Origin of the sequence: Paraburkholderia sp. WS6, from assembly GCF_030464835.1 — a bacterium.
Taxonomy (GTDB): Bacteria; Pseudomonadota; Gammaproteobacteria; order Burkholderiales; family Burkholderiaceae; genus Paraburkholderia; species Paraburkholderia madseniana.
On sequence record NZ_JALQCK010000001.1, the window covers coordinates 458,522 to 571,109 of the forward strand.

Annotated in this window: 112 protein-coding genes (1 of these 112 only partly in view); 73 read left to right on the forward strand and 39 right to left on the reverse strand. The window is 61.5% G+C overall.

The window, feature by feature from the left end; genetic code table 11:
- A protein-coding gene (locus M0D64_RS01945) for an acylphosphatase (protein ID WP_054034168.1) crosses the window boundary here: on the forward strand, positions 1 to 15 show its 3' end. The gene continues 279 nt to the left of window position 1, outside the view; 15 of the gene's 294 nt are visible here — the last part of the coding sequence; its start codon lies off the left edge, out of view; the stop codon is at positions 13 to 15.
- A 111-nt stretch (positions 16 to 126) separates the two neighbouring features.
- On the opposite strand, the gene egtD is transcribed toward M0D64_RS01945, so the two are convergent.
- The gene (gene egtD / locus M0D64_RS01950) at positions 127 to 1,110 is read right to left on the reverse strand and encodes an L-histidine N(alpha)-methyltransferase (RefSeq protein WP_266256399.1); all 984 of its coding nucleotides are present in this window, start codon (positions 1,108 to 1,110) and stop codon (positions 127 to 129) included.
- Positions 1,111 to 1,717: 607 nt separating this feature from the next.
- Here egtD and rarD point away from each other — a divergent pair.
- The gene (gene rarD, locus M0D64_RS01955; RefSeq protein WP_266256400.1) at positions 1,718 to 2,614 is read left to right on the forward strand and encodes an EamA family transporter RarD; all 897 of its coding nucleotides are present in this window, start codon (positions 1,718 to 1,720) and stop codon (positions 2,612 to 2,614) included.
- A 28-nt stretch (positions 2,615 to 2,642) separates the two neighbouring features.
- On the opposite strand, the gene M0D64_RS01960 is transcribed toward rarD, so the two are convergent.
- A complete protein-coding gene (locus M0D64_RS01960; RefSeq protein WP_171927715.1) occupies positions 2,643 to 3,182 on the reverse strand; it encodes a DUF962 domain-containing protein in 540 nt (179 codons plus the stop codon).
- 91 nt (positions 3,183 to 3,273) lie between these two features.
- Here M0D64_RS01960 and M0D64_RS01965 point away from each other — a divergent pair, with 91 nt between their 5' ends.
- Complete coding sequence (locus M0D64_RS01965) at positions 3,274 to 3,987, forward strand: Crp/Fnr family transcriptional regulator (protein WP_266256401.1); 714 nt, start codon at positions 3,274 to 3,276, stop codon at positions 3,985 to 3,987.
- A 160-nt stretch (positions 3,988 to 4,147) separates the two neighbouring features.
- Positions 4,148 to 4,759 (forward strand): lytic transglycosylase domain-containing protein, encoded by a 612-nt coding sequence (locus M0D64_RS01970; protein WP_266256402.1) that lies wholly within the window; start codon positions 4,148 to 4,150, stop codon positions 4,757 to 4,759.
- 52 nt (positions 4,760 to 4,811) lie between these two features.
- Here the strand turns inward: M0D64_RS01970 and M0D64_RS01975 are convergent, their stop codons facing one another.
- From M0D64_RS01975 to M0D64_RS02000, 6 genes are all read right to left on the reverse strand, one after another.
- Positions 4,812 to 5,696, reverse strand: coding sequence for a 4-hydroxy-tetrahydrodipicolinate synthase (locus M0D64_RS01975; RefSeq protein ID WP_266256403.1), 885 nt, complete (start codon positions 5,694 to 5,696; stop codon positions 4,812 to 4,814).
- Positions 5,697 to 5,698: 2 nt separating this feature from the next.
- Positions 5,699 to 6,040, reverse strand: coding sequence for a hypothetical protein (locus M0D64_RS01980; RefSeq protein WP_266240413.1), 342 nt, complete (start codon positions 6,038 to 6,040; stop codon positions 5,699 to 5,701).
- Positions 6,041 to 6,331: 291 nt separating this feature from the next.
- The gene (locus M0D64_RS01985; protein ID WP_154562970.1) at positions 6,332 to 6,703 is read right to left on the reverse strand and encodes a hypothetical protein; all 372 of its coding nucleotides are present in this window, start codon (positions 6,701 to 6,703) and stop codon (positions 6,332 to 6,334) included.
- A gap of 235 nt (positions 6,704 to 6,938) precedes the next feature.
- Positions 6,939 to 7,199 (reverse strand): hypothetical protein, encoded by a 261-nt coding sequence (locus M0D64_RS01990; RefSeq protein ID WP_154562972.1) that lies wholly within the window; start codon positions 7,197 to 7,199, stop codon positions 6,939 to 6,941.
- Positions 7,192 to 7,941, reverse strand: coding sequence for a DNA/RNA non-specific endonuclease (locus tag M0D64_RS01995; protein ID WP_154562974.1), 750 nt, complete (start codon positions 7,939 to 7,941; stop codon positions 7,192 to 7,194). The genes M0D64_RS01990 and M0D64_RS01995 overlap by 8 nt, the downstream gene beginning before the upstream one ends.
- A gap of 377 nt (positions 7,942 to 8,318) precedes the next feature.
- Positions 8,319 to 8,678 carry a DUF3564 domain-containing protein gene (locus tag M0D64_RS02000; protein ID WP_266256404.1) on the reverse strand — a complete coding sequence of 120 codons (360 nt, stop codon included), beginning with the start codon at positions 8,676 to 8,678 and terminating at the stop codon, positions 8,319 to 8,321.
- 162 nt (positions 8,679 to 8,840) lie between these two features.
- On the opposite strand from M0D64_RS02000, the gene M0D64_RS02005 reads away from it, so the two are divergent.
- Positions 8,841 to 9,515 carry a DUF4410 domain-containing protein gene (locus tag M0D64_RS02005; RefSeq protein WP_154562978.1) on the forward strand — a complete coding sequence of 225 codons (675 nt, stop codon included), beginning with the start codon at positions 8,841 to 8,843 and terminating at the stop codon, positions 9,513 to 9,515.
- Positions 9,516 to 9,569: 54 nt separating this feature from the next.
- Here M0D64_RS02005 and M0D64_RS02010 read toward each other — a convergent pair whose 3' ends face one another.
- Positions 9,570 to 11,255, reverse strand: a complete 1,686-nt coding sequence (locus M0D64_RS02010; RefSeq protein ID WP_266256405.1) for an acid phosphatase — start codon at positions 11,253 to 11,255, stop codon at positions 9,570 to 9,572.
- Between the two features lie 116 nt (positions 11,256 to 11,371).
- Positions 11,372 to 11,659 carry a hypothetical protein gene (locus M0D64_RS02015; protein ID WP_266240409.1) on the reverse strand — a complete coding sequence of 96 codons (288 nt, stop codon included), beginning with the start codon at positions 11,657 to 11,659 and terminating at the stop codon, positions 11,372 to 11,374.
- A 175-nt stretch (positions 11,660 to 11,834) separates the two neighbouring features.
- On the opposite strand from M0D64_RS02015, the gene M0D64_RS02020 reads away from it, so the two are divergent.
- Entirely contained in the window at positions 11,835 to 12,806 is a 972-nt protein-coding gene (locus M0D64_RS02020) for an IclR family transcriptional regulator (protein WP_154562982.1), read from the forward strand.
- A gap of 2 nt (positions 12,807 to 12,808) precedes the next feature.
- Here the strand turns inward: M0D64_RS02020 and M0D64_RS02025 are convergent, their stop codons facing one another.
- On the reverse strand, positions 12,809 to 13,885 hold the full coding sequence (locus M0D64_RS02025; protein ID WP_266256406.1) for a porin: 1,077 nt from the start codon (positions 13,883 to 13,885) through the stop codon (positions 12,809 to 12,811).
- Positions 13,886 to 14,325: 440 nt separating this feature from the next.
- Here M0D64_RS02025 and M0D64_RS02030 point away from each other — a divergent pair, with 440 nt between their 5' ends.
- From M0D64_RS02030 to M0D64_RS02120, 19 genes are all read left to right on the forward strand, one after another.
- Entirely contained in the window at positions 14,326 to 14,640 is a 315-nt protein-coding gene (locus M0D64_RS02030) for a non-heme iron oxygenase ferredoxin subunit (RefSeq protein ID WP_020068683.1), read from the forward strand.
- Position 14,641: 1 nt separating this feature from the next.
- Complete coding sequence (locus M0D64_RS02035) at positions 14,642 to 14,953, forward strand: recombinase-like helix-turn-helix domain-containing protein (protein ID WP_154562984.1); 312 nt, start codon at positions 14,642 to 14,644, stop codon at positions 14,951 to 14,953.
- A gap of 49 nt (positions 14,954 to 15,002) precedes the next feature.
- Positions 15,003 to 16,100, forward strand: coding sequence for an aromatic ring-hydroxylating dioxygenase subunit alpha (locus M0D64_RS02040; protein WP_266256407.1), 1,098 nt, complete (start codon positions 15,003 to 15,005; stop codon positions 16,098 to 16,100).
- On the forward strand, positions 16,093 to 16,869 hold the full coding sequence (locus tag M0D64_RS02045; protein WP_154562988.1) for an SDR family oxidoreductase: 777 nt from the start codon (positions 16,093 to 16,095) through the stop codon (positions 16,867 to 16,869). The genes M0D64_RS02040 and M0D64_RS02045 overlap by 8 nt, the downstream gene beginning before the upstream one ends.
- Before the next feature lie 26 nt (positions 16,870 to 16,895).
- The gene (locus M0D64_RS02050; RefSeq protein ID WP_266256408.1) at positions 16,896 to 17,423 is read left to right on the forward strand and encodes a cupin domain-containing protein; all 528 of its coding nucleotides are present in this window, start codon (positions 16,896 to 16,898) and stop codon (positions 17,421 to 17,423) included.
- 39 nt (positions 17,424 to 17,462) lie between these two features.
- The gene (locus M0D64_RS02055) at positions 17,463 to 18,353 is read left to right on the forward strand and encodes an alpha/beta fold hydrolase (protein WP_266256409.1); all 891 of its coding nucleotides are present in this window, start codon (positions 17,463 to 17,465) and stop codon (positions 18,351 to 18,353) included.
- Complete coding sequence (locus tag M0D64_RS02060; RefSeq protein ID WP_266256410.1) at positions 18,354 to 19,256, forward strand: IclR family transcriptional regulator; 903 nt, start codon at positions 18,354 to 18,356, stop codon at positions 19,254 to 19,256. It begins immediately after the preceding gene.
- Entirely contained in the window at positions 19,253 to 20,062 is an 810-nt protein-coding gene (locus M0D64_RS02065; protein WP_266256411.1) for an SDR family oxidoreductase, read from the forward strand. Before M0D64_RS02060 ends, M0D64_RS02065 begins: the two co-directional genes overlap by 4 nt.
- Positions 20,055 to 21,713: a thiamine pyrophosphate-binding protein gene (locus M0D64_RS02070; RefSeq protein WP_266256412.1), complete on the forward strand. Its 1,659-nt coding sequence runs from the start codon at positions 20,055 to 20,057 to the stop codon at positions 21,711 to 21,713. Before M0D64_RS02065 ends, M0D64_RS02070 begins: the two co-directional genes overlap by 8 nt.
- Complete coding sequence (locus tag M0D64_RS02075) at positions 21,706 to 22,536, forward strand: aspartate dehydrogenase (RefSeq protein WP_054034124.1); 831 nt, start codon at positions 21,706 to 21,708, stop codon at positions 22,534 to 22,536. The genes M0D64_RS02070 and M0D64_RS02075 overlap by 8 nt, the downstream gene beginning before the upstream one ends.
- Before the next feature lie 48 nt (positions 22,537 to 22,584).
- On the forward strand, positions 22,585 to 24,075 hold the full coding sequence (locus M0D64_RS02080) for an aldehyde dehydrogenase (RefSeq protein ID WP_266256413.1): 1,491 nt from the start codon (positions 22,585 to 22,587) through the stop codon (positions 24,073 to 24,075).
- Between the two features lie 26 nt (positions 24,076 to 24,101).
- Positions 24,102 to 25,067 (forward strand): VOC family protein, encoded by a 966-nt coding sequence (locus M0D64_RS02085; protein ID WP_266256414.1) that lies wholly within the window; start codon positions 24,102 to 24,104, stop codon positions 25,065 to 25,067.
- Positions 25,060 to 26,325 carry an NAD(P)/FAD-dependent oxidoreductase gene (locus tag M0D64_RS02090; RefSeq protein WP_154563004.1) on the forward strand — a complete coding sequence of 422 codons (1,266 nt, stop codon included), beginning with the start codon at positions 25,060 to 25,062 and terminating at the stop codon, positions 26,323 to 26,325. Before M0D64_RS02085 ends, M0D64_RS02090 begins: the two co-directional genes overlap by 8 nt.
- A gap of 25 nt (positions 26,326 to 26,350) precedes the next feature.
- Entirely contained in the window at positions 26,351 to 27,754 is a 1,404-nt protein-coding gene (locus M0D64_RS02095; protein ID WP_266256415.1) for an MFS transporter, read from the forward strand.
- Positions 27,755 to 28,187: 433 nt separating this feature from the next.
- A complete protein-coding gene (locus tag M0D64_RS02100) occupies positions 28,188 to 28,451 on the forward strand; it encodes an RHS repeat domain-containing protein (protein WP_266256416.1) in 264 nt (87 codons plus the stop codon).
- 42 nt (positions 28,452 to 28,493) lie between these two features.
- A complete protein-coding gene (locus M0D64_RS02105) occupies positions 28,494 to 32,099 on the forward strand; it encodes an RHS repeat-associated core domain-containing protein (RefSeq protein WP_266256417.1) in 3,606 nt (1,201 codons plus the stop codon).
- Positions 32,100 to 32,116: 17 nt separating this feature from the next.
- On the forward strand, positions 32,117 to 32,503 hold the full coding sequence (locus M0D64_RS02110) for a hypothetical protein (RefSeq protein WP_154563012.1): 387 nt from the start codon (positions 32,117 to 32,119) through the stop codon (positions 32,501 to 32,503).
- Positions 32,504 to 32,706: 203 nt separating this feature from the next.
- Positions 32,707 to 33,051, forward strand: a complete 345-nt coding sequence (locus M0D64_RS02115; protein WP_233464960.1) for an RHS repeat-associated core domain-containing protein — start codon at positions 32,707 to 32,709, stop codon at positions 33,049 to 33,051.
- 84 nt (positions 33,052 to 33,135) lie between these two features.
- The gene (locus tag M0D64_RS02120) at positions 33,136 to 33,453 is read left to right on the forward strand and encodes a DUF4279 domain-containing protein (RefSeq protein WP_233464961.1); all 318 of its coding nucleotides are present in this window, start codon (positions 33,136 to 33,138) and stop codon (positions 33,451 to 33,453) included.
- 50 nt (positions 33,454 to 33,503) lie between these two features.
- On the opposite strand, the gene M0D64_RS44820 is transcribed toward M0D64_RS02120, so the two are convergent.
- A complete protein-coding gene (locus M0D64_RS44820; RefSeq protein ID WP_323135760.1) occupies positions 33,504 to 33,704 on the reverse strand; it encodes a SymE family type I addiction module toxin in 201 nt (66 codons plus the stop codon).
- Here M0D64_RS44820 and M0D64_RS44825 point away from each other — a divergent pair.
- The 4 genes from M0D64_RS44825 to M0D64_RS02135 all read left to right on the forward strand — a co-directional run bounded on the left by M0D64_RS44825 (position 33,703) and on the right by M0D64_RS02135 (position 35,482).
- Positions 33,703 to 33,846: a hypothetical protein gene (locus tag M0D64_RS44825; protein WP_266240399.1), complete on the forward strand. Its 144-nt coding sequence runs from the start codon at positions 33,703 to 33,705 to the stop codon at positions 33,844 to 33,846. The two genes, M0D64_RS44820 and M0D64_RS44825, sit on opposite strands and share 2 nt — an antisense overlap.
- Positions 33,847 to 34,032: 186 nt before the next feature.
- Entirely contained in the window at positions 34,033 to 34,290 is a 258-nt protein-coding gene (locus tag M0D64_RS02130; protein ID WP_154563018.1) for a hypothetical protein, read from the forward strand.
- Between the two features lie 338 nt (positions 34,291 to 34,628).
- Positions 34,629 to 34,955, forward strand: coding sequence for an RHS repeat-associated core domain-containing protein (locus M0D64_RS44830; RefSeq protein ID WP_154563020.1), 327 nt, complete (start codon positions 34,629 to 34,631; stop codon positions 34,953 to 34,955).
- Between the two features lie 8 nt (positions 34,956 to 34,963).
- Positions 34,964 to 35,482, forward strand: a complete 519-nt coding sequence (locus tag M0D64_RS02135) for a hypothetical protein (RefSeq protein WP_154563022.1) — start codon at positions 34,964 to 34,966, stop codon at positions 35,480 to 35,482.
- A 124-nt stretch (positions 35,483 to 35,606) separates the two neighbouring features.
- Here the strand turns inward: M0D64_RS02135 and M0D64_RS02140 are convergent, their stop codons facing one another.
- The 4 genes from M0D64_RS02140 to M0D64_RS02155 all read right to left on the reverse strand — a co-directional run bounded on the left by M0D64_RS02140 (position 35,607) and on the right by M0D64_RS02155 (position 39,873).
- Positions 35,607 to 35,726 carry a SymE family type I addiction module toxin gene (locus tag M0D64_RS02140; RefSeq protein ID WP_154563024.1) on the reverse strand — a complete coding sequence of 40 codons (120 nt, stop codon included), beginning with the start codon at positions 35,724 to 35,726 and terminating at the stop codon, positions 35,607 to 35,609.
- A 27-nt stretch (positions 35,727 to 35,753) separates the two neighbouring features.
- Positions 35,754 to 37,409: a J domain-containing protein gene (locus M0D64_RS02145; RefSeq protein WP_266256418.1), complete on the reverse strand. Its 1,656-nt coding sequence runs from the start codon at positions 37,407 to 37,409 to the stop codon at positions 35,754 to 35,756.
- A 6-nt stretch (positions 37,410 to 37,415) separates the two neighbouring features.
- Positions 37,416 to 39,125 (reverse strand): molecular chaperone HscC, encoded by a 1,710-nt coding sequence (locus tag M0D64_RS02150; RefSeq protein WP_266256419.1) that lies wholly within the window; start codon positions 39,123 to 39,125, stop codon positions 37,416 to 37,418.
- Between the two features lie 286 nt (positions 39,126 to 39,411).
- Complete coding sequence (locus M0D64_RS02155; RefSeq protein ID WP_266256420.1) at positions 39,412 to 39,873, reverse strand: GNAT family N-acetyltransferase; 462 nt, start codon at positions 39,871 to 39,873, stop codon at positions 39,412 to 39,414.
- A gap of 157 nt (positions 39,874 to 40,030) precedes the next feature.
- On the opposite strand from M0D64_RS02155, the gene M0D64_RS02160 reads away from it, so the two are divergent.
- Positions 40,031 to 41,485, forward strand: coding sequence for a PLP-dependent aminotransferase family protein (locus tag M0D64_RS02160; protein WP_266256421.1), 1,455 nt, complete (start codon positions 40,031 to 40,033; stop codon positions 41,483 to 41,485).
- A gap of 55 nt (positions 41,486 to 41,540) precedes the next feature.
- Here the strand turns inward: M0D64_RS02160 and M0D64_RS02165 are convergent, their stop codons facing one another.
- From M0D64_RS02165 to M0D64_RS02175, 3 genes are all read right to left on the reverse strand, one after another.
- The gene (locus M0D64_RS02165) at positions 41,541 to 42,644 is read right to left on the reverse strand and encodes an FAD-binding oxidoreductase (RefSeq protein WP_266256422.1); all 1,104 of its coding nucleotides are present in this window, start codon (positions 42,642 to 42,644) and stop codon (positions 41,541 to 41,543) included.
- 179 nt (positions 42,645 to 42,823) lie between these two features.
- On the reverse strand, positions 42,824 to 43,027 hold the full coding sequence (locus tag M0D64_RS02170; protein ID WP_028195916.1) for a DUF3562 domain-containing protein: 204 nt from the start codon (positions 43,025 to 43,027) through the stop codon (positions 42,824 to 42,826).
- A gap of 184 nt (positions 43,028 to 43,211) precedes the next feature.
- Positions 43,212 to 44,276: a DMT family transporter gene (locus M0D64_RS02175; protein WP_266256423.1), complete on the reverse strand. Its 1,065-nt coding sequence runs from the start codon at positions 44,274 to 44,276 to the stop codon at positions 43,212 to 43,214.
- Between the two features lie 163 nt (positions 44,277 to 44,439).
- Between M0D64_RS02175 and M0D64_RS02180 the strand changes: the two genes are divergently transcribed.
- The 6 genes from M0D64_RS02180 to M0D64_RS02205 all read left to right on the forward strand — a co-directional run bounded on the left by M0D64_RS02180 (position 44,440) and on the right by M0D64_RS02205 (position 50,522).
- Positions 44,440 to 45,216 (forward strand): DUF1295 domain-containing protein, encoded by a 777-nt coding sequence (locus M0D64_RS02180; protein WP_266256424.1) that lies wholly within the window; start codon positions 44,440 to 44,442, stop codon positions 45,214 to 45,216.
- A 123-nt stretch (positions 45,217 to 45,339) separates the two neighbouring features.
- Positions 45,340 to 45,939, forward strand: coding sequence for a uracil-DNA glycosylase family protein (locus M0D64_RS02185; RefSeq protein WP_266256425.1), 600 nt, complete (start codon positions 45,340 to 45,342; stop codon positions 45,937 to 45,939).
- A gap of 179 nt (positions 45,940 to 46,118) precedes the next feature.
- A complete protein-coding gene (locus M0D64_RS02190; protein ID WP_154563045.1) occupies positions 46,119 to 46,718 on the forward strand; it encodes a cytochrome b in 600 nt (199 codons plus the stop codon).
- Positions 46,719 to 46,774: 56 nt separating this feature from the next.
- On the forward strand, positions 46,775 to 48,226 hold the full coding sequence (locus tag M0D64_RS02195; RefSeq protein WP_266256426.1) for a glycosyltransferase: 1,452 nt from the start codon (positions 46,775 to 46,777) through the stop codon (positions 48,224 to 48,226).
- 191 nt (positions 48,227 to 48,417) lie between these two features.
- The gene (locus M0D64_RS02200) at positions 48,418 to 49,656 is read left to right on the forward strand and encodes an aromatic ring-hydroxylating dioxygenase subunit alpha (protein WP_266256427.1); all 1,239 of its coding nucleotides are present in this window, start codon (positions 48,418 to 48,420) and stop codon (positions 49,654 to 49,656) included.
- 446 nt (positions 49,657 to 50,102) lie between these two features.
- Complete coding sequence (locus M0D64_RS02205; protein ID WP_301717109.1) at positions 50,103 to 50,522, forward strand: rubredoxin; 420 nt, start codon at positions 50,103 to 50,105, stop codon at positions 50,520 to 50,522.
- Here the strand turns inward: M0D64_RS02205 and M0D64_RS02210 are convergent.
- Together M0D64_RS02210 and M0D64_RS02215 are read right to left on the reverse strand one after the other, a co-directional pair.
- Positions 50,519 to 51,364 carry an oxidoreductase gene (locus M0D64_RS02210; protein ID WP_266256428.1) on the reverse strand — a complete coding sequence of 282 codons (846 nt, stop codon included), beginning with the start codon at positions 51,362 to 51,364 and terminating at the stop codon, positions 50,519 to 50,521. The genes M0D64_RS02205 and M0D64_RS02210 overlap by 4 nt on opposite strands.
- Positions 51,365 to 51,421: 57 nt before the next feature.
- On the reverse strand, positions 51,422 to 52,351 hold the full coding sequence (locus tag M0D64_RS02215) for a LysR family transcriptional regulator (protein WP_266256429.1): 930 nt from the start codon (positions 52,349 to 52,351) through the stop codon (positions 51,422 to 51,424).
- Positions 52,352 to 52,434: 83 nt separating this feature from the next.
- Here M0D64_RS02215 and lysA point away from each other — a divergent pair, with 83 nt between their 5' ends.
- Positions 52,435 to 53,703: a diaminopimelate decarboxylase gene (lysA, locus tag M0D64_RS02220; protein ID WP_266256430.1), complete on the forward strand. Its 1,269-nt coding sequence runs from the start codon at positions 52,435 to 52,437 to the stop codon at positions 53,701 to 53,703.
- Between the two features lie 122 nt (positions 53,704 to 53,825).
- Here lysA and M0D64_RS02225 read toward each other — a convergent pair whose 3' ends face one another.
- A complete protein-coding gene (locus M0D64_RS02225) occupies positions 53,826 to 54,746 on the reverse strand; it encodes a LysR substrate-binding domain-containing protein (protein WP_266256431.1) in 921 nt (306 codons plus the stop codon).
- 116 nt (positions 54,747 to 54,862) lie between these two features.
- Here M0D64_RS02225 and M0D64_RS02230 point away from each other — a divergent pair, with 116 nt between their 5' ends.
- Positions 54,863 to 55,630: a transporter substrate-binding domain-containing protein gene (locus M0D64_RS02230; RefSeq protein ID WP_266256432.1), complete on the forward strand. Its 768-nt coding sequence runs from the start codon at positions 54,863 to 54,865 to the stop codon at positions 55,628 to 55,630.
- 39 nt (positions 55,631 to 55,669) lie between these two features.
- On the forward strand, positions 55,670 to 56,785 hold the full coding sequence (locus M0D64_RS02235; RefSeq protein ID WP_266256433.1) for a succinylglutamate desuccinylase/aspartoacylase family protein: 1,116 nt from the start codon (positions 55,670 to 55,672) through the stop codon (positions 56,783 to 56,785).
- An 85-nt stretch (positions 56,786 to 56,870) separates the two neighbouring features.
- On the opposite strand, the gene M0D64_RS02240 is transcribed toward M0D64_RS02235, so the two are convergent.
- The 4 genes from M0D64_RS02240 to M0D64_RS02255 form a co-directional block, all read right to left on the reverse strand.
- The gene (locus M0D64_RS02240) at positions 56,871 to 57,137 is read right to left on the reverse strand and encodes a cupin domain-containing protein (RefSeq protein WP_266256434.1); all 267 of its coding nucleotides are present in this window, start codon (positions 57,135 to 57,137) and stop codon (positions 56,871 to 56,873) included.
- 76 nt (positions 57,138 to 57,213) lie between these two features.
- Complete coding sequence (locus M0D64_RS02245; protein ID WP_266256435.1) at positions 57,214 to 57,609, reverse strand: hypothetical protein; 396 nt, start codon at positions 57,607 to 57,609, stop codon at positions 57,214 to 57,216.
- A gap of 415 nt (positions 57,610 to 58,024) precedes the next feature.
- On the reverse strand, positions 58,025 to 60,178 hold the full coding sequence (locus tag M0D64_RS02250) for a phosphocholine-specific phospholipase C (protein WP_266256436.1): 2,154 nt from the start codon (positions 60,176 to 60,178) through the stop codon (positions 58,025 to 58,027).
- A gap of 63 nt (positions 60,179 to 60,241) precedes the next feature.
- Positions 60,242 to 60,556, reverse strand: a complete 315-nt coding sequence (locus M0D64_RS02255; protein ID WP_266256437.1) for a hypothetical protein — start codon at positions 60,554 to 60,556, stop codon at positions 60,242 to 60,244.
- A gap of 210 nt (positions 60,557 to 60,766) precedes the next feature.
- Here M0D64_RS02255 and M0D64_RS02260 point away from each other — a divergent pair, with 210 nt between their 5' ends.
- From M0D64_RS02260 to M0D64_RS02280, 5 genes are all read left to right on the forward strand, one after another.
- Complete coding sequence (locus tag M0D64_RS02260; RefSeq protein ID WP_266256438.1) at positions 60,767 to 62,845, forward strand: amylo-alpha-1,6-glucosidase; 2,079 nt, start codon at positions 60,767 to 60,769, stop codon at positions 62,843 to 62,845.
- Between the two features lie 51 nt (positions 62,846 to 62,896).
- Positions 62,897 to 65,704, forward strand: a complete 2,808-nt coding sequence (locus M0D64_RS02265) for a glucosidase (RefSeq protein ID WP_266256439.1) — start codon at positions 62,897 to 62,899, stop codon at positions 65,702 to 65,704.
- Between the two features lie 59 nt (positions 65,705 to 65,763).
- Entirely contained in the window at positions 65,764 to 67,356 is a 1,593-nt protein-coding gene (gene zwf, locus M0D64_RS02270) for a glucose-6-phosphate dehydrogenase (protein WP_266256440.1), read from the forward strand.
- Between the two features lie 35 nt (positions 67,357 to 67,391).
- The gene (locus M0D64_RS02275) at positions 67,392 to 68,192 is read left to right on the forward strand and encodes an ROK family protein (protein WP_266256441.1); all 801 of its coding nucleotides are present in this window, start codon (positions 67,392 to 67,394) and stop codon (positions 68,190 to 68,192) included.
- Between the two features lie 141 nt (positions 68,193 to 68,333).
- Positions 68,334 to 68,900: a YbhB/YbcL family Raf kinase inhibitor-like protein gene (locus tag M0D64_RS02280; RefSeq protein ID WP_266256442.1), complete on the forward strand. Its 567-nt coding sequence runs from the start codon at positions 68,334 to 68,336 to the stop codon at positions 68,898 to 68,900.
- 58 nt (positions 68,901 to 68,958) lie between these two features.
- On the opposite strand, the gene M0D64_RS02285 is transcribed toward M0D64_RS02280, so the two are convergent.
- Positions 68,959 to 69,954 (reverse strand): aldo/keto reductase, encoded by a 996-nt coding sequence (locus M0D64_RS02285; protein ID WP_266256443.1) that lies wholly within the window; start codon positions 69,952 to 69,954, stop codon positions 68,959 to 68,961.
- 591 nt (positions 69,955 to 70,545) lie between these two features.
- Here M0D64_RS02285 and M0D64_RS02290 point away from each other — a divergent pair.
- From M0D64_RS02290 to M0D64_RS02305, 4 genes are all read left to right on the forward strand, one after another.
- Positions 70,546 to 72,738, forward strand: a complete 2,193-nt coding sequence (locus tag M0D64_RS02290; RefSeq protein ID WP_266256444.1) for a TonB-dependent siderophore receptor — start codon at positions 70,546 to 70,548, stop codon at positions 72,736 to 72,738.
- Positions 72,739 to 72,815: 77 nt separating this feature from the next.
- Positions 72,816 to 73,499 carry a Fe2+-dependent dioxygenase gene (locus tag M0D64_RS02295; protein WP_093634253.1) on the forward strand — a complete coding sequence of 228 codons (684 nt, stop codon included), beginning with the start codon at positions 72,816 to 72,818 and terminating at the stop codon, positions 73,497 to 73,499.
- Entirely contained in the window at positions 73,496 to 74,218 is a 723-nt protein-coding gene (locus M0D64_RS02300; protein WP_266256445.1) for a PepSY-associated TM helix domain-containing protein, read from the forward strand. Before M0D64_RS02295 ends, M0D64_RS02300 begins: the two co-directional genes overlap by 4 nt.
- A 169-nt stretch (positions 74,219 to 74,387) precedes the next feature.
- Complete coding sequence (locus M0D64_RS02305; RefSeq protein WP_266256492.1) at positions 74,388 to 74,699, forward strand: high-potential iron-sulfur protein; 312 nt, start codon at positions 74,388 to 74,390, stop codon at positions 74,697 to 74,699.
- A gap of 40 nt (positions 74,700 to 74,739) precedes the next feature.
- Here M0D64_RS02305 and M0D64_RS02310 read toward each other — a convergent pair whose 3' ends face one another.
- Positions 74,740 to 75,090: a DOPA 4,5-dioxygenase family protein gene (locus tag M0D64_RS02310; protein ID WP_097395052.1), complete on the reverse strand. Its 351-nt coding sequence runs from the start codon at positions 75,088 to 75,090 to the stop codon at positions 74,740 to 74,742.
- 1,002 nt (positions 75,091 to 76,092) lie between these two features.
- On the opposite strand from M0D64_RS02310, the gene M0D64_RS02315 reads away from it, so the two are divergent.
- The 7 genes from M0D64_RS02315 (at position 76,093) to M0D64_RS02345 (ending at position 83,991) form a co-directional block, all read left to right on the forward strand.
- Positions 76,093 to 76,566, forward strand: coding sequence for a hypothetical protein (locus M0D64_RS02315; protein WP_154565208.1), 474 nt, complete (start codon positions 76,093 to 76,095; stop codon positions 76,564 to 76,566).
- A 140-nt stretch (positions 76,567 to 76,706) separates the two neighbouring features.
- Complete coding sequence (locus M0D64_RS02320; protein ID WP_266256446.1) at positions 76,707 to 77,069, forward strand: hypothetical protein; 363 nt, start codon at positions 76,707 to 76,709, stop codon at positions 77,067 to 77,069.
- Between the two features lie 92 nt (positions 77,070 to 77,161).
- On the forward strand, positions 77,162 to 78,457 hold the full coding sequence (locus tag M0D64_RS02325) for a TolC family protein (protein WP_266256447.1): 1,296 nt from the start codon (positions 77,162 to 77,164) through the stop codon (positions 78,455 to 78,457).
- Between the two features lie 11 nt (positions 78,458 to 78,468).
- Positions 78,469 to 80,019 carry an efflux RND transporter periplasmic adaptor subunit gene (locus tag M0D64_RS02330; RefSeq protein WP_266256448.1) on the forward strand — a complete coding sequence of 517 codons (1,551 nt, stop codon included), beginning with the start codon at positions 78,469 to 78,471 and terminating at the stop codon, positions 80,017 to 80,019.
- Complete coding sequence (locus M0D64_RS02335) at positions 80,016 to 83,222, forward strand: efflux RND transporter permease subunit (RefSeq protein ID WP_266256449.1); 3,207 nt, start codon at positions 80,016 to 80,018, stop codon at positions 83,220 to 83,222. The genes M0D64_RS02330 and M0D64_RS02335 overlap by 4 nt, the downstream gene beginning before the upstream one ends.
- Positions 83,219 to 83,569 (forward strand): copper-binding protein, encoded by a 351-nt coding sequence (locus tag M0D64_RS02340; protein WP_266256450.1) that lies wholly within the window; start codon positions 83,219 to 83,221, stop codon positions 83,567 to 83,569. The genes M0D64_RS02335 and M0D64_RS02340 overlap by 4 nt, the downstream gene beginning before the upstream one ends.
- 140 nt (positions 83,570 to 83,709) lie before the next feature.
- Positions 83,710 to 83,991 (forward strand): hypothetical protein, encoded by a 282-nt coding sequence (locus M0D64_RS02345; protein ID WP_266240376.1) that lies wholly within the window; start codon positions 83,710 to 83,712, stop codon positions 83,989 to 83,991.
- A 40-nt stretch (positions 83,992 to 84,031) separates the two neighbouring features.
- Here the strand turns inward: M0D64_RS02345 and M0D64_RS02350 are convergent, their stop codons facing one another.
- Together M0D64_RS02350 and M0D64_RS02355 are read right to left on the reverse strand one after the other, a co-directional pair.
- Entirely contained in the window at positions 84,032 to 85,993 is a 1,962-nt protein-coding gene (locus tag M0D64_RS02350) for a hypothetical protein (RefSeq protein WP_266256451.1), read from the reverse strand.
- A gap of 291 nt (positions 85,994 to 86,284) precedes the next feature.
- A complete protein-coding gene (locus M0D64_RS02355) occupies positions 86,285 to 86,455 on the reverse strand; it encodes a glycine zipper 2TM domain-containing protein (RefSeq protein WP_233465023.1) in 171 nt (56 codons plus the stop codon).
- Between the two features lie 248 nt (positions 86,456 to 86,703).
- On the opposite strand from M0D64_RS02355, the gene M0D64_RS02360 reads away from it, so the two are divergent.
- From M0D64_RS02360 to M0D64_RS02380, 5 genes are all read left to right on the forward strand, one after another.
- A complete protein-coding gene (locus tag M0D64_RS02360; protein ID WP_093634239.1) occupies positions 86,704 to 87,057 on the forward strand; it encodes a YciI family protein in 354 nt (117 codons plus the stop codon).
- A 155-nt stretch (positions 87,058 to 87,212) separates the two neighbouring features.
- Positions 87,213 to 87,626: a YciI family protein gene (locus M0D64_RS02365; RefSeq protein ID WP_266256452.1), complete on the forward strand. Its 414-nt coding sequence runs from the start codon at positions 87,213 to 87,215 to the stop codon at positions 87,624 to 87,626.
- Positions 87,627 to 87,687: 61 nt separating this feature from the next.
- Entirely contained in the window at positions 87,688 to 88,215 is a 528-nt protein-coding gene (locus M0D64_RS02370; RefSeq protein WP_266256453.1) for an SRPBCC family protein, read from the forward strand.
- An 84-nt stretch (positions 88,216 to 88,299) separates the two neighbouring features.
- Positions 88,300 to 88,707 (forward strand): VOC family protein, encoded by a 408-nt coding sequence (locus tag M0D64_RS02375; protein ID WP_266256454.1) that lies wholly within the window; start codon positions 88,300 to 88,302, stop codon positions 88,705 to 88,707.
- Positions 88,708 to 88,711: 4 nt separating this feature from the next.
- Positions 88,712 to 89,989, forward strand: a complete 1,278-nt coding sequence (locus M0D64_RS02380; protein WP_266256455.1) for an RNA polymerase sigma factor — start codon at positions 88,712 to 88,714, stop codon at positions 89,987 to 89,989.
- Positions 89,990 to 90,154: 165 nt separating this feature from the next.
- On the opposite strand, the gene M0D64_RS02385 is transcribed toward M0D64_RS02380, so the two are convergent.
- From M0D64_RS02385 to M0D64_RS02405, 5 genes are all read right to left on the reverse strand, one after another.
- The gene (locus tag M0D64_RS02385; RefSeq protein WP_171928968.1) at positions 90,155 to 90,733 is read right to left on the reverse strand and encodes a DUF4337 domain-containing protein; all 579 of its coding nucleotides are present in this window, start codon (positions 90,731 to 90,733) and stop codon (positions 90,155 to 90,157) included.
- A 184-nt stretch (positions 90,734 to 90,917) separates the two neighbouring features.
- Positions 90,918 to 91,094: a DUF1427 family protein gene (locus tag M0D64_RS02390; protein ID WP_154565221.1), complete on the reverse strand. Its 177-nt coding sequence runs from the start codon at positions 91,092 to 91,094 to the stop codon at positions 90,918 to 90,920.
- A gap of 55 nt (positions 91,095 to 91,149) precedes the next feature.
- On the reverse strand, positions 91,150 to 92,115 hold the full coding sequence (locus M0D64_RS02395; RefSeq protein WP_266256456.1) for a zinc-binding alcohol dehydrogenase family protein: 966 nt from the start codon (positions 92,113 to 92,115) through the stop codon (positions 91,150 to 91,152).
- A 230-nt stretch (positions 92,116 to 92,345) separates the two neighbouring features.
- Complete coding sequence (locus M0D64_RS02400) at positions 92,346 to 93,227, reverse strand: helix-turn-helix domain-containing protein (protein WP_266256457.1); 882 nt, start codon at positions 93,225 to 93,227, stop codon at positions 92,346 to 92,348.
- 109 nt (positions 93,228 to 93,336) lie between these two features.
- The gene (locus tag M0D64_RS02405) at positions 93,337 to 94,281 is read right to left on the reverse strand and encodes an AEC family transporter (RefSeq protein WP_266256458.1); all 945 of its coding nucleotides are present in this window, start codon (positions 94,279 to 94,281) and stop codon (positions 93,337 to 93,339) included.
- Positions 94,282 to 94,408: 127 nt separating this feature from the next.
- Here M0D64_RS02405 and M0D64_RS02410 point away from each other — a divergent pair, with 127 nt between their 5' ends.
- Both M0D64_RS02410 and M0D64_RS02415 read left to right on the forward strand, forming a co-directional pair.
- Positions 94,409 to 95,275, forward strand: coding sequence for a LysR family transcriptional regulator (locus M0D64_RS02410; protein ID WP_266256459.1), 867 nt, complete (start codon positions 94,409 to 94,411; stop codon positions 95,273 to 95,275).
- 174 nt (positions 95,276 to 95,449) lie between these two features.
- Positions 95,450 to 95,986: a GNAT family N-acetyltransferase gene (locus M0D64_RS02415; protein ID WP_154565187.1), complete on the forward strand. Its 537-nt coding sequence runs from the start codon at positions 95,450 to 95,452 to the stop codon at positions 95,984 to 95,986.
- Positions 95,987 to 96,088: 102 nt separating this feature from the next.
- Here the strand turns inward: M0D64_RS02415 and M0D64_RS02420 are convergent, their stop codons facing one another.
- Entirely contained in the window at positions 96,089 to 96,829 is a 741-nt protein-coding gene (locus M0D64_RS02420) for a GNAT family N-acetyltransferase (RefSeq protein WP_266256460.1), read from the reverse strand.
- A gap of 109 nt (positions 96,830 to 96,938) precedes the next feature.
- Between M0D64_RS02420 and M0D64_RS02425 the strand changes: the two genes are divergently transcribed.
- On the forward strand, positions 96,939 to 98,498 hold the full coding sequence (locus M0D64_RS02425; protein WP_266256461.1) for a PLP-dependent aminotransferase family protein: 1,560 nt from the start codon (positions 96,939 to 96,941) through the stop codon (positions 98,496 to 98,498).
- Between the two features lie 224 nt (positions 98,499 to 98,722).
- Complete coding sequence (locus tag M0D64_RS02430; RefSeq protein WP_175049503.1) at positions 98,723 to 99,055, forward strand: hypothetical protein; 333 nt, start codon at positions 98,723 to 98,725, stop codon at positions 99,053 to 99,055.
- A 187-nt stretch (positions 99,056 to 99,242) separates the two neighbouring features.
- Here the strand turns inward: M0D64_RS02430 and M0D64_RS02435 are convergent, their stop codons facing one another.
- Together M0D64_RS02435 and M0D64_RS02440 are read right to left on the reverse strand one after the other, a co-directional pair.
- Positions 99,243 to 100,049, reverse strand: coding sequence for an aminoglycoside phosphotransferase family protein (locus M0D64_RS02435; protein ID WP_266256462.1), 807 nt, complete (start codon positions 100,047 to 100,049; stop codon positions 99,243 to 99,245).
- Positions 100,050 to 100,055: 6 nt separating this feature from the next.
- Positions 100,056 to 100,712 carry an Asp/Glu racemase gene (locus M0D64_RS02440; RefSeq protein ID WP_266256463.1) on the reverse strand — a complete coding sequence of 219 codons (657 nt, stop codon included), beginning with the start codon at positions 100,710 to 100,712 and terminating at the stop codon, positions 100,056 to 100,058.
- Between the two features lie 321 nt (positions 100,713 to 101,033).
- On the opposite strand from M0D64_RS02440, the gene M0D64_RS02445 reads away from it, so the two are divergent.
- The 3 genes from M0D64_RS02445 to M0D64_RS02455 all read left to right on the forward strand — a co-directional run bounded on the left by M0D64_RS02445 (position 101,034) and on the right by M0D64_RS02455 (position 105,585).
- Positions 101,034 to 101,336, forward strand: a complete 303-nt coding sequence (locus tag M0D64_RS02445; protein ID WP_266256464.1) for a hypothetical protein — start codon at positions 101,034 to 101,036, stop codon at positions 101,334 to 101,336.
- A gap of 481 nt (positions 101,337 to 101,817) precedes the next feature.
- Positions 101,818 to 104,910 carry an acetoacetate--CoA ligase gene (locus tag M0D64_RS02450; RefSeq protein WP_266256465.1) on the forward strand — a complete coding sequence of 1,031 codons (3,093 nt, stop codon included), beginning with the start codon at positions 101,818 to 101,820 and terminating at the stop codon, positions 104,908 to 104,910.
- A gap of 90 nt (positions 104,911 to 105,000) precedes the next feature.
- Complete coding sequence (locus M0D64_RS02455) at positions 105,001 to 105,585, forward strand: flavin reductase family protein (RefSeq protein WP_266240365.1); 585 nt, start codon at positions 105,001 to 105,003, stop codon at positions 105,583 to 105,585.
- A 40-nt stretch (positions 105,586 to 105,625) separates the two neighbouring features.
- Here M0D64_RS02455 and M0D64_RS02460 read toward each other — a convergent pair whose 3' ends face one another.
- Positions 105,626 to 106,111: a GNAT family N-acetyltransferase gene (locus M0D64_RS02460; RefSeq protein ID WP_266256493.1), complete on the reverse strand. Its 486-nt coding sequence runs from the start codon at positions 106,109 to 106,111 to the stop codon at positions 105,626 to 105,628.
- A gap of 501 nt (positions 106,112 to 106,612) precedes the next feature.
- Here M0D64_RS02460 and M0D64_RS02465 point away from each other — a divergent pair.
- The 6 genes from M0D64_RS02465 to M0D64_RS02490 all read left to right on the forward strand — a co-directional run bounded on the left by M0D64_RS02465 (position 106,613) and on the right by M0D64_RS02490 (position 112,578).
- Positions 106,613 to 107,527 carry a 3-hydroxyacyl-CoA dehydrogenase gene (locus tag M0D64_RS02465; RefSeq protein ID WP_266256466.1) on the forward strand — a complete coding sequence of 305 codons (915 nt, stop codon included), beginning with the start codon at positions 106,613 to 106,615 and terminating at the stop codon, positions 107,525 to 107,527.
- A 21-nt stretch (positions 107,528 to 107,548) separates the two neighbouring features.
- The gene (locus M0D64_RS02470) at positions 107,549 to 108,496 is read left to right on the forward strand and encodes a 3-hydroxyacyl-CoA dehydrogenase NAD-binding domain-containing protein (protein ID WP_266256467.1); all 948 of its coding nucleotides are present in this window, start codon (positions 107,549 to 107,551) and stop codon (positions 108,494 to 108,496) included.
- Between the two features lie 101 nt (positions 108,497 to 108,597).
- The gene (locus M0D64_RS02475) at positions 108,598 to 110,106 is read left to right on the forward strand and encodes a CoA transferase (protein ID WP_266256468.1); all 1,509 of its coding nucleotides are present in this window, start codon (positions 108,598 to 108,600) and stop codon (positions 110,104 to 110,106) included.
- A 741-nt stretch (positions 110,107 to 110,847) separates the two neighbouring features.
- Positions 110,848 to 111,315, forward strand: coding sequence for a hypothetical protein (locus tag M0D64_RS02480; protein WP_266256469.1), 468 nt, complete (start codon positions 110,848 to 110,850; stop codon positions 111,313 to 111,315).
- 363 nt (positions 111,316 to 111,678) lie between these two features.
- The gene (locus tag M0D64_RS02485) at positions 111,679 to 112,104 is read left to right on the forward strand and encodes an organic hydroperoxide resistance protein (RefSeq protein ID WP_266256470.1); all 426 of its coding nucleotides are present in this window, start codon (positions 111,679 to 111,681) and stop codon (positions 112,102 to 112,104) included.
- 84 nt (positions 112,105 to 112,188) lie between these two features.
- Complete coding sequence (locus M0D64_RS02490) at positions 112,189 to 112,578, forward strand: potassium channel family protein (RefSeq protein WP_154567449.1); 390 nt, start codon at positions 112,189 to 112,191, stop codon at positions 112,576 to 112,578.
- Positions 112,579 to 112,588 lie beyond the last annotated feature (10 nt).

The window sequence follows — 112,588 nt, forward strand, 5'->3', positions numbered from 1 at the left end:
TTCGAGCAGCACTGAGCAGGTAAGCTTCAACCAGAACAAAGGCGGCGCGCCATCACCTAGATAGCGCGCCGCCTTGCAGTTTGCGCGTCCTGTTTGTCCGATTAGTCAGCCGATAACGCTTTGCGCCTAGCGCGCCACCAGCAAACTCTCAGCGAACCCCCATCCATCTTCGATCCATTGATGGCTGCACACGAAGCCCGCATCGTCGGCGATCGCGGGCACCTCGTCCGCGCGATATTTGTGGCTGCTCTCGGTCCAGATCGTTTCGCCTGCCTTGAGCGAGACCGTCAATTGCGCGGCGCCCACATGCGCGGTGACATCGCGCTTCGCACGCAAATGCATCTCGATGCTGCGCGCGTCCGGATTGAAGCGTGCGACGTGCTCAAACGCATCGAGCGGAAAATCGCCGTCGAGTTCGCGATTGACGCGTGCCAGCAGATTCAGATTGAACGATGCGGTCACGCCGACCGAATCGTCGTAGGCGGCCACCAGCACCGGTATCGGCTTGATCAGATCCGTGCCGAGCAGCAACGCGTCGCCGGGCGCAAGCATGTTGCGGATATCGCGCAGAAAACGCGTTGCCGCAAGTCTGCCGAAATTGCCGATCGTGCTGCCAAGAAACAGGACGAGTAAGCGCTCGTCCGCCGCGCGGTCCTGGCTCACCTCGGCGAGCCCGGCCAGGTAATCGCGTTCGTAACCGACGATCGAAATCCGCTCGATGTCGCCGAGTTCGCGCCTGCACAACTGCAACGCGCTGCGCGAAATTTCAATCGGGAAGTAAGAAGTGGGGCGCTTTTTACACAGCGCTTCCAGAATGCGCCGCGTTTTGCGACCGCTGCCGCTGCCCAGTTCAGCGACGGTCACGTCGTGCGGCAGATGCGCGACGATGTCCACTGCGTGCTTCGCGAGCAAGCGCTCCTCGGCGCGTGTCACGCCGTATTCGGGCAGTACCGTGATCACTTCAAACAGCGCAGAACCCACTTCGTCATACAGATACTTCGACGGCAACTCTTTTTGCGGCGTGTGCGTGAGTCCGGCGCGCACCTCGGCGGCGAAGGTGGCGCGGAGCAGGTCGGGCGATGCGTCGTGCGATAGGGCTGGCTGGGTCATGCTGGCTCCAGTAGTCACATTCGATGAGCGGGATTGCTGGCCGGGCGGCGGCAGGTGCAACGGAGCGCAGTTGCTCGCAGTTGCTGTATGCCGCGGGAAAGAAGGGCGGGCTCGGTCCGTATGGACTGCCTATGCCAGCCCGGCTCATTGATGCAGTGATGACAGTTGAAAATGACGGTTGCGACGGATATCCAAGATGTCTCAGATGACGTTGCAAACGGTGCCGCTAGACTTCGTAGCAAGATTCGCGCTTGCGCAACTGCGCGGAAAGTTGCTGGCGTTGCAACTGCGGATTCGCCTGTCGCGCGTGAAGTTATGTTCTAGTGCATCGGCGCGCGATGCGCACGGGAAAAATTGCTATTGACTGCAAGGAACGAACGGGCACGTTGTTCGGGAACCCGTCTAGAATGCCGGCTTGCATCGCATATCGAAGATAAAAATGCAGCGCTTGATACGCACCATCAGCCGCACTGCCTGCTTGTGAGACTTCACTCCTAATGACAACAACTCGAGGCGCACGGCCGTATGCTGCGCCGCACACACTTGTATCTGTATCCATTCGCGCACTTGCACTGCATGTCAAAGCGATTGCGCTACGGGCCGCGCAATGAACCAGTATGACCCAAAGCGCGGTATCGCGTTGTCGGTCGGCGCGTCGGCGATGTTTGCTTTACTGTCCGCTTACGCCAGGCTGCTTGCGCCGTTGAGCGGTCTCGACATTTTCGCGTGGCGTATTGTGTGGACCGTCCCCGGGGCGCTATTGCTGATCATGTTGCGCAAACGCCTGCCGATTCTCCGGCAACTTCTTTACCGCATGGTGACGGAGCCGACGCTCGGCGCGGCGATGGTCGTCAGCGCGGCTTTGCTAGGCGCGCAGCTGTGGGTGTTTCTATGGGCGCCGCTGCATGGGCGCATGCTCGAAGTCTCGCTCGGCTATTTTCTGCTGCCGCTGGTGATGGTGCTGGTGGGGCGCTTCTACTATCGCGAGAGCCTCGACGGTCTGCAGTGGCTCGCTGTTATCTGCGCCGCGTTGGGCGTCGTGCATGAACTGTGGATGACGGGTGCCTTTTCGTGGCCCACGTTGCTCGTCGCGCTCGGCTATCCGCCGTATTTCGTGCTGCGCCGCAAAATCAACCAGGATTCGCTTGCCATGTTCACAGTCGAAATGGCGTTGCTGTTGCCCGCGGCGGCTGTCTTCATCATCATCGGTGGTTCGTTGACGATGATCGGCGGCCGTATCGACATGTGGTGCCTGTTGTTGCCAGGACTCGGCGCGCTTAGCACCATTGCGCTGGCTTCGTATCTGAAGGCGAGCCGTTTATTGCCGGTCGCCTTGTTCGGCATTCTTGGCTATGTCGAACCGGTGTTGCTCGTGTTTGTCTCGATCACGCTGCTTGGCGAGACGCTCAGCGCCGCACAGTTAGCCACGTATGTTCCGATCTGGATGGCGGTTGCGCTGACGGCCTTGCATAGCGTGCGGCTCATTCGGTTTGCGCCGCGCTGAGCTCGGCCGCTGAATCACACGCCGCGGTTCAGCGATGCGCTGCCGCACGATCCGCATTGATACGCGTTGCGCCGACCTGTGCCTCGATCGCCTCGCGCAGCGCCGGCCGCCAGCCAAAACCGAACAACGCTTCAGCGAGGACGAATAGCGGTCCGATCAGCAGACCGATCACGTCGTCGACGAATGCCGGCTTGCGATGTTCGTAGGCGACGTGGCCGATGAACTGAAACACCCAGCCGACCACGAAGAGTCCGATGCCGGCGGCGAGCCAGGTGAGGGTAGTTTGCGCGGCGAGCCACTCCCCGCACGCGACGCACAGTACCGATACGACTGCCATCATCACGCCGAGCGGCACATCGAGCACGAGGTAATAGACAGTCGCTGCGGCGAACAACACCCACGCGGGCGATAAGGCAAATGGCAGCGCGCCGAAGCTGAAAGCAGGCCGGCTCAACAATACCGCCAGCGCCAGCACGATCATCGGAATGCCGATGAAATGCGTGGCGATATTGCGCCGGTCACGATGGTAGGCCGCGTATTGCGTAAGCTGTTGCGTCAGCGTTCTCATGGATGCCGCTCCTCAATCAAAGCCAGCATAATCGCGGGCAGCGGAATTTGAAACCATCGGGTAGCCGACAATCGGGCACGGATACCGTTCTATGACTGCGAGTTTTTCATCGAATGAGCTTGCCGCGCGGCTTGAACGCAGCGCGTGGTTTCGCTCGGCGCCCGCTGTCATGCGGGCGCAGCTTGTCGAAGCGGGGCGTGTCGAGCGCCTCGCGGCCGGTCAACGGCTCTTCACGCGCGGCGATTCCGACGACGGCCTCTATTGCGTGCTCGACGGTCTCGTGAGAATCGGCGCGGCTAGTTCGGCCGGTAAAGAGGCGTTGCTCGCGGTCATCGAGCCGGTTAACTGGTTCGGGGAGATCGCGCTGTTCGATAACCGCCCGCGAACCCACGACGCGTATGCCGAACGCGATTCCGAGCTGTTTCATGTGTCGCGCGCCGCACTTGCCGCGCTTCTCGAACGCACGCCCGAGTATTGGCATGTCTTCGGTTTGCTGTTGACGCGAAAGCTGCGCCTCGCTTTCGACGCCATTGAAGAAGCCGCCTTGCTGCCCGCCGCACCGCGCGTGGCGCGTCGCCTGTTGTTGATGGCAGGCGGCTACGGCGAGCCCGGCGCATTGCGGCGCGTACTCAAAGTACCGCAAGAAGACCTCGCGATGATGCTGGCTCTGTCGCGGCAGACGATCAATCAGGTGCTCAGGCAGTTCGAAACGCAAGGTGCGTTGAAGCTGGGCTATGCGGAAATCGAAATCACCGACGTGCAAAAGCTCAGGGCGCTAGCCGATCTGAATCCGGCCGCGGATTGATCGCCTCGATCTACGCGCAAAGCGCGACGCTGCGTCCTCTATACGTCCACTCACGCGCCACCGCATCTTTATAAGTATTTTACGGCGCACCCCTATTTCTTTGGCGATTCGCTATACCAAGCCCGGTAAGGTCGATGTACCCCGGTCAGGAAGCGAACCTATGCATGGAAATAGCGCTCTGGATGGTGTCCAGGTACAACGAAACCTTCGCCGCAAAGTCGGCCTGAAGGTGATGTTCGCGGCGATCGTCTTCTCGTTCGCCGCGGCATCGCACGCCGCCGACGTGCAGTCGGCGTTGCCGTTGGCCGCTCCAATTGCCACGAGCGACGCAGCGCCTTACGCCGGCTTGCCGGCGCTCAGCGATATCACCGCTATGCTGCGCGCGCAGTTTCGCGTCGCGCCATTGGAATCCATGAAGATCGCTCGCGCGGTATTGATCGAAGCCGAGCGTCAAGCCATCTCGCCGGTATTGCTGCTTGCCGTGATGTCGGTCGAGTCGAGTTTCGACCGCCACGCGGTCAGCGTCGCAGGCGCGCGAGGGTTGATGCAAGTCCTGCCCGCTGCACATCCGCAATTGATTGCGGGCACAACCGACTTATCCGATCCGGCAATCAACGTGCGGATCGGCTCGACCATTTTGCGCGGCTACCTCGATGAGAGCGGCGGCAATCTCGACGCCGCGCTCGTTCGCTACAGCGGCGGTGGCCGCGGTTACGCGCAGCGCGTCGTGCTGCGGATGCAGCGCCTGGACGCAAGTTTGCGCCACGAATGATGAACTCATTCGTGGCGCATTCCTCCTCGGACGTTGTTGTTGCTCCAGCGCTTTAGCTCATCGCCCCAGCAAACTCGGCGCGCAGATCCTGCAACCTGTCGCGCGCGGTGCCCAGGCGCTCGACGAGTTGTGCCGACGCGCGCGTGATCGGCATACGCGTTTCGTCGGTCATTGAATGATCGAATGCCAGCATCGCCTTGATCGCGGACGGATTGGGCGCGGCGAACAGCAGACGCAATACGGGCAGCAAGCTGGCGAACAGATTGCGCTCGTCCGGGTCACGATCGGCGCGGATCAATTCCTGTACGGCAACCAGCAGGTCCGAGCAAACATGCGCGCTCGCCAGAATGCCACCTGTGCCGCCGTTGTGCAGACAGTCGTCCAATGCTTCATCGGTGCCGCACAGCACGTTGATCGGCAGGCCGCGCAGCTTGCTGAAATGGTCCTTCACGCATTCCTTGATTGCGACGATGTTGCTGTATTCGACCAAACGCGCAACCGTTTCAGGCGCGATCGTCACACCGGTCCGATGCGGCACGTCGTACAAAACGATAGGGCGTTCGGTGGCGAGTGCGGCCTGTTCGAAATGCCATTGCACGCCGGCCTGATCCGGACATACGTACGACGGCGGAGACACCAGATAGCCCGCGCAGTCCCAGCGCTCATAGCGCTGAATATCGTGCAGGACGTCGCGCGTATTGGCGCCGCCTACGCCGATCAGCATCGGCAGACGGGAGCCGATCACATCGGTCAGCGCCTGCAAGACGGTGAGGCGCTCGGATTCCTGTAACAAAGCGGCTTCGCCCGTCGTGCTCAAGGCGACAAAACCGCTGATTTCCGTGCGCAGGTAGTAGTCCGCGAGGCGCTGCAACGCGTCGACATCGACTTCACCATTGCGAAACGGGGTAACGATGGGCAACCAGATTCCTGAGAACATGATTAGCGCGCCTTTGCGACGGCATGGCGGCGCTTCAATGGTCCGATGAGTGCTGCAGGGAGTGTCGAGATCAGCGTATGCAAGGTGAAATCGAGGTCGTCGAGCGCAATGTCGAGTTGCACGCGCACTTCTTCGCGCACGGCCTCCGTGCTGACCACATACACGCCGAGCGGCGAATGAAGCAGTGTGCGGAGCTGGGTGCCAGGAAGATCGTGCGGGGGATGAGGCAGGGTGATCTGCAAGCGGGCGCGAGCCGCGGGGAAGGGGATGACATTGTTGCGCTGGACCGGCGGCGCGCCGAGCGGCTGCGTTTCGAAGTTGTCGATTGATTGCGTGAGTGCCATTTGATGCGGCGTTCGTTGACGCCATGGTTGATCAAGACAGTTCGAGATTAGACGTCTACGGGTAAACGCAGTGCAAAAATTGGGGTATCCGCTGAAAAAATCGCGCGCACTAGACGAGTTGCTCGAAGTGAATCAGCAGCCGTGGCGGCAAGTTGTGTGCGCTTCAACCAGGCCCATGCGACGCGCCCATAAAAAAAGGCGAGTCGTGAGACTCGCCCTCCCTGAACGGCAGAGTTCGGCTTCGATTAACTACAGATGCCTGGCCGGTGCGTGCCGAAAGCCGATCACGTGTTATTGCGTTTTCGTCGTGTCGGTCTTTGCGCCGTCGGTTTTTGCCGGGGCATTGCTGGCCTCTTTCGCGCTCTCCGTCTTTGTCTTGCTTGCGCTTGTATCTACAGCAGTCTTCTTGGTGGCCTTATGGGTCTTTGCCGTGTGGCTGGCGGAAGCCTTTTTCACTTGCGACTTCGTTGCGGCCTTGGTCGGCGCTTTGGTCGTGGCGGTGCTTTCGTCCGTGGCGCTGGTTTGCGCGGCGGTGCTCGCCTTCAGATTCGCTTGACCGGCGGGTTGCGTTTGCGCAGGTTGCGCGGCCGCCGGTGCTGCGGTTTGTGCGAATGCGGTCGACACGACGAGAGCGGAAGCGAGAGCAGCGAAAAGCGTCTTCATGATGTAACTCCTGGTTAAACCGGTTGTTCTTTATGTCGCGGCTGAAATGTTTCAGCGCTGCCGGTTTAACGTTGGCCGGAAGACAGCAGTTGACGGCGCTCTGGTGACAAAACGTAACGGCGGATACATATCGGGGTTTTGAATCAGCCTGAAGCGGTTTCACCTCCCAGCCGCGAAGGCGACGCGGAAATCCCGTACCTTCGCGCCTGGGCAATTGCGTGAATGCGTGAATGCGCTATTGAAACGGATTCTGCACGACGCCCGGTTTCGCATCCGGCTCGTCCTTCACCTTCGCCGGCAGATTGGCCTGTGCCTGCAGTGCGGCCACTATCGCATCGATCGCTTCCTTCAGCGCCAGTGCCGCCTTCAACCCGCGCTGGTCCTGCGTCAACTCCAGCGTGCCGTTCAGCACTACGCGCGTGGTGCCGTTGCTGACGGTGAGTGCATCGCCCTGGATGTTGAGCACGTCGTCATCGTTCGAATAGGGTTTAAACACCTTTTAGTCCTCCCGGTCGCTGATCTTTGAGATTCTCCGGAATGCCCGGAAAACGGATACCCGATGCTGTCTCGAGTTCGTGAATCGTCCTGATGTCATAGCGGTTGGTCGAGACGTTGTCCACCACCACCGCGAACGCCATCTGCCGGGACGGCACGTAGACCACCTTGAACAATTGCGTCGGCACGAAGACGCGTGTCGGTCCAATGGTCTGCAATTGCTGGCCGCTGAAAATCGGCCCGGTGATGACATAGGTATCGTTGTACGACATTGCGATCTTGCGCACCGACGTTTCGATACGCGCCCACAAGCGCTGATTGTTCTCGCGATTTTGCGGCACGACGTTCGCCAGCGAAAACGATTGTGCCATCGCTTCCTGATTCCAGCGATTGCCTGCCGGACTCATATGACCGCGATCGAAGCCGCTGCGTTTATAGTCCGCGAGCGTCGCGCCTTCGCCGTCGGGCAAGCGCGCGTCTTCGAAGAACTTGTTGGTGCGCACCATGTCTTTGGCGGCTTCGATATGGTCGCGCGTCAGATGCTCCGCGGACCACAAGGGACCATGCGTGATACCCGAATGCAGCACCGCGAAATCGCTATAGCAAAGCATGCGCGTTTTCGGCGCCATCTTCTGATTAGTCAGAACCGGCCATTGCGCATTCGGGGTGAACTGGGTGCACGAGGGTGCCGCGCTCGCGTGAGCGGCAACGGCGAACAACAGACAGGCAAACCACTTCTTCATATGTCAGTCAGTTGATTGATCGGGGGCGCAAGTATAGCGTCGCGAGCCGGTGTCGAGCGACGTGGAACGCAGAAGAACATGGGGGAAGGATGCGGCTTTTTCGCAGTTCCCGCAGCGATGAAAATGCTGCGAGCGAAAGAAGCGCACGACACACGGTGAAAACCGCTGCACCAAAAAAAACGGGCCGCTTTGCAGCGACCCTAATGCGTGGAATTCAAACTCTACGTACGCAAACTTAAGACGGACTTAAGCGCGCGGAATGCGGAACGTGGAAATGTGGGCCGACGGTCGAACGTGCACACAACCCCACTCACCCGCGCGCAGGCGGCGCGGTTTGGATGAGTGGAAATTTCGACCGACGAAAAAGGCGCCGAAACCTAATTGCCGAAAACACTGTGTTCGGCGTGCACATTCTGGCGATCGACAGCTTGCAAGCGCCAGAAACCGCTGGCCGGCGCGTGTGTCGGCAAGGCTGTCCACGCTGCGGCACCTTGCGCCGCGCTCACGCGTTGTTTGCGATCGACGTGCAATCCGCGCAACGTGCACAGCGGCGCATCCGTGCTCGGCGCACAGAGGGTCGTCACGCCATTGTCGTCGTGTAACTCGCCCCACGGGGGCAGATCGATCCCTTGATGCGCTTCCCTCGACCACCGATGTTCGTCGGTGTCGAGCCATAACACAGCGTAGTCGTGGCTGACGGTGGGATCGGAACCGTTGATGAGGATGGTCAGGCGCATGGCAGTTCCGTACAAATTGCGAAGTAATGCTTTATCAGTCTATGTCGCGACGCGTGTTATGCAAGGCGAAAAGGCGCGGCGATCGGGCACGAAAAAAACTTACGCGCAGCGCGCATGGCTGTACGATAGCCGCGTCCGAAAGGCATTTCGTGGAGGCGGGCCATGCTGCGTCGATTGCTGCAACTCACGATGGTGGCGGGATGCCTCGGTGCGATATCGACGCTCAGTGCAGCCGCGGACAGTCCCCCCTTCGCCGCGCCCGCGCCGATCGTCTATGTGTCCGACTTCGACCTCGACGTGGCCAACGTGACACCTGACAGCGGACCGGGGCAACGTGTGCGCCGCCTGCGCGGTCTGTTGCCGAGTGGCCCAGGACCGATGGGCAAGGACAAGAATCCGCAGGACCACGCCAAGGACATCGTGAACGAGATGGGGGACGCGCTGACTGCGGACCTGAAAAAAGGCGGTGTCGACGCGCGCCGTATGGCGCCCGGCCAACCATTACCCGCAACGGGTTGGCAAGTGCGAGGCGTGTTTCTGAGCGTCGACGACGGCAATCGTCTAAGACGTGCGATGGTCGGTTTTGGTGCGGGTCAGAACAATATTCAAGTGGCGGTGTCGTGCGACAGCCTGGCGACGGCCGGTTTGCCGCCGCTCTATGAAGCCGTCGAAGAAGCCGACAGCAAGGGAAAGCCAGGCGCGGCGATCAAACTCAATCCGTACGTGATCGCGGCGAAGTTCGTGATGGCGAGCGGTGACGAGAAGAAGACGATCAAGAAGACCGCGCAGCAGATCTCAGATGCAGTGATTGCCAAGCTGCACGGGGTGGCGCAGTGATTGATGCACTGCTGCCCACCCCGACGTAATAGGCAAATGCGATAGGCAAGCGGCTCAGGCCAGATCCAGCGTGCCGGTCAAATCGCCAAGCGGCGCCAGGCCATTCTCCGCAAAAGCCCGATCTCGCAGAACGACCCCATCGAGCGGCGCCAGTCCATGCACGCGGCTAATCAGGCGAAGAATCGAATTGGTGTCGTACACCGTATGATCGACATACCCCTTCTTCGCCAATGGCGAAATCACTGACGCCGGAACCCGCGATCCCGGCCCCCAGCGATCGCCCTTCGGCGGCGAGACCGGGTCCCACCAGCCGCCGTTCTCATCGACCGTGACGACTACGACAGTATTGGCCCACTGCGGGCCGCGCTGAATATGTTCGATCACATTCGCGACGTGACGGTCCCCCGATGCGACATCCGCATACCCTGCGTGCATGTTCAGATCGCCCTGCGGTTTGTAGAACGTCACGGCCGGTAACCGCCCCGCGTCGATATCGGCGATCAGACGATTGGTGGACGCGTCGTCGCCGAGGCCTGCGTCGCGCAGATACTTGCGCCGCGCGGCGGTGCCCGGCGCGTAATTGGTGAAGTAGTTGAACGGCTGATGGTGGTACTGGAAGTCAGGCACCGCGCCCGTGTCCTGATGCTCCAATGCGTACTGCCACGCACCGCTGTACCACGCCCAGTCGACGCCCTTGTCCGTCAGACGGTCGCCGATCGTCGCGTAGTTTTGCGGCGGCATCACGCGCGGATTCGACGGGTCGGCGAGCGCGGGATTGCCGCCTTCGGCCGGCCGCACGCTGCTCGGTTGGTAGGGCGGCGCCATCGTGTTGACGGCGTAGCCGTCGGCGGTAAACGCGCCGTCGTTGACGAATTTCGGCGGACCGTCGAGCGCGGACGCCGGCGAATCGGCCGCCACCTTGAGCCGTGTGCCGGTCGGATCGTCGCCTTCCACCACCGAGACCATCTTCTTCGCCGGACTGTTGTGGATGTCGGGATAGAACGGTGCCTGCGCGGAGATCAGGAAGATGTGGTTCAGCCACGAACCGCCGAAAGCCGCCATGAAGAAGTTGTCGCACAGCGTGTATTGCTGCGCGAGGTTCCACAGACACAGCGTGTCGGCGGAATTGCGGTAGTGGCCCATCACCAGGCCACCGGCATCGCCCCATGCGGCGAACTGATTGTTGCGCCCGGCGTTGATCTGCATCTGGTTCTGATAGAAGCGATGCACCAGATCGCGCGTGATCACGCCATTCGGTAACGGTGCGCCTTGCGCGTCGATAATATGGAACGGGCCGTTGCGCAGGTTGGCGATATCCTTCTGACCGATCATGTAGCGCTTGCCATCCACCACCTGCGCTTGCGGCACGAGGCCGCCCCAGATTGCCGGCAGGCGCGGCAGCGGCGTCTTGCCGTCGCGGTCGAGCTGCAGATAACGCTCGGCGCTCACCGCATCGAGTGGATGCTGGACGCCGGGAAAGTTGCCGTACAGATTCGCGAAGCTGCGGTTCTCGGCGTAGATCACCACGATCTGCTTGACCTGGTCGCGTAACGCGGCGTCGAGCCGCATGTCAGCGGCACTGTGCGGCACCGTGCCGCTCGCGATACCTTGGTCAGTCTTGCACCCGGTTAGTGCCAGCCCGATGCCGAGCGCCGCGAGTCCGGTCAGGACACGGCGGCGTTCAGGATCGTCGGGGGTGTCGTCGGGGTTCGGCGGCAGGGTGGAGTCGTTGTCTGTCATCGGTATCTCTCGGAGTTTTGCGTGACGGGCGCTTCACAGCCAGAAAGCTACCGCTCGGGGCGGCGTGCGCGCGGCACCGGGTTCAGAATCGAGGTGGCCGGAAGGTTCCGGCACGGCTAGGGTAATCGTCGCTTCACGCGCCAACTGTTGTGCGTCGAGTCGACAGCGAGCAGAAGCCAATGTCGGGCGTCCACTGGATGACGCCGCTGTGTAGCGTAACCGTCAACGGTCAATTCGAGTTCATCGAAAGTCCGCCGATGGCAAGTGGCATGCGCGCCGGAACCGTCCGCGAATTCGACTATCGCCGCGGCCGCGCGGGCCGGCTCGGGCAGGTGCGCGATTTGCACTGCGCAGCCCGGATATAGATGTGAGTCGGCAACCTGGATCTGGACGGAATCGGACATGGGTATGGCCTCCGGACGCCTGGCGGGAGCCAAAGCGTGGCAGTGAGACCTCGCGCGATGGACCGCATTAAAGCATAGCACCGCGCGAAACGAAAATGACCGCCGTGTGCTTCGCGCTATCATGTTGATCTGTATCCGATGAACAGCAGAGACAACGGCAAAGACGGCAGCCAAGATGGCAAAAGAAGAGCAGACAGGAGCGGGACGCAAGCAAGCGAGGCCACGCGGCGCGACAGTTTCGACTCCACGAGACGACGCGGCGCGGTCCTTGGCGGACGGCGCCGATTCCCCCGATTCCACCGATGAAGAGAGCACCGGCGGATCGACTTATCTCGTGCCAGGGCTGGAGCGCGGCCTGCGCATCCTCGCCGAATTCAGCGCACGCGAGCCGATTCTGGGCGCGCCCGAATTGTCGAAGCGCATCGGCATTCCGCGCACCACTACATTTCGTCTGTTGCAAACGCTCGAAGCTTTAGGCTTTCTCGAGCGCGTGAACGGCGACCGCTATTTCCGTTTAAGCGTCGCGGTGCTGCGGCTCGGTTTTGAATATCTGAGCTCGCTCGAACTGACCGACGTCGGCACGCCGATTCTCGAACGCTTGCGCGACGCAACCGGCCTCAGCACGCATCTGCTGATCCGCGACCAGCGTGATGTGGTGTTCGTCGCCAAAGCGCAAACCCATGAGCCAATGTTCAGTTCGGTGAAGGTGCATGTCGGCACGCGCTTGCCTGCGCATGCCACGGTGCACGGTCAGGTGCTGATGGGCGATTTGAGTTTCGAAGAATTGCGCCAGTTGTATCCCGAGCCGCAGCTCGAACGGTTCACCGAACGCACGCCGGCGACTGTCGAAGAACTGTACGGAAGAGTGCGCGAAAGCGCGGCGCTCGGCTACGCGTTGAGCGAAGCGTCTTTTGAACGAGGGATTTCGGTAGTGAGCGCACCGGTGCGCGACCAAAGCGGCAAGATTACGGCCGCGTTGACGGTCACCATTCCCCGTTCCGATATCGGCGAAGCGGAAGAACGCGAACCGCTCATCATCGCGGTTTGCCAGGCGGCGCTCGAATTGTCCGAGCGGCTCAGTTATCGTCCGCGGCCGGATGATCCGACCGCGGCTCAAGCGCGCCGCAGATCGGTTGCGGCGAACTGATATCAGAACGAGTGGTGGATGCCCGTCAGGAAAATAGTCTGGTTCCGGCCGCTCGACACACCCGCCGTAAAGAACGCGGCGTCCGTATTCGAGCCGGCACGCTCATACAGCGCATTCACATACAACTGCGTCGATTTCGACAGCGCGTAGATGTCGCCGATTTCGAATTGCGTCCAGCGATGGCCGGCCATCGTCGTGGTCGCGGCGCCGCCTGCAACGGTGTTGAACGGCGTGAACTGATAATTCGCGCCCACGTCGTAGCTCTGATACGTGTCCGAATGGCCGGACGATTCCAGCTTCACACGCGTGTACAAACCATGCACGAGCAGCTTGCCGAACTGGTATGACGCGCCCGCGCCCATGTTCTGGACCTTGCCCGCCGTGTAGTTAGCCGCCGCGACACCCTGGAAGCTGGTGATGCCCGTCGTCACGATCGACGGCGTACGGTCGTGCTCATTCGCATAGGTCGCGCCGGCCTTGAACGGACCGTTCGCATAGCTAAGCGCAAAGCTCAGTGTCTTGCCGGTCGAGAAGTTGGTCGTGTTGCCGAGACCCATCATCGCGCCGACCGAGAAACCGGCGAAACTCGCCGAGCGGAACTTCACCGAGTTGTCGAACGGCACCACGCCGGTGTCGGCGAGTTCGTCGATGTTGCCCGGGTGGAACGCGTACCAGCTCGCAGCCTGATAGGCCGTGCTCAGCGGACCCAGCACGTCGAAGCTGAAGGGCGTCTGATGGCCGAGTGTCACCGTGCCGAACTGGTCCGAACTCAATCCGACAAAAGCCTGGCGATTGAACAGCGTGCCCGCTTTGGCGAATGCACCCGTGTTGGTATAGAAGCCGTTTTCCAGTTGGAAAACCGTCTTAAGGCCACCGCCCAGATCCTCGACGCCCTTCAGGCCCCAGCGGTCCGGCTGCATGTTGCCCTGCTCCTCGATCCACTTCGAATGGCCACCCGCATTGCTGATGTACGCAATGCCAGCATCCAGGCTGCCGTAGAGCGTCACGCTGCTTTGCGCCCAGGCGCCAGTCGTTGCGCAGATTGCCGTCAAGCCGGCCGCCGCAATGATGTGCTTCACCGTTGGTTCTCCTGATCACACGACGGATAGCTCGCGCCGATTTCGTCGTCCCTGATCCTTGCTTTGGGTTGAATGCAGCTTCGGGTTTATGCGCCAAAACTGCTCCGCTTTGTGTTCCACCTATGGGCGTTTGTATCGCATATGGAAAAGTATAGTGAGTCTGGAAGCGGTCAAAATAAATTTTCGGACCCCGTACAAACCCGCATGAGGGCTGCGGCATTTGTCTGAAAATTATGCGCAAACCCAAGCCCAGAAAGGTTCTCAAGCGGAAACCGCCGCTCACGGCAGTTCACGCAAAGCTGTGTTGTGAACGCGACAGTCGGTGTTTTCCCCTACCAGCCCAGATTTTTATTTTCTCGAGCCAAAGCCACTCCTATAATTATCCATACACGAACTGATGTTCCTTATATGGAACATAGGGCTTCAGGAGAAGGCGAGAAATGACTGAACAATGGCGCTGCGCCGGCCATGCCGGCGACCTGTCCGAAGACGCGCCGCTCGAGTTCAAACTCGACGGCACCGAAATCGGCATCTACAAGGTGGGCGATGCGCTGTACGCGCTGGAAAACGTCTGCCCCCATGCGTACGCGCTGCTGACGCAGGGCTTTGTCGACGGTGACACCGTCGAATGCCCGCTGCACGAGGCCGTGTTCCATATCCCGACCGGCAAATGCCTGAAAGAGCCGGGTGGCCGCGACCTGAAGATGTACTCGGTACGCCTCGCCGGCGAAGAAATCCAGATCAAGGTGGAATGACATGCGAGAACAAACCGTGAACTTCAATCCCTTCCTGAAGCCGTGGCTCGCGCCGCAGCCGAACAACGTTGCCGGCAAGGGCGTGATCGAAAAGCCGGGCGAGACCGAAAACTTCATCTGGCAAACGCGCAAGGCTGAGCCGACCCAGTATGAAAACGACTTCGGCGATGCGTTGGAAAAAGTTTTCGAAGCCGGCGCGAACGAGTTACAGGAAGTTGTCGACGGTTTGAACCGCGTGGGCTTTCGCACGCCGGAAGGCAATGCGTGGGACGCCGATCGCCTTGCCGCCGAATTCCGCCTGCTCGCTGAATAAGCGCGCTCTCCCGCACACGTCTCTTCGCTTTCGCATCCGGAGTCTCTTTATGACGTCCCCCAATACAACGACTCAAGGCGCGGCCGACCCGATCCAGTCCTATCTGAACCGAGGCCTGCGCAATTACTGGTATCCCGTTGCACCGAGCTGGCAAGTCGGTGACGCGCCGGTCGGCATCACACGCCTCGGCGATCAGATCGTGCTGTGGCGCGGCAAGGAAGGCAAAGTCCGCGCGCTCGAAGACCGCTGCCCGCACCGCGGCGCGCGTCTGTCGCTCGGCTGGAACCTCGGCGGCAGCGTCGCGTGCTGGTATCACGGGATTGAAATTGACGGCGGCGGCACGGTCACGAAAGTCCCGGCTGTGTCGAACTGCCCGCTGGAAGGCCAGAAGTGCGTGAAGTCGTATCCGGTCGAAGAGCATGCCGGTGCGATCTTCCTGTGGTTCGGCGACGACGCCCATAAAGAACCCACGCCGCTCGTGCTGCCGGAAGAACTGGTGGGCGACGAGTACGCGAACTTTCTGTGCATGTCGAACTGGAAGTGCAATTACCAATACGCGATCGACAACGTGATGGACCCGATGCACGGCGCCTATCTGCACGCGACCTCGCACTCGATGGCTGAAGGCGACAAGCAGGCCGACATGCGCGTGCGCAAGACCGAAACCGGTCTGATGTTCGAAAAGGTCGGCCAGCGTGACGTGAATTTCGACTGGGTCGAGCTCGGCGAAACCGGCGCGCTGTGGATGCGCCTCGCGATTCCGTACAAGAAGAAGTTCGGCCCGGGTGGCAACTTCGGGATCATCGGCTTTGCTACGCCGGTCGACGAAAACAATTGCCAGGTTTACTTCTGGCGCACGCGCAAGGTGTCGGGCTGGCAGCGCGACGCATGGCGCTTCATGTATCGCAACCGTCTGGAAGGTCTGCACTGGGCCGTGCTGGAACAGGATCGCTATGTTCTCGAAAGCATGGCGCCGAATGCACGCGAGCACGAATTCCTCTATCAGCACGACGTCGGCATGACGCGTGTGCGCCGCATGTTCCGTCAGCGCGCGCAGCAGCATTTCGCTGAACTGGACGCGTATCACGCTCAAGCCGCTCAGGCCGGCGCCGCGCACACCGAAGCAGCAGGCCACAGCCATGCATAACGAAGCGTCCCCGGCATTGGCTGCACTCCAAGGCAGGCGCGTTCTCGTGACGGGCGGCGCGCGCGGCCTCGGCGCGGCGTTCGTTCGCTCGCTGGTGCAAGCCGGCGCGCAAGTCGCGTTCGGCGATGTGCTGCATGACGAAGGCCGGGCGCTCGCGGCGTCGCTGGTCGAGCAAGGCCATGCAGTGACGTATCTGCCGCTCGATCTCGCCGACCCCGCCAGCATCAAGCAGTTTGCCGATCGGGCCGCGGCTCAACTCGGCGGGCTGGACGCGCTGATCAACAACGCAGCGATCACCAACTCGGGCGGCAAGTTCGCCGACGAGTTGTCGATCGATACGTGGGACGCCGTGATGAACGTCAACGTGCGCGGCACGTGGCTGATGAGCACCGCCGCATTGCCGTATCTGCGCGACTCGGGCCGCGGCAGCATCGTCAACATCGCGTCGGATACAGCGATGTGGGGTGCGCCGAAGTTGCTCGCGTATGTCGCGAGCAAGGGCGCGGTGATTTCGATGACCCGCTCGCTGGCTCGCGAATTCGGCGCACATCAAGTGACGGTCAACGCCATCGCACCGGGCCTCACCGAAGTCGAAGCCACCGCTTACGTGCCCGCCGAGCGTCACCAGTATTACCTGCAAGGCCGCGCGCTCACGCGCGCACAAGTGCCCGACGACGTCACCGGGCCGGTGCTGTTCCTGTTGTCCGATGCCGCGCGCTTCGTGACTGGCCAGTTGCTGCCGGTCAACGGCGGCTTCGTGATGAATTGATCTTGTCGAATCGAATGGAGAAAGAGATGGCGGACGCCGATATCGAACGCAAATCGTGGGAACAACCCGCGGACGCGAGCTTTGCACAATGGTTGGACAGCCGCGTCGCGCGCCTGGAAACGCGTCGTTACGACTGGGACGCGCTGAAGTTCCAGGCCGACTACGACCCGAAGTATCGCCGCGCGCAAATGCGCTATGTCGGCACGGGCGGCACGGGCGTCGCGAAGGACATGAACACGGTGCCCGCGGGCGGCTTCACGTTTTCGACGATGGTCATCCCGGCCGGCAACATCGGTCCGAGCCATATCCATATGGATGTCGAAGAAATTTTCTTCGTGCTGCGCGGCAAGATGAAGGTGATCTGCGAGAAAGACGGTGAAACGTGGGAAGCGGTACTCGGTGAACGCGATCTGATTTCGGTGCCGCCGGGCGTGTATCGCACGGAAGTGAATATCGGTGAAGAAGATGCGTTGATGTGCGTGATGCTCGGTGCAGCCAAACCGATTACGCCGACGTATCCGCCGGATTCTCCTTTGGCGACGCTCAAGCGCTAAGCCCTCAAGTTCGCTTTAAAAACACCCACGAAGGAAATCATGTCCGCAGTCCCGTCCGCTACCGTCAATCAGAACGCTACGCTCGAAGCGCGCCTTGCACGCTTTCCGGCGCAGCAGATCTGGCTGGCATCGCAACGCGCGGTCAGCTATCGCGACGTGGATAGCGCCGAAAGTGAAGCGGTGCCTTTGGTGCTGCTTCACGGTATTGGTTCGGGTGCGGCTTCGTGGGTGCAGCAGCTTGAAGTGCTGGGTGAGATGCGCCGTGTGCTGGCGTGGGATGCGCCGGGGTATGGCGCATCGACACCCGTAGACGCCGATTCGCCCGCAGCAAGCGATTACGCCACTGTATTGAAGGAATGGCTCGACGCGCTTGGCATTGAACGCTGCGTGCTGCTGGGTCATTCGCTTGGCGCGATCATCGCCGGTGCATTTGCTGTGGCGAATCCGCAGCGCGTGGCCGGTTTGCTCTTGTTGTCGCCTGCTGGCGGTTATGGCGCTTCCGCGGCGGAAGTGCGCGAAACAAAACGCGATCAGCGTCTGGCCATGCTGAAAGAACTCGGCCCGCAAGGTCTCGCCGAAAAACGCAGCACCAATATGTTGTCCACCCACGCGAGCGACGAAGCCCGCGCATGGGTGCGCTGGAACATGTCGCGCGTGATCCCGAACGGCTATGCGCAAGCGACGCATCTGCTCGCCAACGCCGATCTCGCCAGCGACCTGTCACGCTACAAAGGCCGCATCAGCGTCGCGGTCGGCGCAGAAGACACCATTACGCCCCCCGAAGTCTGCGAGCGACTTGCTCTCGCCGCCGGCACCAAACTGCAGGTCGTGCCGTGCGCCGGGCACGCCGGCTATATCGAAGCACCCGCCGCGTACACCGCGATCATCGACACGTTCTGCCGCGCAAGCGACGGACAACGGAGCCAATGAATGACGCCCGACACGCATGACATGGTTAGCGCCGAGCGCGACGCGGACGACGACCGCAATGACGCAGACACCAGCAGCGATATCAGCTATCGCGTGCCGGGTCTGGAACGCGGTCTGAAGATTCTGACGGAGTTCTCGCCACGCGAACCGGTTCTCGGCGCACCGGAATTATCGAAGCGCCTGAAGATTCCCCGCACGACGGTGTTCCGTCTGCTGCAAACGCTCGAATCGCTCGGCTTTCTCGAGCGCGCCGATAAGGACCGCAACTATCGCCTCGGCGTCGCGGTGCTGCGGCTCGGCTTCGAATATCTGAGCTCGCTTGAATTGACCGACCTCGGTTTGCCGATCATCGAAGCGCTGCGTAACGACACCGGCCTCACCAGCCACATCGTGATTCGCGACGGACGCGATGTGGTGTTCGTGGCCAAAGCGCAAAGCCATGCGCCGATTTTCAGCTCGGTGAAGGTGAACGTCGGCACGCGCCTGCCGGCTCACGCGACGACGCACGGCCAGGTGTTGATGGGCGACATGACGCTCGACGACTTGAAGAAGCTCTATCCCGAGCCGGAGCTCGAACGTTTCACGAAACAAACGCCGGCCACCATCGACGACCTGTACGAACGCATTCGCGACGACGCACAGCGCGGTTACGCGATCAGCGAGTCGTCGTTCGAACGCGGCATTTCGGTGGTGAGCGCGCCGGTGCGCAACGACACGGGCCGCATCGTCGCGGTTATCACGACGACGATTCCGCGCCACGAGATCGATGCGTCGCTGCTCGACAGCGGCCTGATCGACAAGGTCCGCCGCGCGGCTGACGAACTCTCGCAGCGGCTCAACTTTCGGCCGACGGGCAGCCCGAACGCGGGTGCGAAATACTTTAAGGCACTGGGGCTCAAATGATTCAAATCGACTTGACCGGACAGGTAGCGGTGGTGACGGGCGGTTCGTCCGGCATCGGCCTTGCGACTGCCGAACTGTTTCTGCGAGCAGGCGCTTCGGTTGCGATCTGCGGGCGCGACAGCGAACGTCTCGCGCAAGCGGAAGCATCGCTGAAGGCGCAGTTTCCGCAAGCGCAATTGCTGGCGCAAACCTGCGACGTGCTAGACGCGGACGAGGTCGCAGCGTTCGCGCAAGCTGTGCAAGCGCGTTTCGGCCGCACCGACATGCTGGTGAACAACGCCGGCCAGGGTCGCGTGTCGACGTTCGCCGACACCACCGACGACGCCTGGCGCGAAGAACTCGACCTGAAGTACTTCAGCGTGATCCGCCCGACCCGCGCCTTCCTGCCGATGCTGCGCGACGCCGCCGGGTCTGGCAACAACGCCGCCGTGGTCTGCGTGAACTCGCTGCTCGCCCTGCAACCCGAGCCGCACATGGTGGCGACTTCGTCGGCGCGGGCCGGCGTGCTGAGCCTCATCAAATCACTCGCGGTCGAACTCGCGCCGCAACGCATTCGCGTGAATTCGATTCTGATCGGCATCGTCGAATCGGGTCAATGGCGCCGCCGTTACGCGAAAGAAGCGCAGTCGGGCCAGAGCTGGGAAGACTGGACCGTCGAACTGGCGCGCAAGAAAAACATTCCGCTAGGCCGCTTCGGCAAACCCGAAGAGGCCGCTCAAGCGCTCTTTTATCTGGCTACGACGCTGTCGTCCTATACGACGGGCAGTCACATCGATGTTTCTGGAGGCGTTGCACGACATGTCTAACAAAACCACCGTTGGCGAACTGATCGCCGCTTTTCTCGAGCAATGCGGCGTTCAAACCGCATTCGGCGTGATCTCGATCCACAACATGCCGATTCTCGACGCGATCCACAACCGCGGCAAGATTCGCTACGTCGGCGCACGTGGCGAAGCGGGCGCGGTGAACATGGCTGATGGCCTGGCGCGTGTCTCCGGCGGCCTCGGTGTTGCATTCACCAGCACGGGCACTGCCGCGGGTAACGCTGCCGGCGCGATGGTCGAAGCACTGACCGCTGGCACCGCGTTGCTGCATGTGACGGGCCAGATCGAAACCGAATACCTCGACAAGGACCTCGCCTATATCCACGAAGCGCCGGATCAATTGTCGATGCTGTCGTCGATCTCGAAGGCCGCGTTCCGCGTGCGCTCGGTCGAAACCGCATTGCCGACCATCCGCGAAGCCGTCCGTGTCGCGCAAACCGCGCCGAGCGGCCCCGTCAGCGTTGAAATTCCGATCGACATTCAAGCGGCCGAAATCGAATGGCCCGCCGATCTGGCCGCGCCGCATGTCACCACGCTCACGCATTGCAGCCAGCGTGTCGTGCAACTCGCGGATCAACTGGCGAATGCGAAGCGTCCGCTGTTGTGGCTCGGCGGCGGCACGCGCCACGCACGTGCTGCGGTTGAGCGTCTCGTTGCCTTGGGCTTCGGTGTGGTGACCAGCGTGCAGGGCCGTGGTGTGCTGCCGGAAGATCATCCGGCGACGCTCGGCGCGTTCAACGTGCACTCGGCAGTCGAAAGCTTCTACAAGACGTGTGACGCGCTGGTGGTGGTCGGTTCGCGTCTGCGTGGCAATGAAACGCTGAAGTACAAGCTGGCGTTGCCGCAACCGCTGTATCGCATCGACGCCGACGCGCTCGCCGACAACCGCGGCTATCGCAACGACATGTTCATTCACGGCGATGCATCGGCCGTTCTCGAAGAACTCGCGACGCTGCTCGAAGGCCGTCTGAAAGTCGATCCGACGTTCGCACAAGACTTGGCTGCCGCGCGTGAAAGCGCCGTCGCCGATGTGGGCAAGGGGCTCGGCCCGTACAAGCGCCTCGTCGACGCGCTGCAGCAGGCCGTGGGCCGCGACTACAACTGGGTGCGCGACGTCACGATCTCGAACAGCACGTGGGGTAATCGCATGCTGAAGATCTTCTCGCCGCGAGCGGGCGTTCATGCACTCGGCGGCGGTATCGGCCAGGGCATGCAGATGGGTATCGGCGCAGCACTCGCCGGCAATGCCGCGAAGACCGTGTGCCTGGTTGGCGACGGCGGCCTGATGGTCAACGTCGGCGAACTCGCAACGGCCGTGCAGGAAAACGCCAACGTGATGATCGTGCTGATGAACGATCAGTGCTACGGCGTGATCCGCAACATTCAGGACGTGCAATACGGCGGTCGCCGCTGCTACGTCGATCTGCACCAGCCGGATTTCGCGCAGTTCTGCGAGAGCCTGAAACTTACGCACTACCGCATCAAGTCGCTCGACCAGGCCGAGGAGATCATCCGCGAGGGTATGGCGAAGATCGGTCCCGTGTTGGTTGAAGTGGACATGCTGTCGGTCGGCTCGTTCGCCACCGCGTTCGCGGGCCCGCCGGTCAAGGAAAAGGAGCCGGAACATGCGTGAGACCGGCTACGCAGGGCATCACGCGCCCGTCGACGTCGCGATGATCGGCTTCGGCGCGATCGGCCAGGCGGTGTATCGCTCGGTCGAGTCGGATCCGACGGTGCGCGTGTCGCACGTGATCGTGCCGGAGCGCCATATGGCGTCGGTGCGTGAAGTGGTGGGCGCGTCGGTCGATGTGGTCGCCTCCGTGTCCGCGTTGAGCAGTCAGCCGCATTTCGCGCTGGAATGCGCTGGGCACAGCGCACTGGTCGATCACGTGGTGCCCTTGCTGAAAGCCGGTACGGATTGCGCGGTGGCGTCGATCGGCGCGCTGTCCGACATGATGTTGCTGGACGCGCTCTCCGCTGCGGCCGATGAAGGCGACGCAACGTTGACGCTGTTGTCGGGTGCAATCGGTGGCGTGGACGCATTGTCTGCCGCCAAGCTCGGCGGCCTCGACGAAGTGCTGTACACGGGCCGCAAACCGCCTTCGGGCTGGCTCGGCACGCCCGCGGAACAGCTCTGCAATCTGCATACGCTGAGCGAAGAGACGGTGATTTTCGAAGGCAGCGCGCGCGAAGCGGCGCGCCTGTATCCGAAGAACGCCAACGTCGCAGCGACGATCGCGCTGGCTGGCCTGGGTCTGGACCACACCATGGTCCGCCTGATCGCGGACCCGAACGTATCGCGCAACGTGCACCGTATCGTGGCGCGCGGCGCGTTCGGCGAGATGTCGCTGGAAATGTGCGGCAAGCCGCTGCCGGACAACCCCAAGACGTCCGCACTGACCGCGTATAGCGCGATTCGTGCGCTACGCAATCGCGCGGCCCGCTGCGTGATTTAAGACATTCGCTGATTAGCTGATTAGCTGAAGCAAACCGGAACGACCGACATGACTCACTTCGATACCAGCCTCGTGCCCACCGGCGATATTTTCATCGGCGGCGAATGGCGGCAAGGGCGTGGCAACCCGTACAAAAGCCTGTATCCGGCGGATCAGTCGGTCAACATGGAAATCTCGACGGCGAACGCCGACGACGCACGTGAAGCCGTGGAAGCCGCGGATATCGCATGGCGTAAGGCGGATTGGTCAGGTCTGAAGCCGCATCAGCGCGCGCTGATTCTGTATCGCATCGCCGATCTGATCATGGCGCGTCACGAAGCGCTTGCGCAACTGCAGCGTCGTGACAACGGTAAGCCGATCAACGAAACGCGCGTGCTGGTGGCGAGCGCTGCGAACACCTTCCGCTATTTCGCGGCCTGCCTCGAAACGCTCGATGAAGAAGTGACCCCCTCGCGTGGCGACTATCTGACGATGAGCATCTACGAGCCGATCGGTGTGATCGCGGCGATTACGCCGTGGAATTCGCCGATTGCTTCGGATGCGCAGAAGCTGGCTCCGGCATTGGCCGGCGGCAACGCTGTGGTGCTGAAGCCGGCTGAAGTCACGCCGTTGGTCTCCTTGGCGCTGGCTCGTATTTGCGAAGAAGCCGGTGTGCCGAAGGGTGTCCTGAGTGTGGTGCCGGGTAAAGGCTCGGTGATCGGCGACGTGCTGGTGCGCCATCCGTTAGTCAAGAAAGTGTCATTCACGGGCGGCACCGAAGTCGGCCGCGGCATCGCGCGCATCGCTGCGGACAAGCTGATGCCGGTCTCGCTCGAACTCGGCGGCAAATCGCCGACCATCGTGTTCGATGACGCCGACCTGGATCATGCAGTGAACGGTGTGTTGTACGGCATTTTCAGTTCGTCGGGCGAAGCGTGTATCGCGGGCTCGCGCCTGTTCGTGCAGCGCTCGATCTACGACGCGTTCATGCAGCGTCTCGCGGAAGGTGCACGCAAGCTACGCGTCGGCGATCCGTCGCGTACTGAAACGCAGATGGGTCCGCTGATTACCGCGGCACATCGCGAGACGGTTGAGCGTTACGTCGCATTGGGTCTGGAAGAGGGCGGCCGGCTCTTGTGTGGCGGCGAACGCCCGGTCGGCGACGGCCGCGAGCAGGGTACCTACTTCCAGCCGACGATCCTCGAAGGCCTCACGAACGACGCCCGCATCTGCCAGGAAGAAATCTTCGGCCCGGTGCTGGTCGCCATGCCGTTCGACGACGAAGCATCGCTGCTGAAAGAAGCCAACAACAGTGTGTTCGGCCTCGCCGCAGGCATCTGGACGCTCGATTACAAACGCGCCTACCGGATCGCCCGTGCGCTCGAAACCGGCACCGTGTGGATCAACACCTACAAGCTGTTCTCGATCTCGACGCCGTTTAGCGGCTGGAAAGAGAGCGGCATGGGACGCGAGAAGGGCCGACTCGGCATCCGCGAATACATGCAGCAGAAAAGCCTCTACTGGGGCTTGAACGACGCGCCGCTGGCGTGGGCGAACTAATACGCGAAATACGCAAGAGGCACGTTATGACGATTCTCGGCATTGAACAGATTATTTACGGCGTGACGGATCTCGCCACCTGTCGCCGCTTTTTCGCGGACTGGGGCTTGAAAGAAGTCGCGCACGACGAAACCCGTGCACGCTTCGAAACGCTGAACGGTTGCACGATTCTTGTGGTCGATGCGAACGACCCGTCGCTGCCGCCCGCGTTCGAAGAAGGTCCGACGCTGCGTGAAGTGACGTGGGGTGTGGCAACGAAAGCCGAACTCGACGAACTACGCGGCCGCTTTGCGGGTCAACCGGGCCACTTCGAAACGGAAGACGCTGTAGGTTGTATCGATCCGAACGGTATGGCGATTCGCGTTGAAGTGACCCGCAAGCGTGTGCTCGACATTCACGGTTCGCCGTCGAACGTGTGGGGTCAGACGTTGCGCGTCGATCAACCGTCGCCGATTTACGAACGTGCTGAACCGGTTGAAGTCGGCCACGTGGTGTTCTTTACGAACCAACTCGCGGCACAGGAGAAGTTCTACCAGGAACTGCTCGGCTTCGAAATGTCGGACCGTTATCCAGGCCGCGGCGCGTTTATGCGTTGCGCGCCGCACGGCGGCCACCACGACATTTTCCTGCTGGCCTTGCCGGGCGGTAAGCGCGGCCTGAATCACGTCGCGTTCACTGTGCGCGATATCCACGAAGTGTTCGGCGGCGGCATGCATATCAGCCGCTGCGGTTGGGATACGCAACTCGGTCCGGGACGTCATCCGGTGTCGTCGGCGTACTTCTGGTACTTCCAGAATCCGGCCGGCGGCCTGATCGAGTACTACGCCGACGAAGACCAGCTCACACCTGAATGGCAGCCGCGAGATTTCGAACCGGGCCCGACCGTATTTGCCGAATGGGCGATCGACGGTGGCATCGACGGCAATACGCGTCGCCAGAAAAACGCGAAGGCGCCGGAAGGCAAGTTCATGACGGAGCGAAAAAATGACTGACGCTGCTGCTGCAAAGGCTCAAGCTGCACACGCCGGACTCGAAGCGCCGCGCACGATCGTCGTGATCGGCGGCGGCCAGGCGGCGGGTTGGGTCGTGAAGACGTTGCGCAAGGAAGGCTTCGACGGCCGCCTTGTGATGATCGCCGATGAGATCCATCTGCCATACGAGCGTCCGCCGTTGTCGAAGGCCGTGCTCTCAGGTGACGCCGATATCGAAACCGTGCGCCTCGTGAAGCCCGAAGATTTCGAAGCGCTAAACGTCGAAACATGGCAACCGGAGTGCGCGACGTCGATCGATCGTGAACAGCGCATTGTGCGCACGCAGTCGGGCCGCGAAGTGCAATACGACCGGCTTGTGATTGCAACCGGTGGCGCGGCACGCCGTTTGCCGGACGCGCTGGTGAAGACCTCGCACGTCACCTATCTGCGTACGCTTGACGAAGCCGTCGCTTTGGGCGAACGCCTGCGTGCAAGCAAACGCGTGCTCGTCGTTGGCGGTGGCTGGATCGGCCTCGAAGTTGCCGCGACCGCGCGCAAGCTGGGCGTGGAAGCGACGGTAGTGGAAGGCGCGCGGCGTCTGTGCGCTCGCTCGTTGCCGCCGATGGTGTCGGATTTCCTGCTGCAACTGCATCGTGAAAATGGTGTGGACGTGCGTTTGAACGCATCGCTCGTGTCGGTTGCGGATCATCCAAACGACGCCAACCGCATTCGCGCAACGTTCGCTAACGGTTCCACATTGGACGCCGATTTCGCGGTCGCCGGCATCGGCCTCACGCCGCACACGGCACTCGCGGAAGCCGCGGGTATCAGGGTGGAAGACGGCATCGTCGTCGATCATTTCGGTGCGACCGACGACCCGCGCATCTTCGCGTGCGGCGACGTTGCGAATCATCCGAGTGCCTGGCTCAAACGCCGCGTGCGGCTCGAATCGTGGGCCAACGCGCAGAACCAGGCGATCTCGACGGCGAAGGCGTTGCTCGGCAATTTCGAACCGTATGCGGACATTCCGTGGTTCTGGTCCGATCAATACGACGTCAATCTGCAAATTCTCGGCGATATTCCGGGCGATGCGCAACTCGCCGTACGCGGCGATCTGCCAGGCAAACACGCCACGCTCTTTCATCTGGAAGACGGCACGATTCGCGGTGTCATCGCCATCAACACGCCGCGCGAACTGAAACTGTCGCGCAAATGGATGAACCAGGGCCGGACTATCGACCTTGCCACCCTGACCGACGCCTCAACGGCGCTTGCCTAACCACACCTACGGACGGCACCACGGCATGAGAACCATCGACAACACCATGGGGGACCGCAGCAGCGCCGGTGTCTCAGGCCCCGTGACCCGGGGCTCGATCATCGCGCGTCTCGAGCGCTTGCCGAAGAATGCGATGCAGGTGCGCGCGCGCATACTGATCGGTCTCGCGACGTTCTTCGACGGTTTCGACGTGATCGCAATCGCGGCCACGCTGCCGATCCTGATTGCGAAGTGGCATCTGACGCCTTGGGAGATCGGTTTTCTGATCGGCTCTGGATCGGTCGGGCAGTTGATCGGCGCGTTTGTGTTCCCGTGGTATGCGGAGCGCAAAGGCCGCGTGAAGGCGATTGCGTTGAGCTCGGGGATCATCGGCATTACGAGTATTGCGTGCGGCTTTGCGCCGACCTTCGCGGCATTTGTCGTGCTGCGCGTGATTCAGGGGCTCGGGCTTGGTGGCGAATTGCCGGTGGCCGCGACCTATATCAACGAGATCAGCCGTGCACATGGCCGTGGCCGTTTCGTGCTCTTGTATGAAATCGTTTTTCCGGTTGGTTTGCTTGCGTCGAACGCGTTGGGTGCGTGGATCGTGCCGCGTTTCGGTTGGCAAGCGATGTACTTCATCGGCGGCATGCCGTTGATTCTGTTCTTCGTGCTGCGCAAACTGGTGCCGGAATCGCCGCGCTGGCTGGCCGAACGCGAACGGATGGCCGATGCCGATACTGCCGTGAACACTTTCGAGCGCGCTGTGAAAGGTCCGCTTCCGCCGGTTGCCAATGCGGCCGAGTTCGACGCGATGGCCAATCGCCATCCGAAGCGCCGTATGAGCGATCTGTTCGGACCGGCGTATCTGAAGCGCACGATGGCTGTAGCGATGCTGTGGATCACCTGCGGCTTCATTCAGTACGGTCTGTCCACCTGGCTGCCGACGATCTATCGCACGGTTTATCACGCGCCGCTGCAGTTGGCGTTGAATCTGGCGGTGGCGGCTTCGGTGCTGGGCGTGGTGGGTTCGCTGACCTGTGCGCTGCTGGTCGACAAGGTGGGGCGTAAGCCGATCATCAACCTGTCGTTCTTGGCGTGTGCGTTGTCGTTGCTGCTGGCTGGTGTGTTCCACAACTCGTCGGTGTATGTGGTGGCGACGTGTTGTGCCTTCTCGCTTGGGTTCCTTGCTTGCGGTTTCATCACGGCGTATGTATACACGCCGGAGCTGTATCCGACGAGTATCCGCGCGATGGGTTGCGGTGTGGGCGGCGCGTGGCTGAAGGTGGCGGCGATCTTCGCGCCGGCGATCGTGTCGAAGACGATGATCGGCGGCAACCTGGAAGTGGCGTTTTATATTCTCGCGGCTGTGCCGTTCATTGCGGCGATCGCGGTGCACTTTCTCGGGATTGAGACCAAGGGGAAGGTGCTGGAGCAGCTCGAGGCTTGATGCGTTTTAGCGTGTGATGGGTTTGGTGGGCGGTTGATGTAGTACCGCAATGGCAGGAAGGCGAGGGGCGCACTGGGTGGTGCGCCCTTTGCCTTTTGGGGTGACGCTGTTGTCGTTGACGCTGGGATGCTGCGATAGATCCTTGAATCTCTAAGATTGTCCTAAGAGGATTCTTATAGATTCAGCGAGTCGATGAGAGGCTTGGTCATTGATCGTCTTATAGTGCTGTTGGCTGTAGGAAATCTATTAGTTAATAAAGGACGCGTCCGCTACAAATCAAATTCGGTTTTCGATACCTTTCTATTGGTTAGTAAAACTATAAATCGTGTGAAGGGTATCGATGATCAGACTATCCAGATTCTGTCGCCTGGGCTCCGGCACATGGAAAAGAAATCACCGGGCGCAAGTCGGGCGCGTATTGAGTTGCTGCACTGTGGTGTGGCTATCAACGCTCCCGGTGGCTGCTTGTGCCGATGACATCACCTACGGCTACGACGCATTGGGCCGTCTCACCTCGGTGACTTTCGCGGGCGCTACTGCGTATTACGACTACGACGCCGCAGGCAATATCACGGCGATCAGACGGCAGGGGGTTCTGGCCGCGACGGTTCCGGCGAACGGCACAGATTCGTCGCACGCGTCGGATGCCGGGGCATTGTCAGCTTTACCAGCCTCGACTCAGGTCAGCGTGCGTTAGGCCCGCGGTGCCCGGTTCCTTCTTCCTCTCTTGCAGGCCCTTATGCGATCAATTGATGCCTTTGCGGCGCGTCGCGCGCTGCTGCGTCCGTTCGTGCTGTTTTTCTTCGTGCTGATGTCGTGGTTCGTGGCGCCGAACGCGCGCGCCGACTGCGACACCCGTTATATCGCCGCGGGCGCCTACCCCGCCAGTCCGCAATGTCCGCTGAAAGCCGCAGCAGCAGACTTCGGCGGCATGGGCGGCTACGTATGCGGCGATCCGAACGTGATCGCGGCTTACTGCAGCGGACCGGCGAGCACCGACAGCACCGAACCCGTATCGGTGGAAGGCGGTATGCCCGACAACGGTGATAACTGTTCGGACGATTCCACCGCAGGCTGCGGCAACAGCACGTCGGGTGCCGAGCCCGTCAATCTGTACACGGGGCAGTTCTATTTCTTCGCCCACGATCTGGCGGTTGCCGATACGATTGCGCTCGACCTCGCGCGGGTCTACCGCAGTGGCGCTTACGACAACGCCGGGAAGCCGCTGGTTGGGGCGTTCGGCGTGGGCGGCGGACTGACGTTCGACACGATCCTCGCGGTGAGCCAGGACCGGCAGCGCTTCGAGTTGCGTCAGGCAACGGGCATTCGTGTGCCGTTCACGCCTCGCGTCGGCAGCAACGGCAACGGTTGGGACGACCTGACAAGCCCTGGCGAGTACTACCGCGCCCGCATCGACGCCGCAGGCAGCACCGGCATGACGCTCAGCCTGCGCGACGGGCGGGTGCAGCGCTTCACGTCGATTGGCGGTGTGTACCGTCTGAGTCGCATCGAAGACCGCAACGGCAATGCGCTTGTGATTTCACGCGATAGCAAAACCGGAGCAATCACCAGCGTGACCGGCACGAACGGCCGCACGCTGACGTTCACCTCGATTGTAGGTGCGCGCGGCACATCGCTCATATCGCGCGTGACTGATCAGTTGAGCCGCCAGGTGAATTATCAGTACGACAACCAGGATCGCCTCACGCAGGTGACCGACGCAGGCGGCGGCATATGGAAGTACGGCTGGGACAGCAAATCACGGCTGGTGACGGTCACGGACCCGGAAGGCAATCTCCAGGTGACCAGCACCTACGACGACAGCGACCGCGTGGTTGCCCAGAAGCTTGCGGACGGCAGCACTTTCGCGATCGCCTACACGGTGACCGGCGGCAAGGTCACGCAAACCGAAGTGACGGACCGGCGCGGCAGCATCCGCCGTCTCGAGTTCGACACGAATGGCCGCGTGGTGCGCAACACCTATCCGGCAGGGCAGCCGGCGCAGCAGGTGCAGACGTTTGCGTACGACGCGACGGGCCGGGTGACGAACCTCACGTCGACCGATCGGCAGTACACCTATACCTATGACGCGAACGGCAACCGCACGAGCGAGTCGGACCAGTATGGCACGCTGCACACACGCACCTACGACAGCTATAGCCAGGTACTGACGGACGCAGAGGCGGGCGATCCGCAGCGGGGCGTCGCCACCGTCTACACGTACGATGCGAAAGGTAACCTGCTGACCGTCACCGACCGGCTGGGCAACCGCACCACGCAGACGAACGACAGCCAGGGCCGCCCGCTTACGGTGACCGACGCGCTCAGGGGCGTGACGCGTTACACGTACACCGGCGCTGACCTGACGGGCATCACTGATCCGCTGAACCGCACCACGCAGTACACAGCGGACGCAGCGGGCCGCGTGACGGCGGTGCAGGATCCGCTGGGCAACAAAACAAAGCGCACGCTCGACGGGCTGGACCGCACCACCGACATCACCGACGCACTCGGTGGCGTGACCCGCTTCACATGGGACCGCAACGGTCGCCTGTTGAGTCAGGGCGATCCGAAGGGCGTCACGACGCGCTACGCGTACAACACGATTGGGCGTCCAGTGAGTAAAACGGACGCGCTGGGGCGCAGCGAGACCTATACGTGGACGCCGGCGGGGCAACTGCAGAGCGTGACGGATCGCAAGGGGCAGGTAACGGGGTACACGTATGACGAAGCTGGCCGACTGGAGGGGACTGCCTTCCAGCCCGCGGCGGGCGTGGTGTCCACGCGTAGATGGAGTTACATGTGGGACGACACGCTGAACCGCATCGGGGGGGTGGACGATTACGCCAGAGCCGAACCGGGCGGTGCGGAAAGGCGCACTACGTCGACGCTCCTCTACTACGACAGCGTGACAGGAAAGTTCGTGCGCACGCTTGAGTGGCCGCGGCAGTCGGGGAGCTGGTCGTACCGGTACAACGCTGCAACACGTGAACTGGACGGCATCGACATGTTCGGCGTGACGGTGACCTACAGCCGCGACGCAGAACACCGGGTGACGCAAATCCAGTCGGTGGAGAACGATGAGGCGCCGCGCCGGTTCGGCTATGGCTACGACGTGCTGGGCCGTCTTGCGCAGGCGACGCTGGCGAATGGCATTACGGCGAACTATACGTGGGATGCCGCGAGCCAGCTGACGGGCATCACATACAAAAGGTCCGACGGCAGCGTGCTGGGTGACCTGACCTACGGCTACGACCTGGCGGGCCGCCGTACGAAGATGGGCGGCAGTCTGGCGAAAGTGGACCTGCCGCAGCCGGTAAGCGACGCGCAGTACAACGGCGCGAACCAGCTCACGCGCTGGTCGGGCAGGACGTTCGCGTACGACCCGAACGGCAACCTCACGGGCGATGGGCTGAACCAGTACAGCTGGAACCTGCAGGGCCTGCTTGGCGGGGTCACGGGCCCGACCACGGCGGCGTTCAGCTACGACGCATCGGGCCGTCGCAGGAACATGACGGTCGACGGCAGGCAGACGAGGATCGTGTGGATCGGCGACGAGCTGAACCTGCTGCTGCCGGATGACGACTGGTCGAAGCGCACCCGCCTGTTCTCCCCGTATCCCGCAGGAGGACTGGACGAACTGACTTACCGGCGTATCGGTGATGACGCGAGCCAGGACCGGTATGTCCTGCGCGACGGGAACAACAATGTGATTGCGCTCACGGACGCGAATCAGCAGATCGTGACGCAGTACCGCTACGAACCCTACGGGAAGACGACGCTGGTCGGGGCGGCGGACGCGAACACCCAGCAGTACACGGGCCGGGAGAATGATGGGACGGGGCTTTATTACTATCGGAACCGGTATTACAACCCGGCCACAGCAAGATTCATCAGTGAGGATCCGATTGGCTGGGAAAGTGGGCAGACGAATGCGTATGCTTATGTAGGTGGGAACCCGGTCCAGTTCAGCGATCCGTCCGGATTGCAAGCAATGGGATTTCCGGTCCCAGCAGGTCCGATGCCAGGCGGCGGGTTTGGACCGAGGCCGCCTGGGTCTGGTTCGCAGGGACTTGATGACTGGCTGAGCAACCCCTCTGGCGGAACTTTTGCGGACAGCAACGCTGATGATCCTGTTGTTTATCCTGACAATCCAAAAGGATCACCGGAGAAGTTCGGCAATATCACGGGTAGTCGCGGAAAGCAATGTCTCGACGGCTCTGTCTGGGAGAAGGACACGTCCAGTCATGGCGGCGATCAGTGGAAACGCTGGCCGAATCGGAAATCGTGGGAAAAGAAGCAAACTCCCCAAAGCGTCTGGCCCGACGGGCGCATACGAAAATGATGACTGAAGGAAAAAACATGTCGCTCGAATTCAGCAATTTGTTCTCCCGTGCAATTTCTGAGTGGCCTGCCGAAATTGACTTGCGTTCTCTCTCGACGAGCAAATCAGGATCGGATCGATATTCCGTTGATGGACTCTATGACATGGCCGATGAACGTGAGAGTCGGTATATTGGCTCCTCTGAAGAGACGATCATGCGCAATTTGCATACAGCGCTCTATGAGGTTCTGCATGGGGTCGCCGCCTATGTGATACGAATCAAGCTATCTGATTTGCGAGCCGAAGCTGTCCGGGTTCGGCTGGAGCGACGTCTTCGAGAATACCTAGCTGCGCCTGATGATTGTAGTCCCCAGGATATCGAGTTAGGGAAGCGCTACTTTGCTGAGAACAGGAGGGATGCTTAGGTTCTTTCCAGTTCGTTCGTCTGGGCGGTCAAATAGTTAGACAACAGAAGGGTCGCGCGAGCGGCCTTTCGTTTGTCTAGCCCCGATTGGGCGGAGTAGTGAACTAGAGGTGGTCATGGCCAAGTGAGCATAGATACGATCATCTAAATGCAGCTACGACGCGACCACCCAACTGCAAACCGCGGAGTAGGGCTGCAGTACCGATGTATTACTATCGCAATCGCTACTACAGTCCGCAAACCTCAAGATTCATCAGTGAGGACCCGATCGGCTGGGAAAGTGGGCAGACGAATGCGTATGCTTACGTAGGTGGGAACCCGGTTCAGTTTAACGATCCCTACGGTCTACATAAGGGCGACCAATGGTACGGGTACAACGATAGGAATTTCCGCGATTGGGTGCATGGCATAAAGCAGGACGAAGGTATCCCGGGTCCAGTTAATTTCACTAAGCCCATGCTTGACGACTTCTGGACTCAGTGGAACGGCCAAGGTTGTCCGGCGGGGAAGGGTGGCAAGAGCGGCAAAGGTGGCCAGTCGCGGTATTAACTTATTGGACGAAACATGTCAGCTTGTGCGCGGACCTATGTAACGCTTTGTATTTATGGTTCTGATGCGGACACGATGAATCGCATGGCGGACGAGATCAAAATGTCGCCGACCAGAACCAGCAACAAGAACGGCCTTCTTGGCTGGTTCTTCGACACCAAGGAACTCGACTCTGTCGACGTCGCGGATCATTTGGATCTTTTACTGCGAGAGTTGGAAGCGTATGGCGTTGACATGAAAAAGATTAAGGAGATGGGCTGCTGGTACCGAACTTACTGCTTCTGGTCTTCCGTTTCGGGAAATGGTGGCCCTGCGCTTGGGCCGAAGCAAATGGCGGCACTGGCATCGCTGGATATGGAGTTGCACTTTGATTTGTGGTTTGACCCGCCGGAAGAAGAGTAGCTGTAGCGGGATTGTGAATTGAAGAAGGGCCGCTTGCGGCCCTTCTGCTTTTAAAGCGGCGTAATGATGAGCTTCTGGTGTTCGACGGTGATACGCACGCGGGATCCGGGCCCGAAACCGGCGGTCTCGATCCAGCGCCCGGAGAGCTTCATCCACGGAAAGGTGGGCGGGTCCTTGCGCAGATGGGAGGATGCGCAGACGGGTAACCTAGTGACGCAGGAATACCGTGTTGAGGGACCGGTGTCGATCATGCTGACGACGACGGCGATCGAGATCGATGAGGAACTGCTGAACCGCTGCCTGATCCTGACGGTCGACGAGGGCCGCGAGCAGACCGAGGCGATTCACCGTTTGCAGCGTCACAAGAGGACGCTCGATGGGCTGCTAGCTTAGGTCCCTTTAACACAAGCATCGGTGTTTCCAACGGAGTGGAATTTAACCAGTCTGATTCTTCAGGCCTTCCGGGATTCGGTGGAAGGCCCTATCGAGGAGCCGGCGGCGGTATTGCGATCGGCTTCCCAAGTGCAGGTTTTGGAGGGGCTGCTTGCGCAGCAGTCGGCATTGAGGTGACCTATACTCGTGGCAAATAAATTCATGTTCTGGCCTGTGATCAAGGTGGTAATACTATTGGTAGTGCTTGTGGCAGGATTGTCCGTGCAGCCCGTTGCCAATATGCCGCTTGGGAGTTGGGTATTCATAGGCGCGCTAGCAAGTGCGATGGGTTTTTTCCTGGCCTTGTGTGTTCTCTTTTTAAACCATCTTTTCTGGCCAAAAGGTAAAAAATGGGGGGCTGCCGGCATGGTCGAACGGTTTGTTGTCACCGTGGCAACTGTTTGATTTTTACTCTATGGTTTTGATGGTTGTGGTTGTCAGTAGCGGATTTTCTCTATGGGCGAAGCACGGGTGGCGTGAGGCTACGTTGGCATTGTTCCCGTTCGGAATGGCGTGTGGGATATGGATTGGCGTTCGACTTGGGGTTGTGATTTTTAAGTCCAGAGTGCTTGCGCCTTCGTGAGGGAATTTTTGTATAGGGTTTATCTACCGCTGACCCTCGCGTAACCGGCGATGCGCCACCTGCAATTCGGCATACGTCAATAGTGCGGTACGTACGTTCGACTGGTGCAACAATGACGTGACCTTCCAACTGCAAACCGGGTTGGTCTATCGTAGTACCGATGTATTACTATCGGAGCCGGTACTATAGTCCGCAGACCGGACGGTTCATCAGTGAGGATCCGATTGGGTGGGCCAGTGGGCGGACGAATGCGTATGCTCACGTCAACGGGAATCCGGTTCAACTTAACGACCCGTTCGGTCTCAGGTCGACAGGTACGCCGGGCAACAATCAAGCTCAAAACAAACAAGTTAGCGATATCGTTAGGGAGCTTGGCTTGACCAAAGGTCAGCGTCGTAAGTTGCATGACGCGATAACTGGTCAAGACTACGGCTACCATGAGATCAAAGCGAAAGCGATAGGTATGTTTTGCCCGACCAATAACTAGGCGGAAGTATGTTGCGTGATGACATAAAAGACGCTTTTTCGGACGTCTGCGGCTTGCCCACCTGGCAGGTCCGGAAAGGCGTCGGATCGTACCTTACCCTGGAGTACGGTGACCCGCATCTGCGGATTCAGGAACCGCGTTTGTCGCGATCGGAGTTGCCTGAAGTGCACAAGTCCGCAGATCGTCGTCGGGTAGTCGTGTCTGGTCGGTGGCACCTTTGGATCTATATGTGCAACTGGACGATAAGCTCGAATGGTACGTGGCTCGCGGACAACGAGGCGTCGAGCGAAGCCATCAATGAAGCGTCGCAATATCTCGATGGGCAAATATTGATGTCGATCGAGGTCTTACCGAAAGATGTAAAGACGGTCTTTCGGTTTGATCTCGGCGGAGAGCTTGCAACATGGCCATATCTGGACGAGGGAGATCGATATGAGGAGCAATGGCTGCTCTACGACTATGAGGCGAAGAAGGTGCAGACGCTTAGAGGTGACGGGACTTGGCTTTGTGAGCCATTAGATGATTGATCTGTTGCCGCCGTTGCCGCATCGTGTCTAGCCGTACAAGACAAATATTGAATTGCAAATCGCTATATTTGTTGTCTGTCGTGGTTTAGATAACAAAGGGCCGTGTTTCACGGCCCTTCTGCTTTTAAAGCGGTGTAGTGATGAGTCTCTTGTGCTCGACGGTGATACGCACGCGGGATCGAGGTTCAAAGCCGACGGTCTCGATCCATCGCCCGGAGAGCTTCATCCACTGAAGTAGGGTCATCCCATGCACAGGTGCCCACGCGAGCGGTTATTGCGCCGTCCGCTGCGATAGACGTCGTTGTTTCAGCTCTTCAATAATCCAAACACTCATCAATCCCGCGCTCACGCAAGCGATGATGTCCGGCTTGGAGAGTGCAAGCGCCAACCAGACGAGGTGTACGTAGCCACGGAAAAAGGGCGGCACAACCCGACGCAAATCAGCCCAACGCGTCGTCGCCAACACACCACCCGCTGCGGCCATCACCGTAAAAAGCGCCCACGCAAATTGCGTCGAACGCTCGTCCCTTTGCAACAGCAAAACGATCAACGTGACGAAACCCGCAAACCACATCGTCGCTCCAAACCATGCGAGGCGGGGGCGACGTGCGAGCCAGCCGCGACACTCCTGCTGCGCAAAAGAGAAGAAGAAAGCAAACAGCACGCCGTGCGCGAACGGCATCTGCCACGCGCGAGGATCCGTGGAGAGCCAATGGCCGGCGAAGCCGAACCCGATCGCTCCGACGGCGGCGAGTATCGCGAGTTGTTTGATGCGCGGCCATCCATAGATCAGCGCGGCCCACATCGTGCAGATCCCGAGTGTGTCCATTGCGATCGACGTCAAGCGCCCGCTGCCTCCGTCGCACAACGCGGCGGCGGTCGCGCCAAGCCACACCGGAATCCATCCGTAACGCAGCCAGCCAATCGAGCGCAGCATCCGCAGCCGCTGTTGCTGTGGTTCAGACAGCAGCACAGTCGTCGCGGCGCTGGTGACCAGCGTCACCATCAGAGTGACCAGAAGCACGGCCAGCTGAACGGGCGTCCATTGATCGAACCACCGATCGCTATTCAGGTTCATCGACGCGTTGGCGAACAGCAAGCCGCACCATGCGCTCAGCACAAGCGCTGGACCGAACAGGCGGCCCGCGCCAATCCGGAACGACAGGCAGCGGGTCCAGAATTCGACCTTCTCGCTGTCGAGCCGCAGGCGTACGACATTCGGATGATAACGACCGAGCGTGGTCAACAACTGTTCCATCTCGGTTCGCACGCCAGCGCGCAGCAATGCATGTGCGCCGGCCGCCAACTGAGGCTGCGGCCCCTCGAGCAGCGCCATTGCATTTGTGAAGCGTAGGCGCAACGCGTTGTAGTCCTCATCGGCGAATACACGATCCAGCGCGAGTGTTGCGATGGCTGCGTTGCGCCGCCTCAGGTGGGCAGCGTTGTCCCGCCATCCCAGGACAGCACTTAGATTCATACGCAGCGTGGCCGGCGCATCCTCGTTCAAACAATGAACCAGCGCTTGCCATTCGAGTTCGTCGCGCGTCTGAATATTGACGACGACCGCAAATAGATCCTGCAGCGAACGACGCGACTCGAGCTGACCCCGTTGCGAGACGAAGTGCTGCCACAACTGCACGGCGCTTTCGAAGGCGTCGTGTTCGCGGAGGTGTGCCTCAGGCGGTGGGCTTGGCACCGAGACTGGCACTGAAGCCGACACCACGGCTATCGTCCCCGCAGCGCCGCCGCTAGCCATCTGTAAAGCCGACTCATACGCGTACCGAAGCCGCTGAAACGCTTCAGCGTCCTCATCTGGGCGTTGCTGTTTCAAAAGACGCGCATAAGCGCGGCGCACGGTGCGCTCGTCGGCGTTTGCCGCAATGCCGAGCACGTCCCACGGCCAGTGGTGGGCAGAAGTCGTATCCATAGCCGGTCAGTACGTCACATGCACATCGAAGCGATCCAGCAACGCGCTCAATTCGCTACGCGCATGGGCGATTTCCTCGGCGTTCTGCCGCTCGAGCAGCGACTGAAAGCGCGCGATATACGCGGCCAGATATTGCCGATGCTCCCCCAGCGTTTCCTCATAGACACGATCTGCGCGCGTGAGCAACGTGCGATTTTCCAACTGATCGCGCGGATGGATCTTCAACGCAGCCAATGCCGCGAGTCGTTTGCCAATTTCTTCAGGCGTCAGCACGCCGGGGTTTTCTTCGATCACCATCGCGCGCTTCACGCCGCCGGGAAACGCAGTGGCTTCCACTTCCAGCACGCCGTTGACGTCGTAGGTGAAGCGCACATCCGCACCCGCCTGGCCAGCCGGCTTGACCGGCACATCGAGCGTGAATTCGCCAAGCGGCACGTTGTCGACCGTCAAACGCGCTTCGCCCTGGAACACCTTGATGCTCAACTTCTGCTGACGGTCGCTGACCGTAAAAATGCGCTGCATGCGGCTAACCGGCACGATCGTATTGCGCTCGATGATCGGCAGAAAATGCCCCGGCACATACTGATTGGCACTGACCTGCATCGCAGTATCGATGCCGAGGCTATACGGCGCGACATCCGTCAGCACCATTTCGTCGAGACCTGCGTCTCGCTTAACGAGCCCTGCCTGCACAGCAGCGCCGAGCGCGACGACTTCATCCGGGTTCAGATTGGCGGCGGGCAAACGGCCGAACATCTTCGAGACCAGCTTGCGCACCATCGGCATACGCGAGGCGCCGCCGACGAGGATGATTTCGTCGAGCGCATCCACGGCGATCTTCGAATCGCGCAATGCGCGCTCGACCGGTTTGCGCAGACGTTGCAGCAGATGCTCGCAAGTCCGTTCCGCGGCCGCCGCATCGAGTTCGAGGCTGTGCTCGTTATCGCCAACCGTAAGCTTGAGCGTGACGCTATCGGCGCCGCTCTGCGTGAACAGACGCTTCGCACGTTCGGCCTGCTGATGCAGACGTTGTGCAGCAATGGGCGTGAGCGATTTGACTTGAAGGCGATTGCGCTGGCAGAACAACTCAACAAGCGCCTCCGTGAAATCCTCTCCACCCAGAAAATTGTCGCCCGTGCTGGCGCGCACTTCCATCACGCCTTCGAAGAAGTCGAGCACCGATACATCGAATGTGCCGCCGCCCAGATCGAAGATCAGGAACTTGCGTTCACTGTCGCGCTGATGCACGCCGTACGCGAGCGAGGCCGCGGTCGGTTCGTTGACGAGGCGCAGCACATTGAGCCCGGCCAGTTCGCCGGCGATGCGCGTGGCCTTGCGTTGCGCGTCGCTGAAATAGGCGGGCACGGCGATCACGGCGTCGCTTACGGTTTCGCCGAGAAACGCCTCGGCATCGGCCTTCAGCGATTTGAGCACCAGCGAAGACAGTTCCTCCGGACGCAGTGTCTGCACGCCAAGCGACACGTTGCGATTCGTGCCCATGTAGCGTTTGAAGTTGGCGGCGGTGCGTTCGGGATGCGTATGCAACCGGTCATGGGCGGGCCGGCCGACGAGGATGGAGCCATCGTCGTCGATCGAGACGCACGACGGCGTCAGCACGTCGCCCAGCGGGTTCGGGATGAGGGCAGCCTCGTTATTGCGCCAGACGGCCGCAAGACTATGCGTGGTTCCAAGATCGATGCCGATGATCGAAGGCATGTACAGTTTCCGATTCGTTTTGCGCCCCTCCGTGAGGAGATCGCCCAAGGTCGCGTGGGAGCCAGATGGCGCTCCGTCCAATGGCGATAACGGCAGGCTGCCTGCAAACTTGAGCGGTGAAGGGGAACGAATGCGGTGAGAGTCGATGAGGACGATGCGCTACGCATGCCGGCAGGATCGGCCGCCGGGTATGCGAATGCGGTGCCTGGTCGCGCAAGAATGGCGACGCGAGAAGGGGATGCAAAGCGGGGACGCAAACCCCGCTAGGCGGGCCTGCTGCGGTGTATCACAACGCCTTGCGGTAGATCAGGAAACCGGAGTGGTCCGCGACCTTGTCGTACAGCTTCATTGCCGTGTGATTCGTCTCATGCGTCTGCCAGTAGACCCGTTGCAAGCCGTCGGCCTTGGCGCGCGCATACACCGCTTCGATCAACGCACGGCCGACGCCTTTGCCGCGCTCCGCTTCCAGCGTGTAGAGATCTTGCAGATAGCAGGTCGGCGCCACCATGGTCGTGTGACGGTGATACAGGAAGTGCACGAGGCCAAGCAACTGGCCGTCGCGTTCGGCGACCATCGCGTGCATCGGCTCGTAGGCATCGAAGAAACGCCCCCATGTGACCTGCGTGACCTCGAGCGGCAATGCCGTTTCACCCGAGCGGCCGTAGAACGCGTTGTAGGCGTCCCACAGCGGCAGCCAGGCGTCGAAGTCGGCGGGCGTGACGGGGCGGATTTGAATCGCGTCGGACATGAGTGTGGCTCCTTGTGTGGTGATGGTTGCGGGCGAGTGGCTCGCGGCTGCTATGGCTGGGTCGACTAGGCGTAGAAGGCTGCACCAACCGTCAGCATAAGAAATTTGTGGCACCATTGTTAGCTCCACAATGCGACCGAAATTTGGAGCCACGGAATTGGACTACGGCCTGTTGATGTCGAACGTCGAGCGCGCAATGGGTGGGCGCAAGCTCACGCAGCAGGACTTGCTCTACGAGAGTCTGCGTCGTGCGATTCTCGATGGCGATATCCGCCACGGCAGCCGTCTTCTTGCGACGCGAGCGCTTGCCGAACAATTGGGCATTGCGCGCAACTCGGTGCTTTACGCGTACGAGCGGCTCACCGACGAGGGCTTCATCACGGCGAGCCGGCATGGTTCCATTGTCAGCATGGTGAGCGGTTCAGGCGCTTCGATCTCGGCAGCAAGCGGCAGCGTGCCGACGCCTGAAAACCACCTGTCACGCCGTGTCGCCGACCTGCCGCGCGAGCGCACGAATCCCGACGACCCCACGCCGTTTCGTCCCGGCGTACCCGCACTCGATGAATTTCCGCTCGCGCAATGGCGTGCCTCGATGGAGCGCGCATGGCGTGTGGTCGAACCGCGCGAACTCGGTTACGGCAACAACGCCGGGCACCCTGCATTGCGCCGCTCGATCGCGGAATATGTGCGCGTGTCGCGTGGTGTGCGGTGTTCCGCGGAGCAGGTGTTCATCACCTCGGGCACGCAGGCGAGTCTCGATCTATGCGCGTGCATGCTGGCAGACCCCGGCGATAGCGTCTGGGTTGAGGACCCCGGCTACCACGGTGCAAAGGCTGCATTCCAGGCCGCTGGTTTGCAACTGGTGCCGATTCCCGTCGACGCCGCCGGCATGGCGCCGACGCCCGATCACTGGGAACAGACGCCACCGCGTCTGATGTACATCACACCCTCGCACCAATATCCGCTCGGCAGCGTGCTGAGCCTCGAGCGGCGCTGGTCGATCATCGAGAACGCAGTGGCGCGCGGCGCGTGGATCATCGAAGACGACTACGACAGCGAACTGCGCCACAGCGGTCCGCCGTTGCCATCGATCCAGGGCCTCGCGGCCGACACGCCGGTGATTTACCTCGGCACCTTCAGCAAGACGATGTTTCCGGCGCTGCGGATGGGCTTCATGGTCGTGCCGGCGCACCTCGTCGCCAATATCGACGAGGCGCTCAGCGAGATCGCACGGCAAGGCCGCGTGGCTGAACAGATCGCGTTGGCGGACTTCATCGATAGTGGGAAATATGCGCGGCATCTGCGGCGCATGCGGCGACTGTATCAGCAGCGCCGCACCGCATTGGTGAATGCGATCGAGCGGCATATGGGCGACCTGGTGACCGTCTCGTCCGACGGCGGCGGCATGCATCTGACGATGCGGCTCGATGTGCCGCTGCGCGACCAGGACGTAAGCGCAGTAACACGCGAGCACGGTTTGCAATCGCTGCGCTCAGTGCGTTTTGTCAGCCGCCTGCTAAAGACGCCGCGCGCTACAACGGCTTCATGCTCGGCTACGCGGGTGTCAAACCGCACGAAGCCGACGCGCTGGTGGCGCGACTCGCCGCCGTAGTGCGTGGGCTACGCTAGATCACGAACGAACGTCGTATTGTTATGACGAAAGAGCGCTAGACCGCTTCCGCCCTGAGCCAACGCGCGACCCCGGCGTCGTCATCGGAATCCAGCGCTTGCGCGACCCGGCGCCCGACTGCCGCGCCGAATTTATAGCCGTGGCCCGAGCATGCCGACACCACCAGCGTGTTGCCGATGCGCTTCGAAAAAAAGCGTTCATCTGCAGTGAACGTGTAAGCGCAGGTTTTTACTTCGGTAACCGTATATTCGGCGATGCGGCTGAACGGCGGTGAAAACAACCGGCGCAGACTGTCGCCTTCTCCGGGCGCCGCGATGCGATTGGCATCAGGATCAGGCGCACGTGATTTGTGCACACTGGCGCCGAACTTCAGACCGACATCGTCGATTGGCGGCAGCACGTAACCGCTGCTTGCGCCGCCAATATCGACGATAGCGGGCGCATTCGACCATGCATCCGCCAGATCCGCGGGTGGCTCCATATAGGCGACCACGTTGCGATAAGTCATCAGGTTTTCGGCGAGCGCGGGGAACAGTTGTAGCGTCCACGCGCCGGCGGTGACCACGAGCCGGTCGGCGCGAATGATCGTGTCGTCTTCGATCCGCACGGAGGCCGCATGCGCATCGACTGCGAGTACCTTGGTATGGGTGCGAATCTCGGCGCCGCGCATCTTGAGCCAGGCTTTCATGTCGCGAGCGATGCGTTCGCTAAACAGCGCACCGCCATCCTGATCGAGGTAGGCGTAGCGAAACGTGGCAGGGTCGAGAAACGGATAACGCTCGGCCGCTTCGCGCGGGTCGAGCTGTTCATACTCGAATTTCATCCGGTCGAGGCCGGCGCGAAATTGCTCGCCGCCATCGCCTGCGTGTTGCGAAATGCCGAGCACACCGCAGTTCGCATAGTGGGACACGCCCAGGTCATTCCACAGCAGATCCCAACTATCGAATGCCTCGGCGATGGTGCGTGCGTAGCCGTCAGCATCGCCATAGGCGCGGCGGATCATGCGACTTCGGTCGCCCGAGGCGGCGAGTGGGTTCGGAATCGAGCCCTGCTCAATCAGAGTGATGTCGTGTCCCAGCTTCGCAAGCGACCACGCTGTGCTCAAACCGGCAATGCCCGCGCCTACGATTGTCACCCGCATGCCATCTTCCCCCGAGTCGATGTATCCGGGTCAGAGTCTAGCAGTGGGAAAAATAAACCGGTACGCGTTCTGGTAACGCGAAAAATAAATCGGTATGTGTTCTAGCGAATCGCCGCACGAGCCAGCGGGGACGATCCAGCGTGCTACGAGGCAGGCGGTGGTCTCCGCGCGCCGCCAAATCAGTGTTTGTGTTTCGAGGTATGGCGCAGCTTGTCGCGTACTTTTTTCGCGGCGAACAGCGGCACGTAATCGAATACACGCGCTTCGTGCCGGTAGTCGGCCAGTGTGTCTGCATACATCTTCGAGACCGTTTCCGTGGGGGTATCGGTTTCCTCTGCGATGCTTCTCACCACTTCGTCGACATTAGGCTCGGGTTGGGACATGGAACTCTCCGGGGCAAACGGGGTGGACCGGCGGGGTTGCCGGGAACGGGCGCACGACAGGAGTTTCATTAGAGGATGCGATTGGCCGCGATGCCAATTGAATTGGTCTATCGAATGACTCGCTCCACAGAGATTTTTGTCTTGCGCTGCAGCAAGCGCCCGCCCCACGCGGTGAAGCGAGAAATCAATGTGTATGCCGGTGATGAATATCTGGGAAATGCGCGTGCGCGTGCGTGATCGGCGCATGGGAATGCGGATGCGTGTGCGGCTCGTCGCCGTCCCATGCGAAATCGTGCTCGTGCTGGTGATGCGCATCGTGCCGATGACGATGCGTGTGGTCCAGCGGGGCGTGAGTGTGCGGATGCTCGTGACGTTCGCGGATGTGCAGCCAGACACCCAGCATCATCAGGGCAGCGGCCACCCAGAACAGCGGTGGCGGCATCTCCGGCCACAGCAGCCACGATAAGGTCACGCCAAATAGCGGTGCGACCGAGAAATAGGCGCCGGTACGCGCGGTGCCGAGATTGCGCAGTGCGACGACGAACAGCACGAGACTCACGCCGTAGCCTGCGAAACCCGTCAGCATGGCGAGTGCGACAGTCGCGGCCTTGGGCCACGCTGCACCAAAAGTGAGCGCGAGCGTCACGTTGACCGACCCGGCCACGAGCCCTTTTACGCAGGCAATGAACATGGCGTCGTGAGTCGACACCTTGCGCGTGAGATTGTTGTCGACCGCCCAGCAGGCGCAGGCGCCAATTAGCAGCAGTGTGCCGGGCGGCAAGCCGGCCGCGCCGGGCTGCCACGACAATGCCACGCCGCCCGCGACGATCGCGGCCATGCCCAGGAACACCTGAATGTCGACGTTCTCGCGAAACACGATCCACGCGATCAACGCGGTGAATACGCCTTCGAGATTCAGCAACAGCGAGCCGGTGGCGGCTGGCGTCGTTTTCAGACCCAGCATCAACAGTGCCGGCCCCGCGACACCACCGGCCACGATCGCGCCGGCGAGCCACGGCACTTCGCGCACCGGGAAGCGGTGGTGACTGACCGGCTGCCCGTCCGCCTGACCTTTCAGGCGGCGCGCCAGAATCACGGCGGCAAGGCCCGTGCCGCTGCCGAGGTAGAACAGTCCGGCCAGCAGAAACGGCGACAGCGAGCCGAGCAGCGACTTGGCGAGCGGCGTGGTCGCGCCGAACAAGGCGGCGGCGAGCAGAGCGGTGAAAGCTGCGTTGAAGCGAGTCGGCATGAGCGGAAGATTCGGTGGAGGCAGGCGTTGCCGACACGATACCGCTATCGGGCCGCGGACGCCTAGCTCCGTTGAACAGATGATCGGGCCGGAAATCCCGCCCGCGTGCATCCGATCGCGCCCTTACAGCGTATAACCCGCATCGCCATCGAATGAGGCCCCCATGCCGCCACTTGCCGCCGCCGTGATCGCCCTGATTGCGCTCATCGTGATCTTCAGCGCCGTCTGGGCGTGGCAGTTGAAGACCGGGAATGCCGGCATGGTCGACCCGGTCTGGGCCTATTCGCTCGGCCTGGTCGCGGTGCTCTATGCCGTGCTCGGCAACGGCGATCCGGTATCGCGTGCACTAACCGCGCTGGGTGGCCTGGTTTGGGGCGTGCGGCTCGGCACGCATCTGTGGAGACGCAATTTCGGCAAACCGGAAGACGCGCGCTATCGCCGCTTCCGTGAAGAATGGGGCGACAAGGCAGCCAGCAAGATGTTCTGGTTTTTCCAGGTGCAAGTCGTGATTTCGATGCTGCTGTCGATCGCGTTTCTGGTGCCGTCGTATCGGAGCAGCCCACCGGCCGTCGGCTGGATCGTGCTGGCGGTTGTGGTGTGGATCGCATCGGTAGTCGGCGAAGGCATCGCGGACCGTCAACTCAAGCGCTTCACACAGGACCCGGCCAATCACAACAGCGTGTGCCGCGTTGGCCTGTGGCGCTATTCACGGCATCCGAACTACTTCTTTGAATGCGTGCATTGGGTTGCTTACATCGCGCTGTCGATCGGCACGCCCTGGGGTTGGGCCACCTTGTTGCCGCCGGTGCTGATGGTGTTTCTGCTGCTGAAGCTCTCCGGCATCCCGCTGCTCGAAGAAAGCATGGCGAAAAGGCGCGCCGGTTACGCCGATTACATGCGCACCACCAGCGCGCTGATTCCGTGGCCGCCGCGGCATTGAGATGAGCCGGCCACGGCGAGCGCGTGTTCATGTTCATGTTCGGCTACGCGAACGGGAATGAGTGGGGCGTGGGACACTATCGGTTTGTAAAACGCTAAACCGAATCCTGACCCGCGCCTCGGTATGACCGCAAGGAAACCCATTTCACTGAACACGTTGTTGCACGACATTCGCGCCTGTACGGTGTGCGCGCCGGTGCTGCCGCATGCGCCGCGGCCGGTCGTCGTGGCGTCGGCTGATTCGCGCATTCTGATCATCGGCCAGGCGCCCGGTGCGCGCGTGCATGCTTCGGGCATTCCATGGAGCGACGCGAGTGGCGCACGTTTGCGCAACTGGCTCGAAGTCTCCGACGAGACCTTTTACGACGCCTCGAAATTTGCCATCGTGCCGATGGGTTTCTGCTTTCCGGGCAGAGGGGCGAGTGGCGATTTGCCGCCGCGGCCCGAATGCGCCGCGCTTTGGCATCAGGCCTTGCTCGCGCAGTTGCGCGAGGTGCGGCTCACGTTACTGATTGGCCAATACGCACAGCGTTTTGGCCTCGGTGACGCCTTCGGGCCGACGCTAACCGATACGCTGCTGCGCTGGCGAGATTACGGCCCCCACGTGATACCGCTCCCGCACCCCTCGCCGCGCAATATTGCCTGGTTCAAGCGCAACCCGTGGTTCGACGCGGATGTATTGCCGACTTTGCGGGCGCGGGTTGGCGCGGCGCTCCAGGCGTGATTTGCCTCGCGCCGTCGAAATACGTCGAAATAATCGGAAACACACAATTAAGCGACTGACGGAATAAAACGGCAAACTGATGCGTTTGCTTCATACCGGCGGCGAGATCAGGCCTGCTGCGGCACGGCCGAATTTTCAAACAGCTTTCGCCAAAAAACCATTTGCAGACGGAACGACCGATGAATACTCACGCCGACTCCCTGACCGATTCGACCGGCACGCCGCTGGCGTCGCGCTATACCCGCACGGCGATAACGCTGCACTGGCTGATCGCGCTGCTGATGATCGGCAATGTCGTACTCGGCCTGACCGCGGAATCATGGCCCGACGACTGGGTGCGTCCGGTAGTCGACACTCATAAGTCGATCGGGATCACGGTGCTCGGTCTCGCGCTGATGCGTATCTTGTGGCGCGTGACACACAAGCCGCCGCCGTTGCCGCGTGAGTTTCCGTCGTGGGAAAAGATCGCCGCGCACGTTGCCCATTTCCTGCTGTATCTGCTGATGATCGCACTGCCGCTATCCGGCTGGCTGCACGATTCCGCGTGGAAAGATGCCGCCACGCATCCGATGCGCCTGTTCAATCTGTTCCCCTGGCCGCGCATCGGTTACGTGATGAATCTCGATCCGGTGCTCAAGGAGTCCTTGCACGACCGCTTCGGCGCCTTGCATACGTGGCTTGGCTACGCGCTGTATGCGTTGCTGGCGATGCATATCGGCGGCGCGTTGAAGCATCAATGGATCGATCGCAAGTCGGTTCTGAAACGCATGGTGCGGTAAGCACCGCCACGCTGCTTTCTATCTAATAACCACCAACGACGGACTCAGCAGTCATTTTGAAGAAAACTCTGGAACAGGCACTCGCCCTTGCATCGCCGCGCATTCTGCCGCGTCCCACTACGCTGCTGAGCACGCTGATTCATTTCAGCGTCGTCGTGCTGTGGTTGTTGCTGTTCGCCCGCGCATTCTTTCTGCAAGGCGTGGTGGCGTGGTCGACCGGCATTGCGTACGTCGTGTACGACACCTTGCTGCTTGCGTTCGTCACCTGGAAAACGCTGCCGTTGATGCGGCCCACGCCGCCGCTCGAGCCGGACTTCGATGCGCGCAACTTGCCGGGCATGGGGGTGATCGTCGCGTCGCATAACGAGGCGACGGTATTGCCGGTGACGCTCGCCGCGCTGCTGCGCCAGACGCATGGCCCGGCGCAAATTGTGATCGCCGACGACGGTTCCACCGATGCCACCCATGCGCTGCTCACCGAACGCTTTGGCCTCACTGCCGCCGCTAATGGCGTTCTGAGCGCGCCGAGTTCGCTCTACCCGAATCTGTACTGGCTGCGCGTGCCGCACGGCGGCAAGGCGCGTGCGCTGAACGCCGCCATCATGGTCATGACCACCGAGACCGTGATGACCGTCGACGCCGACACGCTGCTCGACGACGACGCCACCTACGCGATGCGCGCCGCCTTCGCGAGCGAGCCGAAGCTGGTCGCGGCGGCCGGCATTCTGGTGCCGGTGTGCGGCAAATCGGTGTCGGGCCGCGTGTTCCAGTGGTTCCAGACCTACGAGTACATGCGCAATTTCATCGCCCGTTTTGCGTGGATGCGCGCCGATAGCCTGCTGCTGATTTCCGGCGCCTTCGCGTCGTTCAGGCGCGACGCGCTGGTCGACGTGGGCGGTTTCGATCCGCAGTGCCTGGTCGAAGACTACGAACTGATTCATCGGCTGCGCCGCTATTCGGTCGATCATGGTCTCGGCTGGGACGTGCGTGTGGTCGGCGATGCGCATGCGCATACCGACGCGCCGGACAACCTCGGCAGTTTCCTGCGGCAGCGCCGCCGCTGGTTTGCGGGTTTCCTGCAAACGCAATACTGGAACCGTGACATGACCGGCAACCCGCGCTACGGCACGATGGGCATGCTGATGCTGCCGGTCAAGGCCATCGATACGATGCAGCCGATCTACGGGCTGACCGCCTTCGCGCTGCTGCTCGGCTTTCTGTTCGGCGGGCACGGCGCGATCGTCGTGTCGATTTTCAGCGTGATCGGCCTCAAGACGGCGATCGACCTCGCGTTTTATCTCTGGTGTATCCATCTGTACCGCCGCTGGACCGGCGAGCGCACCGGCTCCAGTTTGTGGATGGCGGTGCTCGCGGCGATCGCCGAGCCGTTCACATTCCAGTTGGTGCGGCACGTCGGCGCACTGCTCGGCTGGCTGCATTTCCTGCGTGGCGGACGCTCGTGGGGCGTGCAACGCCGCTCCGGGCTCGTGACGCGCGACGAGACCTAACCACCAAGCGCCTCGTTTGAAGACCGTAGGGTCGCACGCAGGCGCGATTGCGCCCATGGACTGCGCAGTGGGGTATGGCATGCAGGTGGCGGAACCATGCCGCTTCGGCTTCGAGTAGACTGTACGGCGATGTCGGCCCGCGAATTGCAGGGCGACCACCTTCCATCCGCTCGTGCACGGAGGCTCCACCTATGCATGCTGTTCCCCCGCTCGAACAAGACACCGTCGATGCGCCGGCCCATACGTCTTCTGCTCATGCCGCCGCGCAAACCAACGCGCCAACAGGCGCGAATGCACACGCGCCGGATCAGGCCGCCAACGACGCCCCAGTGCGCGATCTGCGCCGCGTCGGTATTCACCCTGATTACTGGTATCCGCTCGCGTGGTCGCATGAGGTGAAGCGGGGCAAGACGCATGGTGTGACGTTCGCGGGTGAGCCGATCGTGCTGGCGCGTACGGAGTCCGGCAAGGTGTTTGCGCTCGAAGATCGCTGCGCACATCGTCAGGTACCGTTGCATCAGGGCGTGGTGGACGGCGAGTCGATCCGCTGCGGGTATCACGGCTGGACCTACGACTGTTCGGGCACCTGCATCGACGTGCCGTATCTGGGCCGCGAACGTCTGCCCAATGGCGTGCGCTCTTATCCGTGCCGCGAAGTCGAAGGCCTGATTTTCGTGTTTCCCGGCAATGCCGAGTTGGCCGAAGAGCGGACGCTACCCGCGTTCGGCGCCGTATCCGACAAGAAGTACAAGACGCGCCGTTTCGGCCGTCCGGTCAATTGCCACTATTCGTTCATGCACGAGAATCTGATGGATATGAACCATCAGTTCCTGCATCGCCGGCAAATGGGGCAGATGCGCGCGCGGTCGGTGGGTCGTCGGCGTGGCGAGGGCTGGGTCGAAGTCGATTACACGTTTGCGCGTATGGCTGGCCAGCAGCCGATCGGCGAAGCGATCGTGTTCGGCCAGAGCCGCAAGACAGGCGGCGACAACGACAAGGACGTGATGACGATCCGCACCGAGTATCCGTATCAGACGCTGCAGATCCGCACGTCCGATCAGACGCTGGTGATGGATTTGTGGATCGTCTATGTGCCGCTCGATCGCGAGCAGCGCACGAACCGCACCTTTGGCCTGCTGTCGATTCGCAAACCGGGCATTCCAGGCGTGCTGAATCTCGCGTGGCCGCTGCTCGTGTGGTTCACCGAACGCATCTTCAAGGAAGACCGCGAAATCGTCGAAGCAGAACAACGTGCGCACGATTCGCAGGGCGCGGACTGGAATCACGAGGTGTTTCCGGTCATCAACGAATTACGCGCCTTGCTGCGCGAGAGCGGCGCGCCGGATCACGTGGTGGGCGCTGGTACCGGTGGCGCCGCGGTGATCCGCTTCTGGGATTCGCGTCACGGCAATCCATTGTCGAATACCTGATATTCGAGCTTTTTGGGGCTTCGGCCGTTGCCGCGATCGTGGCGGCGGTGTCGGAGCATGCTGGCGAGGTGGCTGTTTCGTAGGCCGCTTTCCGCCCGGCGGAGAATGAATCCATCTCCACCCGGTAGGGAATTCAAGCCGATCGACTAGCGATAATGGCATCTGACACGCCGAGGTTTGCGCCAATCGAGATGCGCCCGCCTCCGACCCGTGTACTATTTCGCTTTTTCCGATCTTTAAGAACGCCTCGTGACTACGCAACACATCCCCACCGCATCCCGTAAATCCCTCACTCTGCTGCAACTGCTGGGCCTCATCGGCGCCGCTGGACTGATTGCGGCGATCGTGCTGAACCAGTTCGTCTGATCCCGCCGCGAAGCCCTCGCTTCAAGCATTCGACTCTATACCGGCGCTCGCCGCCGGCTTCATCGATATTCCGATTTGCCATGTACAAGAAGGGCGTCGCTGTAGAAATCCAGTTTTCTCCCGAACGGCTCAACGACGGCGCTGGCGATCCGTACTGGATCGATTTGACGCAGGTCGAAGCGCAACGGCTGTTGGAAAGCCTGCAGGCACGCCTTGCTGAAAATAGTGCAGGTACCGCCGCGCCTTTGGTCGTGAGCCTTGATGAGATGGCGGCGTCGCGAGCGGCGGTCGATGCCCCGCATGCGGCGGAAGAAAGCGCCGCGCTTGCGGACGACTTCAAACAATGGGTCTGCGTGATCTGCGGCTGGATCTACGACGAAGCCGCCGGCTTGCCGGAAGAAGGTATCGCGCCGGGCACCCGCTGGGCAGATGTCCCGGCCGACTGGCGCTGCCCACTGTGCGACGTGGGCAAGGAAGATTTTGCGTTGGTCGAGTTTTAAGCCGGATAATCCGCGCCGACCGTCGTGGCCTCCCACGCATCGAAGTCGCCGCGCATGAAGTCCAGCTTCTTTCGCGCCAGTTCGAGCGCCATCTTGCCGAGCAGCAAACGCAGCGGCGGCTTGTCTGACAGCGCGGCGTCGATGATCGCCTGGGCGGCGCGCACCGGATCACCCGCCTGCTTGCCACTGCGCGCCTCGGTCTGCTTGCGGCGCTCGCCTGCCGTGGCCGCATAGTCGTTGATCTCCGTAGCCGATTGCTTGATCGACGGACCTGCCCAGTTCGTGCGGAACGGGCCGGGTTCGACGATCAATACGTCGATGCCGAGCGGCTTCACTTCCGTCGCGAGCGATTCGGACAAGCCTTCCACCGCGTATTTGGTGGCGTGGTAATAGCCGGTCGCGGCGAAACTCGTGATGCCGCCGATCGACGACACATTCACGATCAAACCACTGTGCTGCTCACGCATGATCGGCAGCACGGCTTTCGTTATGTCGACCAGGCCGAACACGTTGGTCTCGAACATGGCGCGGACTTCGTCGTCCTCGCCTTCTTCGATCGCGGCCAGATAGCCGTAACCCGCGTTATTGACGAGCGCGTCGATGCGCCCGAAACGCTGCTTGGCTTGCGCGACCACGTCGTCGATCTGCTTGCGGTTCGTTACGTCGAGCGGCAGAACCAGCGCGCGATCGCCGTGTGCTTCGGCGATATCTTTCACTTTCGACGGGTCGCGTGCGGTGACCACCGCGCGCCAGCCGCGCTCCAGCACCAACTTCGCTAACTCGCGGCCGAAGCCGGTGGAACAGCCTGTAATCAGCCAGACGGGATTGTCTCGATTCATCATTTGGGAAACTCCTGTTGATGGGCGAACGTGGCGCGGTTTGTTCGTCGAATAGCGCCCTTATTGCTGCTTGCGTTTTGAGTGGGTTTTTAATTGTATTCGCAACGCGTCTGCCTCGCTTTGCAGCGCGTCGACGAACGCAACGGCCAGCGGATGGCTTGGGCGATGCTCCGGATGAACCACGCTCACGCGAAACGGCAGCGACACGGCAAGCGGCCGGATATGCAGATTGCGGCCCGCGAAATCCAACGCCGTAAGCGGATTGACGATGGCCACGCCGAGACCTTGCCGCACGAAACTGCACACGGAGACAGCGGTGGGCGTCTCGATCATCTGGCGGCGCGCGATGCCCGCTTGCGTGAAGGCTTCGTCGATCTGAATCCGGTACGGATCGTTCGACGACAGACTGATGAAGGGTTGATTCGCGAAGTCCCTCAAATCGATCACGCGCTTTGCGAGCAATGGATGCCCATCGGGCAGCACGCAAACTTCGTCCACTTCGAGCAAAGGTGTCAAGCGTGTTCCAGCAGGCGGCGCGCCGTGTTCGGTCAGGCCGAGGTCATAACGCTGCGCGGTCAGCCATTCTTCGAGAAACGGCGATTCCTGCGTCGCGATCGAGAGGCTGACGCCGGGCTGTACATCGTGAAAACGTTTCGCCGCGCCTGGCAGGATCGAGTGCGAAAACGCGGGCAACGCGATGATGGAAAGCTGGCCACCCTGAAATTCGCGCAGACTTGCCGCCGTGGACGCTACCCGTTCGAGACCGATATACGCGCGCTTGATTTCATCGAACAGCGTCAACGCGGACATGGTCGGACGCAAGCGACCCTGCACGCGTTCGAACAAGGCAAAACCGATGCTCTGTTCCATGCGCGCAATTTCGCGGCTTACCGTGGGTTGTGAAGTGAACAGCATCTCGGCTGCCTTGGTGACGCTGCCTGTCGTCATCAACGCGCGGAATACTTCGATATGTCGATGAGTGAGCGCCATGATGTGTATATCAAGAATGAATGGGTTAACGATAAATAGGTATTTTACTGAATGACCGGTTCTCAGCATCATGTTGCTCACTAATGCTTCGATATAGAGAGCCGCCAACCGTGACCACATTCAATCCACCGCAACTCGTCGAACTCGCGCATCAGTACGGCACGCCCATTTGGGTCTATGACGCGGACGTGATCCGCCAGCGTATCGCCGAATTGCGCAGCTTCGACGTGATTCGCTATGCACAGAAGGCGTGTTCGAACGTGCATATCCTGAGGCTGATGCGCGACGAAGGGGCGATGGTCGATGCGGTGTCTTCAGGCGAAATCGCGCGTAGTCTCGCGGCGGGTTTCCAGCCGGACGGCGATCCTGAGGGCGTGGTGTTTACGGCGGATCTTGTCGATCACGCGACGCTGGCCACCGTGATCGAGCATCGCATCACGGTCAACGCCGGTTCGCTCGATATGCTTGAACGCGTTGGACGACATGCGCCTGAAGGTCATCGTGTGTGGCTGCGAATCAACCCCGGTTTCGGGCACGGACACAGCAACAAGACCAACACGGGCGGCGAGCACAGCAAGCACGGCATCTGGCTTGACGACGTGCCGCTGGCGATCGCTATGGTGCGGCGTTACGGTCTGAAGCTGGTCGGGCTGCACATGCATATCGGCTCCGGCGTCGACTACACGCATCTATCGCGCGTGTGCGATGCGATGGTCGAAGCGTTGCAAGGCTTGGGCCACGATATCGAAGCTATTTCGGCCGGTGGCGGTTTATCGGTGCCGTACAGGGAAGGTGAGCCGCGGATCGACGTCGAGCATTATTTCCGTCTTTGGGACGCGGCGCGGCGGCAGATCGAAACGCATCTTGGGCATCGCGTGAGACTCGAAATCGAGCCGGGGCGCTTTCTGGTTGCAGAAGCGGGTGTGCTGGTTGCCGAGGTGCACGCGCTGAACCGGCGGCCGAACCGGCAGTTCGCCTTGCTGGATGCGGGATTCAATGATCTGGTGAGGCCGTCGTTCTACGGCAGCCATCATGAGATGACGGTGGTGAAGGGTAATGGCGTGCCGAGCGAAGCGCCGGCTGGCTCTTTCGCGGTGGCCGGGCCGTTGTGCGAGGCCGGCGATGTGTTTACGCAGGAGGCGGGCGGTGTCGTCACGAGCCGCTCCATGCCGGCGCCGGAAGTAGGGGACTTCATCGTGTTTCATGACGCCGGGGCATACGGCGCGTCGATGTCATCGAACTACAACAGCCGGCCGTTGGCGCCTGAGGTGTTGCTGGAAAACGGCACGCCGCGGTTGATTCGGCGCAGGCAGACCATCGAGGAGTTGATCGCGCTCGAAACGCCAAATTGATTCTGTCGAGCGTGGTCGCTGCGAACCGTCGGCCGTACGCCAGGCCACCGCAAGCGTTGTGCATTGCGAATGCACGTTCGACTCTAAATCGACCCTCGTCGGGCTTTTTTATGCCCCAGCGCTCATCGCGCCCGCACCGTGCGCGTGTATGACGCAATCATCGTCGCGAGTTCCTGCGCGGCGGGCGTCACGGGAATCGCCGCGCGCTGCAGCAGGCACACGTTCTGTTCGACCGCCCGTTCGCGCACATTGATCGACGTGAGCGTGCTCGCAAACGGTCCGCGTTTGACGACAATCGACGACTCCAGCGACAGGCAGTCCGTCGCGCCCACCAGATGCAGCGTCTCGTACAGACCTTCCACCGTCGCGATGATTTTCGGCGACGGCAGGCCGTGGCTCTCGAACAGATGGTTCAGGCGATTGACCTGCGGATCGTCGGTGAGATTCGGCGACGGCGTTGCCACCCATGTGCAATCGACGAGATCGGCAATCGAGGTGGCGCCTGCTTTTGGATGACCGCGACGGCAGACGACCACGGGATCGGACGGATAGAGCGGCGTCACGGACAGATCGGCCGTATCGGTGTGCTTCGACACTAGCGCGACAGCGAAATCGAGCCTGCCTTCGCGAATCCACGAAATCATCATTCGCGAGGTGCCGGTGCGCAAATGTACGGCGACCCGCTCGAAGCGCGCGCGGAATTCCATCAGCACCGGAGCGAAGGCGTCAATCAACGGCTCGGTGGTCATGCCGAACGTGACCTCGCCCGCGTAGTCGCCGCGCAGTTGCTGCACTTCCTGTTCGGCCCGCTCGCATTCGCCGAGAATCGCGCCGGCGCGCTGCAAGAGCCGCTGGCCGAGCGCGGTCAGCGCGATGCCGCGGTTCGTGCGGGTGAATAAAGTCGCGCCCAGCATCGATTCGAGATTCTGCAACTGCTGCGTGATGCCGCTCTGGGCGATGCCGAGCGCCCGCGACGCAGCGCGGATGCTGCCGTGCTCGGCAACGGCGGTGAACGCGCGGAGCTGGGAGATCGTCAGCGCCATGAGAAGTCTCTGTGATCGGTAAAAGTGATCATGATATTACTTTTGAGACTTCTTTGAGGCGCAACGGCGGCATAGGATGGCCCTGTAGTAATCCGCCCAACCCACACCCGCCTCCCATGAAAATTCCGCTGATGATCTTGAGCGCCGCGCTGACTTTCAGCAGTGGTGCGTTTGCCGCCGACCCCGCCGCGCTGCGCCTCGGTATCGATCCGACCTATCCGCCGATGGACTCCAAGGCGCCCGATGGCAGCTTCAAGGGTTTCGACGTCGATCTCGGCAACGAAATCTGCCGGCGCATCCATGCGCGTTGCCAATGGGTCGAACTCGAGTTCTCGGGGATGATTCCCGCGCTGCAGGCGCGCAAGATCGACGCGATCCTTTCGTCGATGGCGATCACGGACAAACGCGAACAACAGATTCTGTTTTCGTCGAAGCTGTTCCAGTTCAAATCGCGGTTGATCGCGCGACAAGGTTCGGCGCTCACGGGCGGTACGAATGCGTTGGGCGGCAAGCAGATCGGCGTGCAGTCGGGGACACAGTTCGAGAGTTACGCGCTGAAGAATTGGGCGCCGCTTGGCGTGCATGTGGTTGCGTACAAGAGTCAGGAGGAGGTGTTCGCCGACTTGCAGAACGGTCGTCTCGATGGCGCGTTGCTCGGATCTGTTGAAGCTGACTACGGCTTTTTGCGTACGCCGGCGGGGAAGGGGTTTGCGTTTGTCGGTGAGCCGCTTTCGATGGGTGACCGCGGCGTGGGCATCGGCCTGCGCAAGGATGAGACTGCAGTGCAGGCGTCCATTAACGAGGCGATTGCTTCGATGCGCAAGGACGGTACGTACGCGCAGATCGCGAAGAAGTACTTCGACTTCGATCCGTACGGCAATTGATTTTCTCACTTCATATTCTTTTCCAGGCTTCTCGCTCTTATGAACAAGCAATCGATTCCGCTTCTATCGCCGGCTATCGGCACGCACCGCGAACTGGTGTCGTTTCATTTTGGTCCTGCGGATAGCGGACAGAAGATCTATATCCAGTCGTCGCTGCATGCCGATGAAACGCCTGCGATGTTGACGACGGTTTTGCTTAAGCGTCGATTGCTTGAACTGGAGAAGCAGGGTGCGTTGAACGCGGAAATTGTGCTGGTACCGGTGGCGAATCCGGTCGGGCTTGGGCAGTATGTGCTCGGGCAGTTTCTTGGGCGCTTCGATCTGGGCAGCGGCAAGAACTTCAATCGACACTTCATGCAGTTTTCGAAGCTGGTGGAGCGGGCTAAGGAGGCGTTGGGTTCGGATGTTGCAGAGAATCGGCGGATTGTTCGCGAACTGATCGCTGCTGAACTCGCCGAGCAGAAACCGTTGACTGAGTTCGAGTCGCTGCAATTGGCGCTGCTGAAGCTCTCGTTCGATGCAGATGTGGTGATCGATTTGCATTGCTCGTTGGAAGCGGCAATGCATCTCTATACCAGTGAAGCTGCTTGGCCTGAGTTTGAGCCTTTGTCACGGTATCTGGGCGCGCAGGCTTCGTTGCTGGCGACTAACTCGGGCGGGGAGTCGTTTGATGAGACGCACAGCTTGTTGTGGTGGCAATTGCAGCAAGCTATGCCGGTTGATAAACCGGTACCCAATGGGGCGATTGCTGTCACTGTGGAGTGCCGTGGGCAGCGGGACGTGTCTTATGAAGTCGCGCAGGAGGACGCAGACGCGTTGGTTGATTATCTGGTCTGGCGCAAAGCTATCAAGCTTGATGTGAAGCCTTTGCCCGCGTTGCTTGCGCCTGCTACGCCGCTCGCTGGAAGCGAGCAGTTCTATGCGCCTGTTAGCGGAATTCTGATTCATCGCGCCAAGATCGGCGACACGATTCGTGTTGGCCAGGCGCTGTTTGATATCGTCGATCCGTTGACTGATGAGACGACTACGCTCGTTAGCAATACCGAGGGTGTGTTTTATATGCGGCGCGCGATTCGGTTTGTGACAACTGGGGCACCGTTGGGGCGGGTGACTGGGAAGACGGCGTTCAGGACCGGGGTCTTGTTGGGGGCGTGAGTTATTCGTTTTGCTGACGGCCAGGCGCACTGGTGTTTTCAGACCGCGCCAGCCTGCTGGGTGCGTCTGCCGTCTGCAGGTTTTCTTACTTCCTTCCCACCAGATACGTCACACCATTCGGACCGTAACGCTCTGCATGCGGTTTGTTCGCGGGCAAGTGAAAGACGTCGCCGACTTTGTACGCCTGCTCGGTGTCATCCACGCGGATGTGCAACTCGCCTTCCAGAATCAACGCTTTCGCCTCGAATGAATGTTCATGCACATCCATCGTGGTGTTCGCCTCGCGCGTCACAACGACGGCCTCAGGGAATCCTTCTTTCGTCAGGCTTTCAGTGAATGCTTCGCGGTCCATGGCGTCTCCATCGGTAAGTAGGTGCGGAGATTCGCTGTAACGCTATCCGCCAATTCGTGCAGAGCGCAGCCGTATGTCATGCCAATGCTGTTACGCCAGCGCCGACCTTCCTGCGCGTTCTCGTGCGCGGCGCCACTGATTCACCCAGCCCTTTCCTGCGCCGTGCAGCGTTCGATTCTGCTTCCTCCGCATCGGCCATCACGACCGTCATTTTCCCCCGCTCAATGTTCGCCTCGGTTTCGTACTGATGCGCCGTACGCTCCAACAACTCCGCAAGCAACATCTGGTCGCGACGGTCGCAATGGTTCATCGCGATACCTTTGCGCAGCGTTCTGGCGAGCATAGCCAGCGATGAAAGCCGTTCCACATACGTGCGGGTTGCTTCCAATACCTCTCCGGCAAGTCGCTTATATTCAGCGGGCTTCACCGAAAGACGAGGGTTCATAAATGGAACTTCAGCGGGTTTGCTCATGGCGCGATTTCCGGTTGATTCTCGAAATCGCCCGACACTCGCTGCAAACGGGTGGGCGGGCACGTAGCGAGGTTGAGAGACCGGTGCCACACCAAACCGGCGAGCCTCGCGGCTCCCTCGCCACGGCCCACCCATAAATAGACGAGCTGAAGCAAACGCGCGACCTGCGTAGCAGGCCGAACGGGTTATGGCATTCGGGCTCTCACACCCGGTCATCATTGTTTTGACGACCGCCAGATTATAAGCGCGCCCTTCTCTTAGAATTCACTTTGTTAAGCTAACTATATAACTTTGGCCAATCGGCCTAAGACGGCCGCAACATTTCCTCAGCGCAACGACATCAAACCTCTGAACTTCGATCAAGCGACCCAACAAAGCAGCCGCTCAACCGAAGCCCATCCACCTTCCCCCGCCCTTAATTCACCACCAACACCGGCGCCACAGCCGCCGGATCACTAATACTCGGCCGCCCATTCTCAACGTGCCCAGCCACGCGACGCGAGAAGCTGGCGTCATCGTTACTCGTCACCGTCAAGTCATACCAGTGATGGCTCGACGCCAGCACCCAAGCCTCTTCGATATGCGCCTCCGCCGGCACCAGCACCGGACGCGTCCGCGCCCCATACGCGTTGTCGGTCACCGTCATGCGCGCAACACCGCCGCCCTTGTTGCTGAACTTCAGAAACACGTTGCCGTTCGCAACATCGTATTGCACCTTGATTTCCGGCTGCGCGGGCTTGCCGTTGCCATGGCCGCCTGAGGCTGCCTGCGCCGTTTGCGCCGTCGAAGGTTGCGTATTACCCGCAAACTTACGCACGAAGCCATTAGGCCCGAACACTTCAAACGCATACACACCGTTCGTCGTCAGGTCAAAACTTTCATTGAGCGACTTACCCGCCTCGACGGTATAACGCCACGGACCATCCGTGCGATTCGTCGAGTACACGTAGAAATGCGCGCCTTGATCGCCGCTATTGGCGAGCACGATCTCGAACGTGTTCTTCTTCACATCCGCGTGCCCGTTCACATGCAACTCATACGGCAACGCGCGGGCGAAGCGAATGCCGCTTTCCTGCGGGTCAATCGCGCCAAGCGTCGTGGGGACGGTCGGCTTCGGCTGCGTCGCGCACTGGTTGTCGGCGATGCTCTTGTAGTTGCTCGTGTCCGGCAGCGGCGGCACCTTCGAATCCGGCGTGCGGAAGTCGAACGCCGTGGTCAGGTCACCGCACACTGCGCGGCGCCATTGCGTGATATTCGGCTCATACACACCAAAGCGCGTTTCGATGAAGCGAATCACCGACGTGTGATCGAACACCTGCGAGCACACAAAACCACCCTTGCTCCACGGCGATACGATCGTCATCGGCACGCGCGGGCCGAGGCCGTACGGCAGGCCGTCCGCGGTGTAGCTGCCGCCACGCGCCGGATTCACCACGTTGTGAATTTCACCGTCGGTGCTGACCGTCGACTGACCTTGCGCCGGGGTCGTCGCCGGTTGCGGCGGCACGAGGTGGTCGAAGAAGCCGTCGTTCTCGTCGTACATGATGAACAGCACGGTCTTGCTCCACACTTCGGGATTCGACGTCAATGCATCGAGAATCTGCGACGTGTATTCCGCGCCGTATGCGGGCGTATAGCTCGGGTGCTCGGAGTACGCAGCCGGCGGGCACAGCCACGACACTTGCGGCAGCTTGTTGGCCAGCACGTCGGCCTTCAAATCGTCGATGGTGCGCACGGTTTGCGCGCGCTCATACAACGGCGAACCCGGCTGCGCGTTGATGAAGTTCGCGAAGTTCTGCAGAACGTTGGTGCCGTAGTTGCCATTCAACGGATCGGCGCCGGTCAAACCCTGCTGATACACCTGCCACGAAATCCCCGCGGCTTGCAGGCGTTCCGGGTACGTGGTCCATGAGAGCAATTGATAATTCGGCGGACCGTCGCCGTCGACGAAATCGTTGTTGTCGAGCAGCGGACCGCCCAGCGTGCCGGTCGGATCGACCATGCCGGTCATCAGATACGAACGGTTCGGGTGCGTCGGTCCCGGCAGCGAGCAGAAGTAGGCGTCGCAGATCGTGAATGCATCGGCCAGCGCGTAGTGGAACGGAATGTCGCTGCGCAGGTGATAGCCCATCGTCATGTCGGTCTTGTTCGCGGGCCACTGGTCGTAGCGGCCGCCGTCGATCGCGGCATGCGTCTTGTACCAGGTATGGTCAAGATCGCCGACGCATTGTGCGCTGGTCGTCGCCGTGTTCAGATGGAACGGCAGCACCGGCTGGGTCGGGTCTTCCTTCGACGGTTGATACCACACCGGCTTGCCGCCCGGCAGCGGAATCGGGAAGCGGTCGTTGTAACCACGTACGCCGCGCAGGTGGCCGAAGTAGTGGTCGAACGAACGGTTCTCCTGCATGAACACGACGATGTGCTCGACATCGCGGATCGTGCCGGTGCGCGAAAACGCTGGCACGGCAAGCGCATTGCGAATGGACTCGGGCAGCGCGGTCAGCGCGGCGGCAGCGCCGGCGGATGAAGCCACGGTCTGCAGGAAACGGCGACGGCTATTTGATGTCATCGAATATCACCTTCTGCGGGTGGGGAAAGAATAGCGCGCCTCGCGCGCGCCGGAGGAGTCAGGTCAATTGCTGTTGGCGTTGTCGCCCGGTGCGTAATGCATCACGGGCGCGACTTGCTGGCTGTCGGCAGCGAGGCTGGCTTGCATGTTTTGGGTGATGGTGTCGGACGCGGCGGCGGGGCCGGCTGCGAGCGGCGCTGATGCGTTGAGCATTCCCGCCGCGGGGGCTGTCGTGGCGTTTTGCGCGACAGCGTTATTAGCGGCGGTTGGCGATGAAGACGTCGAGGCCGAGCCGGAGTCATCGGCGCCGCAACCGCTCAACGCGAAAGTTGCGAGTGCAACGAAAACGGCGCTGGCCAGGCGGGTGTCTGTTCTCATGTCTGCATCCAATGTGTGGCGGCGGATGCAGTCTCCATTCCTTTCGAGAAATAATTGTGAAACGTTTGCGAGTGGATAGACTTGCGTCGCAATGTCGGCTGGTAGAAAGGAAATGGAAAGCAGTAAGCAGGAGAATGGTCACGTTAGCGCCATACGGCTGAAGCCTTGGCACACCGAACGATTTGCGGCTTTGTATACCTTGGCAGCGCCATGACACGCATCGAAAGACCTTTCGACATCACGCGTCTCGAAGACGAATGGCTCGAAGCAGACGGCTTCGGCGGCTTCGCTTCGGGAACCGTCGGCACACTGCGCACGCGCCGCTATCACGCGTTGCTGCTCACGGCTACGCGCGCGCCTGGCGGGCGCGTGGTACTCGTGAACGGGGTGGAAGCGTGGCTCGAAGCGGACGGCCAGCGTTATCCGTTGAGCATGCAGCGGTATGTGCCGGACGTGATCTATCCCGACCTGACAGCGAGTCTTCTCGCGTTCGACACCGACCCGTGGCCGACATGGCGTTTGCAACTCGATCCGCAGAAAACGCTGATAGCGGAAGTGTTCGTGAGCAAAGCGACGCGCGAAACGGTTTTGCGTTGGCGGCTGGAAGGTTCTGAGGCGGCTTCTGGCGCGGGTGCGTTCACCCTGAAAGTCCGGCCCTTGCTCTCCGGGCGCGATTACCATGCACTGCACCACGAAAACTCCGCGTTCAATTTCAACGTGCAGACGAGCAGCGATCAGGCGTGCACGAGTTGGCAGCCTTATGGCGACCTGCCGGTCGTTAATGCGGCGACCAATGGCGTCTACGCGCACGCACCTGATTGGTACCGAAACTTCTGCTACGTTCGCGAGCGCGAGCGTGGCCTCGATTTCAGCGAAGACTTGGCAACGCCCGGCGTGTTCAGCTTCAATCTTGCCGATGGCGAAGCGGTGATGATCCTCAGCGCGTCGATCGCATGCTCAGCATCCGTGTCGGAGCCGTCCTCAGTATCCGCGTCGGAGCCGGCAGGTAGGAAGGCAGTCGCCGACTATGCAGCGGAGTCGGCCGGCACCGGCAACCGTGTAACGAAGCCGGCAGGCGTGAACCTAGCCCCCCACGCAACGGAACTCGCAAACATCGAACAGCAGCGCCGCAGCGCACTCGGCTCACGTCTGCAACGTTCCGCCGATGCCTACCTCGTTGCCCGCAACGAAGGCCGCACGATCCTCGCCGGCTTTCCATGGTTCACCGATTGGGGCCGCGACACGTTCATCGCCATGCGCGGCTTGCTGATCGCAACGGGGCGCCTCGACGAAGCCGAAGCGATCCTGCTCGAATGGTCGCGCACCTTGTCCGAAGGCATGCTGCCGAATCGCTTTCCCGACTACGGCGACACCCCGGAATACAACTCCGTCGATGCATCATTATGGTTCGTCGTCGCCGTCCACGACTATCTGGCGACGAATCACGCAAAAGCCGGCACGCGAACGCGCCTGCAGCAGGCAGTCGAAATTATCCTCACGGGCTACACGAACGGCACGCGCTTCAACATCAAAGCCTCCACCGACGACGGCCTCCTGAGCGCCGGCGTCCCCGGTGTACAACTCACGTGGATGGACGCAAAGGTCGGCGATTGGGTGGTCACTCCACGCATCGGCAAACCCGTGGAAGTGCAGGCACTCTGGATCAACGCATTGCGCATTGCAGCAACGTGGAATCGGCAATGGCAGCAACCTGCGGACCGGGCACTGCAAGCGTTTCATGAACGTTTTACCGATCCGTCGACGCAAACGCTCGTCGATAACGTCGATATGGATTTCGTGAAAGGTGTGGTTGACCGCTCGATCCGCCCAAATCAGATCTTCGCCGTAGGCGGCCTGCCGTTTCCGTTACTCGAAGACGCGGCGGCGCGCGCGGTGGTCGATCAGGTCGAAGCGCACCTGCTCACGCCGCTTGGCCTCAGAACGCTCGCCCCGTCCGATCCTGCCTACCGCGGGCACTACGGCGGCACGCCGCTGGAGCGCGATGGTGCCTATCATCAAGGGACGGTCTGGCCATGGCTGCTAGGCCCATTCGTCGAAGCATGGCTGCGGGTTCACGGCGCCGAGCCGGATGCCCGTACACAAGCCAAAGCGCGCTTTCTCGACCCGCTGTACGCGCATCTCGATCACGCCGGTCTCGACCATCTCTCCGAAATTGCCGACGGCGATGCGCCGCACACGCCCGCCGGCACGCCGTTTCAGGCGTGGTCGCTGGGGGAGTTGCTGCGCATCGAAAACCTGCTTGCCCGATTGGAGTCCATCGCCCCTTAAACCGCGCTACGATGTGAGTCCCACCGCCAGGCCCGACGCAAGGACGTAGTCATGCCACCGCTGCGCGCTGCCAATCTGCTCGATACGATCGAAGGTTCCCGCCTGCACTCCGCCGACTGTGCCCATTGGCAACGCTGGGGGCCGTATCTCAGCGAGCGTCAGTGGGGCACGGTGCGCGAGGATTACAGCGCGGATGGCACCGCCTGGGACTCTTTCCCCCACGACCACGCACGCAGCCGCGCTTACCGTTGGGGCGAAGACGGCATCGCCGGTTTCGGCGACGACAAACTGAGCTGGTGCGTGTCGCTCGCGCTGTGGAACCGCAAAGACCCGATCCTGAAGGAACGTCTGTTCGGCCTCACCAACGCCCAGGGCAATCACGGCGAGGACGTGAAGGAGCTGTACTTCTACGTCGACGGCACGCCGACGCATTCGTACATGCGGATGCTCTACAAGTACCCGCACGCCGCCTTTCCGTACGACGATCTCGTGCAAGAAAACGCGCGGCGTGGCGGCGACATGCCGGAATACGAAATTCTCGACACCGGCGTGTTCGACGATTGCTGTTACTTCGACGTGCAGGTTGAGTACGCGAAGCATGCTCCCGACGACATCCTGATGCGTGTGACGATCGAGAATCGCGCGGACGAGGCGGCTTCGCTCGACGTGCTGCCGCAGATCTGGGCGCGCAATTCGTGGTCGTGGAAGGAAAACAAGGACAAGCCGTCGCTTGTCGCGGGCAAGGATCACAACGGTGAAGTCCATGTGGTCGGCAAGCAGCATGGCCATGAGCCGATCGTCGTGACAGCGTGGTCGAAAGACGCGCCGCGGATGGCGTGGCTGTTCTGCGAGAACGACACCAACGTCAAGCGTCTGTTCAACATGGAGGGTGCCGGGCCGTTCAAGGACGGCTTCAACGACTACCTCGTCCACGGCGACGAACAGGCGGTCCGCCGCGACGCCGGCACGAAGGCGGGCGCGCACGCGTCGATTGAACTCGGCCCGCATTGCCGCGCCGTGGTGTACATGCGCTGGCGTCCGCAGTCGAGTCCCGACGACACGCAACTCGATGCGGATGCGGTGTTCGCTCACCGCATCGCCGAGGCCGATGAATTCTATGGCGCGCTGCAACATGAAATCGACGATCCCGATGCGCGCCTCGTGCAGCGCCAGGCGCTCGCCGGCATGCTGTGGTCCAAGCAGTACTACCAGTACGACGTGCAACGCTGGCTCGAAGGCGACCCACTGCAACCCACGCCGCCTGCGTCGCGCAAACGCGGCCGCAATGTGGACTGGCGGCATCTGTGCAACGCGGACATCGTGTCGATGCCCGACAAGTGGGAATACCCTTGGTACGCGTCATGGGACCTGGCGTTTCATGCAGCCGCGTTCGCGCTAATCGATCCCGCGTTTGCCAAGCGGCAATTGCTGCTGCTGGTAAAGGACCGCTATCAGCATCCAAACGGCCAGATACCGGCCTACGAATGGGCGCTCGGCGACGCGAATCCGCCTGTGCATGCCTGGGCCGCGTGGCGCGTCTATGAGATCGATCGCGCGCTGACCGGCAAGGCGGATCGGGATTTTCTGGAACTCGTATTTCACAAGCTTCTGCTGAATTTCACGTGGTGGGTGAACCGCAAGGATGCGGACGGCCGTAACGTTTTTCAGGGCGGCTTTCTCGGGTTGGACAACGTCGGTATCTTCGACCGTTCGTCGCCGCTGCCAACCGGCGGTCACATCGATCAGGCCGACGGCACCGCATGGATGGCCGCATACGCGCTCGACCTGATGCGGATCGCGCTCGAGCTCGCGTATGCGAACCACGTGTTCGTCGATATCGGTGTGAAGTTTTTCGAGCACTTCCTGTATATCGCCGAGGCAGTGAGTTGCGACGACGGTTGCGATACCGGTCTATGGGACAGCGAAGACGAATTCTTCTACGACAAACTGCGCTTGCCCGATGGCAGCAATATTCCGATGCGCCTGCGCTCGATCGTAGGCCTGATTCCGCTTTTCGCGGTGCACGTGCTTGAAGAGCGTTTGCATGGTCAGTTGCCGGGTCTGCGCGAGCGGCTCGTCTGGTTCCTCGAGCATCGCCCCGATCTGGCGAAGCTGGTCTCGCGCTGGAACGAGCCCGGCAAGGGTAATGCGTTACTGCTCTCGCTGCTTCGCGGGCATCGGATGAAAGCGCTGCTGCGCCGGGCGCTCGACGAAAGCGAATTCCTCTCCGATCACGGCGTGCGGGCGCTGTCGCGATTCCATCGCGACCATCCGTTCGAGTTCAACCACAACGGCACCAGCGTCACCGTCAAGTATCTGCCGGCCGAATCCGACACACGGGTGTTCGGCGGCAATTCGAACTGGCGCGGGCCGGTGTGGATGCCGGTGAACTATTTGCTGATTGAATCGCTGTACGAATTTCATCGTTACTACGGCGATAGTTTCCGCGTCGAATATCCGACGGGCTCAGGGCAGAAGTTTTCGCTCAGCGAAATTGGTGACGAACTGGCGCGCCGGGCGACCACCCTATTTCTGAAGGACAAAAACGGCGAACGTCCGGTGATGGGCGCGTATCCGCTTTTGCAGGCGGACCCGCGTTCGCGCGATCTCGTGCTGTTCCACGAGTATTTCCATGGCGACAACGGGCGTGGTGTGGGTGCTTCGCATCAAACCGGCTGGAGCGGCCTGGTGGCACTGCTTCTGCAACCGAGGGCGATGGGCGCATCCGGCAATGTGCCGCTGGCTGGCGAGCCGGACCGGGCGCCGATACCCACGTCGACTTCGGCACCTGCGCCGGCATACACACCTGAGTCCGCGCCCGAACCTGCGCCTGCGCTAGTAACGGCGGTGACCAAGTAGCGAGGTCTTTCATGTGCCGCCACGTCCGTTCCATTGGCTTCCTTCCTTAAGCGAATCCCATGTCGACTACTCCGAACACTCCAACTTCCGCCAGTCGCGAACCCAGTTGTAAAGTCAGCGCGGGTCCGCATGAAGCGCCTTCGTCGCCGGCCGGCAAGCGGCCTGCGCCGCCTTGCACGTTGGTGATCTTCGGCGCGGGCGGTGACCTGACCAAACGGTTGCTGATGCCGGCGCTGTACAACCTCGCAGTGGACGGCCTGCTCGATGACGGCATGAAGATCATCGGCGTGAATCACGGCGAACGCGAGACGAGCGTATGGCGTGAAGACTTGCATAAGTCGCTGCAACAGTTCGCCGCCGACAAAGCGAGCACTTTCCACGCCGGCAAGCTCGACGACAAAGCGTGGGACTGGGTCGCGCAGCGGCTCGAATACATGGCCGGTGAGTTCGAAACCGACGATACGTTCGCGAAGCTCAAGCAAAAGCTCGATCAATCGCCGGGTGGCAATGTGATTTTTTACCTGGCGGTCACTGCGCGCTTCTTCAAACCGATCGTCGAACATCTCGGCAAAGCGGGCTTGCTGAAAGAAGGTGAGGGCAGCTTCCGCCGCATCGTGATTGAGAAACCATTCGGCACCGATCTCGCTTCGGCGCGTGATCTGAATGCGCACATTCTGTCGTACGCGGACGAGTCGCAGGTGTATCGCATCGATCACTTTCTCGGGAAGGACACCGTGCAGAGCATTCTCGCGGTGCGCTTTGCGAATGCGCTGTTCGAACCGATCTGGCGGCGCGAATATATCGACAGCGTGCAGATCACCGCGGCCGAAACGATCGGCGTGGAGGGACGCGGCAAATTTTACGAGCAGACCGGCGCGTTCCGCGACATGCTGCCGAACCACCTGTTCCAGTTGCTCGGCATGGTCGCAATGGAGCCGCCCAATTCGTTCGATGCCGAAGCCGTGCGCGACAAGAAGGCCGAAATCTCCGACGCAATCCAGCCGCTGACTGCCGACGACGTTGTCTTCGGTCAATACGCAAAGGGTCCGGCGGGCATCGGCTATCGCGAGGAACCGGACGTCGCACCGGACAGCACGACCGAAACCTACGCCGCCGCCCGCGTGTATGTGGAGAACTGGCGCTGGGCGGGTGTGCCGTTCTACCTGCGCACCGGTAAGCGGCTCGCTGCGCGCCGTACGGAGATCTCGGTGCAACTGAAGCCGGTGCCGTTCCGTCTGTTCCGCGATACGCCGGTCGACGCGCTGACGCCGAATGTGCTGACCTTGCGCATCGATCCCGCGCACGGCACGAGTTTCGATTTCAATGTGAAGACGCCGGGGCCGGTGATGCAGATCGGCGCGGTGCAGTCTTCTTTCGACTACGCGGACTTCTTCGCCGAACGGGCGAACGTTGGCTACGAGACCTTGCTGTACGACTGCATGCTGGGTGACGAGACGCTGTTCCAGCGCGCCGACAGCATCGAGACGAGCTGGTGCGCGGTGGACGACGTGCTGCACCCGAAGACTGGCGGCGCGATGCCGGTGCACGGTTATGCTGCTGGCAGCGAGGGACCTGCTGAAGCAGACGCGCTGCTCGCACGCGACGGCCATGCATGGCGGCCTTTAAAGCAGGATGCAGTCGAAAAGAAGTAATTCCATGAGGCGCACCAACACAATCGGGGGACACCGTGGCCACACGTAAGACGAAAGCAAAAAGCAGTATCGAGCGGATTCTGGCGATCGATGTCGGTGGCACGGGCTTGAAAGCCGCGATCATCGATGCGGACGGCCAGATGAAAACCGACCGTTTGCGCGTGCCGACGCCGCATCCGTGCACGCCGGATCAACTGGTGGATGCGTTGGTGAAGCTGGTCGAGCCGCTCGTCGAAAAGGAGCCGCCTACGCTGATGTCGATTGGTTTTCCGGGTGTGGTGCGCAACAACCGCATTTTGACGGCGCCGCATTTTGGCGTTGAAGGCTGGCATGACATTCCGCTCGCGGATTCGCTGGCGCAGCGCCTCGGCGGTCTGCCGGTGCGCATGATCAACGACGCGGAGATGCAGGGCTTCGCCGCGATCGAAGGCCATGGGATCGAGCTCGTCCTAACGCTTGGTACGGGCGCGGGCACGGCGCTGTTCCGCGACGGCGAGCTGATGCCTCACCTCGAGCTCGCGCACCATCCGGTCAGCAAGAAGGGGGTGGCGTACGACGAGTACATCGGCGACGCGGCGCGCGAGAAGGCGGGCAACAAGCGCTGGAATCGCCGGGTCCAGAAGATAATCGGCATTCTCGATGCGCTGGTGAACTACGACAAGCTGTGGATCGGCGGTGGCAACGCGGCACGGCTGACGTTCAAGTTGCCCGCAAATGTCGCAACTGTTTCGAACGATGCAGGGATCGAAGGGGGCGCGCGCTTGTGGCATCCAAAGTCATTGCGTGAGACGCGGCAGTTGCCGGAGGCGAATGAGCGGACGGGTCGGTTCAAGTGATGCGTGGTGTGCTGATGGATTCGTTGCGGGTCGGCGGAATAAAGTGCCCGATCGATACGTTTGTCACCGGTGGCTGTGACGCGCGTTTGTTGCGCCATTGCCTTTTTCAGCTTAGCTAACTTATACACGGGGAGGCCAACGATGATTCGAAGCGATACCACTGGCGTTGCACGACGCCTGTTATTGGTCAGCATGTGTGCCGTGCTGACTTTTGCTGCAGTGAGTGCCCGCGCGGCCGATGCATTCGCGCTGTCGTCGCCGGGTGTGGCCGACGGCGGCACACTGGATTCGAGCCATGCGGCGAGCGCGAACAATTGCGGTGGCGGTAATGTGTCGCCGGCCTTGCAATGGCGGAACGCGCCTGCCGGCACGAAGAGTTACGCGATTACTATTTTCGACCCGGACGGCGCGAAGGGTCTGGGCCTTGTGCACTGGGTGCTATATGGCGTCGCGCCGTCGGCGACCGGGCTCGGCGCGGGTGCGACGCCGGCCGGTAGCGTGGCCGGAACGAACCGGACGGGTGGCCCTGGCTATTACGGACCCTGCCCGCCGGTCGGGGACGTCCCGCATCACTATGTTGCGCAGGTTTATGCGCTTGATTTACCGCCCGACGCATTGCCGGCAGGATTGACGCGCGACGCGTTGCAGGCGGCTATGAAGGACCATGTGCTCGCTGCGGCGAGTACGGTGCTTCGATACGGACGGTGATTTCTGTGCCTTCGAAGGCGGCGGCCGGGCAACCGATGCCGCCGTCAAAGGCACCCCACTATCGGGCCGCATCACCCCATCGATACTCCAGACTCACCTCATCAAGCTGCGCCTTAACCTGTGCATCGAGCACAAGCTCCGAAGCCGCCAGCGTATCGCTCAACTGCTCAGCGCGACTGGCGCCAATAATCGCCGATGTAATCAGCGGATTCGCCAGCACCCACGCAAGAGAAATCCGAGTCAAAGACTCGCCCGTCGGCGTGGCGATCGCCTTCAGTTTCTCGATCGTTTCGAACTCGCGCTGATGCCAGTACCGCTCCTGATACATGGCCCCCGCCTTCCCGACGGTTTCGGTGAATCGCCCGGACGTGGGCGCAGCATCCACGCGATGCTTACCGGTCAGCAAACCACCCGCCAGCGGGTTGTACGGCATCACGGCTAACTGCTCTTCGGCCGCCAGAGGCAACAACTCCCGTTCGATCTGCCGGAACAACAGGTTGTAGCGGGGCTGCACCGATACAAACCGCGCCACGCGCAACACATCGGCGCGACCCAGCGCCCGCGCCAGCCGATACGCCAGGAAATTCGACACGCCGACATACCGCGCCTTCCCGGATCGCACGATCACGTCCAGTGCTTCGAGCGTCTCATCGAGCGGGGTGTTCGCGTCGTCGGAATGGAGCTGGTAAAGGTCCACGTAGTCCGTGCCGAGCCGCCGCAGCGATGCGTCGATCGCATCCAGCAGATGTTTGCGCGACGCGCCTTGATCCCACGCTGACGGCCCCATCTTTCCGACCGCCTTCGTGGCCAGAATGAAGCGGTCGCGCTTGCCCTTCAACCACCGTCCGACGATCTCCTCCGTGCGTCCAGCAACACTTCCGTCGGCGCCAAGCGGATAGACGTCGGCGGTATCGATGAAGTTCACGCCGGCGTCCGCCGCTGTGTCGAGAATCCGCCGCGAAACGTCTTCTTCAGTCTGCAGGCCAAAGGTCATCGTGCCGAGACACAGGTGCGAAACGGTCAGGCCAGTGCGGCCGAATTTGCGGTATTGCATGGTCAACTCCGAAGATGGACGGAACAGTTGCGGTATGCGGTGTTGTAAAAAGGATAAACGGTGTGGCGATTTCGTGTTCGGCCGCCGGCACACGCGAGCGTGACGGGCCGTTAGTATTTAGAAAGCTTTCCGTGCCGCTCGACTGATTTGCGTGAATGCCAGGTGCTTTCATCGTCGAGCTACGCCATCCGGGTCATGCAGATCGACTCTGCTGAGTGTTGAGAGAAGTTGACGTGTTTATCGAGGATATACACAGCCATGTCTATTCGTCTAACAAATATCCAAACTTGCCATGTGCCGGGCTGCTTGATATTACAAAGAAGTAATTTTTAGTCGACCGCGAAGCTTCGAAAATTACATTTTCCATACGCTCGTAAAAATCCGAAACAATTCCATTACGCGAGGTAAGGTTCGGCGCGATTGATGCGTCCTTATGCATATGGAATGATATCGATTCTCATTTAACCATCAGCCAGCCATCCCGTCGTCTTTGCTCCAAATAGGAGACCGGCAGCCAGCCAATTGCGGTTTTGTCATCGATTCCATGTCGAGCATGCGGATCGGACAAGCGCCTATCCGACGGGATTTCCCATGTTCAATCACACGCCGCTTGCGACTGCGTTAGCGCTAGCTTTTGCCGTTCCATTTGCCACGCCCGCCGTCGCGCAGACCGCTCCGCAAGCTGCGTCGCAGCCGTCGGCGCAAAACGCGCCGTCGCCCGCAGTGGCCGACAACGCGACCTTGCCGGCCATCGGTGTCGCGGCGCAAGCCGAGCAACAGGACTTCCAGGCAGAACGCTCGACGGTCGGCGCAAAGACACCCACCGCATTGCGCGACATTCCGCAGACGGTGACCGTGATCAACAAGGCGGTGCTCGCCTCGCAAGGTGCCACGTCGTTCCAGGACGCGCTGCGCAATGCGCCGGGCGTGACGATCGGCGGGGCCGAAGGCGGCCAGATCGGCAACAACATCAACTTGCGCGGCTTCACCGCGCAGAACGACATCTATCTGGATGGCTTTCGCGATCGTAACCAGTACTATCGCGACACCTTCGACCTCGAAGAACTCGAAGTGCTGTACGGTCCGTCGTCGATGTTGTTCGGTCGTGGCTCGACGGGCGGCGTGATCAACCAGGTCAGCAAGAAGGCAAACCTGAAAGACTCGGCTGAAGTCACGGGCATGATCGGCACCGACGACCGCTATCGCAGCACCGTCGACGTGAACCATAAGCTGACGGACACCTCCGCGATTCGCCTGAACGCATTCGGCCAAAGCCTCGGTTCGACGCGCGACGAGATGAAGAACAAGGACTACGGTATCGCGCCGGAAGTGCGCTTCGGCATCGGCACGCCGACTGAAGTCACGATCTCCGCGCTGATCCAGCACAACTACGACATGCCTGACTACGGCGTGCAGGCGTTGAACGGCCGCCCGTCGCCAGTGCCGAAGAACACGTTCTATGGCTTGACCAGCGACCGCACGATTCAGGACGTGCAGACGTTCACCGCCGCGATCAAACACAGGTTCTCGGACCAGCTCACGCTGACCAACCAGACGCAGTTCTCGCACTCGATGACCGACGCGCGCGAAACTGCGCCGCAAGCCGTGCTGACGGGGCCGCTGGCCACCAGTACGGCGTTGACCAATGGCAATTTCACGACGCTGTCGCCGTCGCAACTGTTCATCAAGTTGCAAAGCCACGACCGTGTGATCGAAAACCACTCGCTGTACAACGACACCTCGCTTCAGTACAAATTCGACACCGGGCCGCTCAAGCACGAGTTGATTGCCGGGGTCGACCTGGGCCACGACAGCTATTCGAATCAGGCCTACACGCGCAACAACTTGCCGGTTGTTTCGATGGTGAACCCGGCGTATCTGTCTTCGCCTGCCGGTGTGACCACCACGGTCGGCAACCGCGCCGACTCTGGCTCGAACGAAATTGGCGCTTACTTGAACGACACCGTGTCGATTGGCCAGCACTGGAAGGTGATCGGCGGTTTGCGCTGGGATCGCTTCCAGGCGCAGATCCACAACACGATTAGCCTGCCGGGCTACGCGACGCAAACCAACTTCTTCACCAGCGTTCGCGCCGGTGTGATTTATCAGCCGACCGACTGGCAGTCGTACTACGTGTCGTACGGCACGTCGTTCGATCCGTCGCTCGAAGCGCTGACGGTCACCAACCTGACGCAGAACCTTGCGCCGGAGTCGACCAAGTCGTATGAAGTCGGCGGCAAGTGGGATCTGCTGGGCGGCAATATTTCGGTAACCTCCGCGTTCTTCCGCGAGGAAATGACCAACGCCCGCACGCAAGTCTCGCCGACCGAATACGAACTCGACGGCGACATCCGCGTCGACGGTTTTCAGGCCGGCGTGACGGGCCACATTACCGACAAGTGGCAAGTGTTCGGCGGCTACACCTACATGGACGCCATCATCCTGAAGGCGCTCGACGGCACCCAGGGGCACGTGCCGGCCAACACGCCGCGCAACACGCTGACGTTCTGGACCACCTACGCGATCACGCCGCACTGGGAAATCGGTGGTGGCCCGACCTATATGTCACCGCGCTACGCGTCGAACACGAACTACGTGCAGGTGCCGGGCTACACGCGCTGGGATGCGACCGCCGCCTATCATGCGAAGCAATACGACGTCCGGCTGAATCTGCTGAACCTGACCAACAAGATGTACTACGACGCGCTCATCCAGTCGGACGGCGGCCGTTCCGTGCCGGGTATCGGACGCACGCTGCTGGCGACGTTCGACTACCGGTTCTGAAGCGTGCCTCATTGATGCGGTCGGCCTGCCGTTCTCGCAAACGGCAGGTCGACGTAACGAGGCCAAGGAAACTCAAGATGCTGCTGCATATTCCGAATGTACTGAACGCCGAGCAATTGCGCTTTGTGCGTGAGCGGCTCGACAGCGCCGGCGACGCGTGGGTCGATGGCCGGGCGACCGCCGGTTATCAGGGCGCGCCGGTTAAACGCAACCAGCAGATCGCCGAGCATTCACCGATCGCGCGTGAACTCGGCGATGTGATTCTCGCGTCGATCGAGCGCAACCCGCTCTTCATTAGCGCGGCGTTGCCGAATCAGGTGTATCCGCCGCTCTTCAATCGCTACGAAGGCGGCATGGAATTCGGCAGCCATGTGGACGGTGCGGTGCGGGTGCTGCCCAACGGCGTGAAGCTGCGCACGGACGTGTCGGTGACGCTGTTCCTCTCCGAACCCGGCGAATACGACGGCGGCGAACTCGTTGTTGAAGACACCTACGGCGTGCAACAGGTCAAGCTGCCGGCGGGTGACATGATCGTCTACCCCGCCACCAGTCTGCATCAGGTCACGCCGGTCACGCGCGGTGCGCGCCTCGCCAGCTTCTTCTGGGTGCAAAGCCTCGTGCGCAGCGACACGCAGCGCGCATTGCTATTCGATATGGACACGGCGATTCAACGTCTGAACGCCACGCATGCCGACGATGCCGCGCGTCGCAGCCTCGTCGGTTGCTATCACAACCTGTTGCGCACCTGGAGCGAAACGTGAGCGTACCCGAGGCTATTGAATTCCGACCGGCTGAGGCCATCGACGCCGAGGCCGTCGAACCGCAGCGGCTTGACCGCGACGAACTGAAAGCACGGCAGCGGCGCTCGCGCCGCGCTACCTTCGTCAAATGGTTGCGCAAAGTGCATGGCTGGATCGGTTTGTGGGGCGCCGCGCTGGGTTTGCTGTTCGGCACTACGGGTTTTCTGTTGAATCATCGTGGCGGGCCGCTCAAGGTGTCGACCGGCGAGCCGCAGGTGTCGGTCGTGCAGGTGCCGTTGCCACAACCGGCGCCGGAAACGCCGCGCGAACTCGGTAAGTGGCTCAAGCAGGAACTGAAACTGGCCGGCGGCCCGGGACGCGCGCAGAAAGAACCCGCGCATCCAGTCGCGTGGGGCGAGCGCAGCGTGCTCCAGCCCGAGCACTGGCAGCTCACCTTTTCGTCGCCGCACGAAAACACCGCCGCGGAGTATTGGGTCGGCAATGGCTATGTGACGGTGAAGCGCAGTGAGAACTCGTTTCTCGCAACTTTGACGAACCTGCACAAGGGCGTCGGCCTGAGCGTCGGCTGGGTGCTGCTGATCGATACGCTGGCGGGCAGCATCATTCTGCTGTCGCTCACCGGCGTCCTGCTTTGGACGGAGTTGAACAAACGCAAAACCGTCGGCGCGGTGTTGGTGGTGGGGTCGATCGTTGCTGCTGTGTGCATGGGGCTGCTCTAGCAGACCCTGAGGGTGCGGCGTAGCGGCAGTGGCGCGCACGCCCGGAACCCTGCACGGCCGCCAGCGGAAAAGTGGGCGCTCGCGCTAGAATCGTCGCAGACCGCCAAAACCGTTGGCCCTGCCGGAATTGATTCCGATTAACGAGCACCCTCATTCCCATCGGACCATGATGAAAACCTCACGCCGCCATTTTCTGATGCTGAGTGTGGGCGTGAGCTCATCCCTCATGCTGTCCCGCGTCGCGTTCGCCGACACCGCGAACGCACTGAGCGAAGCCGATCCGAAGGCGCAGGCCGTCGGCTATAAAGAGGACGCGTCAAAAGTCGACAAGGCGAAATTCCCTGGCTACGCCGCCGGGCAAACCTGCGCCAACTGCTCGCTATTCCAGGGTAAGGCTACCGACGCCTACGGTGGTTGCACGCTGTTCGGCGACAAGCAGGTCGCCGCGCGTGGCTGGTGCAACTCGTACTCGAATATGTGACCGGGCTAGCGGCCGTTCGCAGCTACGCGTGCCTTGGCACCTAGTTCAAAGCGCTCAGCACGAGCTCATGCGAACGGCCAATCCACAGCGCCGCGTCGCGGTGGTCCCGTAAGGCATCGCCGGTATTCGGGTGCAGAAAAATATCGAGCGCGCCGTGATTCAGCGTGAGCCAGCCGACGAGTTCGGCGAACTGCTCCTGCGCGAATGCGAGCTGATACGACCACATCGGGTGCGGCCCGACCGGGCGTTCGTGAAAGCGCCCCATTTGCAGTTTGCCGTTCCAGTGTGCTTCGATTTGCTCGCGAAAGGTCCACGCGGCGTCGCGGCTACCTGAATCGAAGTAAACATGGGCGTGCCAGCTTTCGATGGCCGAGGTGTCGCGAAAGGTCATAGCGGGTTTCGTACCGTCTTTGTCAGACGGTCATTCTGCTCGAATTTAGGCTGACGCGTGCGGTGCGCGCCGCATCAGAAACTCTATTTCCTCTTCGGCGACGATTTCGAAGCCCAGGCGCTCGTACAGGCCACGCGCCTATGTTTCGGTCGCCCAACCTCACGGCTCAAGTCTGAAGAAACCGCGACACCGCGGCGATTCGGCAAACTGGCCTGCCAATTCCCCTCGTTTCGCGCAATTGCATTCTCGTGCGTTCACATAAACTGTTTTCCATGGAGCGACAAGTCACCGAGCCCATCGACGCGGTCTTCCCCCGCGTTGTTTTGAACCGTACCGTTGATGGCAGTTTGCCGCGTTTGACCAACGTGGCAGGGCAGTAAAGCAGTAGGAAGTCGAAGCAATGCAAATAGTGCGCAATCGCAGCATCCATGCGCACGGATCAGCAGGGGGTTGCAGCGAGGCGATGTTGATGGCGAGGAACCGAGCTGTAACGCAATACCGCAATACCGCCGTAAAGCAATACCGCCGTAAAGCAGTACCACCGTTAAGCAATACCGCAATATCGCAGCAAAGCAATAACGCAGTAGCGCAGTAGCAGTTCAGGTAGCAACAGCTTTGGTAGTCTGTGGTGGTTATAAAAGTCGGCAAGCATCCACGCGCCTGTACGACTCCTCCATCCTGTCCGGCCCTGTTCCCTCGCGGGAGCAGGGCTTTTTTTTCGTCGGCGCGGCCAACGTGACTTGTATTTATCCGATCCGAACCTATATGGCAGCGTTGCATTTCCGGCCAGCCGCAGCGGAAAATCTGCTCGCGCGTGGCGAGACGCCGCGCACATTCGAGACTTTGAGTTGTTTAAGTCTGTCTTAATAGTTGCTTGCCATGATGGCTACACAGACTCACATTAAGGGCCTGTCAAGCCGCCGGCGCATCGGCGGCGTTTGCCACCGGAGAGCACACCATTCGGTGGCAAAGCCGAGAGTTAGCGAAGGAGGTTGAATCGATATGTCCAGTAAATCGCGAGTCCGCAAGCACACCCAGCCGGCCATGTCCCCGCTGCTGCGCGCGCTGACCTATAGTCGCACCGCCCACGAGCCAGTCACCGCGGCGATGCTCCTGCAGTGCTACACCGCCCTCGATGCATTCCGGCGCGGTCGAGGCACGCGGGATTTGCACCTGACCTTGAGCCGGCATCTGCTGGTGTCGCAAGAGTTGGCGCGTCTTGGCCTCGGTGAAGACGTTATTGCCGATATCGAAAGCGCGCATGCGGCGATGGTGCAACTCGACGCGCGTGAGCATCAAGACGGCGCCTGGCTGCTCGAAGACAGCGAATACGCCCGTCTTTGCACCGCGCTGGCGATTCTGGATGGGCAACTGTCGGTCGCATCGTTGAGCGAGATTGCGAACGCGGAGACGAAGATGATCGAGGGGTTGATGAGATCGGCCCATACGCAAGCGATTGTCGAAGCGACCGTTTAAGCAACGTCGCGCTCTGCCGCAAGCTAACGCTCAAACGAAGAACGCCCCTGTGGGGGGCGTTTTTTCGCATCAGCGCTGATCCTGCTGTTGTTAGCCAATCCGACGCACCCGGTTAATTTACTCCGGCTATAATCTCCGGCATGAAATTTCTGCGGACTTTGCTCCTCTTGTTGCTATGCGCTGCGCTGCCCATTAGTGGGCTGGCGGCCAGCGGCTTGACGGGAGAATGTCCGATGCAGATGAGCATGAGTGCCGACGAGAGCGATGCGATGTCGGCTGACATGCCCGGCTGCGAGTCGATGCATTCGTCGCAGCCCGAAAAAGCCAAGGGCTTTTTCTGCAAGGTAATGGCGCAATGCCAAATCGGCAGTCTGTATCACCCGGTCTCTCCGACCGGGATAACCCGGCCTGCCGGGTCATCGAGCACCGTTTTTTTCCACTACGCGCAGTCGCTTCCGGTCCGTGAGCCGACCGGACCGTGGCGACCTCCTCGCGCCATCTAATCCCTTGCTGACAGGTTCACCGCATTTGCGGTGAGGTCGTCCTGCGTCCAGGACGTGGACTCCCTTTGGGAGTTCGCCGTTGGGGTTAGAACATGCCATTCATTTTTCGCACGCCGTCAACCCGGCGTGCACCACTGCGCGCGCGTTCGCTTTTCGCCGCGCTGATTCTCACGAGCGGCGCGGCACACGCTCAGCAAGCAAGCTACACGCTCGATGCGGCGCTTCAGGCCGCCACCGACCGCTCTTCCGCCATGGGAGCCGCACAGGCCTCCGTACGCGCCAGCTCAGATGCCGCCGTTCGGGCCGGGCAACTGCCCGATCCGATGCTCAAAGCGGGTATCGACAACCTGCCGGTGAACGGATCGCAACGTTTCACCATCGGTCAGGACTTCATGACCATGCGCCGCATCGGCATCGAGCAGGAATGGGTATCCGGTGATAAACGTCGCCTGCTCTCCGCGCGGGCGAACGATGTGGTGGACCGCGAGCGCGCCGGCTATCTGCTGCAGCTGGTGAACACACGGCAACAAACGGCGACAGCCTGGTTGAACGCCGTCTATGCAAAGCAGGCGCTCGCGTTGCAGCAGGAGCTGGTGCGTCATATGGACCACGAACTCGACGCGACGAAAGCGTCTTACCGGGCAGCCAAGGCAAGCGCAGCCGACGTCGTGCAGGCGCAGGCGATGCTTGCGCAGACGCAGGATCAGCTACTCAAAGCACAACAGACGTTTCAAACCGCACTGATCGGCCTGTCCCGCTGGACTGCTACGCCTGTTCTCGATGTGAGCGGCGATCCGCCCGCGCCGCAATCGTATGTGTCGTCTCTGCCACCGGACGAGCTTCGCGACGTTCAGCCGGTGCTTGTGGCCGCTTCGCGGGACATCGCCGTCGCCGATGCCGATACGGCTGTCGCCAACAGCAACCGCAGTCCCAACTGGACGTGGGAAGTCTCTTATCAGCAGCGCGGCGGGCAGTACTCGAACATGGTTTCGGTCGGCGTCAGCATTCCGCTGCCGATCAATCGCAAGAATCGCCAGAACCGCGACGCCGATGAGAAGGCGGAACTCGGCACCAAAGCGCGGCTGATGTACGAAGACACGCAGCGGCAAGTCGAAGCGGATATCCGCACGCAGTCGGCGACGCTTGCCAGCGGCCGCGAGCGCATCACCCATCTCACCGACTCCCTGCTGCCCGCTGCGGACCGGCGCGTCCAGCTCGCTGCCGCGGCCTATCAGGCGGGGAGCGGGTCGCTTGCGGACGCGTTTGCTGCCAGACGTGCATTGCTCGATGCCCAGTTACAGGTGCTCGACCTTCGGCGCGAGGTGTCCCAGACCTGGGCCCAGCTCGAATACCAGGTCGTGCCCGCGTCGATGTCCATCAGCCAGTGAAGGAGCACACCATGCAAAAGAAACAACTGGCACGCGCGGTTCTCGTTGCGTTCGCCGCCGCCGCTTTGTTAGGCGCAGGCTACCTGGCCGGCGTGCGCCATTCCACGCAAGCGGGTTCGGCTTCTGCCGCCACGATGCCCGCCACGACATCTGCGGCAGGGGACAAGGCCGACCCGAAGACGGGCCGCAAGGTGCTGTACTGGCACGACCCGATGGTTCCGAATCAGCATTTCGACAAACCGGGCAAGTCGCCTTTCATGGACATGCAACTCGAACCGGTCTTCGCCGATGACGCAGGCACGAGCGGCGTCAAAATCGATCCGGGCTTGCAGCAGAACCTCGGCATCCGCTACGCGACCGCGCGACGGCAGGACGTGACCGAAGGATTCGATGCCGTTGGGACCACGCAATTCGACGAATCGCGCGCCGACGTGGTGCAGTCGCGCGTCACGGGCTACATAGACCACTTGTACGCGGACGCACCGATGCAACGGATAGCGAAAGGCGCGCCGATCGCGTCGCTCTTCGTGCCGGACTGGCTGGCGCCGCAGGAAGAGTACCTCGCGCTCAAACGCAGTGGTATGGACAGCGGCATGCTTGACGCGGCTCGCGCGCGCATGCGGGCGATGTCGATACCGGACGGCGTCGTTGCGAATCTCGACCGGAGCGGCAAGGCGCAGACGCATGTCGTGCTGACCTCGCCGGAAACGGGCGTGGTCAGCGAGCTGAACGTCCGCGACGGCGCGATGGTGACGCCCGGACAGACGCTCGCCAAGATCGCCGGCCTCTCGACGTTGTGGCTCATTGTCGAAATACCGGAATCCCTTGCACTAACCGTGCAGCCGGGCATGACCGTGGACGCGGCATTCGCGGGCGATCCCACTCAGCACTTCAAAGGGCAGATCCGCGAAATCCTGCCGGGCATCAGCACCGGCAGCCGCACGCTGCAGGCTCGTCTCGAGATCGACAACGCCGCGTTCAAGCTGACGCCGGGCATGCTGATGCGCGTGCGGATCGGTGCGCAGAAACCGGCCTCGCGTCTGCTCGTTCCATCCGAAGCGGTCATCACGACCGGCAAGCGCACCGTGGTTATCGTCAGGAACGGTGATGGCCGTTTGCAGCCGGTGAATGTCACCGTCGGCAAAGATGCTGGCGACGAAACCGAAGTGTTGAGCGGTTTGACCGATGGCGACCAGGTCGTGGCGTCCGGCCAGTTTCTGATCGATTCGGAAGCCAGCCTCAAATCGGTTCTTCCTCGCCTCGCGGGGAGCGCAAACGCAGACCCGAGCGGGCCCGCGCCCGCATCCGCATCCGCCGCGACCGGTGCATCCCAAACTTACGACACCACCGGCAGGGTCGAAAAGGTGACTGCTGAAGACATCACCTTCTCCCACCAGCCGGTCCCGGCTTTGGGCTGGGGGAAGATGACGATGGCATTCGGTAAACCGTCGCCCACGGCCTTTCCGGACGCAAAACCCGGTGACGTAGTGCACTTCGCATTCCGGCAGACGGACGGCGGCTACCAGTTGACGACAGTCGAACCGGTAGGAGGCGCCAAATGATCGCGCGTCTTATCAGATGGTCGATTTACAACCGCTTTCTGGTGCTGCTTGCCACCGTGCTCGTCACGGCATGGGGCGTCTACTCGGTGATGCAAACGCCGCTCGACGCGCTGCCTGACTTGTCCGACACGCAGGTCATCATCAAGGTGTCGTACCCGGGCAAGGCGCCACAGGTCGTCGAGGACCAGGTCACCTATCCCCTCACCACGACCCTGCTGGGCGTACCGGGGGCGAAAACCATTCGCGCGTATTCGTCATTCGGCGATGCGTTCGTCTACGTCCTGTTCGACGACAAAACCGACCAGTATTGGGCGCGTTCCCGTGTACTCGAGTATCTGAACCAGGTGCAGAGCAGGTTGCCTTCAGGCGCGACGGTATCGCTTGGGCCTGATGCAACCGGTGTCGGTTGGGTCTACGAATATGCACTCGTCGACCGAAGCGGACAGCACGACCTGGGACAGCTTCGCGCCCTGAACGACTGGTTCCTGAAGTTCGAACTGAAGTCGGTACCGGATGTGTCCGAGGTCGCGAGCATTGGCGGCATGGTGCGTCAATATCAGGTCGTCCTTGACCCGGACAAACTGCGCGCTTACGGCATCACGCAGGCGATGGTCGCCGACGCGTTAGGCAAGGCGAATCAGGAATCGGGCGGGTCAGTCGTCGAGATGGCGGAGTCCGAATACATGGTGCGATCGTCCGGTTACCTGCGCACTATGGATGACTTTCGCAACGTCGTCCTGCGTACGAACGAAGCCGGCACGCCCGTGCTGCTGGGCGACGTCGCGCGTATTCAGATCGGACCCGAGATGCGACGCGGCATCGCAGAGCTGAACGGCCAGGGCGAAGTTGCGGGCGGCGTCATCGTGATGCGTTCCGGCAAGAACGCGTTGACCACCGTCGATGCGGTGAAGGCAAAGCTCGCCGAGCTGAAGCGTTCGCTGCCCGCGGGCGTGGAAGTCGTGACGACGTACGACCGCTCACAGTTGATCGAACGCGCGGTGGACAACCTGAAGGACAAGCTCGTCGAGGAATTCATCATCGTCGGGCTCGTCTGCGCTGTCTTTTTGTTTCATCTGCGCAGTGCGTTCGTCGCGATCCTGTCGTTGCCCTTGGGCGTGCTGGCCGCCTTCATCGTGATGCGGTATCAAGGCGTGAACGCGAATCTGATGTCGTTGGGCGGCATTGCAATTGCCATCGGCGCGATGATCGACGCGGCCATCGTGATGATCGAAAACGCGCACAAACATCTCGAAGCGTACGAGCACGCGCATCCCGGCAAGGCGATCAGTTCGGCTGAACGTTGGGAACTCATTGCCACGTCGGCCGCGGAGGTCGGGCCGGCGCTGTTCTTCTCGCTGCTGGTCATCACGCTGTCGTTCATTCCGGTGTTCTCGCTCGAAGGCCAGGAAGGCAAGCTGTTTTCCCCGCTGGCGTTCACGAAGACCTACACGATCGCAGCGGCGGCGGGCCTGTCGGTGACGTTGGTGCCGGTGTTGATGGGTTTGCTGATCCGCGGCCGTATTCCGCACGAGAACGCGAACCCGATCAACCGCGTGCTGATCCGGCTCTATCGCCCGTTGCTGGAGGCGACGTTGCGTCGGCCGTGGGTCGCGATCGGTCTGGCGGTGGTTGCGCTCGCAGCGTCGGCGATTCCGCTTTCGCGGCTTGGCGGCGAATTCATGCCGCCGCTCGACGAAGGCGATCTGCTGTATATGCCGACCGCGCTGCCGGGCATCTCGACGGAGAAAGCGAGTGAACTGCTGCAGCAGACCGACAGGCTCATCAAGACCGTCCCGGAGGTGCAGACCGTATTCGGCAAGTCTGGCCGCGCTGACTCGGCGACCGATCCCGCGCCGCTCGAGATGTTCGAGACCACGATTCAGTTCAAGCCACGCAGCCAGTGGCGGCCGGGTATGACGCCGGAGAAGCTGGTCGACGAACTGGACCGCACCGTCAAAGTGCCGGGGCTCTCGAACGTGTGGGTTCCGCCTATCCGCAATCGGTTGGACATGCTGTCGACGGGCATCAAGACGCCGGTCGGCGTCAAGATTTCGGGCCCCGACCTCGGGCAAATCGACAAGGTGGCAACGCAGGTCGAAGCAGCGGTCAAGACCGTGCCCGGTGTGACGTCCGCACTTGCCGAGCGCCTGAACGGCGGGCGATACATCGACGTCGATATCGACCGGCTGGCAGCGGCACGTTACGGCCTCGCGGTGGCCGATATCCAGTCGATCGTATCCACCGCAGTCGGCGGCGAAAACGTCGGCGAGGTCATCGCCGGCCGGGAGCGCTTTCCGATCAACGTCCGCTATCCACGCGAGATCCGCGATTCGCTCGAGAAGCTGCGCGAGCTGCCAGTCGTAACCGAGCGTGGCGCGCAAATCCAGCTGGCTGACGTGGCGCACATCACGATTGCCGATGGCCCGCCGATGATTCGTAGCGAGAACGCGCGGCTCGCCGGTTACGTGTACGTCGATATCCGCGATACGGACCTGCATTCGGCCGTGCAGGCCATGCAGCGCGCGGTCGCAGAGAAAGTGACGCTGCCCGCGGGCTATTCGATTGCGTGGTCCGGTCAGTTCGAATATCTGGAGCGAGCGGCGGCGAAGTTGCGCACCGTTATTCCCGTGACGCTGGTGGTCATTTTCGTGCTGCTTTTTCTGACGTTCAACTCCGTGGGTGACGCGCTGCTGCTGATGTCGACGGTGCCCTTCGCGCTGGTCGGCGGTTTCTGGTTTATCTGGATGCTGGGGCATGCCGTGTCTGTTGCGACCGCCGTGGGATTTATTGCGCTCGCGGGCGTGGCCGCGGAGTTCGGTGTCGTGATGTTGCTTTACCTGAAGGGCGCGTTGAATCGCAGACTCGACGCAGGCGAGCCGCTGACCGAAACGCTGCTTCTCGATGCGATTCGAGAGGGGGCAGTGCAGCGTGTGCGTCCCAAGGCGATGACGGTTGCGGTCGTGCTTGCCGGTCTCATACCCATCATGGTCGGGCACGGCGCCGGCTCCGAAGTCATGCAGCGCATCGCCGCACCGATGGTCGGCGGGATGATCACGGCGCCCATTCTTTCGATGTTGGTCATTCCCGCAGCGTGGTTCCTGCTGCAACGCCGCCGCGCGAAGCGTCTGCCCGACGCGCGGCTTTCTCACGCAGTACCTTCCGGCACAGCCGTGCCAACTACTCAAACTGGAGAACTTCAATGAAGAAATGGATTGTTGCGTTTGCTGCTTTCGGCGCCATTGCTGCGGCCCCCGCGTTTGCGGGCGACGATATGGCGGGGATGAACATGTCCATGAAGCCGGCGGCTTCAAAGGACTCACCGAATGCGGCGCTCACGGATGCGGAGGTGAGAAAAGTGGACCCGGCCTCCGGCATGGTCACGCTGAAACACGGCGCGCTGCAGAACGTCGGGATGCCGGCCATGACCATGGCCTTCAAGGCGAAGGATGCCGCGATGATCAAGCAGATTCACGAAGGCGACAAGGTGAAGGTGCGCATTGAAGACGTCGACGGCACGATGACCATCGTGAAACTGGAAAAAGCGTCGTGATGCGTTGTTGATGCGAACTCGCGGGCTTGTTGCTTGGGCCTGCGAGTTTGCAGGACTACGGTTGCGTCGATGGCCGATTGAATTCCTGCGCTAAACTTTCAGAACGCCCGGTGACGGCGACTCACAAGGAGACAGGTGTCATGGAACGCTCTGAATTCCTCGCAGTCACGCGGCAACTAGCCGCCGCCGCTGAGCTTCTAGCCAAGGCCGGTCCAGAGGACTGGCGATTCGACGCGTTCCAGATGCTCGCGTTCTTTCGCCGATACGACCAGCCGGGTTCCGGTTCGAACGCAGTCGCAACGTCCAACGACGAACTGTTCGCGCGCACCGGCCACGCCGCACTGACGATGGCGGGACGCAATGAGTTTGCTGCGTCCCACGCACTTCTCGAGCAGGCCCGGTCGCTGTTGCCTTCGGCATGAAAGCCGCTGCGACGGGCCGGCGTTTCTTGTTTGTCCTGCTCTAGTCGTTGTACTTCGTCAAGTCGTAGTACGTGATCCCATTCTGCCCGCCACCCAATTGCACGAGCCGCGAACCACCGGACGTCAACGCCGGGAACGGGCAGTTCGTGCAAGTCTGTACGCCCCCGGCATTGACTCCCGCAAAGACGGTGGTTTGAAACTGGCCGACCGATGTGTTGTTCGGCGCGCTGATCGAGAAGCCATCGATTGCAGTCGTCGAGCCGGAGCCCGTTCCAGGGGAGGCCTGAATCTGCACTGACGTCACCGGATACGCGAGATTCTGTCCGTTCACGAGGCTCGACCACGTCACGCTCATCGCGTACTGCGCGCCGGCCAGCGACCCGGCTGGCGTGAGGAACTGGGTCGCGAAGTCCGGCAGTAGCGTCGGCCACGCAACCGCGCTGCCCGCCGCCGCGTTCAACGGGCTGCCCGGATTGATGATCGACGACTGGCCGAGCTGCACGCCGTTCTGGTCGTAGAACGTCACGGTGTAGGTCGAGTAGAGGGGCACGGTGCTCGCGTCGATCGATTGCGCCGAGTAGTAGCCGCTCGAAGCCGCCGGCGTGAAGTTCGCGGTCGACGACAGCGATTGCCATGACCAGCGATACAACTCCGTATTACTGCTGGTCGTCGCCGGCGAAACCGGCGCCGCGCTCAACGGCAAATCCGACAGACCCAGCGAGCTGCTGCCGAGCGCATTACGCTGCATCAGCCAGACCGGCGCAGCGAGGCCAGGTCCTGTAACGGAAGCCGAATACACCGTCGGATTCGAAGCCGTCGGAATCGCAATCGTGAGACCCGACTCGTACCGGTTCACATCATTCAGCTTCGAATCGAGGAAGGTGCGACGCTGGATTTGCGACATGATCGATACAGCGAATTGCGACTGATTGCCGATCAGATCCCAGCCGAGCTGCGTGCCGTTGGCGAGCGTGACGGGCGTGGAGAGCTGTTGCGCGATGGTGTAGAGCACACCGGCTGCCGTGCCGCTCGCCAGCGTGACCGGCAACTGCACGAGCGCAAGCTGCTTGCCGTTGCGCGTGAAGAAGGCAAGCGTCTTCGGCGAACCGAACACCGCACCATTGAAGGTCGCTTCCGTCAGACCGTGGGCTACGGCCAGATCGGTCGAGCCGTTTTCGAGGTAGGCAGAGTCGATTGCCGGCGAGCATGACGTGTTGAGCGTGCCGCTCGCCGCGCAGGCAGTCAGCAGCGACGCAAGCGGCTCCAGATAGTTGGCCGCCGCGGGCGGCGCTGCCAGCGTGACCGATTGGGAAGTCTGGTTGTTCAGCGCGACCGTCGTGCCCGGCGTCGCGTTCGATAGCAGCAACAGGCCGCCGTTGGCCGCCGACACGACCGACACCGTGTCGATCACCGCATCGGCGCCGGTGTGGTTCGGCGTAAAGGCCACGCCGATGGGATCGAAGCCCGCCGTCTGGATGCCGTTCTGCGCGAGGATTTTCGTCAGTATCGCGTCGAGCGTGATGGTGGCGATCTGCACGGACGGCAGCGTCACCTTGGCCAGCGCCGTGGTGGACGCGAGGTCGAGCGGGTTGCCCGAAGCGGTCAGCATCGCGGCAATCGCCGTGGTCAGCGTGGTGACGTTGGCGACTGCCGGCGCCGTGCCATTGGGCAGTTTGGCGAGCACGGAGACGAGCGGGGTAGAGATGCCGGTGGCGTCGCTGGCGACGATCAGGAACGGCGCGGTCATGCCTTTCACCGAGATCGTGTACGCGCCCTGGGTGTTGGTGGCTGTCGTGGCCTGAGCGCCGGTCGCATCGGTCAGCGTGACGGTTGCGCCCACTACGGCGCTGCCGGTGGCGACCGTGCCGTTCACCGAGGTAGCCGTGACCGTCGGCGTGCTCGACGATGTTGAGCTGGAACCGCCGCCGCCGCAACCGCCGAGTTGGAACAACGCAAAGGCCACTGCGGCCGCGACGCCGCTACGCACTAACGATCGATGCATGAATTTCCCCGATACCCTGTTTATATGATTCGTTTGTTATGTCGGCAGATTATGCCGATAAATTTAATTGCATTTGTCGCGCCGGTTTCTCGGCTTGAAAGCAGATTATTTGCTGCCTTTAATCCACGCGTAATGCGTTCACGACGCGCTTAAGCGCGTCGGGAGAATACTTCAAAGTGGCGTTGTCGTGTCACGCGAGAGAGCGGCTGAATAGGAGAATATGAAGGGTGGTCGCGTTTGCGAACCCGTCATATTCTCTGATCGAATTGTTTCAGGCAGTTCAGGCTTAAATCACTTGCCCAACTCGTGTCCGATAATCCCGCCGGCTACCGCGCCGCCGACCGTGCCGACCGCGCTGTGATTGGTCGCCTCGTTGCCGATGACGCCACCTGCTGCCGCACCGCCAAGGGTGCAGCCGGCCGTCAGTGTCAGTAGCGCCAATGCCATTGCAATGACGCCCATTACAGATCGATTTCGCATGATGTCACCTCGGATGTGTATCGATACAACCGAAGCAGCAATCCACGTGCCGCATCCGTATTACGAGTGTCCGTAGGGCTTGCGGTCCGTCGATGCCCGGGCAGTGAAACGGGTTTGCTGGAGTCATCCGCGCTTGCTAGACTGGCTTTCGCAACCCAACTGTAAGCGCGCTCTTGCCGTCATACGCCTCGCTGGCGTTCACGCCCACGGCGCGATCAATCGGAGACGCCATGTCTTACATGCTGCTTATCGTCGAACCCCCGAATCAACGCGTCGAACGTGGTGAGCAGGCGGGGCGCGAGGTTTATGACCAGATGGTGCGTTTCGCCACCGGCCTCAAAGAGCGCGGCAAGCTGGTCGCAGCCGAAGCGCTGACCTCCACGAATGACGCCGTGCGCGTGCAGGTGCGCGATGGTCAAGCGAAACTGCTCGACGGTCCGTTCGCCGAAGCCAAGGAAATGATCGGCGGCTTCTACCTGCTCGATGTTGAAACCCGCGAAGAAGCGGTGGCGATCGCGCAAGCCTGCCCGGCGGCGTCGTGGTGCACTGTCGAAGTCCGCAAGCTTGGGCCTTGTTTCCTATAAGCAGGTTCGCCCATTCATGGCTATTTTCTTGGGGTTTTCCCTAGGCTGACGACAAATATGTCGATCCGGCCGCGCATCGCTCGTCGTGTGAGTAAGGAGCCAGCAAACAGATAACGGCTCTCCACCAACTACACACCACCCTAGGAGCGATTGCGATGCGATTCATGATCATAGTGAAGGCGACGGCCGTCAGCGAAGCCGGCGGCCAGCCGGACGAAGCCCTGATGGCGGCGATGGGCGCCTACCATGAAGAACTGACCAAGGCCGGTGTGCTCCTCGACGCAACCGGCCTGAAACCGAGTTCGAAAGGATGGCGCATCCACTACAGCGGAGGCAAGCGCACGGTGATCGACGGCCCATTCGCGGAAACCAAGGAATTGATCGCCGGCTACACGCTGATTCAGGTTCGCTCCCGCGAAGAAGCCATGGAATGGGCGCGGCGCTTCCCGGCGCCGTTCGGCGAGCAGGCCGAAGGCGAAATCGAAGTGCGGCAACTGTATGAACTCGAGGACTTCGAGCCGAGCCCGGAAGTGGACCGCTTCCGCAAGCTGGACGCAGCCAAACATTAATCGCGACGCCGATCCGACCGCCGAACGAGGCGCCGATCCGGCCACATCGAGAGGATTCATCATGCTCAAAGTTATTCTGATCACCGTCGTTGCGGCGGTGGGTCTGCTGCTCATCTACGCGGCGACGCGGCCCGACAACTTTCGCATCGAACGCAGCGTGCGCATCGAGGCGCCGCCCGAGCGGGTCTACGGGTTGATCGACGATCTGCATCAGTTCAATCGCTGGAATCCGTTCCTGCGCAAAGATCCCGCGGCGCAGGGCACTTATAGCGGCACGCCGAGCGGCAAGGGTGCGCGCTATGCGTGGCAAGGCGAAAAGGTTGGGGTGGGGCAGATGGAGATCGTCGACACGGCGGCGCCGGCGAACGTGACGATGAACCTCGATTTCATCAAGCCGTTCGAAGCTCATAACATCGCCGATTTCACGTTGAAGCCGGAGGCCGGCGCGACTCAGGTCACCTGGGCGATGCATGGGCCTGCGCCGTTTCTGTCGAAGCTGATGCAGGTGTTCGTCAGCATGGACCGCATGGTCGGCAAGGATTTCGAAGACGGCCTGGGCAATCTGAAAACGTTGGCCGAGGCAAGCTGAGTACGCGGGATCGCTGTATGCGTGGCGCAGTGCGATGCACTGTGACACCCCGGCGAGCCCACAACCCGATCACTGGATTCCATCATGCATAAGCAGATCTACGTCAACCTCGCCGTCGACGACCTCGAACGGTCGAAGGCATTTTTCAGCACGATCGGTTTCAGCTTCGAGGCGCAATTCACCAACGAGCAGGCCGCGTGTCTGATTATCGGCGAGAACCTCTACGCGATGCTGCTGGTCAAGGACCTGTTCAAGTCCTTCACGCGCAAATCGCTTTGCAATCCGAAGGAAAGCACGGAGGCGTTGCTGGGCCTCTCGTGCGAGAGCCGGGGCGAGGTGGATGCGCTGGTTGCGAAGGCGCTCGCCGCCGGCGGCACGGTGCCGCGCGCGCCGCAGGACTACGGCTTCATGTACGGGCACGGCTTCGAAGATATCGACGGACATATCTGGGAGCTGATCTACATGGATCCGAACGCCAAGGCAGCGGGCTGATCCCGTGACAAAACCGGCCACCCATCGTGCCATCGAGGCAGTCTGGCGGATCGAATCCGCCAAGGTCATCGCCCACGTCGCGCGGATCGTGCGTGACGTGGGGCTCGCCGAAGAACTGGCGCAGGACGCGCTGGTCTCGGCGCTCGAACATTGGCCTGACGCGGGTGTGCCCGACAACCCGGGAGCGTGGCTGATGGCGACCGCGAAGAATCGCGCCCTCGACCGCTTGCGCCAGGAAGCGCTGCATGCCCGCAAGCGTGAAGAGTTGGGTCACGATCTTGACGCAATGGAGGCGCACCTCGTGCCGGATTTCGTCGATACCCTCGATGCCGCACGCGCCGACGATATCGGCGACGACTTGTTGCGCCTGGTGTTCACGGCATGCCACCCGGTGTTGTCCACCGACGCACGTGTCGCGCTGACCCTGCGCCTGCTCGGCGGCCTCACTACGGACGAAATCGCGCGCGCGTTTCTCGTGCCTGAGCCGACCATCGCGCAGCGCATCGTGCGGGCCAAGCGCACGCTGTCAGCGGCCAAAGTGCCGTTCGAGGTGCCGCAGGCGGATGCGCGTGCGCCGCGGCTAGCCTCGGTGCTGCAGGTGATCTATCTGATTTTCAACGAAGGCTATTCGGCCACAACCGGCGACGACTGGATGCGTCCGGCGTTGTGCGAGGAAGCGCTGCGGCTTGGGCGGGTGCTGAGTGGGCTCGTGCCGGACGAAAGCGAAGTGCATGGCCTCGTCGCGTTGATGGAAATCCAGGCGTCGCGTACGCATGCGCGCACCGATGGCGAGGGCCGGCCGGTGCTGCTGCTCGAGCAGGACCGCAGCCGCTGGGACCCGCTGCTGATCCGCCGCGGGCTGGCCGCGCTCGGCACCTCGCATGCGTTGGGCGGCGCGAGCGGTCCCTATGCATTGCAGGCGGCGCTGGCCGCGTGTCATGCGCGTGCCCGCCGTGCCGAGGAGACTGATTGGGCGCAGATCGTCGCGTTGTACGACGCGCTCGCGCAGGTGACGCCTTCGCCGGTGGTGGAATTGAACCGTGCGGTGGCAGTCGGCATGGCGTTCGGACCGGCTGCCGGTCTGGAAATCGTCGACGCGCTCGCCGCTGATGCAGCGCTCGCGAACTATCACTGGTTGCCGAGCGTGCGTGGCGATCTGCTGGAGAAACTCGGCCGTGTGGAAGAGGCGTGCGCCGAATTCGAACGCGCTGCCGGCATGACGCGCAATGCGCGCGAGCGTGAACTGTTGCTCGAGCGTGCTGCGCGCGGCCGCGCGCATTGAACCGTACGTAAGTAACTTACCGGATCAACTGACGCCGCACCCAACGCGACGATCAAGCCGCCGCACACGCGATCGATCCACGCCTTGCAGCGCCGATACTGCGGGGCTGCAGTGTGCGCAACCGCGACGAAGTTCGGGCCGGGGATCACCACGCCGTTCGCGTAATTACGCCGAAAAGAACGCCACAGCGGCAGTGATCACACCCGCTGCGGCAATCCCGAACGACAGATTGCGCAGCCATTTCTTGCGAGTCAGCAACGTGATCGCGCAGAGGGCGATGGCCACCTGAATCAAGGTCGTCGCTTGCGCCCAGCGATGATGGCCATGCAGCAGCGCTTCGCTTTTAGCGTCGTTGTCTACGACTTCCTTTTCGATCGCTTCAGCCTTCGCGCGGATCGGCTCTTTCTGCTGCTTGTACTTGTCGACGTCGGCGGCGAACTTCGCGTGCGCATCGGCATTGCCGAGCGACAGCGCCGCACCGAGTTCAGCGAGATTCTCTTTCTCGCCCTTAGCCTGGTAGTAGTTCCATTGATTCGCCGCTTCGGTCTTTTTAATGGCGGCTTCGTTCTTGTAGTACAGCGCCAGATTTTCGCTGTTGCCGCTCTGGTAGGCGCACAGTGCGCCGATCGTCGCGAGGATCGCCGTCATCACGGCCATGCGGCTCGCAAAGGGATCCGAGTCATGGTGGCCGGCGTGTTCAACCGCATGGTCGTGCGGACCATGCACTTCATATTCTTCAGACATCTGACTCTCCGAGTGAAGCTTTTCTTGTGATCTCCGGGCAGCGCGCATGGCGATGGTACATGCGCGGGCGATGCTGCAAGCGCGGCTCGCCGGCCCAGCGGGCTCCATCTTAGCGTGCGGCGCCCGGTGATGGAAAAGCTATCGGCGCGAAGGGATGTCGATGACAGACGTTAATGAAAGGACGTCAGTGAATACCGACGGCCAGCCACGTCCGCACGAACGGGATCATATGCTCGCCGGCCAGCATGCCGAGCAACCCGACGAGGGCGATGGTCGGCGGCGCGGGCGACTTCACCTGCATCACGCTGTAGATCAAACCGACCACGACGCCGGCCACGAGCGAGATCAAATACGCTTTCATGTTGTTCATACCCATCTGAAATGCGGGTAACCACGCCCGCCGGTCGTTTCGGCAATTACATCGTGATGACGACCCGGCCGCGCGTGCCGGCGGCCACCGCCTCGTAGGCCTCGCGTGCCCGTTCGAGCGGGAATGCCTGCGCGATGGCCGGCCCTTGAAGCTTGCCGCTTTCGAAGCCTTCCACCAGCGCCGTCATCAACGGCGCCGATTCGGCGACGACCAGCTTGGCGCTGTCCACGCCGAGCAGTTGCGTTTCGTTGTGATAGAAACCAATCAGGTCGAATTCCACGCGGCGTTTGCCCGTGGCGCTGATTTCCAGCACCCGGCCGCGGCGCTTGACGAGACTCAGTGCGGTCTCGAAGGCGACGCCGCCGACCGTGTCGTACACCACGTCCGCGCCGGCGCCGCCGGTCAGCGCCTTCAGGCGTACGGCCACGTTTTCGTCGGACGGAATGTAGTCGTCGACCAGCCGGCCCGCGGGCGTTTCGGCGCAAAGCAGATGGCGGTCGACCGCGATCACGCGCGCGCCCCGCGCTTTCGCGATCTGCACCACTGCGCCGCCGACGCCGCCGCCCGCACCGATCACGGCAATCGTCTCGCCCGCTTGCAGGTTTGCGTACTCGACCGTGCCGAGCCACGCGACCACGAAGTTCACGCCGATCGCGGCGGCCTCCGTGTGGCTGAGTGTGGTGGGCTTGCGCGACAGGGCGGCGAGCGGAATCTTGATGAACTCGGCGTGGGTGCCGTCGCGTGTGAAGCCGATATCGCCGCCGGTGCCCCAGACTTCTGCTCCGAGCCATTCTGCGGGACCGGCTGTCACGACGCCGCTGAAGTCGCGGCCGGGCGTGCGCGGCAGGACGGTGTGTTCGAAATGGCCGGACACGTTCTTGACGTCGCTTGGATTCACCGAGGCCGCCTTGACCTGCACGACGGCACTGTCCGCGTCGGCTTGGGGCGTCGGCAGATCGACGTAGTCGAGCACCTCGGCGTTGCCAAAAGTCTTGAACTGAATCGCTTTCATTGCGTGTCACTCCTGTTGGGTCTTGCGCTGCGTCGTGCAGCCGATGAGCGTAGTCTAAGTGGCCGGTACGGAGGCGTTGAGACAAGGACTTTCGAATTTCGGACAAGACGTGCTGTGCGGCGGCTTACTGGCCTCGCTGGGCGTCGTTAGGACGGCAGCGCAAACGGCTTGGCCGACGGTGGAGGGCGCGGCTGTTAGCACGATTCGTTAAGCCGCCAGCGAGCGCTGGCTTAGCTGCAAGGGCGAATCTTGCTACCGTCAGCGCGAATAACTTGCCCGTCAGTGGACAGCTTGTCTTGCGCCTGCTCCGGCGGAGCGTTAGAAGCCGCCTCGCTGAGCGTACCGCTCGGATCGAAGCCGGTTGGCGGCGCGCCTAACTCGCGGCGGAACATGTCGCTGAAGCTGCTCGGCTGGAAGCCCAGTGAGCGCGCAATGCTGCTGACCGGGCGTCCTTCGGCGAGACCTGACACGGCCACTGCCAACTGCACCTGACGCCGCCATTCGGCAAACCCCACTCCCAACTCACGCGTGAAGAGACGCGCCAGCGTGCGCACGCTTGCGCCGACCGAGGCCGCATGCTGTTCGAAGCTGATCGCGATCGAGGGGTTGTCGATCACCGCGCGGCACAACGCATCGAGCCGCCGGTCCGAAGCATCGGGCAGCGCGATGCGCAGCGACGAGCGCGGCGCGTGCGCCAACTCCAGCATCGCGAGACGGTACGCCGCTTCAAGATAGGTCTCGTCGCGAGCGAGCGAGTTCTCGTGCTCCGCAATCGACGTGATGAGTTCGCGCAGCAGGCCGTTGATCTCGAACACGTCGCTGCGCCGGCTCAGATGGCCGACGTTGCGCTCGTGGAGGTAGAGATTGCGCATCTCCACCTCGCTCATCATGTGGATGGAGTGCACCGTGCCGGCCGGCAACCAGACCGCGCGCTGCGGCGGCACTACCAGCGCTTCGCGGCCGACTTCCACCCACATCACGCCCGACACCGCATAGAGCACCTGTGCCCACGTGTGCGAATGCGGGTCGATGCGCAGCCCACGCGGATAGCACCGCGCGAGGGAGCGGGCGTCGGCGTCGTCGTGAAGTTCAGGTGGGCGGGCTTTGGGCACGGCGGTTCGGTTCGCTGTTTGCTCTTTGCGGATGGGGGGCGCGGACCTTGGTGGTCCGTGTGCGAAGCATAGCGCGAGGCGTGGAGCGGCGGATATTCTCTGGTTCCGCTTACGTGCGATGCCCCATCACCAGCAGCAGCAACGACAAGGTCACCACCGACCCCACCGTCGACAGCAAAATCGTGCGCGACGTGATGTGCGCTTCGCGTCGATAGAACTCGGCCAGCATGAATGGGCCGGTGCCGGTGGGCAGCGCGGCCAGCACGACGGCCATCTCGACCAGTGTGGCTGAGAGCCCGAACACGCGCGCCGCGAGCCACCAGGTCAGCGCCGGCTGCCCCAGCAGCTTGACACCGGTCAGCAGCAGCGAGATGCCGCCCGCACCCGCCTCTGACGGGCGCTTTTCCGCGAGGAACAAGCCAAGGCTGACCAACGCGCACGGACTGGCGGCACCGCTCAGCAGCTTCAAAAACGTCTCCGCGCTTTGTGGCAAAGCGACATGGGTACTCGCGAGCAGCACACCCGCAATCGGTGACACGATCAACGGATTGCGCGCCAGCGATCCCAACACCTTCAACCCTAGCTTGTGCGGCGTGCGTTCGGTCTGCAAGCCGACTTCGATCAGCACGATGGCAAGCGCAAAAAGCACGCACGCGACGAGGATCGTGGCGATCGTGGTCGGTGTCAGGCTGGCTGAGCCGAACGCGATCATGCCGAGTGGGAAGCCGATGTAGCCGGTGTTCGGATACGACGCCGCAATCGCGTCGACGCTTGCGTCGGCCAGATGCCGGCCGCCGATCATACGCAGGGCGAGAATCGGCAGAAACGCGCCGATGCATCCGATCGAAAACGCCGCGACGAAGGCCGGCTGATAGAGCTGTTGCCACGTGGCATGCGCCATCGTGTCGAACAGCAGCGCCGGCAGCGCCAGCCAGACGACGAAGCGGTTCAGTTCGGACGCGGAGTTCGGTCCGAGCACGCCACGCCGGCGGCATGCAAAGCCCGCGAAAATCAGGCCGAACACAGGAAGCAGAATCTCGAGAGTAGCTAACATCGATTAGAAAGAAAGCGTGGGCGCAGGGAGCGATGCGCCAGCGTAGTGGCTTGCGTTGATACAATCCAATACTGTTTTCTGCCATCGACAATACCTTTTCTGCATCGTCATTCAGCACGAGGACGTTGTGATCGATATCAAGCCGCTACGCTACTTCGTGACACTCGCCGAGACGCGGCATTTCGGCCGCGCGACGGCGCGCCTGAATCTGTCGCAGCCGCCGTTAAGCCGGCAACTGGCGGCACTGGAGGCGAACCTGGGTGTGACGCTGCTCGAACGCAGTCCGCGCAGTGTCACGCTGACCGCGGCGGGCGAGCGCTTTTACGCCGATGCGAAGGCGATTCTGGCGTCGGTGGAACAAGCCGTCAGCAATGCCCAGGCGGCGGCGCATGGCGACGCCGGCAAGCTCGCCATCGGCTTCACGATGTGCGCCGCGTACAACGTCGTACCCGGCTATGCGCGCGCGTTCGGCGCCGCGTTTCCCGAGGTCGCATTGAACCTGCGCGAGGTCGTATCGAACGATCTGGCTGCGCAGGTGCTGACCGGCCAGATCGACGCCGCGATCATGTTTCCAAACGTGCCCGACAAGGGCATCGTGACCCGGACGATCCTCCGCGAGCCTTTGTGTGTGGCCTTGTCGCGCAGCCATCCGCGAGCGCGAGCGCGGCGTCTGAAGATCGCGCAACTGGCGGGCGAGCCATTCGTGCTGGCGTCCGAGGAAGTCGCGCCGAGCTTGCGCACGACCATTCTCGAGCATTGCCGCTCAGGCGGCTTCGAGCCGGATATCCGCTTCGAAGTGCAGTTGCAGCAGACCGTGCTCAGTCTCGTCGATGAAGGGGTGGGGGTGGCGCTGGTGCCGGCCTCGATGCGCAAAGCGCAGCTCGCGGGCGTGGTGTTCCGGCCGCTGGTCGATGCGCCGCTGATCGAGCAGGTGCTGGCGTGGTCGCCGGCCAATCGCAATCCGTGTCTGGCGCGGTTTCTCGAGATGGCGTGAGGGGCGGTTTCATGAATTCGCCAGACGGTCGGCGGTGTTCGCAGGATCGGCTGGATAGCGCATGGCGTCCTGCTTTTTGGCGGCGAACCTGGCGCGCAAAAAATCTGCGATCATCCCAGGCACTCTTCAACGCTTCTCAACCTCATAGCGTCTACGCCAACCACCCGCCCGCCTATGTCCAACCGCCCCACGCTTCTCACCACCGACCGCCTGATCATGCGTCCGCACGCGCGCGACGATTTCCTCGAGAGCTATGCGATGTGGTCTGATCCCGAAGTGATCCGCTACATTGGCGGCAAGCCGTTTACGCGCGAAGAAGTCTGGGCGCGCCTGCTGCGCTACGCCGGGCATTGGGCGATGCTGGGATACGGCTATTGGGTGGTGCGGGAAAAGAACAGCGGCCGGTTCCTGGGCGAAGTCGGCTTTGCCGACTACCACCGTGAGATCGAGCCTTCCTTGCTGGACACACCGGAAATCGGTTGGGCGCTGGACCCTGCCGTCCACAACCGCGGCTACGCGACCGAAGCCGTGCGTGCGGCACTGGGTTGGGCCGATGCGAATTGGCCTGGCGGCGAGACGGCCTGCATCATCGCGCCGGAAAACCAGCCTTCGCTGAACGTCGCGCGCAAGTGCGGTTACCGTGAGCAGCTTCGCACGACGTACAAAGGCAACCCGACCATCGTGCTGCGGCGAACGGCAGGCGTTGCCTGAGCCGTCGCGCGGCACTCGCCTGAAGTCTATTGAATCTCTGAAGTCTCGGGATCGACGAGCCGGCCTTCTGGCCGGCTCGCAACCAGCCCGCAACGGGCTGCCTTATTGACCGCTTTCGCCCGCCGCTGCCCGCTGCCGCGCGATCAGGTCCACCAGCCGCTCAACCTGCTTACCCTGCGCATCGAAATTGCCGGCGTCGAGCCAGCGTGCATAGCTCGGACGTAGCGCGGGCCATTCGCTGTCGATGATCGAGAACCACGCGGTATCGCGATTGCGTTCGCGATAGACGATCGCCTGCCGGAAGATCCCTTCGAACGTAAAGCCATAGCGCAACGCCGCTGTGCGCGACGGTTCATTGAGCGAATCGCACTTCCATTCGAAGCGGCGATAGCCAAGGTCGTCGAACACATGGTTCATCAGCAGGAACATCGCTTCGGTGGCGATGCGTGTGCGTTTCAGGCGCGGCGAATAGGTGACGTGCCCAACTTCGATCACGCCGTTCGCGCGGTCGATGCGCATCAGCGCGAGCGTGCCGACTGCCTTGCCGGTAGCCAGATCGATTACCGCGTAGTGCAACGGATCAGGCGATGCGGCCATGCGCGTCAGATGCTCGCGATACGCGGCAAGGCTCTCGAATGGTCCAACCGCCAGATAGGTCCAGTCGCGGCCATCGGGCGCCGAGCTGTAGGCCTCGTATAGGTCCGCCGCATGGCGTTCGACGTCCACCGGTTCGATCCGGCAATATTGGCCCACCAGCGGCTCGCGGCCGGGCGCCTGGGCGCCTTTCCAATCCGGCACGGGGACGCCAATCGGCTGCTCGAACGCGTTACGTCTGGGTTCCATGTCTGCTCTCCTGTCGATAGTTGGATGATCGTTGCTTATGGAGAACGATACGGCAAACGTGGTATGTTAAAAAGATCCAGCAGAACAGCATTTGATAGGTCCAGCCAGGATGATCGAAATCATTGGCCCACTCGCCAACCCGGCCGCCGCGACCACCGCCGGCAGCGGCGAAAAGTCCGTGCCGCTGCAAAAGCAACTGATCGAACGCTTGCAACAGGCGATCCTCACGGGGCGTTTGCCGGCGGGGTCGCTGCTGCCGTCGTCGCGCTTGCTGGCGGCGGAGATGGGCGTGTCGCGCAACACGGTGGTGATCGCGTATGAGCATCTGGCCGCGGTCGGTTATGTGGTGGCCGATAAAAAGGGTACGCGCGTGAGTCCGCTCTCCAGCCCTTCGGCACGCGGTGAAACGCGGACACCGTCGGCCGCGCCGGAGGTTGCCTACGCGGCGCGCGTTGAGCAATTCGCGGCCACCCGCACCCATGCCGACAACACCTTGCCGCTGACACCGGGCACGCCCGCGCTGGACCGCTTTCCACTGGCCGCCTGGCGGCGCGCACTCGAACGTTCGATGGAGCGCGCGTTGCCGCTCGCGCTCGGCTACGGCGACCCGGCGGGCGAGCCGGCGCTGCGCGACGCGATCGCCGCGCATTTGCGGATGGCGCGCGGTGTGCGCTGCGAGGGTTCGCAGGTGGTCATCACTGAAGGCGCGCAGGAAGCGCTGAACCTGTGCGTGCGGCTGTTCACCAATCCGGGCGACATCGCGTGGGTGGAAGATCCGGGCTATCGCGGTGCCAAAGCCGCTTTCAACCTCGGGGATCTGAGCATGCTGCCGATGCCGGTCGATTCCGAAGGCATCGCAGTGCCGCCCGACGCGTGGCGCGCGCATCCTCCCAAGCTGATCTACACATCGCCCGCGCATCAGTATCCGACCGGTGCGGTGTTGTCGGTGGCGCGTCGGCTTGAACTGATCGCGCAGGCGCGCCGCTGTGGCGCGTGGCTGATCGAAGACGACTACGACGGCGAATTCCGCCATACGGGTGAGCCGATTGCCAGCATGCAAGGGCTGGTCGAGGACGCGCCGGTTCTGTACGTCGGCTCATTCAGCAAAACGATGTTTCCGGCGCTGCGGATCGGCTTCGTGGTGTTGCCGCGCGTGATCGCCGCGCACACGGCCGTTGCGTTGCAGGAGATGCTGCGCGGCGGGCATCGTCTGGAGCAACTGGCGCTGGCGCATTTCATCGATAGCGGCGAATTCGGGCGGCATCTGGGCCGCATGCGGCGGTTGTATCGGGAGCGCCAGCAGGCGCTGCGCGATGCGCTCACCATGCATTTCGCGCCGTCGCAGATTCTGGGCGGCAATTGCGGCATGCATCTGACGCTTCGCTTGCCGCCGCATATTTCCGATCGGACCCTCGCCGAACGCGCGCTTGCCAGGCGGCTCAATCCGCGTGCGTTGTCGGGTTTTGCATTGCAGCAGCGCGAGGAGACGAACGGCCTGGTGATCGGCTACGGCAGCACGTCAGCCGAACAACTGGCGCTCGCTGTCCGCGTATTGGCCGAGTTGGTGCGGAAGATGACGGGCGAGTCGAGTGGCGAGTCGGAAAACGGGGCAGCAAGCGGTTCGACAAGCGTGCCGGCGAGCGGTTATGCAACCGGGCGCGCTGTGTAAGTTTTTACGTTTGTCCGCGCGGCCCATGTCGCGCTATCGTGTCGTTTATGCGCGGCGAATTCGAAGTGCGCGACCTCGACGAATCGCCCGCAGGTCATGCCCAGCGCACCGCCCTGCAGCATCGCGTGACATGCGGCGCGCGCCTGCCGGGCCACTACCGGGCTCGGGCATGAAGAATGCCTTGCTTGTGGTTATCTTTGACGATTTATCCGACCGGAGACGACATGAAGGAAATCGAACCGACCGCCTGGTTTGAGCTTGCTGCCCATACGCCTGTCCATGAAGGCTGGTACGAGGTGCAGTTGACGAGCGGCGACACGGCATTTGCGAAATATGGCGACGGCGTATGGACCGAGAAACCGCTGCTGGTGTTCACGCACTGGCGCGGCCTTTCCTCCGACCCGTCGAAAGCTGCGGACGGCGAGGCAGAATCGATAGGCGCGGAGGCCACCGCGGCTCAGGGCGTGCGCGCCGCATGGAACGCGTTCTTCCCGGGACTCGGCGAAGAACAGCACAAACCGCTGGACGCCCTGCCCAACGGTAAAGCTCCGCATTGACTGACGGATTGCCTGGGCGGCGGCTCACGGCTGCCGCCTGATGGCTTGTGCATTCACCGACAGGGATAGGGATCGAGACGCGCATGCAAGGCGGCTGTATTCGACTGCGATTTAGCGGTTGCGTCCGGCTACGATCGTTTCCCCTTCAGCTCCCAGTACCCACTTCCCAGCAGTCATTTCCCTGCCGTCACTTCCGCTTCAACGCTTCGGCCGCCATTCTGCCGATGTCTATATCGATGTCCGGCGTCTCGCCCGTTTCGAGAATCCACGCCGCGGACAGACCCGACCACGCGAGGATCCATTGCAGCAGACGGTGTCTGTCGAGCCCGGCGACGTGCGCCACGCGCTCGACGCGTCGCTCGAACCGTCCGGGTGCCAGCGCGGACGCCTCGTCCGGATTGCAGAAGATGTTCGCGTAGTCGAAGCCGCGTTCGCCGTAGAGACCTTTCGGGTCGATCGCCAGCCAGCCACGCGCGCCGAAATCGAGGACGTTGCCGTGATGAATATCGCCGTGCAGCACGACCGGGTCTTGCGGCGCGGCGAGTAGGGCTTGTGCTGTCGCGGCGCTGTCGGAGAGCCAGCCGCCGTATTGCTGCGCGGCGGGCCAGAGACTCTGAAACCAGCGTGGCAAGCCGATCAGTTCGGGCAGTGGTTTGTTGCGCGGTGCGTGGAGTCGTGCCGCGGCGGCGCAGAGGATGTCGATAGCGTGGTCGTCTGCCTCATCGTCGCCCGTGCGGGCGAGGTCCGCTAACGCGTGATTGCTTTGGGCGCGCTCCAACAGCAGGGCGTCGGCATCATGCGCGAGCACGCGGGCCGTGCCGTCGCCGTCCCACCACACCATCAGTTGCGCGCCGAATTTCTCTTCGGGTTCCTGAGCAACTTTCAGCATCGCGGCGACGCCATGCTGGCGCACCGGCAGCAGACGGCTGCTATGCGTGCGAATCGGCTCGCCGTCCGGTAGCAAGTCCCATTTGACGAGGTACTCGGCGAACATCGCGCTTCAGGCTGCAAGTGTGGCTGCGTGGACTGCGGCTGCGAGGGCGATGGCCGGTGTGGCCAGCGGTTTCGCCCCGGCCGTGACCAACAAGGCCGCGCCAGCCATCGATGTTTGTGCAAATGCCACGAGGTCCGCGCCGTTTTCGTAGGCCGCATCGGCAGCGATGGCGATCATGGACAGGTAGCCTGCCGTGTCGTCTGCTCTGAAACGGTCCCATGCGCCGCTTACCAACTGGACATCTACATCCGCGCCGGTATGCGTGGCGGCTTGAGCGAACACGCGTCTGGTCGGGTCGAGTGTGGTGGATACGGTGCATAGCACGACAACCTTGCCGCCATCTTCCACCGCGCGTTGAGCCAATGCGGCATCGGCCCGTAAAATGGGTACCGGTGCGGCTTGCGCGGCTAGGGCTTCATTCACTGATGGGCCGAGCGTCGAGCAGTTGAGCAAAACGGCGTGGGCGTTGTCCTTCAGCGTAAGGAGCACCTCTCGGGTTTGCGACGCGATTGCGTCGGTCAAGCCACCGGCTTGCTCAGCGGCTGCGAGCAAGTCGGCGCGGACCACGTGCGTCAACTCGAGTGCCTCGAATCCGGCGGCGCGGGTGGCTGCATCGAACAAGGCGATGTTGCTGTCAGCGGTGTGCAAGCAGACGATGCGCACGGTGTCTCCAACGGGTTGCGGTGGTTTTGCATTCTCGCCTGAAACGAAGCCCGACCAGTTCCTGTCATTCGATACGATCAGCCAAATTGTTGGCAATCAGCGCATGTTCGATTGGGACGCGAGCTGAGGTCATCGTGGTGTAGATGGTGGGGCGAACGCAAGCTGCTGCGTGCGTGACGTTTGGTTCTAAGGGTTTGTACTTACTTTTACAACATTGTTTTGTTCGGCAAGTACTTAATTGCGAGCACGCCCCAGCCTAGACTGCAAGCACTGAAACGCAAACGGGCGTTTGCGGACAAACGAAGTCGAGAGGTAAGCATCATGAAACTCGTTCAATCGCTCATCGTCGCAGCTGCTCTTGCAATTCCGGCTGCCTCATCTTTTGCTCAATCCAACCAAGCGGTCGCTCCGACCAATGTTCAGGCCGCACAAACTAGCGTGAATCAAGGAAGTGGCGCTGCGACCGATTTTGGCGGTGTTGCTGACGGTACTTCAGCGTCGGGGGGCCATCATGAACTGCGTTCGTTCGGCACCGCCGTCTCCCACTTGGGACATAAAATTCAAGGCTCTGTTCGCCCGGACCCGAATGATGGAATGAAGCCCGTGTTCTTCGGCGGCGCGTAAATTGACTGGATTGATTGCAGCCTTGTGTCGTTGATTGAGTGGTGCCTAGACGTCCTTGGTCTGTTGAGGGAATGACGTTGAAACGCGCAGATAGATCTGCGCGTTTTGCCTTCAGGAATCTGCCCGTGTATTGCAGACTTTCATGTCAGGTCGTGAGCGTGAGCCTGTTGTGGCGCTGGTCACGTCGATGTGTGTCGCTTCTGCTTCAACGAGGCCCGATTGCGAGACTTGGTGGTGCCGTGAGGGCCGACTGAACGGCGCGAAAGAGCGCGACGGAGTTTACCGGTCTGTCAAAAGAATGTTCGATGCCGTACGGAGAGTGTTAAACCCACCAGCTAGGCTACGTTGGTACGGTCGCCTGCCGCAGACATTTCAACGCCCGGACGTAAGAGCCACGGTTGCCTCCTGGCGGTCGGCAAAAGTATCGCCATCGAGGTGCTGCCGCCCCTGAATCATGTCGTATGCCATACGTGGAGTTTCGATGGATCGCTTCGCCCCCTCAGTGGTGTCGCGTGCACACAGCGACCTCACGGGACGCACACCCGTCTACACAAGCACGCCCGAACGGATCGGCGCGTCGCAGTTGACCGCGTTCACCGCCTTCCTGCGGATCTGTACCGGCCAGCCCCTGCCTGACTACGAAGCCCTGCACGATTTTTCCGTGCGAGAGTTTCGAACATTCTGGCAATGTTTCGTGCAATGGTCATTGGGACTCAACTGGTCAGGCAACGCTGAGCCAGTCTGTATCGGCGACGATTGCGAGCACGCGAATTTCTTCCCGCAGATGCAACTGAACTATGCGGACAATCTGCTTGGGCTGTCGGTGGCATCTCCCGACGCGCCAGCGCTGACTGCCTGCCATGCCGACGGGCGTCGCGTGCGTCTGACCCGCGCCGAACTGCGTGAGCGGGTGGCGCGTCTCGCACACGCGCTGTCTGAGTTGGGACTGGGCGAAGGGGACCGCGTGGTGGGCGTGATGCGCAACGACGCGGATGCGGTCGTGACTGCATTGGCCGTTACCGCCCTCGGTGCAACTATGTCGACCGCCGCGCCCGAGATGGGTGTCGATTCGATCCGCGATCGCTTCGAACCGCTCGCACCGCGACTGCTGTTCGCGCACACGGCGGCGCGGACATTCGACACCGGCAGGTCGGTGGCGAGCAACGTCGCCGATCTCGCTGCCGCGTTGCCGTCTCTGCAAGGTGTCGTGTGTCTCGACGACGGGACTTTGCCGAGCACAGTCACGCAGTCGATCTATTCGCTCGGCGAGTTGCTCGATGCCGGCGACGCGGACCGTTTTGTGTGGCGGCGCTTCGCTTTCAACCATCCGCTTTTCATCATGTTTTCGTCGGGCACCACCGGCAAGCCGAAGTGCATCGTGCATGGCACCGGCGGCACCCTGATCGAGCATCTGAAGGAGCATCGGCTGCACAGCGACCTGGGACCAGGCGATCGAATGTACTTCCACACCAGTTGTGCGTGGATGATGTGGAACTGGCAGTTGTCGGCGCTTGCTTCCGGCGTCGAGATCGTGACGTACGATGGTCCGATCTCGACGGTCGATACGCTATGGCGTCTAATTGCCGAAGAGCGCGTCACCGTGTTCGGCACGAGTCCCGCTTATCTGAAGATGTCCGAGGATGCAGGCGTGGAACCGAAGGCGCAGTTCGACCTCGGTGCACTACGCGCGATACTGTCCACCGGTGCGGTGCTGTACGACGCGCAGTTCGAGTGGGTGCGCGATCACGTGAAGCCGCTGCCGCTGCAATCGATCTCGGGCGGCACCGACATTATCGGCTGCTTTGTGCTTGGCAATCCGAACCTGCCGGTCTACGCGGGCGAAGCGCAGTGCAGGAGCCTTGCGCTGGATGTACAGGCGTGGGACCAGGGATCGCGGATCGGCGGCGTCGGCCAACTCGTTTGTGTGAATGCGTTTCCTTCACGTCCGCTCGGCTTCTTCGGCGACGCGGAGGGCGATGCCTTTCATGCCGCCTATTTCGCCAGCAATCCAGGTGTCTGGACGCATGGCGATCTCATTTCGTTGTCGCCGGAGGGCGCCGTACGAATGCATGGTCGTTCCGACGGCGTGCTGAACGTGCGCGGCATCAATGTCGGTCCAGGTGAAATTTACCGCGTGCTGAACGACATCCCCGAGATCCGCGAGGCGATGGTCGTCGAGCAGAAGGTGCGGGATGCGTCCGCCGGCCACGCGGACCCGGAGAATGTCGAGTCGCGTGTCGTGCTGCTGCTGGTGCTGAATGATGGCGCGGCGTTGAGCGGCGCACTTGCTGCCCGGGTACGCCGTGATCTCGCGCGTCGCGCGTCGCCTGCGCATGTGCCAGACCGGATCATTGCGGTCGATGCGTTGCCGATCACGCATAACGGCAAGCTTTCCGAAGCCGCGGCGCGCAGCGCGGTCAACGGACTGCCGATCGGCAACGCGGCGGCATTGCGCAATCCCGAGTGCCTCGAGGCAATCCGGCGTCATCCAGCGCTGAATCTGGCTACGCGCGAGTTGCCGCCGGTTGGCGAGAGCCGCGAACAACTCGAACGGTATTTGCAGGCGCTATGGGAGAAGCTGTTCGGCGTCGCACCGATCGGTCGCGACGACAACTTCTTCGACCTCGGCGGTCATTCGCTACTCGCGACACGCTTGCTCGCTGACGTACGCCAGTCGACCGGACGCACGATTCCACTCGCGATGCTGATGATCGCGCCGACGATCACCCGACTCGCCGCGCTGATTTGCGACGACGCGCTGCCGCCGTCTTCACCTACGCTCGTGCGAGTGCGCGCCGGGACCGGTATGCCGCTATTCCTCATCCATAGCGCAAGTGGTTCGGTGATGGAATGCCTGGCGTTGATCGGCTCGCTGAAGAGTCCTCGCCCCGTTTACGGATTGCTGGCACGAGGTCTCGACGGCGAGCAGCCGGCACTGTTGCGCGTCGAAGACATGGCGGCCAGCTACATCGAGCAGATGCGTACCGTCCAGCCGAAAGGGCCGTACGCGGTAGCCGGCTATTCGTTCGGCGGTCTGGTTGCGTTTGAAATCGCGCAACAACTGCGCCGTGCCGGCGAACAGATCGAATTGCTTTTCCTGCTCGATACCTACGTGGACGAACATTGCCGTCCCTGGACGGCGCGGTTGCGGCGCCGCGCCGGCTCTGTCCGCGCACATTGGCAAACGGTGCGTGAGCTGCCTGCGGCGCGACTTCCCGGTTATGTGAAGGACAGGTTCGCCGGTGTGGCGGATCAAATTCGGATGCGTGTTGGCCGTATGGCGCTGCGGCCCGAGGGCTACACCGCAGTGCTGCCACCGGCGATGCAGCATATGCGCGAAACGATGCGGGTTGCGATGACGACCTATCGGCCTAAGCCTTACGATGCGGGACCGATTGTCTATGTGCGTGCGGCAGTCTCGCAGAGTGCGTATGGCGATCCGATGCTGCTTTGGCGGCGTGTCGCGCGAGCCGGGCTGGTGGTGGCGGAGGTGTCCGGTGGCCATGCCGACCTGATCGTCGAACCGAATGTGCAGTTCGTTGCGGCGGCGCTCGACCGCGGGTTGGGGGAGTGATGACTTCGGCAAGCGCCATGCGACACGTTGCACCCGTTTTGCGTGTCCCCGCTACAATCTGCCAGATCCATTTGACGCGGAAGAGCACGTATGAAAGTCACCCGGGAACCCGTCGCATTGTCGCGGGCCACGCAGTTACTGAATCATGGCCCTGTCACGATCATTACCAGCGCGCACGGCGGTCGCTCGAATGTGATGGCCGCATCGTGGGCGATGCCGCTCGATTTCACGCCGCCAAAGGTGGTCGTCGTGGTGGACAGCCGCACGCTCACGCGGCAACTGATTGAAGCGAGCGGCGTGTTCGGGCTGCAACTGCCGAGCCGCGGATTTGCCGCGCAGACGTTGGCGGTCGGAACGAACGCAGGCGCTGAACTCGACAAATTCTCCGCCTTCGACCTCGAGACTTTTCCCGCACAAAAAATCGATGTGCCGATGCTGGCGGGCTGCATCACGTGGATGGAATGCAAGGTGATTCCGGATGATAGCCAGCGACACGATCTGATCATTGGCGAAGTGGTCGCCGCCTATGCGGACAGCCGCGTGTATTCGAACAACCGCTGGCACTTTGGCGATGATCCGGATCTGCGTACGTGCCATTACGTGGCGGGCGGGACGTTCTTCGCTACAGGCGATGCGTTTGAAGTCGAGCCGGTGGCGAGCGGCGCGGGGGATTAATCGGTTAGCGGCTACGTTTCTGCTCGCGGGCAAGCGTGTCTCACGTATTGCCGTCGGCAAACGCCGTGAGTGCGTCGCCCGCCAGCCGGTAGCGAACCCATTCGCTTTGCGCGCTCGCGCCGATCGATTCATAAAAGCCGATTGCAGGCCCGTTCCAGTCGAGCACGCTCCATTCAAAGCGCCCACAGCCTGTTTCGCAGGCAATTTGTGCGAGGTGGCGAAGCATCTGTTTGCCCGCGCCACTGCCACGCGATGTCGGCGATATGTATAGGTCTTCCAGATAAAGCCCCTGTTTGCCGAGCCACGTCGAATAGGAAAAGAAGTAAACGCAAAAACCGATCGGCTGGCCGTTCATTTCGCAGATCAAAGCCTTCGCCGTGGATGTGGCGGAGAACAAGCTCGTTTCGATGTCTTCGACGTTCGCGACAACTTCGTGCTCCGCTTTTTCATACACCGCGAGTTCGGTGATGAAGCGGAGAATCAAGGCGGCGTCGGCTGCGTGGGCGGGGCGGATGTGGATGGTCAAGGTGAGGTGCTCGGTCGATTGGATGGTGGGTCGAAGTTTAGCGAAGATGCGGCGGCTCCGAATCAAACATCCATCGTATCGCTTATCCAGATGTGGGAGAAAAGCGGTCACTGGGAGAAGTTCGGCGCGGCGATGTATTCGTTGGCCGACGCGCAAGAGGTGATGCAAGCGCTCGACGACGCGGGCATAAGAGGGCAAAAGGTCATTCACGCAACAACATGCCTCTAATGGGTACGGAACATGAGGCGTATTGCAGCTTTATGTAATAGCCGCCCTTCGCCCCGCCAACTACCATCAGAAAGTTGGCACTATAAACCGTTCAATTCAGACACTACGGCTTGGAGATTGCACTGCGGATCTCGAGGTGGTCGCGGGCCGGATGAACGTCCTGCCGGGCAATTCACGGCACCCGGTTCCGCAGCTCGTCCTGGAGAGAGGTCTTGGCCTCTAAAGCGCTATTGCAGTCTCTCTTCCAATGGCAATGACCCGAAAGGACACACGATGACCCTGCCCCGAATCAGCGGAACGAATGTTTCCGCGGACGCGAGCCGCTCCGGCCGATTGTTTTTCCTCGAATTGAGCGGTGGCCGCATTCACTCGATCAATCCCGACGGATCCGACCTCAAGACGATCGTCGCGGATTGCCGCCTCCCCGACGGCATCGTCGTGGACGTGGATGCCGGTCAAATCTACTGGACCAACATGGGTTCGATCGGTCTCCATGACGGCTCGATCGAACGCGCCGATCTGGATGGCAAGAACCGCGTGGTCATCGTCCCGCAAGGCGTCACGCACACACCGAAACAGATTCATCTCGACAAGGCGAGCCGCAAGCTCTATTGGTGCGATCGAGAAGGCATGCGCGTGATGCGCGCGAACCTCGACGGCTCTCAAGTCGAAACGCTGGTCGCGACCGGGCATGGCGACCAGGACCGGCTCGACCAGACCCGGTGGTGCGTCGGAATCACGATCGATCCGAAGCTCGGGAAACTCTACTGGACGCAGAAAGGCCCGGACGACGCCGGCCTGGGCCGCATCTTCCGCGCCAACATCGACATCCCGCAGGGCGAAGACCCGACGAACCGCTCCGACATCGAAGTGCTGTTCGACCGGTTGCCGGAGCCCATCGACCTTGAGCTCGACCTCGCGAAGCGTGTCCTCTACTGGACCGACCGCGGCGATCCTCCGCGCGGCAACACCGTCAATCGTACGTCGATCGATGGAACGGCGACGTCTGAAATTCTCGTTACGCACCTGATGGAGGGAATCGGCATCGCACTCGACACTCCCGGTAATCGGATGTTCGTCACGGACCTGGGCGGCTCCGTCTATTCCGCCGATCTCGATGGAAAGAACCAGCGCAACTTCCTCTTCGCCCAGGGCAACCTCACCGGCATCGCCTACGCCGAAGTCTGACCCACGCATTGGAGACATGACATGACTGATACCAAGCCCATTCGTCGCATCGCCATCATCGGCACCGGCGTGATCGGCGCCAGCTGGACCGCCCTGTATCTCGCCAAGGGACTGCAGGTCGTTGCGACGGACATCGCGCCGAACGCGGAAGCCCAACTGAGGAAGTTCGTGGAGTCCGCCTGGCCGGCGCTCACGAGATTGGGCCTTTCGCCTGGAGCGTCGCAAGCGAACCTGAAGTTCACGCCCGTTCTCGCACAAGCGCTCGAGGATGTGGACCTCGTCCAGGAAAACGGGCCCGAGCGGATTGATTTCAAGCAGAGGCTCTACGGGCAACTCGACGAGCTGCTGCCTGCCGACGTGATCATTGCTTCGAGCTCGTCGGGGCTCACCATGAGCGAAATCCAGAACGGCGCCGCAGGGCATCCCGAGCGTTGCGTCATCGCTCATCCGTTCAATCCGCCCCACCTGATTCCGCTGGTCGAGATCGTCGGCGGGGCAAAGACCTCGGAGACGACAATCCAGCGCGCAGCGGATTTTTATACGTCGATCGGACAGCGGACGGTGCGGGTCAACAAGGAGATGCCCGGCCACGTCGCAAACCGGCTGCAGGCTGCATTGGCCCGAGAGGTGTATTACCTCGTCGCCGAGGGTGTGGTGAGCGCCGCCGACGTCGACACCGCCCTCTCCTGGGGGCCGGGCCTGCGCTGGGGCGTGATGGGCAACATGATGCTCAACCATCTCGGCGGCGGTCCGGGCGGCATTGAGCACTTCTTCCAGCAGTTCAGCGGCCCGATGGCGGCCTGGTGGAAGACCCTCGGCTCGCCGGAGCTGACACCCGAGGTGCAGAAGAAGCTCATCGACGGCGTTCATGCCGAAGTCGGATCGCGCTCCATCGAGGAGTTGGAGGCGGAGCGGGACGAGATGCTGCTCGGCCTCATCGAACTGCGCACCAAAGGAAAGGCGCGTTAAAGGTACGGATAGGTACGGATGCGGCCACTTCACGCGTGGCCGCGGCTCGCGTGGACTGACCGCGGGCAGTTGACACTCCCTTATCGAAAAAAATTCCTCAAATGAAAGACTCGACCAATCTTGCAATCGAAAGCGAACCGGACCTGCTTACCGGAATCATTCAATCGAAGCTCGCGAATCCGGCGCGGAACTCGGACATCGATCTGCACGGCGCGCTCAATGACGTACTGAAAGACGTCGGGTTATCGACGGCGGACAGCGGTGGCAAGATCACTTTCCGCGGCCGGGATCCGATCATTCCCGCGCTCTTCCGGTTCGGCTCGTTGTCCGCGATCGCCCTGGCCGCCAAGGCCGTCGGCGTCGCTGCGCTATGGCGACTGCGCAGCGGCGAGGAACAGGACATCGAAGTGGACGTTCGTAAAGCGTTGCGGCGCTTCGCCGGGTTCTTCGATCTGAAATGGGAGACGATCAATGGACGTCCTCCGGCGCTCAAAGTCGATACGAATCTCTTTCGCGAAACCCGCGACGGAAGACACGTCGTACCCCTGAACATCTATCCCAAGCTGGCTGCCCGTGAGCTCAGCCTGCTCCGGTGCGACTCCAGCCCGGAAGCCGTGCGCAACGCCATTCTGCAATGGCGCGCGGACGATCTGGAGAATGCGGCGGCGGAAGCCGGGATCGTCATCGCCAAGGTGCGCACCTTCGAGGAATTCCGCAAGGAGCTTCAGTACACCGAGGTCCTCTCGAGAATGTCGCTGATCAACGTGGAAAAGATCGGCGAAAGCGAGCCGATCCCTTTCGGGAAAGATGGCACCAGTCCGCTGGACGGCATTCGCGCACTCGGAATGGGTCACGTGATTGCCGGAGCGGCCATCGGAAGAGACCTGGCTTTGCACGGGGCCGATGTCCTCAACATCTGGCGGCCGTTCGACGACAGCGAGATCGAGGCGTTCGCGTGGGACACTCAGGTCGGGATGCGCTCGACGATCCTGGACTACTCGAAGGAGGACCGTGCGAAATTCGATCTCCTGCTGAAGGATGCCGATGTCTTCTTCGCGAACAAGCGTCCGGGCTATCTGGAACGCCATGGTCTCGAGGCCGAGGAGCTCTGCGGCAGGAAGCCCGGGTTGATCCATGCCAGTGTCCTGCTTCACGGCGCCAAGGGCCCCTGGAAGTATCGTCCGGGATTCGATGAAATCGGCGCGGCCGTCTCGGGGCTGTTCGCCGTCGAAGGTACGCTCGCGCGTCCGAAATCGCCGCCGATCATCCCCATTGTCGACAACGTGGTGGGCTGGCTCGGCACGGTCGGCGTACTCGCGGCGTTGCGCCGGCGTGCGATCGAGGGTGGCAGCTATCGAGTCACTGTTTCTCTGACCCGAACCGTGCTGTGGCTGTTCTCGCTCGGCATCTTCGACAGGGACTATGCCCAGGCGACCGCCGGATCTTCCGACCAGCACGCCTACGTCGCCCCCGACCTGTTCACGGCAGAGACCCCACTGGGCACATATCAGGGCATGACCGACCAGGTGGTCTTGTCGAAGACTCCCGGGGCCTTCAGGACGGTGCTCACGCCTCGGGGTTCGAGCAAGCCCGAATGGCTGTCGCGGTGAAGGGTTGATCGACCTTATGTGAAGCTTTCCATAAGGCCGACAACCTGGCGATCAGGAGCGTGACGTGAAAGGCGGTTGATCGGCCTTATGCGAAGCTTTCCATAAGGCCGATGACCAGCCGCTGGGAATTCCGCGCCGTATTGGCTCTTAATCGGCTACAGCCTACGGTAATGGCATCCGCTCGACCTGAGCCAAATTTCCACGGTGTGGTGTGTGCCGGTTGATGCGGATCAGGCGATTGATCCACAGCACGAGGCGCTCCAACGACAGCGCGTATGCCTGAGCTTTAACGCCGATGGCCGGTCAATATTGTTCGCGACGCAACATAGTCGAGTGCTGCGATACGAGCGTAGCTGAGCCTCGGTCTGTCAACGCCGACGGGCGAATGATGGCCTCGGCGGAAGAACGTCCACCCTCGCCCTATCTTTCCTTATCCGTTCGGCCAAATCAAACATTTAGCCTACAAGGTTGAAGGCAATCCACGTCGCCTGATTTATAATTACCTAGTCGTCGGGAAACATCCGATGACTAGGTTTAGCAGCCTACCGCTTGAAACCGCACACCCGCTCACGCGGGGCGTGCGTCTACCTCTGCACGTCTATATTTCAATGGGCGGGCCGTGGTGGGGAGCCGCAAGGCTCGCCGGTTTGTTTCAAGCCCGGTCTGCTAACCTGCTACGTGCCCGCTCACCCCTTCCAGCGAGTGTCGGGCGATCCAAGAAGTAACAGGGAGATCGTCACCATGAGCAAGTCCAACAGAAATCAACCCACTTCACGTCCGCCTGTCGACGCAATCCAGTACGAAAAGCTTGCCCTGTCGGCATTCGATTTATGCGACCGGCATCTGGCTCAACTGGATACCTTGATCACACTTGCGTCCTCGATATGTAGGAATCCTTCCATCACGCTAGAGGAAAGACGGCGTCGTCAGACGCTTCTTGAATTGCTGGTGGACACGGCTGAGCAATATCAGCAGGAACTCGAATGCGACCGCGAGTTGTACAAGGTGATTGCGCTCGATGCGAAGGGCGTTCCGCAAAGTCGCATCACGGCACGCCACGCAGCGAACCTGCTTGCAGAAGAGGTGGCGCAACGAGCAGGCGAACCGATAGCCACCGCAAACGTGCCGCAACGCCAAACCCCGGCAGAGAAAACTGCCGCAACGTTAAGAACCGACGCGGCTCAGCAACCGGTCGTCGCGCAACACTAGGCGATCAAGAAGGGCCATCGGGTGGCAGGGCGGTACAGCCGAAGAATCGTTCGGAAATTGCCCGCACTGAGACGGTTGTCGTCCGTCTCAGTGCTGTCACATAACCCTGACCATCGGCAACCCGTGTCACACGGCGCAACCTCACCGGCCTACCATCGCGACTACCTGGAATATGTCATATCAATCTACCAATAGAGCGCTTAAAGTAGGAGAAAGCACCTCCATCCCGGTTGTCGGTCTGAGTCGACCCGATTACTATGCGTGTTAGCTTTGGCATCAACGTTTCGAGACCTCATGTCGCAGAACGTGAACAGAAAGGGCGGCGTAAGGCGTCGATCATCCTGGCACACAAAGGAGTCTTGAATGTCGATTGAAAAAGTCTTATATCGTGCTCATGCACACGTCACCGGCGGTCGCGACGGACGCGCGACGATTCCCGACAGCAACCTCGATCTCAAGCTGACCACGCCGAAGGAGCTCGGTGGCGGAGGCGGCGACGGAACGAACCCCGAGCAACTCTTCGCGGCGGGATATAGCGCATGCTTCATCGGGGCAATGAAGTTCGTTAGCGCGCGCGACAAGATCGCGTTGCCAAAGGACGTCGCCATTGATGGCAATGTCGGCATCGGACAGATCCCCAATGGCTTCGGCATTGAAGTCGAACTGAAAATCTCGCTGCCGGGCATGGACCGCGCAGAGGCGGAAGCGCTGATCGCCAAGGCGCACGTCGTCTGTCCTTATTCGAACGCCACACGCAACAACATCGACGTCAAGCTGACGCTGGTCTAAGCCGCGCGTCGTCACGCGCTATTTCGAGTGCAAGCAGCGGATGCCGTGTCGCGCAAAGCGGCGCGTATCTCTGAGGTTCATGACATGGACAATGCCGCCGAAGACGCTGCTCGCACCCGAATCCAGCCGCAACGGGCAATTGCCGAGTTTGCCAGGGTTCTCTGGCATCTGCGCGCCATTCTGGCGATGCTGCTGATACTTTTCCTCATTTTGTCGGTCGCCATGTATTTCGTTGGGGGGGCCGTCGATGTAGCCACACGCACGCACGCATCGCTAGGCCACACTTTCTATTTCTGCGCGGTCACGGCGCTGACTATCGGCTACGGCGACGTGGTGCCGACCACCACACCTGGTCTGATCGTCGCGGTTTTGCTTGGACTGCTCGGCGTGTTGATAACGGGTGTGATAACTGCTTCCGCTGTTTATGCCATCCAGGTGGCTGCGCATCTGACCGGGCGACGCGAAGCGCAGTAGCCGGCAACAA

Excerpts from the sequence above, each read along its gene's own strand:
- egtD (WP_266256399.1), bottom strand. The coding sequence starts at position 1,110 with ATGACCCAGCCAGCCCTATCGCACGACGCATCGCCCGACCTGCTCCGC.
- rarD (WP_266256400.1), top strand. The coding sequence starts at position 1,718 with ATGAACCAGTATGACCCAAAGCGCGGTATCGCGTTGTCGGTCGGCGCG.
- M0D64_RS01960 (WP_171927715.1), bottom strand. The coding sequence starts at position 3,182 with ATGAGAACGCTGACGCAACAGCTTACGCAATACGCGGCCTACCATCGT.
- M0D64_RS01965 (WP_266256401.1), top strand. The coding sequence starts at position 3,274 with ATGACTGCGAGTTTTTCATCGAATGAGCTTGCCGCGCGGCTTGAACGC.
- M0D64_RS01970 (WP_266256402.1), top strand. The coding sequence starts at position 4,148 with ATGCATGGAAATAGCGCTCTGGATGGTGTCCAGGTACAACGAAACCTT.
- M0D64_RS01975 (WP_266256403.1), bottom strand. The coding sequence starts at position 5,696 with ATGTTCTCAGGAATCTGGTTGCCCATCGTTACCCCGTTTCGCAATGGT.
- M0D64_RS01980 (WP_266240413.1), bottom strand. The coding sequence starts at position 6,040 with ATGGCACTCACGCAATCAATCGACAACTTCGAAACGCAGCCGCTCGGC.
- M0D64_RS01985 (WP_154562970.1), bottom strand. The coding sequence starts at position 6,703 with ATGAAGACGCTTTTCGCTGCTCTCGCTTCCGCTCTCGTCGTGTCGACC.
- M0D64_RS01995 (WP_154562974.1), bottom strand. The coding sequence starts at position 7,941 with ATGAAGAAGTGGTTTGCCTGTCTGTTGTTCGCCGTTGCCGCTCACGCG.
- M0D64_RS02000 (WP_266256404.1), bottom strand. The coding sequence starts at position 8,678 with ATGCGCCTGACCATCCTCATCAACGGTTCCGATCCCACCGTCAGCCAC.
- M0D64_RS02005 (WP_154562978.1), top strand. The coding sequence starts at position 8,841 with ATGCTGCGTCGATTGCTGCAACTCACGATGGTGGCGGGATGCCTCGGT.
- M0D64_RS02010 (WP_266256405.1), bottom strand. The coding sequence starts at position 11,255 with ATGACAGACAACGACTCCACCCTGCCGCCGAACCCCGACGACACCCCC.
- M0D64_RS02015 (WP_266240409.1), bottom strand. The coding sequence starts at position 11,659 with ATGTCCGATTCCGTCCAGATCCAGGTTGCCGACTCACATCTATATCCG.
- M0D64_RS02020 (WP_154562982.1), top strand. The coding sequence starts at position 11,835 with ATGGCAAAAGAAGAGCAGACAGGAGCGGGACGCAAGCAAGCGAGGCCA.
- M0D64_RS02030 (WP_020068683.1), top strand. The coding sequence starts at position 14,326 with ATGACTGAACAATGGCGCTGCGCCGGCCATGCCGGCGACCTGTCCGAA.
- M0D64_RS02035 (WP_154562984.1), top strand. The coding sequence starts at position 14,642 with ATGCGAGAACAAACCGTGAACTTCAATCCCTTCCTGAAGCCGTGGCTC.
- M0D64_RS02040 (WP_266256407.1), top strand. The coding sequence starts at position 15,003 with ATGACGTCCCCCAATACAACGACTCAAGGCGCGGCCGACCCGATCCAG.
- M0D64_RS02045 (WP_154562988.1), top strand. The coding sequence starts at position 16,093 with ATGCATAACGAAGCGTCCCCGGCATTGGCTGCACTCCAAGGCAGGCGC.
- M0D64_RS02050 (WP_266256408.1), top strand. The coding sequence starts at position 16,896 with ATGGCGGACGCCGATATCGAACGCAAATCGTGGGAACAACCCGCGGAC.
- M0D64_RS02055 (WP_266256409.1), top strand. The coding sequence starts at position 17,463 with ATGTCCGCAGTCCCGTCCGCTACCGTCAATCAGAACGCTACGCTCGAA.
- M0D64_RS02060 (WP_266256410.1), top strand. The coding sequence starts at position 18,354 with ATGACGCCCGACACGCATGACATGGTTAGCGCCGAGCGCGACGCGGAC.
- M0D64_RS02065 (WP_266256411.1), top strand. The coding sequence starts at position 19,253 with ATGATTCAAATCGACTTGACCGGACAGGTAGCGGTGGTGACGGGCGGT.
- M0D64_RS02070 (WP_266256412.1), top strand. The coding sequence starts at position 20,055 with ATGTCTAACAAAACCACCGTTGGCGAACTGATCGCCGCTTTTCTCGAG.
- M0D64_RS02075 (WP_054034124.1), top strand. The coding sequence starts at position 21,706 with ATGCGTGAGACCGGCTACGCAGGGCATCACGCGCCCGTCGACGTCGCG.
- M0D64_RS02080 (WP_266256413.1), top strand. The coding sequence starts at position 22,585 with ATGACTCACTTCGATACCAGCCTCGTGCCCACCGGCGATATTTTCATC.
- M0D64_RS02085 (WP_266256414.1), top strand. The coding sequence starts at position 24,102 with ATGACGATTCTCGGCATTGAACAGATTATTTACGGCGTGACGGATCTC.
- M0D64_RS02090 (WP_154563004.1), top strand. The coding sequence starts at position 25,060 with ATGACTGACGCTGCTGCTGCAAAGGCTCAAGCTGCACACGCCGGACTC.
- M0D64_RS02095 (WP_266256415.1), top strand. The coding sequence starts at position 26,351 with ATGAGAACCATCGACAACACCATGGGGGACCGCAGCAGCGCCGGTGTC.
- M0D64_RS02105 (WP_266256417.1), top strand. The coding sequence starts at position 28,494 with ATGCGATCAATTGATGCCTTTGCGGCGCGTCGCGCGCTGCTGCGTCCG.
- M0D64_RS02110 (WP_154563012.1), top strand. The coding sequence starts at position 32,117 with ATGTCGCTCGAATTCAGCAATTTGTTCTCCCGTGCAATTTCTGAGTGG.
- M0D64_RS02115 (WP_233464960.1), top strand. The coding sequence starts at position 32,707 with ATGTATTACTATCGCAATCGCTACTACAGTCCGCAAACCTCAAGATTC.
- M0D64_RS02120 (WP_233464961.1), top strand. The coding sequence starts at position 33,136 with ATGGCGGACGAGATCAAAATGTCGCCGACCAGAACCAGCAACAAGAAC.
- M0D64_RS44825 (WP_266240399.1), top strand. The coding sequence starts at position 33,703 with ATGCTGACGACGACGGCGATCGAGATCGATGAGGAACTGCTGAACCGC.
- M0D64_RS44820 (WP_323135760.1), bottom strand. The coding sequence starts at position 33,704 with ATGATCGACACCGGTCCCTCAACACGGTATTCCTGCGTCACTAGGTTA.
- M0D64_RS44830 (WP_154563020.1), top strand. The coding sequence starts at position 34,629 with ATGTATTACTATCGGAGCCGGTACTATAGTCCGCAGACCGGACGGTTC.
- M0D64_RS02135 (WP_154563022.1), top strand. The coding sequence starts at position 34,964 with ATGTTGCGTGATGACATAAAAGACGCTTTTTCGGACGTCTGCGGCTTG.
- M0D64_RS02140 (WP_154563024.1), bottom strand. The coding sequence starts at position 35,726 with ATGACCCTACTTCAGTGGATGAAGCTCTCCGGGCGATGGATCGAGACC.
- M0D64_RS02145 (WP_266256418.1), bottom strand. The coding sequence starts at position 37,409 with ATGGATACGACTTCTGCCCACCACTGGCCGTGGGACGTGCTCGGCATT.
- M0D64_RS02150 (WP_266256419.1), bottom strand. The coding sequence starts at position 39,125 with ATGCCTTCGATCATCGGCATCGATCTTGGAACCACGCATAGTCTTGCG.
- M0D64_RS02155 (WP_266256420.1), bottom strand. The coding sequence starts at position 39,873 with ATGTCCGACGCGATTCAAATCCGCCCCGTCACGCCCGCCGACTTCGAC.
- M0D64_RS02165 (WP_266256422.1), bottom strand. The coding sequence starts at position 42,644 with ATGCGGGTGACAATCGTAGGCGCGGGCATTGCCGGTTTGAGCACAGCG.
- M0D64_RS02170 (WP_028195916.1), bottom strand. The coding sequence starts at position 43,027 with ATGTCCCAACCCGAGCCTAATGTCGACGAAGTGGTGAGAAGCATCGCA.
- M0D64_RS02175 (WP_266256423.1), bottom strand. The coding sequence starts at position 44,276 with ATGCCGACTCGCTTCAACGCAGCTTTCACCGCTCTGCTCGCCGCCGCC.
- M0D64_RS02180 (WP_266256424.1), top strand. The coding sequence starts at position 44,440 with ATGCCGCCACTTGCCGCCGCCGTGATCGCCCTGATTGCGCTCATCGTG.
- M0D64_RS02185 (WP_266256425.1), top strand. The coding sequence starts at position 45,340 with ATGACCGCAAGGAAACCCATTTCACTGAACACGTTGTTGCACGACATT.
- M0D64_RS02190 (WP_154563045.1), top strand. The coding sequence starts at position 46,119 with ATGAATACTCACGCCGACTCCCTGACCGATTCGACCGGCACGCCGCTG.
- M0D64_RS02200 (WP_266256427.1), top strand. The coding sequence starts at position 48,418 with ATGCATGCTGTTCCCCCGCTCGAACAAGACACCGTCGATGCGCCGGCC.
- M0D64_RS02205 (WP_301717109.1), top strand. The coding sequence starts at position 50,103 with ATGTACAAGAAGGGCGTCGCTGTAGAAATCCAGTTTTCTCCCGAACGG.
- M0D64_RS02210 (WP_266256428.1), bottom strand. The coding sequence starts at position 51,364 with ATGATGAATCGAGACAATCCCGTCTGGCTGATTACAGGCTGTTCCACC.
- M0D64_RS02215 (WP_266256429.1), bottom strand. The coding sequence starts at position 52,351 with ATGGCGCTCACTCATCGACATATCGAAGTATTCCGCGCGTTGATGACG.
- lysA (WP_266256430.1), top strand. The coding sequence starts at position 52,435 with ATGCTTCGATATAGAGAGCCGCCAACCGTGACCACATTCAATCCACCG.
- M0D64_RS02225 (WP_266256431.1), bottom strand. The coding sequence starts at position 54,746 with ATGGCGCTGACGATCTCCCAGCTCCGCGCGTTCACCGCCGTTGCCGAG.
- M0D64_RS02230 (WP_266256432.1), top strand. The coding sequence starts at position 54,863 with ATGAAAATTCCGCTGATGATCTTGAGCGCCGCGCTGACTTTCAGCAGT.
- M0D64_RS02235 (WP_266256433.1), top strand. The coding sequence starts at position 55,670 with ATGAACAAGCAATCGATTCCGCTTCTATCGCCGGCTATCGGCACGCAC.
- M0D64_RS02240 (WP_266256434.1), bottom strand. The coding sequence starts at position 57,137 with ATGGACCGCGAAGCATTCACTGAAAGCCTGACGAAAGAAGGATTCCCT.
- M0D64_RS02245 (WP_266256435.1), bottom strand. The coding sequence starts at position 57,609 with ATGAGCAAACCCGCTGAAGTTCCATTTATGAACCCTCGTCTTTCGGTG.
- M0D64_RS02250 (WP_266256436.1), bottom strand. The coding sequence starts at position 60,178 with ATGACATCAAATAGCCGTCGCCGTTTCCTGCAGACCGTGGCTTCATCC.
- M0D64_RS02255 (WP_266256437.1), bottom strand. The coding sequence starts at position 60,556 with ATGAGAACAGACACCCGCCTGGCCAGCGCCGTTTTCGTTGCACTCGCA.
- M0D64_RS02260 (WP_266256438.1), top strand. The coding sequence starts at position 60,767 with ATGACACGCATCGAAAGACCTTTCGACATCACGCGTCTCGAAGACGAA.
- M0D64_RS02265 (WP_266256439.1), top strand. The coding sequence starts at position 62,897 with ATGCCACCGCTGCGCGCTGCCAATCTGCTCGATACGATCGAAGGTTCC.
- zwf (WP_266256440.1), top strand. The coding sequence starts at position 65,764 with ATGTCGACTACTCCGAACACTCCAACTTCCGCCAGTCGCGAACCCAGT.
- M0D64_RS02280 (WP_266256442.1), top strand. The coding sequence starts at position 68,334 with ATGATTCGAAGCGATACCACTGGCGTTGCACGACGCCTGTTATTGGTC.
- M0D64_RS02285 (WP_266256443.1), bottom strand. The coding sequence starts at position 69,954 with ATGCAATACCGCAAATTCGGCCGCACTGGCCTGACCGTTTCGCACCTG.
- M0D64_RS02290 (WP_266256444.1), top strand. The coding sequence starts at position 70,546 with ATGTTCAATCACACGCCGCTTGCGACTGCGTTAGCGCTAGCTTTTGCC.
- M0D64_RS02295 (WP_093634253.1), top strand. The coding sequence starts at position 72,816 with ATGCTGCTGCATATTCCGAATGTACTGAACGCCGAGCAATTGCGCTTT.
- M0D64_RS02305 (WP_266256492.1), top strand. The coding sequence starts at position 74,388 with ATGAAAACCTCACGCCGCCATTTTCTGATGCTGAGTGTGGGCGTGAGC.
- M0D64_RS02310 (WP_097395052.1), bottom strand. The coding sequence starts at position 75,090 with ATGACCTTTCGCGACACCTCGGCCATCGAAAGCTGGCACGCCCATGTT.
- M0D64_RS02315 (WP_154565208.1), top strand. The coding sequence starts at position 76,093 with ATGTCCAGTAAATCGCGAGTCCGCAAGCACACCCAGCCGGCCATGTCC.
- M0D64_RS02320 (WP_266256446.1), top strand. The coding sequence starts at position 76,707 with ATGAAATTTCTGCGGACTTTGCTCCTCTTGTTGCTATGCGCTGCGCTG.
- M0D64_RS02325 (WP_266256447.1), top strand. The coding sequence starts at position 77,162 with ATGCCATTCATTTTTCGCACGCCGTCAACCCGGCGTGCACCACTGCGC.
- M0D64_RS02330 (WP_266256448.1), top strand. The coding sequence starts at position 78,469 with ATGCAAAAGAAACAACTGGCACGCGCGGTTCTCGTTGCGTTCGCCGCC.
- M0D64_RS02335 (WP_266256449.1), top strand. The coding sequence starts at position 80,016 with ATGATCGCGCGTCTTATCAGATGGTCGATTTACAACCGCTTTCTGGTG.
- M0D64_RS02340 (WP_266256450.1), top strand. The coding sequence starts at position 83,219 with ATGAAGAAATGGATTGTTGCGTTTGCTGCTTTCGGCGCCATTGCTGCG.
- M0D64_RS02345 (WP_266240376.1), top strand. The coding sequence starts at position 83,710 with ATGGAACGCTCTGAATTCCTCGCAGTCACGCGGCAACTAGCCGCCGCC.
- M0D64_RS02350 (WP_266256451.1), bottom strand. The coding sequence starts at position 85,993 with ATGCATCGATCGTTAGTGCGTAGCGGCGTCGCGGCCGCAGTGGCCTTT.
- M0D64_RS02355 (WP_233465023.1), bottom strand. The coding sequence starts at position 86,455 with ATGGGCGTCATTGCAATGGCATTGGCGCTACTGACACTGACGGCCGGC.
- M0D64_RS02360 (WP_093634239.1), top strand. The coding sequence starts at position 86,704 with ATGTCTTACATGCTGCTTATCGTCGAACCCCCGAATCAACGCGTCGAA.
- M0D64_RS02365 (WP_266256452.1), top strand. The coding sequence starts at position 87,213 with ATGCGATTCATGATCATAGTGAAGGCGACGGCCGTCAGCGAAGCCGGC.
- M0D64_RS02370 (WP_266256453.1), top strand. The coding sequence starts at position 87,688 with ATGCTCAAAGTTATTCTGATCACCGTCGTTGCGGCGGTGGGTCTGCTG.
- M0D64_RS02375 (WP_266256454.1), top strand. The coding sequence starts at position 88,300 with ATGCATAAGCAGATCTACGTCAACCTCGCCGTCGACGACCTCGAACGG.
- M0D64_RS02385 (WP_171928968.1), bottom strand. The coding sequence starts at position 90,733 with ATGTCTGAAGAATATGAAGTGCATGGTCCGCACGACCATGCGGTTGAA.
- M0D64_RS02390 (WP_154565221.1), bottom strand. The coding sequence starts at position 91,094 with ATGAAAGCGTATTTGATCTCGCTCGTGGCCGGCGTCGTGGTCGGTTTG.
- M0D64_RS02395 (WP_266256456.1), bottom strand. The coding sequence starts at position 92,115 with ATGAAAGCGATTCAGTTCAAGACTTTTGGCAACGCCGAGGTGCTCGAC.
- M0D64_RS02405 (WP_266256458.1), bottom strand. The coding sequence starts at position 94,281 with ATGTTAGCTACTCTCGAGATTCTGCTTCCTGTGTTCGGCCTGATTTTC.
- M0D64_RS02415 (WP_154565187.1), top strand. The coding sequence starts at position 95,450 with ATGTCCAACCGCCCCACGCTTCTCACCACCGACCGCCTGATCATGCGT.
- M0D64_RS02420 (WP_266256460.1), bottom strand. The coding sequence starts at position 96,829 with ATGGAACCCAGACGTAACGCGTTCGAGCAGCCGATTGGCGTCCCCGTG.
- M0D64_RS02425 (WP_266256461.1), top strand. The coding sequence starts at position 96,939 with ATGATCGAAATCATTGGCCCACTCGCCAACCCGGCCGCCGCGACCACC.
- M0D64_RS02430 (WP_175049503.1), top strand. The coding sequence starts at position 98,723 with ATGAAGGAAATCGAACCGACCGCCTGGTTTGAGCTTGCTGCCCATACG.
- M0D64_RS02435 (WP_266256462.1), bottom strand. The coding sequence starts at position 100,049 with ATGTTCGCCGAGTACCTCGTCAAATGGGACTTGCTACCGGACGGCGAG.
- M0D64_RS02445 (WP_266256464.1), top strand. The coding sequence starts at position 101,034 with ATGAAACTCGTTCAATCGCTCATCGTCGCAGCTGCTCTTGCAATTCCG.
- M0D64_RS02450 (WP_266256465.1), top strand. The coding sequence starts at position 101,818 with ATGGATCGCTTCGCCCCCTCAGTGGTGTCGCGTGCACACAGCGACCTC.
- M0D64_RS02455 (WP_266240365.1), top strand. The coding sequence starts at position 105,001 with ATGAAAGTCACCCGGGAACCCGTCGCATTGTCGCGGGCCACGCAGTTA.
- M0D64_RS02465 (WP_266256466.1), top strand. The coding sequence starts at position 106,613 with ATGACCCTGCCCCGAATCAGCGGAACGAATGTTTCCGCGGACGCGAGC.
- M0D64_RS02470 (WP_266256467.1), top strand. The coding sequence starts at position 107,549 with ATGACTGATACCAAGCCCATTCGTCGCATCGCCATCATCGGCACCGGC.
- M0D64_RS02475 (WP_266256468.1), top strand. The coding sequence starts at position 108,598 with ATGAAAGACTCGACCAATCTTGCAATCGAAAGCGAACCGGACCTGCTT.
- M0D64_RS02480 (WP_266256469.1), top strand. The coding sequence starts at position 110,848 with ATGAGCAAGTCCAACAGAAATCAACCCACTTCACGTCCGCCTGTCGAC.
- M0D64_RS02485 (WP_266256470.1), top strand. The coding sequence starts at position 111,679 with ATGTCGATTGAAAAAGTCTTATATCGTGCTCATGCACACGTCACCGGC.
- M0D64_RS02490 (WP_154567449.1), top strand. The coding sequence starts at position 112,189 with ATGGACAATGCCGCCGAAGACGCTGCTCGCACCCGAATCCAGCCGCAA.